The 112517-nt window shown below is 73.6% G+C and carries 110 protein-coding genes, 4 tRNA genes, 3 pseudogenes and 1 riboswitch (2 of these 118 running past the window's edge); of the genes and pseudogenes, 51 read left to right on the top strand and 66 right to left on the bottom strand.

The window, feature by feature from the left end:
• On the bottom strand, positions 1-1435 hold the 5' portion of the coding sequence (locus HDA31_RS29160; protein ID WP_178062805.1) for an LPXTG cell wall anchor domain-containing protein. The gene continues 95 nt to the left of window position 1, outside the view; only the first 1435 of its 1530 coding nucleotides appear in the window; the start codon lies at positions 1433-1435; its stop codon lies off the left edge, out of view.
• A gap of 148 nt (positions 1436-1583) precedes the next feature.
• The gene (locus HDA31_RS29155) at positions 1584-1796 is read right to left on the bottom strand and encodes a hypothetical protein (protein WP_178062806.1); all 213 of its coding nucleotides are present in this window, start codon (positions 1794-1796) and stop codon (positions 1584-1586) included.
• Positions 1797-1924: 128 nt separating this feature from the next.
• On the opposite strand from HDA31_RS29155, the gene HDA31_RS29150 reads away from it, so the two are divergent.
• Positions 1925-2308, top strand: coding sequence for a phage holin family protein (locus HDA31_RS29150; protein ID WP_178062807.1), 384 nt, complete (start codon positions 1925-1927; stop codon positions 2306-2308).
• A gap of 179 nt (positions 2309-2487) precedes the next feature.
• Positions 2488-3510: a class II fructose-bisphosphate aldolase gene (gene fbaA, locus HDA31_RS29145; protein WP_074475617.1), complete on the top strand. Its 1023-nt coding sequence runs from the start codon at positions 2488-2490 to the stop codon at positions 3508-3510.
• 57 nt (positions 3511-3567) lie between these two features.
• Here fbaA and HDA31_RS29140 read toward each other — a convergent pair whose 3' ends face one another.
• Positions 3568-4782 (bottom strand): LOG family protein, encoded by a 1215-nt coding sequence (locus HDA31_RS29140; RefSeq protein WP_176734912.1) that lies wholly within the window; start codon positions 4780-4782, stop codon positions 3568-3570.
• A gap of 325 nt (positions 4783-5107) precedes the next feature.
• Here HDA31_RS29140 and HDA31_RS29135 point away from each other — a divergent pair, with 325 nt between their 5' ends.
• Positions 5108-5536, top strand: a complete 429-nt coding sequence (locus tag HDA31_RS29135) for a DUF3151 domain-containing protein (RefSeq protein ID WP_178062808.1) — start codon at positions 5108-5110, stop codon at positions 5534-5536.
• Positions 5537-5629: 93 nt separating this feature from the next.
• Here the strand turns inward: HDA31_RS29135 and HDA31_RS29130 are convergent, their stop codons facing one another.
• Together HDA31_RS29130 and HDA31_RS29125 are read right to left on the bottom strand one after the other, a co-directional pair.
• The gene (locus HDA31_RS29130) at positions 5630-7984 is read right to left on the bottom strand and encodes a MinD/ParA family ATP-binding protein (RefSeq protein WP_178062809.1); all 2355 of its coding nucleotides are present in this window, start codon (positions 7982-7984) and stop codon (positions 5630-5632) included.
• A gap of 120 nt (positions 7985-8104) precedes the next feature.
• Complete coding sequence (locus tag HDA31_RS29125) at positions 8105-9136, bottom strand: diacylglycerol kinase family protein (RefSeq protein ID WP_178062810.1); 1032 nt, start codon at positions 9134-9136, stop codon at positions 8105-8107.
• Between the two features lie 122 nt (positions 9137-9258).
• Between HDA31_RS29125 and HDA31_RS29120 the strand changes: the two genes are divergently transcribed.
• Both HDA31_RS29120 and purD read left to right on the top strand, forming a co-directional pair.
• Positions 9259-10548: an adenylosuccinate synthase gene (locus HDA31_RS29120; RefSeq protein WP_043961166.1), complete on the top strand. Its 1290-nt coding sequence runs from the start codon at positions 9259-9261 to the stop codon at positions 10546-10548.
• Positions 10549-10592: 44 nt separating this feature from the next.
• The gene (purD, locus tag HDA31_RS29115; protein WP_178062811.1) at positions 10593-11843 is read left to right on the top strand and encodes a phosphoribosylamine--glycine ligase; all 1251 of its coding nucleotides are present in this window, start codon (positions 10593-10595) and stop codon (positions 11841-11843) included.
• A gap of 30 nt (positions 11844-11873) precedes the next feature.
• Here the strand turns inward: purD and HDA31_RS29110 are convergent, their stop codons facing one another.
• From HDA31_RS29110 to HDA31_RS29095, 4 genes are all read right to left on the bottom strand, one after another.
• Positions 11874-13100, bottom strand: coding sequence for a serine hydrolase domain-containing protein (locus tag HDA31_RS29110; protein ID WP_178062812.1), 1227 nt, complete (start codon positions 13098-13100; stop codon positions 11874-11876).
• An 87-nt stretch (positions 13101-13187) separates the two neighbouring features.
• Positions 13188-14750 (bottom strand): AMP-binding protein, encoded by a 1563-nt coding sequence (locus HDA31_RS29105; protein WP_178062813.1) that lies wholly within the window; start codon positions 14748-14750, stop codon positions 13188-13190.
• A 139-nt stretch (positions 14751-14889) separates the two neighbouring features.
• Complete coding sequence (locus tag HDA31_RS29100; protein WP_178062814.1) at positions 14890-16104, bottom strand: acyl-CoA dehydrogenase family protein; 1215 nt, start codon at positions 16102-16104, stop codon at positions 14890-14892.
• 2 nt (positions 16105-16106) lie between these two features.
• A complete protein-coding gene (locus HDA31_RS29095; RefSeq protein ID WP_074475610.1) occupies positions 16107-16559 on the bottom strand; it encodes an SCP2 sterol-binding domain-containing protein in 453 nt (150 codons plus the stop codon).
• Between the two features lie 73 nt (positions 16560-16632).
• Here HDA31_RS29095 and HDA31_RS29090 point away from each other — a divergent pair, with 73 nt between their 5' ends.
• Positions 16633-17268 carry a TetR/AcrR family transcriptional regulator gene (locus HDA31_RS29090; protein ID WP_178062815.1) on the top strand — a complete coding sequence of 212 codons (636 nt, stop codon included), beginning with the start codon at positions 16633-16635 and terminating at the stop codon, positions 17266-17268.
• Between the two features lie 92 nt (positions 17269-17360).
• Positions 17361-18587 (top strand): HEAT repeat domain-containing protein, encoded by a 1227-nt coding sequence (locus HDA31_RS29085; RefSeq protein ID WP_178062816.1) that lies wholly within the window; start codon positions 17361-17363, stop codon positions 18585-18587.
• A 72-nt stretch (positions 18588-18659) separates the two neighbouring features.
• On the opposite strand, the gene HDA31_RS29080 is transcribed toward HDA31_RS29085, so the two are convergent.
• The 7 genes from HDA31_RS29080 to HDA31_RS29050 all read right to left on the bottom strand — a co-directional run bounded on the left by HDA31_RS29080 (position 18660) and on the right by HDA31_RS29050 (position 25636).
• Complete coding sequence (locus HDA31_RS29080; protein WP_074475607.1) at positions 18660-19277, bottom strand: DedA family protein; 618 nt, start codon at positions 19275-19277, stop codon at positions 18660-18662.
• 42 nt (positions 19278-19319) lie between these two features.
• On the bottom strand, positions 19320-20573 hold the full coding sequence (locus tag HDA31_RS29075) for an adenylosuccinate synthetase (protein WP_178062817.1): 1254 nt from the start codon (positions 20571-20573) through the stop codon (positions 19320-19322).
• Positions 20570-21532, bottom strand: coding sequence for a hypothetical protein (locus HDA31_RS29070; RefSeq protein WP_178062818.1), 963 nt, complete (start codon positions 21530-21532; stop codon positions 20570-20572). Before HDA31_RS29070 ends, HDA31_RS29075 begins: the two co-directional genes overlap by 4 nt.
• Positions 21533-21542: 10 nt before the next feature.
• Positions 21543-22529 (bottom strand): protein kinase family protein, encoded by a 987-nt coding sequence (locus HDA31_RS29065; protein WP_178062819.1) that lies wholly within the window; start codon positions 22527-22529, stop codon positions 21543-21545.
• Positions 22526-23278 (bottom strand): NUDIX hydrolase, encoded by a 753-nt coding sequence (locus HDA31_RS29060; protein WP_178062820.1) that lies wholly within the window; start codon positions 23276-23278, stop codon positions 22526-22528. The genes HDA31_RS29065 and HDA31_RS29060 overlap by 4 nt, the downstream gene beginning before the upstream one ends.
• A gap of 121 nt (positions 23279-23399) precedes the next feature.
• Positions 23400-24281, bottom strand: coding sequence for a MaoC/PaaZ C-terminal domain-containing protein (locus tag HDA31_RS29055; RefSeq protein ID WP_178062821.1), 882 nt, complete (start codon positions 24279-24281; stop codon positions 23400-23402).
• Positions 24281-25636 carry a 3-oxoacyl-ACP reductase gene (locus tag HDA31_RS29050; RefSeq protein WP_178062822.1) on the bottom strand — a complete coding sequence of 452 codons (1356 nt, stop codon included), beginning with the start codon at positions 25634-25636 and terminating at the stop codon, positions 24281-24283. Before HDA31_RS29050 ends, HDA31_RS29055 begins: the two co-directional genes overlap by 1 nt.
• Before the next feature lie 56 nt (positions 25637-25692).
• Between HDA31_RS29050 and HDA31_RS29045 the strand changes: the two genes are divergently transcribed.
• From HDA31_RS29045 to purB, 7 genes are all read left to right on the top strand, one after another.
• On the top strand, positions 25693-26985 hold the full coding sequence (locus HDA31_RS29045) for an acetyl-CoA C-acetyltransferase (protein WP_178062823.1): 1293 nt from the start codon (positions 25693-25695) through the stop codon (positions 26983-26985).
• A gap of 168 nt (positions 26986-27153) precedes the next feature.
• On the top strand, positions 27154-28209 hold the full coding sequence (locus HDA31_RS29040; RefSeq protein WP_246384254.1) for a glycosyltransferase family 2 protein: 1056 nt from the start codon (positions 27154-27156) through the stop codon (positions 28207-28209).
• On the top strand, positions 28202-30583 hold the full coding sequence (locus tag HDA31_RS29035) for a hypothetical protein (protein ID WP_178062824.1): 2382 nt from the start codon (positions 28202-28204) through the stop codon (positions 30581-30583). Before HDA31_RS29040 ends, HDA31_RS29035 begins: the two co-directional genes overlap by 8 nt.
• Positions 30584-30680: 97 nt before the next feature.
• Complete coding sequence (locus HDA31_RS33250) at positions 30681-31595, top strand: TNT domain-containing protein (RefSeq protein ID WP_178062825.1); 915 nt, start codon at positions 30681-30683, stop codon at positions 31593-31595.
• A gap of 28 nt (positions 31596-31623) precedes the next feature.
• Positions 31624-31875, top strand: a complete 252-nt coding sequence (locus tag HDA31_RS29025) for a hypothetical protein (protein WP_074475596.1) — start codon at positions 31624-31626, stop codon at positions 31873-31875.
• A gap of 76 nt (positions 31876-31951) precedes the next feature.
• Complete coding sequence (locus HDA31_RS29020) at positions 31952-32608, top strand: hypothetical protein (RefSeq protein WP_178062826.1); 657 nt, start codon at positions 31952-31954, stop codon at positions 32606-32608.
• A gap of 84 nt (positions 32609-32692) precedes the next feature.
• Entirely contained in the window at positions 32693-34117 is a 1425-nt protein-coding gene (purB, locus tag HDA31_RS29015; protein ID WP_178062827.1) for an adenylosuccinate lyase, read from the top strand.
• A gap of 4 nt (positions 34118-34121) precedes the next feature.
• On the opposite strand, the pseudogene HDA31_RS29010 reads toward purB, so the two are convergent.
• Both HDA31_RS29010 and HDA31_RS29005 read right to left on the bottom strand, forming a co-directional pair.
• A pseudogene (locus HDA31_RS29010) lies at positions 34122-34687 on the bottom strand (YbjQ family protein).
• A gap of 24 nt (positions 34688-34711) precedes the next feature.
• A pseudogene (locus tag HDA31_RS29005) lies at positions 34712-35241 on the bottom strand (trypsin-like serine protease).
• Between the two features lie 366 nt (positions 35242-35607).
• Here HDA31_RS29005 and purS point away from each other — a divergent pair.
• From purS to HDA31_RS28985, 4 genes are all read left to right on the top strand, one after another.
• The gene (gene purS / locus HDA31_RS29000) at positions 35608-35871 is read left to right on the top strand and encodes a phosphoribosylformylglycinamidine synthase subunit PurS (RefSeq protein ID WP_043961200.1); all 264 of its coding nucleotides are present in this window, start codon (positions 35608-35610) and stop codon (positions 35869-35871) included.
• Positions 35868-36551 (top strand): phosphoribosylformylglycinamidine synthase subunit PurQ, encoded by a 684-nt coding sequence (gene purQ / locus HDA31_RS28995; RefSeq protein ID WP_074475592.1) that lies wholly within the window; start codon positions 35868-35870, stop codon positions 36549-36551. Before purS ends, purQ begins: the two co-directional genes overlap by 4 nt.
• A 64-nt stretch (positions 36552-36615) precedes the next feature.
• Positions 36616-39507, top strand: coding sequence for a phosphoribosylformylglycinamidine synthase subunit PurL (purL, locus tag HDA31_RS28990; protein WP_178062828.1), 2892 nt, complete (start codon positions 36616-36618; stop codon positions 39505-39507).
• A gap of 3 nt (positions 39508-39510) precedes the next feature.
• On the top strand, positions 39511-40272 hold the full coding sequence (locus tag HDA31_RS28985; protein ID WP_178062829.1) for a 2-phosphosulfolactate phosphatase: 762 nt from the start codon (positions 39511-39513) through the stop codon (positions 40270-40272).
• Between the two features lie 149 nt (positions 40273-40421).
• On the opposite strand, the gene HDA31_RS28980 is transcribed toward HDA31_RS28985, so the two are convergent.
• Positions 40422-42674 carry a carboxypeptidase-like regulatory domain-containing protein gene (locus HDA31_RS28980; protein WP_178062830.1) on the bottom strand — a complete coding sequence of 751 codons (2253 nt, stop codon included), beginning with the start codon at positions 42672-42674 and terminating at the stop codon, positions 40422-40424.
• A gap of 160 nt (positions 42675-42834) precedes the next feature.
• Between HDA31_RS28980 and HDA31_RS28975 the strand changes: the two genes are divergently transcribed.
• From HDA31_RS28975 to amcA, 5 genes are all read left to right on the top strand, one after another.
• The gene (locus tag HDA31_RS28975; RefSeq protein WP_178062831.1) at positions 42835-43200 is read left to right on the top strand and encodes a sterol carrier family protein; all 366 of its coding nucleotides are present in this window, start codon (positions 42835-42837) and stop codon (positions 43198-43200) included.
• 158 nt (positions 43201-43358) lie between these two features.
• Positions 43359-44897 carry an amidophosphoribosyltransferase gene (gene purF / locus HDA31_RS28970; protein ID WP_074475589.1) on the top strand — a complete coding sequence of 513 codons (1539 nt, stop codon included), beginning with the start codon at positions 43359-43361 and terminating at the stop codon, positions 44895-44897.
• Positions 44898-44962: 65 nt separating this feature from the next.
• The gene (gene purM / locus HDA31_RS28965; RefSeq protein ID WP_074475588.1) at positions 44963-46117 is read left to right on the top strand and encodes a phosphoribosylformylglycinamidine cyclo-ligase; all 1155 of its coding nucleotides are present in this window, start codon (positions 44963-44965) and stop codon (positions 46115-46117) included.
• A gap of 131 nt (positions 46118-46248) precedes the next feature.
• On the top strand, positions 46249-47355 hold the full coding sequence (gene amcB / locus HDA31_RS28960) for a cyclophane-forming radical SAM peptide maturase AmcB (protein WP_311774391.1): 1107 nt from the start codon (positions 46249-46251) through the stop codon (positions 47353-47355).
• Positions 47324-47560, top strand: a complete 237-nt coding sequence (amcA, locus tag HDA31_RS28955) for a multiple cyclophane-containing RiPP AmcA (RefSeq protein WP_074475586.1) — start codon at positions 47324-47326, stop codon at positions 47558-47560. Before amcB ends, amcA begins: the two co-directional genes overlap by 32 nt.
• Positions 47561-47705: 145 nt before the next feature.
• Here amcA and HDA31_RS28950 read toward each other — a convergent pair whose 3' ends face one another.
• Both HDA31_RS28950 and HDA31_RS28945 read right to left on the bottom strand, forming a co-directional pair.
• A complete protein-coding gene (locus tag HDA31_RS28950; protein ID WP_074475585.1) occupies positions 47706-47918 on the bottom strand; it encodes a DUF3073 domain-containing protein in 213 nt (70 codons plus the stop codon).
• A 421-nt stretch (positions 47919-48339) separates the two neighbouring features.
• The gene (locus HDA31_RS28945) at positions 48340-49422 is read right to left on the bottom strand and encodes a Glu/Leu/Phe/Val family dehydrogenase (protein ID WP_178062833.1); all 1083 of its coding nucleotides are present in this window, start codon (positions 49420-49422) and stop codon (positions 48340-48342) included.
• Between the two features lie 206 nt (positions 49423-49628).
• Here HDA31_RS28945 and HDA31_RS28940 point away from each other — a divergent pair, with 206 nt between their 5' ends.
• Together HDA31_RS28940 and HDA31_RS28935 are read left to right on the top strand one after the other, a co-directional pair.
• On the top strand, positions 49629-50468 hold the full coding sequence (locus HDA31_RS28940; protein ID WP_178062834.1) for a DUF8083 family protein: 840 nt from the start codon (positions 49629-49631) through the stop codon (positions 50466-50468).
• Between the two features lie 286 nt (positions 50469-50754).
• Positions 50755-50964: a BldC family transcriptional regulator gene (locus HDA31_RS28935; protein ID WP_007073996.1), complete on the top strand. Its 210-nt coding sequence runs from the start codon at positions 50755-50757 to the stop codon at positions 50962-50964.
• A gap of 72 nt (positions 50965-51036) precedes the next feature.
• On the opposite strand, the gene HDA31_RS28930 is transcribed toward HDA31_RS28935, so the two are convergent.
• A complete protein-coding gene (locus tag HDA31_RS28930; RefSeq protein ID WP_074475582.1) occupies positions 51037-51447 on the bottom strand; it encodes a PPOX class F420-dependent oxidoreductase in 411 nt (136 codons plus the stop codon).
• Positions 51448-51500: 53 nt separating this feature from the next.
• Between HDA31_RS28930 and HDA31_RS28925 the strand changes: the two genes are divergently transcribed.
• Entirely contained in the window at positions 51501-52280 is a 780-nt protein-coding gene (locus tag HDA31_RS28925) for a class I SAM-dependent methyltransferase (RefSeq protein ID WP_074475581.1), read from the top strand.
• A gap of 60 nt (positions 52281-52340) precedes the next feature.
• Here HDA31_RS28925 and HDA31_RS28920 read toward each other — a convergent pair whose 3' ends face one another.
• A complete protein-coding gene (locus HDA31_RS28920; protein WP_043961229.1) occupies positions 52341-52628 on the bottom strand; it encodes a hypothetical protein in 288 nt (95 codons plus the stop codon).
• Between the two features lie 161 nt (positions 52629-52789).
• On the opposite strand from HDA31_RS28920, the gene HDA31_RS28915 reads away from it, so the two are divergent.
• The gene (locus HDA31_RS28915) at positions 52790-53647 is read left to right on the top strand and encodes a 3-hydroxyacyl-CoA dehydrogenase family protein (RefSeq protein WP_178062835.1); all 858 of its coding nucleotides are present in this window, start codon (positions 52790-52792) and stop codon (positions 53645-53647) included.
• A complete protein-coding gene (locus tag HDA31_RS28910; RefSeq protein WP_074475579.1) occupies positions 53644-54387 on the top strand; it encodes an enoyl-CoA hydratase/isomerase family protein in 744 nt (247 codons plus the stop codon). Before HDA31_RS28915 ends, HDA31_RS28910 begins: the two co-directional genes overlap by 4 nt.
• Before the next feature lie 90 nt (positions 54388-54477).
• Here the strand turns inward: HDA31_RS28910 and HDA31_RS28905 are convergent, their stop codons facing one another.
• Complete coding sequence (locus HDA31_RS28905) at positions 54478-55821, bottom strand: ABC transporter substrate-binding protein (protein WP_178062836.1); 1344 nt, start codon at positions 55819-55821, stop codon at positions 54478-54480.
• Between the two features lie 169 nt (positions 55822-55990).
• Here HDA31_RS28905 and HDA31_RS28900 point away from each other — a divergent pair, with 169 nt between their 5' ends.
• Positions 55991-56380 carry a hypothetical protein gene (locus HDA31_RS28900; RefSeq protein WP_178062837.1) on the top strand — a complete coding sequence of 130 codons (390 nt, stop codon included), beginning with the start codon at positions 55991-55993 and terminating at the stop codon, positions 56378-56380.
• 42 nt (positions 56381-56422) lie between these two features.
• Here HDA31_RS28900 and HDA31_RS28895 read toward each other — a convergent pair whose 3' ends face one another.
• Entirely contained in the window at positions 56423-56857 is a 435-nt protein-coding gene (locus tag HDA31_RS28895) for a hypothetical protein (RefSeq protein WP_141723826.1), read from the bottom strand.
• 123 nt (positions 56858-56980) lie between these two features.
• Here HDA31_RS28895 and HDA31_RS28890 point away from each other — a divergent pair, with 123 nt between their 5' ends.
• Positions 56981-57688: a DUF2786 domain-containing protein gene (locus HDA31_RS28890; protein WP_178062838.1), complete on the top strand. Its 708-nt coding sequence runs from the start codon at positions 56981-56983 to the stop codon at positions 57686-57688.
• Between the two features lie 45 nt (positions 57689-57733).
• Here HDA31_RS28890 and HDA31_RS28885 read toward each other — a convergent pair whose 3' ends face one another.
• The 12 genes from HDA31_RS28885 to HDA31_RS28830 form a co-directional block, all read right to left on the bottom strand.
• On the bottom strand, positions 57734-58252 hold the full coding sequence (locus HDA31_RS28885; RefSeq protein ID WP_074475575.1) for an SRPBCC family protein: 519 nt from the start codon (positions 58250-58252) through the stop codon (positions 57734-57736).
• A gap of 232 nt (positions 58253-58484) precedes the next feature.
• Positions 58485-58943, bottom strand: a complete 459-nt coding sequence (locus HDA31_RS28880; RefSeq protein ID WP_074475574.1) for a hypothetical protein — start codon at positions 58941-58943, stop codon at positions 58485-58487.
• A 6-nt stretch (positions 58944-58949) separates the two neighbouring features.
• On the bottom strand, positions 58950-59594 hold the full coding sequence (locus tag HDA31_RS28875) for a hypothetical protein (RefSeq protein WP_178062839.1): 645 nt from the start codon (positions 59592-59594) through the stop codon (positions 58950-58952).
• Positions 59595-59665: 71 nt separating this feature from the next.
• Positions 59666-59902, bottom strand: a complete 237-nt coding sequence (locus HDA31_RS28870; protein ID WP_074475572.1) for a hypothetical protein — start codon at positions 59900-59902, stop codon at positions 59666-59668.
• A 534-nt stretch (positions 59903-60436) separates the two neighbouring features.
• Positions 60437-60510: transfer RNA gene (locus HDA31_RS28865), tRNA-Phe, on the bottom strand.
• Between the two features lie 103 nt (positions 60511-60613).
• Positions 60614-60687, bottom strand: a tRNA-Asp gene (locus HDA31_RS28860).
• Positions 60688-60727: 40 nt separating this feature from the next.
• Positions 60728-60800 (bottom strand) — tRNA-Glu (locus HDA31_RS28855).
• Positions 60801-60954: 154 nt separating this feature from the next.
• Entirely contained in the window at positions 60955-61752 is a 798-nt protein-coding gene (locus HDA31_RS28850) for a polysaccharide deacetylase family protein (protein WP_178062840.1), read from the bottom strand.
• Between the two features lie 72 nt (positions 61753-61824).
• Positions 61825-62784 (bottom strand): MerR family transcriptional regulator, encoded by a 960-nt coding sequence (locus tag HDA31_RS28845; protein WP_178062841.1) that lies wholly within the window; start codon positions 62782-62784, stop codon positions 61825-61827.
• A complete protein-coding gene (gene idi / locus HDA31_RS28840) occupies positions 62774-63388 on the bottom strand; it encodes an isopentenyl-diphosphate Delta-isomerase (protein ID WP_178062842.1) in 615 nt (204 codons plus the stop codon). The genes HDA31_RS28845 and idi overlap by 11 nt, the downstream gene beginning before the upstream one ends.
• A 25-nt stretch (positions 63389-63413) precedes the next feature.
• The gene (gene crtI, locus HDA31_RS28835) at positions 63414-64895 is read right to left on the bottom strand and encodes a phytoene desaturase family protein (RefSeq protein ID WP_178062843.1); all 1482 of its coding nucleotides are present in this window, start codon (positions 64893-64895) and stop codon (positions 63414-63416) included.
• A gap of 28 nt (positions 64896-64923) precedes the next feature.
• Positions 64924-66078: a polyprenyl synthetase family protein gene (locus tag HDA31_RS28830; protein WP_178062844.1), complete on the bottom strand. Its 1155-nt coding sequence runs from the start codon at positions 66076-66078 to the stop codon at positions 64924-64926.
• A gap of 65 nt (positions 66079-66143) precedes the next feature.
• Here HDA31_RS28830 and HDA31_RS28825 point away from each other — a divergent pair, with 65 nt between their 5' ends.
• Both HDA31_RS28825 and HDA31_RS28820 read left to right on the top strand, forming a co-directional pair.
• Positions 66144-67067 (top strand): phytoene/squalene synthase family protein, encoded by a 924-nt coding sequence (locus tag HDA31_RS28825; protein ID WP_178062845.1) that lies wholly within the window; start codon positions 66144-66146, stop codon positions 67065-67067.
• On the top strand, positions 67064-68326 hold the full coding sequence (locus HDA31_RS28820; protein WP_178062846.1) for a cryptochrome/photolyase family protein: 1263 nt from the start codon (positions 67064-67066) through the stop codon (positions 68324-68326). The genes HDA31_RS28825 and HDA31_RS28820 overlap by 4 nt, the downstream gene beginning before the upstream one ends.
• A gap of 64 nt (positions 68327-68390) precedes the next feature.
• Here the strand turns inward: HDA31_RS28820 and HDA31_RS28815 are convergent, their stop codons facing one another.
• Positions 68391-69491 (bottom strand): serine hydrolase domain-containing protein, encoded by a 1101-nt coding sequence (locus HDA31_RS28815; protein WP_178062847.1) that lies wholly within the window; start codon positions 69489-69491, stop codon positions 68391-68393.
• 165 nt (positions 69492-69656) lie between these two features.
• Between HDA31_RS28815 and HDA31_RS28810 the strand changes: the two genes are divergently transcribed.
• A complete protein-coding gene (locus tag HDA31_RS28810; RefSeq protein WP_178062848.1) occupies positions 69657-71105 on the top strand; it encodes a dihydrolipoyl dehydrogenase family protein in 1449 nt (482 codons plus the stop codon).
• A gap of 14 nt (positions 71106-71119) precedes the next feature.
• Here the strand turns inward: HDA31_RS28810 and HDA31_RS28805 are convergent, their stop codons facing one another.
• Positions 71120-71881, bottom strand: coding sequence for a crotonase/enoyl-CoA hydratase family protein (locus HDA31_RS28805; protein ID WP_178062849.1), 762 nt, complete (start codon positions 71879-71881; stop codon positions 71120-71122).
• Between the two features lie 256 nt (positions 71882-72137).
• On the opposite strand from HDA31_RS28805, the gene HDA31_RS28800 reads away from it, so the two are divergent.
• From HDA31_RS28800 to HDA31_RS28780, 5 genes are all read left to right on the top strand, one after another.
• The gene (locus tag HDA31_RS28800; protein ID WP_219824979.1) at positions 72138-73169 is read left to right on the top strand and encodes an AraC family transcriptional regulator; all 1032 of its coding nucleotides are present in this window, start codon (positions 72138-72140) and stop codon (positions 73167-73169) included.
• Positions 73170-73299: 130 nt separating this feature from the next.
• Positions 73300-74277 (top strand): helix-turn-helix domain-containing protein, encoded by a 978-nt coding sequence (locus HDA31_RS28795; RefSeq protein ID WP_178062850.1) that lies wholly within the window; start codon positions 73300-73302, stop codon positions 74275-74277.
• A gap of 17 nt (positions 74278-74294) precedes the next feature.
• Positions 74295-74493, top strand: a riboswitch (cobalamin riboswitch).
• A gap of 36 nt (positions 74494-74529) precedes the next feature.
• Positions 74530-75174, top strand: a complete 645-nt coding sequence (gene bluB, locus HDA31_RS28790) for a 5,6-dimethylbenzimidazole synthase (RefSeq protein ID WP_178062851.1) — start codon at positions 74530-74532, stop codon at positions 75172-75174.
• A 73-nt stretch (positions 75175-75247) separates the two neighbouring features.
• Positions 75248-75589 carry a hypothetical protein gene (locus HDA31_RS28785; protein ID WP_178062852.1) on the top strand — a complete coding sequence of 114 codons (342 nt, stop codon included), beginning with the start codon at positions 75248-75250 and terminating at the stop codon, positions 75587-75589.
• Between the two features lie 95 nt (positions 75590-75684).
• Positions 75685-76536, top strand: a complete 852-nt coding sequence (locus tag HDA31_RS28780; RefSeq protein ID WP_178062853.1) for a Rieske (2Fe-2S) protein — start codon at positions 75685-75687, stop codon at positions 76534-76536.
• Between the two features lie 238 nt (positions 76537-76774).
• On the opposite strand, the gene HDA31_RS28775 is transcribed toward HDA31_RS28780, so the two are convergent.
• From HDA31_RS28775 to HDA31_RS28720, 12 genes are all read right to left on the bottom strand, one after another.
• A complete protein-coding gene (locus tag HDA31_RS28775; RefSeq protein WP_178062854.1) occupies positions 76775-77974 on the bottom strand; it encodes a LysM peptidoglycan-binding domain-containing protein in 1200 nt (399 codons plus the stop codon).
• A 16-nt stretch (positions 77975-77990) separates the two neighbouring features.
• On the bottom strand, positions 77991-78362 hold the full coding sequence (locus HDA31_RS28770; protein ID WP_246384636.1) for a hypothetical protein: 372 nt from the start codon (positions 78360-78362) through the stop codon (positions 77991-77993).
• Positions 78363-78502: 140 nt separating this feature from the next.
• Entirely contained in the window at positions 78503-78982 is a 480-nt protein-coding gene (locus HDA31_RS28765; RefSeq protein WP_178067006.1) for a TadE/TadG family type IV pilus assembly protein, read from the bottom strand.
• The gene (locus HDA31_RS28760; RefSeq protein ID WP_178067005.1) at positions 78979-79467 is read right to left on the bottom strand and encodes a TadE/TadG family type IV pilus assembly protein; all 489 of its coding nucleotides are present in this window, start codon (positions 79465-79467) and stop codon (positions 78979-78981) included. Before HDA31_RS28760 ends, HDA31_RS28765 begins: the two co-directional genes overlap by 4 nt.
• Positions 79468-79529: 62 nt before the next feature.
• Complete coding sequence (locus HDA31_RS28755) at positions 79530-79739, bottom strand: hypothetical protein (RefSeq protein ID WP_178062855.1); 210 nt, start codon at positions 79737-79739, stop codon at positions 79530-79532.
• Positions 79740-79767: 28 nt separating this feature from the next.
• Entirely contained in the window at positions 79768-80631 is an 864-nt protein-coding gene (locus HDA31_RS28750) for a type II secretion system F family protein (protein ID WP_178067007.1), read from the bottom strand.
• Positions 80631-81584: a type II secretion system F family protein gene (locus tag HDA31_RS28745; protein ID WP_376701421.1), complete on the bottom strand. Its 954-nt coding sequence runs from the start codon at positions 81582-81584 to the stop codon at positions 80631-80633. The genes HDA31_RS28750 and HDA31_RS28745 overlap by 1 nt, the downstream gene beginning before the upstream one ends.
• The gene (locus HDA31_RS28740; protein ID WP_178062857.1) at positions 81533-83104 is read right to left on the bottom strand and encodes a TadA family conjugal transfer-associated ATPase; all 1572 of its coding nucleotides are present in this window, start codon (positions 83102-83104) and stop codon (positions 81533-81535) included. The genes HDA31_RS28745 and HDA31_RS28740 overlap by 52 nt, the downstream gene beginning before the upstream one ends.
• Positions 83094-83894: a CpaE/TadZ family protein gene (locus tag HDA31_RS28735; RefSeq protein ID WP_074475551.1), complete on the bottom strand. Its 801-nt coding sequence runs from the start codon at positions 83892-83894 to the stop codon at positions 83094-83096. The genes HDA31_RS28740 and HDA31_RS28735 overlap by 11 nt, the downstream gene beginning before the upstream one ends.
• A 2-nt stretch (positions 83895-83896) precedes the next feature.
• Positions 83897-84556, bottom strand: a complete 660-nt coding sequence (locus tag HDA31_RS28730; protein WP_074475550.1) for an SAF domain-containing protein — start codon at positions 84554-84556, stop codon at positions 83897-83899.
• Positions 84553-85578 (bottom strand): hypothetical protein, encoded by a 1026-nt coding sequence (locus HDA31_RS28725; protein ID WP_376701420.1) that lies wholly within the window; start codon positions 85576-85578, stop codon positions 84553-84555. Before HDA31_RS28725 ends, HDA31_RS28730 begins: the two co-directional genes overlap by 4 nt.
• Positions 85572-86111 (bottom strand): hypothetical protein, encoded by a 540-nt coding sequence (locus HDA31_RS28720; RefSeq protein WP_282323525.1) that lies wholly within the window; start codon positions 86109-86111, stop codon positions 85572-85574. The genes HDA31_RS28725 and HDA31_RS28720 overlap by 7 nt, the downstream gene beginning before the upstream one ends.
• Before the next feature lie 617 nt (positions 86112-86728).
• Between HDA31_RS28720 and HDA31_RS28715 the strand changes: the two genes are divergently transcribed.
• Positions 86729-87493, top strand: coding sequence for a prepilin peptidase (locus HDA31_RS28715; protein ID WP_376701473.1), 765 nt, complete (start codon positions 86729-86731; stop codon positions 87491-87493).
• Between the two features lie 187 nt (positions 87494-87680).
• Here the strand turns inward: HDA31_RS28715 and HDA31_RS28710 are convergent, their stop codons facing one another.
• Together HDA31_RS28710 and HDA31_RS28705 are read right to left on the bottom strand one after the other, a co-directional pair.
• Complete coding sequence (locus tag HDA31_RS28710) at positions 87681-88292, bottom strand: phosphatase PAP2 family protein (RefSeq protein ID WP_178062858.1); 612 nt, start codon at positions 88290-88292, stop codon at positions 87681-87683.
• A gap of 286 nt (positions 88293-88578) precedes the next feature.
• Positions 88579-89070, bottom strand: a complete 492-nt coding sequence (locus tag HDA31_RS28705; protein ID WP_074475547.1) for a DUF8243 domain-containing protein — start codon at positions 89068-89070, stop codon at positions 88579-88581.
• Positions 89071-89263: 193 nt separating this feature from the next.
• Here HDA31_RS28705 and HDA31_RS28700 point away from each other — a divergent pair, with 193 nt between their 5' ends.
• Positions 89264-90106, top strand: a complete 843-nt coding sequence (locus HDA31_RS28700; RefSeq protein WP_246384256.1) for an SAM-dependent methyltransferase — start codon at positions 89264-89266, stop codon at positions 90104-90106.
• Between the two features lie 69 nt (positions 90107-90175).
• Here the strand turns inward: HDA31_RS28700 and HDA31_RS28695 are convergent, their stop codons facing one another.
• Positions 90176-90433 (bottom strand): DUF6289 family protein, encoded by a 258-nt coding sequence (locus tag HDA31_RS28695; RefSeq protein WP_178062859.1) that lies wholly within the window; start codon positions 90431-90433, stop codon positions 90176-90178.
• Positions 90434-90618: 185 nt separating this feature from the next.
• Between HDA31_RS28695 and HDA31_RS28690 the strand changes: the two genes are divergently transcribed.
• Entirely contained in the window at positions 90619-91155 is a 537-nt protein-coding gene (locus tag HDA31_RS28690; RefSeq protein ID WP_178062860.1) for a hypothetical protein, read from the top strand.
• 86 nt (positions 91156-91241) lie between these two features.
• On the opposite strand, the gene HDA31_RS28685 is transcribed toward HDA31_RS28690, so the two are convergent.
• Positions 91242-92873: a serine/threonine-protein kinase gene (locus tag HDA31_RS28685; RefSeq protein ID WP_178062861.1), complete on the bottom strand. Its 1632-nt coding sequence runs from the start codon at positions 92871-92873 to the stop codon at positions 91242-91244.
• A 148-nt stretch (positions 92874-93021) separates the two neighbouring features.
• On the bottom strand, positions 93022-93414 hold the full coding sequence (locus tag HDA31_RS28680; RefSeq protein WP_178062862.1) for a helix-turn-helix domain-containing protein: 393 nt from the start codon (positions 93412-93414) through the stop codon (positions 93022-93024).
• Between the two features lie 168 nt (positions 93415-93582).
• Here HDA31_RS28680 and HDA31_RS28675 point away from each other — a divergent pair, with 168 nt between their 5' ends.
• Positions 93583-93858: a helix-turn-helix domain-containing protein gene (locus HDA31_RS28675; protein WP_074475541.1), complete on the top strand. Its 276-nt coding sequence runs from the start codon at positions 93583-93585 to the stop codon at positions 93856-93858.
• An 855-nt stretch (positions 93859-94713) separates the two neighbouring features.
• Here the strand turns inward: HDA31_RS28675 and HDA31_RS28670 are convergent.
• Positions 94714-95130 carry a GNAT family N-acetyltransferase gene (locus HDA31_RS28670; protein ID WP_219824980.1) on the bottom strand — a complete coding sequence of 139 codons (417 nt, stop codon included), beginning with the start codon at positions 95128-95130 and terminating at the stop codon, positions 94714-94716.
• Positions 95131-95176: 46 nt separating this feature from the next.
• Positions 95177-95428: a hypothetical protein gene (locus HDA31_RS28665; protein WP_178062864.1), complete on the bottom strand. Its 252-nt coding sequence runs from the start codon at positions 95426-95428 to the stop codon at positions 95177-95179.
• A 145-nt stretch (positions 95429-95573) separates the two neighbouring features.
• Here HDA31_RS28665 and HDA31_RS33410 point away from each other — a divergent pair, with 145 nt between their 5' ends.
• Genes HDA31_RS33410 through HDA31_RS28645 form a run of 4 tightly spaced genes read left to right on the top strand, consistent with a single transcriptional unit; the run spans position 95574 to position 98386 of the window.
• Positions 95574-95729 carry a lasso RiPP family leader peptide-containing protein gene (locus HDA31_RS33410; protein WP_376701472.1) on the top strand — a complete coding sequence of 52 codons (156 nt, stop codon included), beginning with the start codon at positions 95574-95576 and terminating at the stop codon, positions 95727-95729.
• Positions 95730-95743: 14 nt separating this feature from the next.
• Positions 95744-96358, top strand: a complete 615-nt coding sequence (locus HDA31_RS28655) for an ABC transporter ATP-binding protein (protein ID WP_074475539.1) — start codon at positions 95744-95746, stop codon at positions 96356-96358.
• Complete coding sequence (locus HDA31_RS28650) at positions 96355-97221, top strand: ABC transporter permease (protein WP_178062866.1); 867 nt, start codon at positions 96355-96357, stop codon at positions 97219-97221. Before HDA31_RS28655 ends, HDA31_RS28650 begins: the two co-directional genes overlap by 4 nt.
• 7 nt (positions 97222-97228) lie before the next feature.
• Positions 97229-98386 (top strand): asparagine synthase-related protein, encoded by a 1158-nt coding sequence (locus HDA31_RS28645; RefSeq protein WP_184871981.1) that lies wholly within the window; start codon positions 97229-97231, stop codon positions 98384-98386.
• 140 nt (positions 98387-98526) lie between these two features.
• On the opposite strand, the gene HDA31_RS28640 is transcribed toward HDA31_RS28645, so the two are convergent.
• The 6 genes from HDA31_RS28640 to HDA31_RS28615 all read right to left on the bottom strand — a co-directional run bounded on the left by HDA31_RS28640 (position 98527) and on the right by HDA31_RS28615 (position 105043).
• Positions 98527-99063 (bottom strand): lasso peptide biosynthesis B2 protein, encoded by a 537-nt coding sequence (locus HDA31_RS28640; RefSeq protein WP_178062868.1) that lies wholly within the window; start codon positions 99061-99063, stop codon positions 98527-98529.
• Positions 99056-99985: a nucleotidyltransferase family protein gene (locus tag HDA31_RS28635; protein WP_178062869.1), complete on the bottom strand. Its 930-nt coding sequence runs from the start codon at positions 99983-99985 to the stop codon at positions 99056-99058. Before HDA31_RS28635 ends, HDA31_RS28640 begins: the two co-directional genes overlap by 8 nt.
• A complete protein-coding gene (locus tag HDA31_RS28630) occupies positions 99982-100827 on the bottom strand; it encodes a hypothetical protein (RefSeq protein WP_178062870.1) in 846 nt (281 codons plus the stop codon). Before HDA31_RS28630 ends, HDA31_RS28635 begins: the two co-directional genes overlap by 4 nt.
• A gap of 97 nt (positions 100828-100924) precedes the next feature.
• On the bottom strand, positions 100925-103606 hold the full coding sequence (locus HDA31_RS28625; RefSeq protein ID WP_178062871.1) for a putative Ig domain-containing protein: 2682 nt from the start codon (positions 103604-103606) through the stop codon (positions 100925-100927).
• 664 nt (positions 103607-104270) lie between these two features.
• Complete coding sequence (locus HDA31_RS28620) at positions 104271-104552, bottom strand: PqqD family protein (RefSeq protein WP_178062872.1); 282 nt, start codon at positions 104550-104552, stop codon at positions 104271-104273.
• A complete protein-coding gene (locus HDA31_RS28615; protein ID WP_178062873.1) occupies positions 104549-105043 on the bottom strand; it encodes a hypothetical protein in 495 nt (164 codons plus the stop codon). The genes HDA31_RS28620 and HDA31_RS28615 overlap by 4 nt, the downstream gene beginning before the upstream one ends.
• Before the next feature lie 502 nt (positions 105044-105545).
• Here HDA31_RS28615 and HDA31_RS28610 point away from each other — a divergent pair.
• The 4 genes and pseudogenes from HDA31_RS28610 (at position 105546) to HDA31_RS28595 (ending at position 108365) form a co-directional block, all read left to right on the top strand.
• Positions 105546-106541, top strand: a complete 996-nt coding sequence (locus HDA31_RS28610; RefSeq protein WP_178062874.1) for an AraC family transcriptional regulator — start codon at positions 105546-105548, stop codon at positions 106539-106541.
• 28 nt (positions 106542-106569) lie between these two features.
• Positions 106570-107004, top strand: a pseudogene (locus HDA31_RS28605) (radical SAM protein); the annotation flags it as partial.
• Positions 107005-107082: 78 nt separating this feature from the next.
• A tRNA-Lys gene (locus HDA31_RS28600) sits at positions 107083-107154 on the top strand.
• 350 nt (positions 107155-107504) lie between these two features.
• On the top strand, positions 107505-108365 hold the full coding sequence (locus HDA31_RS28595; protein ID WP_178062875.1) for a pPIWI-associating nuclease domain-containing protein: 861 nt from the start codon (positions 107505-107507) through the stop codon (positions 108363-108365).
• A 278-nt stretch (positions 108366-108643) separates the two neighbouring features.
• Here the strand turns inward: HDA31_RS28595 and HDA31_RS28590 are convergent, their stop codons facing one another.
• On the bottom strand, positions 108644-110086 hold the full coding sequence (locus tag HDA31_RS28590) for a PIN-like domain-containing protein (protein WP_178062876.1): 1443 nt from the start codon (positions 110084-110086) through the stop codon (positions 108644-108646).
• A 335-nt stretch (positions 110087-110421) separates the two neighbouring features.
• On the opposite strand from HDA31_RS28590, the gene HDA31_RS28585 reads away from it, so the two are divergent.
• Positions 110422-111590, top strand: a protein-coding gene (locus HDA31_RS28585) for an IS3 family transposase (protein ID WP_178067011.1) whose coding sequence is annotated in 2 segments (ribosomal slippage) — positions 110422-110706 and positions 110709-111590 — 1167 coding nt in all. Because the reading frame shifts where the segments join, the coding sequence is not laid out codon by codon here.
• A 160-nt stretch (positions 111591-111750) separates the two neighbouring features.
• Here HDA31_RS28585 and HDA31_RS28580 read toward each other — a convergent pair.
• A protein-coding gene (locus tag HDA31_RS28580; protein WP_178062877.1) for a protein NO VEIN domain-containing protein crosses the window boundary here: on the bottom strand, positions 111751-112517 show its 3' portion. Its footprint extends 136 nt past the window's final position; only the last 767 of its 903 coding nucleotides appear in the window; its start codon lies off the right edge, out of view — the gene reads right to left on this strand; it ends in the stop codon at positions 111751-111753.

Here is a 112517-nt window from a genome sequence, read left to right as displayed (position 1 = left end):
TGGCGGAGCCGGTGATCGGCAGCGAGCCGCCACCCCCGCCGCCGCTGCCGGCCGCGTTGACCACGAGCCAGGCCTTGTCGTTGGCCGGCTTGATGTCGTCCTGGAAGCTGCCGCCGGCGGGGCACTCGCACTCTGCGTTGACCTGCACGACGCCGCGGGCGTCCGGGACGACCTTGTCGATGCGCAGTCGGAACTCCAGGGTGTAGGTCTCGCCGACCACCAGGAGCATGTCCGAGCTGCACAGGTACGTGCGGGTGCTGCCGTATCGCAACCAGCAGTTGTCGGGGAACCCGACGGCGGTGGTGCCCGGCGGCAGCTCGACACCCGTGTGGGTGGCGGCCTCGTGGTCGTTGTTCACCCTGTCGAGGGTCGCCGGACCGTTGTTCCGGAAGCCGACGGTGGCGGTGACGACCGCGCCGGCCTCGCCCTTCACCGTGTCGCCGATCGCCTGGAGGTCGGTGCCGTTCGTGCCGGAGACCCTGATGCTCCACGAGGTGTAGTTGTTGCCCGGTTCGGTGTCGGTCTGGGCGGCCCGCGCCGTCTTCGTCGGTGCGTCGGCCAGGGTCAGCTTCGGCCCGCCGCCGCGCGTGGTCGCCAGGGCGCCGGCGTCCTCGCGCTGGCCGAACAGGTCCTCGAAGTCCCCGTTCGTCATGAACACGGCGTTGCCGTACTGGTTGCTCGGCGCGTAGGTGTCCGTGCCGAGGTGGAAGTCGAGCGTGGTGGTGCGTCCCTCGCCCGCCGGGATCTCCTCGTCGAACTGACAGGCGATCAGGTGGTCCTCGGCGTAGAGGCAGTTGCTGAACCGGTCCCTGGTCCGGATCGAGTGGTCGAGGTCGAAGACTGCGACGACGCCCTCGACGGCCTTCGTGCCGACGTTGACCACGGTCAGCGGTGCCTCGAACTTCCCACCCGGCTTGGCGGCCAGCGTGCTGTCCGGCCCGCCGGCCAGGTCGACGCCCTCGCCGACCCGGAGCCCGGACGTGTAGCTGCCCCGATCCTTGCCGGCCACCTGGAGGCTGACCTTCAGGTCGCCGGCGTCGCCGGGCTCCGCCTTGTCGGTGACGACGATGCGCACCGGCTGGGTCCCCCCGCCGTAGATCTCGTCGACCGGGATGTCGGATTCCTCCGCGCAGACCAGGACGCCCGGCTCCGGCGCGGCGCACTCCGCGTTCCCCCCGCCACCGGTCAGGGTGACCCTGCCGGCCAGGGAGCGGTAGTCGTACCGCACCGTGACATCGGGCAGCACGGTCGAGCGGTCGGTGTAGATGCTCAGGCCGCGGGACGTGCCGGGCGAGTCCGGGGCCACGGTGGCGTCCTGGACGTAGAGATCGAGGTTGGCCGTGGGCGCGGCGAGGGCGGGGGTGGCGGAGGCGACGACGAGCACGCCTGCGACGCCGAGCCCGGCCAGGCAACGCCGGATCGGGGACCTGAGCATGAAGGGTTCCTCCCCGTGGGAAACAGGTGGAGCCCGTGGAGCTTAGAGACCCTTCAAGGCGGCTGGTCAACCCCTTCCGTGGATCTCCGGCCGAATGGGCGGAACGGTTGGCCGGGTCAGTCGCAACGTTCCGAACCCGTGACCCGGCTCAGCGGTAGTCGTCCTCGTCGCCGGCGACCACGCGGGCCTGCTCCATGGCGTCCCAGTCGCCGACCTCCAGGCCCCGGCTCGGCTCGCCCTCGCCGTCGGCCGGGTCGGTGGAGGTGGCCTGCTCCACGGCGTCGGCCGCCGGGGCCTCCGGGTCCCGCTCCTCCGGCGCGAGGTGGTCGCTCGGGGTGAAGTCCTCGTCGGGCTGACCCATCGTCCCTCCCTGAATCGGCGGAAAGCTACCCACACGGTACGGGCTGGCCGGGGTTGCCGCTCGGCGGCGGGTGGCCGAGTCGGTGGATTCCCCCCTCCGGACCGGGCCGGCGGTGCCAGGATGGTGCCGTGGGCTTCCTGATCCGGCTGGCGATCACCGCGATCGCGTTGTGGATCACCACGTTGATCGTGCCCGGCGTCGACGTGGGTGGCCGCACCGGTGGCAACACCGTGCTGACCCTGGTGGCGGTGGCGTTGATCTTCGGCGTGGTCAACGCCGTACTCAAGCCGGCGATCAAGGTGGTGGGCTGCGTCTTCTACCTGCTGACCCTGGGGCTGTTCGCGCTGGTGGTCAACGCGCTGCTGTTCCTGCTGACCGACTGGATCGCCCGCCACCTGGACCTGCCGTTCCGGGTGGAGGGTTTCTGGCCCGCCTTCTGGGGGGCCATCGTGATGGCGGTGGTGACGTGGCTGATCAGCGTCGCCGTGCCGGACAGCCTCGCGGACCGGTGAGGCTCCGACCGGTTGCCACCGGGGCTTGTGGGCGGTCCACGGGGCGGGTCGGCCATGGGTCGGTTTCGCCGGTGGACACCTCCTGCGGGATACTGCCGGCGGAGGACAGCGCGGTCCGGCGCACCCACGGAAGACAGCGGCCGGTCACGGCCGACAGCGGTAAGTAAGGAGCGTTCGACATGCCCATCGCTTCCCCCGAGGTCTACGCGGAGATGCTGGACCGCGCCAAGGCGGGCCGGTACGCGTACCCCGCGATCAACGTGACGTCCTCGCAGACGCTGAACGCGGCGCTCAAGGGCTTCGCCGACGCGGAGAGCGACGGCATCATCCAGGTCTCCACCGGCGGCGCGGAGTACCTCTCCGGTCCGTCCGTGAAGGACATGGTCACCGGCGCGGTGGCGTTCGCCGCGTACGCGCACGAGGTCGCCAAGAAGTACCCGGTCAACGTCGCGCTGCACACCGACCACTGCCCGAAGGACAAGCTGGACAAGTTCGTCCGGCCCCTGATGCAGGTCTCCAAGGAGCGGGTCGCCGCCGGCCAGGAGCCGCTGTTCCAGTCGCACATGTGGGACGGCTCGGCCGTGCCCGTGGCGGAGAACCTGGAGATCGCCGCCGAGCTGCTCGACCGGGCCGCCGAGGCCAAGATCGTCCTGGAGATCGAGGTCGGCGTCGTCGGTGGCGAGGAGGACGGCGTCGAGAACGCCATCAACGACAAGCTCTACACCACCGTCGAGGACGGCCTGGCCATGGTCGAGGCGCTCGGCCTGGGCGAGAAGGGCCGCTACATGGCGGCGCTGACCTTCGGCAACGTGCACGGCGTCTACAAGCCGGGCAACGTGAAGCTCCGCCCGGAGATCCTGAACAACATCCAGGAGGCCGTCGCCGCCAAGTACGGCAGGGAGAAGCCGCTCAGCCTGGTCTTCCACGGCGGCTCCGGCTCGCTGCTGTCCGAGATCCGCGAGGCGCTGGACTACGGCGTGGTGAAGATGAACATCGACACCGACACCCAGTACGCCTTCACCCGGCCCGTCGCCGACCACATGTTCCGCAACTACGACGGCGTGCTGAAGATCGACGGCGAGGTCGGCAACAAGAAGCAGTACGACCCGCGCACCTGGGGCAAGCTCGCCGAGGCCGGGCTCGCCGCCCGCGTCGTCGAGGCCTGCGAGCACCTGCGCTCCACCGGCACCAAGCTCAAGTAATGCAAGGAAGGGCCCCTTGTTATCGCTTTGGCGATAACAAGGGGCCCTTCCTTGCGCCTAGCCCGCCGTCAGGACGCGGACCGCCTCGCGCACGTCGTCGGTGAGGTGCACCGTTCCCGACAGGTCGCCGAACGGCGAGGCGGCCAGCAGCGGGCGCAGCAGCGACTCCACCGGCAGCTCCGTCGTCCAGTACGCCCGGTCGAGGAAGACGTACGCGCCGCTCGCCCCGTCCGTGCCGTAGTACGTCTTCGTCGCCGCCTGGAACACCTCCTGCACCGTGCCGGCCCGGCCCGGCGCGAAGACGATCCCGCCCCGGGCCAGCCGCAGGATCGTGTCCTCCCGGATGGCGTTCGAGAAGTACTTCGCGATCCGCCCCGCGAACAGGTTCGCCGGCTCGTGCCCGTACAGCCAGGTGGGGATGGCCAGCCCGCCGGCCCGCGCCCAGCCCAGGTCCAGGTTGAGGTCCGGGTCGCGCTGCCGGGGCACCGCCGGGGCGTACCGCACCCGGACCTCCAGGGCGGCGGACGTGTACCGGTCGTGGTCGGTGAAGTCCGGCGCGGTCGCAAGCAGGTCGATCGCCGCCGTCAGCTCCCCGGCCGGGCGGGTCGACAGGTACGCGCCCAGGTTGGCCGCCTCCATCACGCCCGGCCCGCCGCCGGTCACCACCAGCCGGTCGGCCCGCGCCAGCTCCCAGCCCAGCACCGCCGCCATCCGGTACGGCACGCTGCCCCGGCGCACCGCGTGCCCGCCCATCACGCCCACCACGGACTGCGGCCCGTGCGTGGCCAGCCAGGCGCGGGTGGCGTCGACCAGCGCGTTGTCCACGCCGTGATCGTGCAGCCGCTGACCGAGCGCCTCCCTGACGTCCGGCAGCGCCCCGCCGTGCGCCCGGAAGTGCTCGTACACCCGGGTGTCGTACATGCCGGCGAAGCCGCCCTCGGCGAACCCGGCGGCCAGGTCCTCGGGGGTGTAGAGGTGCGAGGGCTGGGTCGGGTACGGCAGCCCGGAGAAGGGCGGCACCACGTTCGCGCCGCGCCGGACCAGGTCCGCGCCCACCTCGCGGGAGGCGAACCGGCAGCCGACGAAGAGGGTGCCCGTCACCTCCGTCCCGCTCAGGTCGGGGATCGGGTCCACGTCGAGGCGCAGGCCCTGCACGGTGAGCCCGGCCAGGCTTCCGCCGGCCAGCCGCTGTTCGAACGCGCTGCGGGTCTCGATCTCGGTGGCGCTGGTGTCGTGCGGGGAGATGACGTCCGCGGGAGGTGGGGTCGGCACGACGCCATCCTGCCCGCCCCGGTCAACCCCGCAAACCATCGCGTACGCACAGGAGCCCGGTGGCCTCGCCACCGGGCTCCTGCTCCAACCGGGTCCTGGGGAGGCTCCGGACCAATAGTTGTAGTGGAAAACACCATCCGCCGGCATGGGCCGCAGGTCCGGCCCCGGGAACCGCAGGTCCGGCCGGGGCGGGCCGCAGGTCCGGCCATCGTGGACCGCAGGGTCGGCACCACGACCACAGGCGTGACGAAAGCCTCAACCGTTCAGGTGGCCGGGTCTGCGGACCCCCTCGCGCGGCGCAGAGCGAAGCGGGTTGAATGGGACGATGCAGAACCTGTTGCCTGAGCCGCCGGCCACCCTCCTGCCGGCCCACGACGAGGCCGACACCGCCTTGGCCGCCGCCAAGGAGGCCGGCACCGACGAGGCGTACGCCGAGGTCGCGGCCCGCTTCCCGACCTACAGTGCGGGCTGGGGTGCGCTCGCGAGCCGGGCCCTGGCCGACGGCCAGGTCGTCCCCGCGTACGCCTACGCCCGGACCGGATACCACCGGGGCCTCGACCAGCTGCGCCGCAGCGGCTGGAAGGGCCACGGCCCGGTGCCCTGGTCGCACACGCCGAACCGGGGCTTCCTGCGCTGCCTCTACGTGCTCTCCCGGGCCGCCGGCGAGATCGGCGAGGCGGACGAGGCCGCGCGCTGCGCCCAGTTCCTGCGCGACTGCGACCCGGCCGCCGGGGACGCCCTGGCCAGCGCCTGACCTCTCCCGAGCAGGTGCGGCGGCCGGTCCGGCACCCGTCGGACCGGCCGCCGCGCTGGCCAGGGCCCCGCGCCGGTCGGAGCCGGGTGCCGGTCAGAGGCCCTCGGCCACCGATGCGGCGATCTTCAGCCAGGCGTCGCGGGTGGCCGACGAGAGCTGCCCGTACCGGATCGGCTCCCCGGTGTCGATCAACCGCTCGTACGGGGCGAGCAGCACCGCCCGGGTCCGGGCCGCGAAGTGCTCCTGGATGGCGGGCAGGTCGATCTCCTTGCGTGACGGCGGCATGGACACCACCGTCACCGCCTGCCGGACCAGCCGGTGCCGGCCGCTCTGCTCCAGGTGGTCGAGCATCCGGGCGGCCGTCTCCGCCGAGTCGTTACGGGCCGACATGGTCACCACGAGCTGGTCGGTGGCATCCATCGCGGCCTGCCAGTTCTGCGCCCGGACGTTGTTGCCGGTGTCCACGAAGATCAGCTTGTAGAACCGGCTGACCACCTCCCGGATCTCGGCGAACGCCGACGCGGTGAGCATCTCCCCGCCGGTGGCCGACTCGTCCGAGGCGAGCACGTCGAACATGCCCTCGCCCTGCGAGCGGACGTACTGCGACAGGTCGCCGACCCGCCCGTGCGCGCCCTGGAACTGGCCGAGATCACGCAGCATGTCGCGCACCGTGCGGGAGTGGAAGTCCTGCTGGGCGCGCATCCCCAGGGTGCCCTGGGTCTCGTTGTTGTCCCAGGCCAGCACGTACCCGCCGCGCTTCTGGCCGAAGGTCATGGCGAGCAGCAGGATGGCCACGGTCTTGCCCGCGCCGCCCTTCGGGTTGACCACGGTCACCTGGCGCAGCCCACCGAAGTTGCGGCGCACCATCTCGATGTCGCGGCGCATCTCCTGCTCGTGCCGCCCCGGCGCGAGCTTGATCAGCCCCGTCTTGTTCACCACCGCCCGTACGCCCATCGTGGCCACCGGGTCGGCCGGGCGCACCTGTCGGCGGCGGGCGAAGTCCTCGGCGGTCGGCGCGACCCCGGTGTCCGGCGTCCACGCCGGCTCCGGGTACCCCGGCGGCACCCGGGTCACCCCGTCGGCCTCCCGGTACGGCGGCTGCGGCACCGGTGCCACCGGCTGCCGGGCCGTCGTGGGCTGCTGCGGCGTCGGCTGCGGCGGCCAGCCCGGCGGGTACCACCCCGTCGTGGCCGGCTGCCCGATCCCGGGTTGCCCCGCAACCGGGTGGGCCTGGTCGGGGTGCCCCTGGCCGGGCTGCCTCGGGGCGGGCGGGGCCGCGTCGGGTCGGACCGGGCCGGGCGGCGGCTGCTGCGGCCCGGGACCCCACCCCGCCGACGCCTCGCCGGCCGTGGCCGGATAGCCCTCCGCGTACGGCTCGACCGGCCCGGCGACGGCCGGCGGGTACGGGCTGGGGGCCAACGGCCCGGGCGGGTTCATCACCGGCGGGAACGGTCCGGGCGGCTGCGGCGGCGCTGCCTCGACCGGGCGCGGCATCCCGTCGGCCGGCTGCGGCGGCACCGCCTCGACCGGGCGCGGCACCCCGTCGGCAGGCCCCGGCGGTGCGGGACGGGCCGCGGTTTCGGTCGGCTGCGGCGGTGCCGGGCGTGCCTCCGCCCCGGTCGCCCGCGACGGTGCGGGCCGCTGCGGCGGCAGCGCCCACGGTGACTCGGCCACCCGCCCCCCGCCCGGCCCCTCCGCGCCGCCGGCCGCACCGTTGCTGTTCGTGGCGGGGGCCCCGGCTGCCGGCACGCCCGGTGCCGCCATCGGCCCGACCGCCGTCACGCCCGGTGCCACCGGGACCGGCCCGGCGGCCGTCGTCCCGTCGGTGGCGGGAGGACCCGCGGCGGCCGTGGGCTGCTCCGACAGCGCGGCGTCGCCCGGCGACCCGTCGAAGTCGCCCGGGAGCGGGCCCGGCGCTGCCTGCGGGTCCAGGGTGAAGGGCAGGTGCAGGTCGACCGGACCGGGCGTCGGTTGCCCCGCCCGGGGAGCCGGCACCCCGCCCACGGCGGGCGGTGCCCAGGCCGTCTCCGCCGGCACCGGCGCATGACCGCCCGTGCCGGGCGCGGCCCAGGCGTCGCGCCCGTCCGTGCCGGGAGCAGCCCAGGTATCGGGCCTGTCCGTGCCGGGAGCGGCCCAGGCGTCCGGCCCCGGCCCGCCCTGCTCCGGGCCCGTCGCCGCGAGCCCCTCGCCCGGCGACCCGACTCCCTGGTGGGGCGGCGCGTAGGCGCCCGGCGTGGCCCCCAGCGACGGGTAGGCGTCGGAGGCGACGAACGACGGCTCGGCCTCCTCCCGGTACGGCACGGGACCCGCCGCGGTTGTCGTGGCCCACGCCGGAGCGGAGCCGGCCCGCCCGGGGTCGGTCGCTTCCGGTGGCCAGAGCGGCTCGATGTCCCGCTCCGGCACCGGCTGCTGGCCGGGCACGTGGACCCGGTCGGCGTTGTCGTCCACGCGGTTCCTCCCAATTCCTCCTGCCGAGGATAGGCCCCGGAGCCGAGCCGCCAGGATCGACGCCGGTCTCCGCCGGCGTACCCGGTGTGGTGCCGACGGCCGACGCGGGGGCGCGCCGGGTCAGGCCGTGTAGACCGCCCAGGCCGCGGGCTCGACCCACCAGGACCGCTTCCGGCTCAGTTCGCCCTCGACCCCGTCGTCGAGGTACGGCACCCGCTCGTCACGCGGCACGACGGCCACCGCGCGCCCCCGCGCGCGGCGCACCTCGAACCGCACCCGTTTCCTACCCAACGTCGAGCGGGTCACCACGGGAACGGCCACCGCCACCTCGACCAGCCCGTCCGTCGGGTCACCGGCGGTGAGCAGCGGCAGCTCGTCGAGCCGGGCGTACCCGGCCGCGTTGCCGATCGCGCAGGCCAGCAGCGGGTCGTCGCCGGCCGAGAGCACGGCGTCGTCCACCTCGACGCGTCCCCGCCAGTGCAGCGGCCGGCCGGCGTCGTCGGCGGCGCCGATCAGCGCGCCGTCCAGGGTCACCGAGCCGCCGTCGTTGCGCAGCAGGTCCAGCCGCCGGACGGTGCCGTCCAGCACCGCGGCGGCCACCCCCGCCGGGTCGCGCGGCAGGCCGAGCTGCGCGGCCAGGTCACGCTGCCCGCCGGCCCGGGCCGGGTCGAGCGGGAGCACGCCCACCGGCGGCAGGTCCGGCACCGTGCGGTTGCCGGGCAGGTCGGCCGGGCGGCGGCTGGGCGGTGGGGCGTACCGCCGGACGAGCCGGCGCACGACGGCGCGCAACTGGCCGTCGCTGGCCGTGGCGACGACCAGCCGGGTCTTCGAGTCCGGATCGGGCCAGGTGAGCCCGTCGGGGCGGGGTGGGCCGTCGAGCCGGGCGAGCACCTCGTCGATCTCCGCGTCCGAGCGGGCGGTGACCGCCTCCACCCGGGCGCCCCGGGCGGTCAGGGCGTCCGCGCAGGCCAGCACCGGCACCCGGGGGGTCTCGCAGTGCTGTTCGGCCGGGGCGTGACCGTCGTCACCGGTCGCCCGGCCGCCGGTCGTCGCGTCACCGCCGTCGCCTCCGCAGCAGGCTCCGCCGCTGCCGCAGGCCCCGCCGGGAGCGTCCCGCCCCGAGCCGAGGGTGAGCAGCACCACGTCGTACACGAAGGAGCCTCCTGCCTCTCGACGAACCCCTGCCGGTCCCGCCGTGACCTCTTGTTAGCCTGACACCCCGGGCTCGCTTACCGGTCGCCACCTGGCACCCGAGCCTTCTGGAGGCGGAGAAGATGCCAGCGATCGTGCTCATCGGCGCTCAGTGGGGTGACGAGGGCAAGGGCAAGGTTACCGACCTGCTGGGTGAGCGGGTCGACTACGTCGTGCGCTACTCCGGCGGCAACAACGCCGGCCACACGGTGATCACCCCGGATGGGCAGAAGTACGCGCTGCACCTGATGCCGTCGGGCGCGCTCTCGCCGAGCGCGATGATCATCATCGGCAACGGCGTGGTGGTCGACCCGAAGGTGCTGCTCACCGAGATCGACGGCCTCGCCGAGCGCGGCGTGGACGTCTCCCGGCTGCGCATCTCCGGCGACGCGCACCTGATCATGCCGCACCACCGGGCCCTGGACCGGGTGGTCGAGCGCTACCTGGGCAGCGCCCGGATCGGCACCACCGGCCGGGGCATCGGCCCGGCGTACGGCGACAAGGTCGCCCGGATGGGCATCCGGCTCCAGGACCTGCTCGACCCGGGCATCCTGCGCAAGAAGCTGGAGCTCGCCCTGCGCGAGAAGAACCAGATCCTGTTCAAGGTCTACAACCGCAAGGCGATCGACGTCGACGCGACCGTCGAGGAATACCTGGCGTACGCCGAGCGGCTCAAGCCGTACATCGCCGAGACCCGGGTGATGCTCTGGGACGCCCTGGACCGGGGCGAGACGGTGCTGCTGGAGGGCGCCCAGGCCACCATGCTCGACATGGACCACGGCACGTACCCCTTCGTGACCTCGTCGAACCCGACGGCGGGCGGGGCGTGCGTGGGCGCGGGCATCCCCCCTACCGCGATCAACAAGGTGATCGCGGTGAGCAAGGCGTACACGACGCGGGTGGGCTCCGGCCCGTTCCCCACCGAGCTGTTCGACGACAACGGCCAGCACCTGCGCAAGGTCGGCCACGAGTACGGCACGACCACCGGCCGGGAGCGCCGCTGCGGCTGGTTCGACGCCGTCGTCGCCCGGTACGCCTGCCGCCTCAACGGCGTCACCGACCTGGTGATCACCAAGCTGGACGTGCTCACCGGCCTGCCGAAGGTCCCGCTCTGCGTCGGCTACGAGATCAACGGCGAGCGCTTCGACGACATGCCGATGACGCAGACCGACTTCCACCACGCGACTCCGATCTACGAGGAGCACGACGGCTGGTGGGAGGACATCACCAAGGCGCGGACCGAGGACGAGCTGCCGGAGAACGCGCGCCGCTACATCGCGCGCATCGAGGAGCTCTGCGGCACCCGCGTCAGCGTGGTGGGCGTGGGCCCGGGCCGCGAGGAGAACGTCACCCGCCACCCCCTCCTCCCCTGAGGGGCGGGGAAGGGGCGGACGAGGGGTCGGTAGAGTCCGTGGGCGTGCGCGTACTTCTTCTGGGTGGTGGCGGGCGGGAGCATGCGCTCGCCCTGGGGCTCGCAGCCGATCCGGCCGTCGAGGTGTTGATCGCGGCGCCGGGTAATCCGGGGATCGCCGAGGTCGCCGAGCTGCGGCCGGTGGACGCCGCCGACCCCGCCGCCGTGGCCGCGCTGGCCGTGGAGACCGGCGTCGACCTGGTGGTGATCGGCCCCGAGGCGCCGCTGGTGGCCGGGGCCGCCGACGCCGTACGCGCCAAGGGCATCGCCGCGTTCGGGCCGTCCGCCGAGGCCGCCCGCCTGGAGGGCTCGAAGGCGTTCGCCAAGGACGTGATGACCGCTGCCGGGGTGCCCACCGCGCGGGCGTACACCTGCACCGACCCTGAGGGCACGGCGCGGGCGCTGGACGAGTTCGGCCCGCCGTACGTGGTGAAGAACGACGGGCTGGCCGCCGGCAAGGGCGTCGTCGTCACCGACGACCGGGCCGCCGCGCTGGCGCACGCCGCCGAGTGCGGCCGGGTCGTCGTCGAGGAATACCTGGCGGGCCCCGAGGTCTCCCTCTTCGTGGTCACCGACGGTGAGGCGGCGCTGCCGCTGCTGCCCGCGCAGGACTTCAAGCGCGTCGGCGACGGCGACGCCGGGCCGAACACCGGCGGCATGGGGGCGTACGCGCCGCTGCCCTGGGCCCCGCCGGGCCTCGTCGACGGGGTCATGGCCGACGTCGTCCACCCCACGCTGGCCGAGATGCGCCGCCGGGGCACCCCGTTCGCCGGCCTGCTCTACGTCGGCCTGGCGATGACCGCCGCCGGCCCCCGGGTGATCGAGTTCAACGCCCGCTTCGGCGACCCGGAGACGCAGGTCGTGCTGGCGCTGCTGGAGACGCCGCTCGGCGGCCTGCTGCACGCCGCCGCCACCGGCGCCCTGGCCGACCACCCGCCGCTGCGTTGGCGCGACGGCGCGGCGGTGACCGTGGTCGTGGCCGCCGGCAACTACCCGGGCACCCCGCGCACCGGCGACGTGATCACCGGTGCGGACCGCCCGGGCGTCATCCACGCGGGCACCGCCCGCCGGGCCGCCGACGGCGCGTTGCTCTCCGCCGGGGGCCGGGTCCTCTGCGGTACGGCCACCGGCCCCACCCTCGCCGCCGCGCGCGACGCCGCGTACGAGCTGGTGGGCGGCATCGGGTTGGCGGGCTCGCACCACCGCACCGACATCGCCGCCGCAGCCATCGACGGCAGGATCACGATCCCCGGCTGAGCCAAGGGATCGTGACCCCGGCGGGGCCGGTCAGGCCATGCCGAGCGCGGCGGCGATGACGGCCTGGGCGGTGGCGCTCAGCTCCTCGCCCTTGGCGTCCGTCGCGGTGATCGAGTACTCGACCCGGAACCGGCCGTCCCGGGTCGACGCCACGGCGGCCAGGTAGCCGTACCGGGAGCCGGTCTTGACCCAGAGGGTCTCGCCGTCGTCCAGCGGCATGGCGGACAGGCCGGCGCTGTACCGGGCCGGGCCGCCCTCGACGTCGTCCACCGGCGGGAGGGTGAACATCTCGGTGAGCTGCGGCTCCGGCACGACCCGGCCGGCGAACAGCGCCGTCATGAAGGTGTCCAGGTCGGCCAGGCTGGAGATGACGTCACCGGAGGCGGGGGTGTAGGTCTGGCTCCATACGGTGGCGTCCACCAGTTCGGTCGCCCCGTCCCGGGTGACGGCCTGGTAGCCGTGGGCGTGCGGGCCCCGGATGCGCGGGTCGTCGCCGGGCCCGTACGTGTCGCGCAGGCCGAGCGGCCGGGCGATCCGCCGCGCCAGCTCCTGCTCGTACGGGTGGCCGGTGACCTTCTCGACGAGCAGCCCGGCGACGATGTAGCCCATGTTGGTGTAGTCCTGCTTCTCGCCGGGGTCGAACGCGCGCGGGTTCTCCAGCCCTGCCCGGACGATCTGCTCCGGGGTCCACCGGTCGTACCGGTGGGCGAGCTGCCACTCGATGTCGCCCGGCGACATCGGGCTGGGGATGCCGCTGGTGTGGTCGAGGAGCTGGCGGACGGTCACGGTCGGGTAGTCGGCGGGCAGCAGGCCCGGCAGGTAGCCCTGCACGGACCCGTCGAGGTCGACCCGTCCCTCGGCGGCGAGTTGCAGCACCAGCGCGGCCGTGAACACCTTGGTGACGCTGCCCACCCGGAACCGGGCGTGCGGCGGCACCGGGGCCCCGGTGCGCAGGTCCCGCACCCCGCTGGTGCCCGTCCAGCAGCCGTCCGGGGTGGTGATCCGGACCTGGGCGCTGGTGGCGTCGGCGTCGGGTAGGCCGGCGATCGCCGCCCGTATCGGGGCGGGGTCGAGGGTGCCGGGGCGGCAGTCGACCCCGCCCCGGTCGTTGTCGACTGCGGCGGCGGCGACCGGGGCGGGCGCGGGGCCGAGGGGCGCGGTGGCGCGCGGGGCGGCGGTGGCCGCGCCGGGCACGGCGACGGCGAGCAGGGCGGCGAGCGCCGTGGCTGCGACCGTACGCCGATTCACGATTGTCATGCCGTCAGCCTGCCGGCGGGGCGCGCCCGGGAGCATCCGGGCAAGTCCCCCGAAGGACCCGGGCGGCGGCCTCGGGGGGATCCCCGGTCAGGCGAAGTAGCGGCGTAGCTCGCGGGTGAGCACCTTGCCGGTGGCGTTGCGCGGCAGGTACTTCACGAAGACCACGTCGCGGGGGACGCTGAACCGGGCCAGGTAGTGCCGGACGTACTCGCGGACCGCCTCCGGGTCCAGGGTCTCGCCGGGGTGCAGGGCGAGGAACGCGGCGAGCCGCTGGCCGTACTCGTCGTCGGGCACGCCGATGACGGCCACCTCGCGGACCTGGGGCAGCCGGGCGACCAGGTCCTCCACCTCGGACGGGAAGACGTTCTCCCCGCCGGAGACGATCATGTCGTCGGCCCGCCCGTCGACGAAGAGCAGCCCGTCGGCGTCGACCTGGCCGAGGTCGCCGGTGTCCAGCAGCCCGTCCCGGCTCTCCCGGGCGGCACCCGAGGTGTATCCCTCGAAGAGCATCTCGTTGCCGACGAAGATCCGCCCGACCCGGCCGGCGGGGAGCGGCCGGCCCTCGTCGTCGAGGATGCGCAGCCGGGTGCCGTGCGGCGGACGGCCGGCGGTGGTCGGTGCGGCCCGCAGCTCGGCGGGGCCGGCGATGGACGCCCAGGACACCTCGGTCGAGCCGTACAGGTTGTAGAGGACGTCGCCGTAGGTGTCCATGAAGCGCAGCGCGAGCCCGCCGGGCAGCGCCGACCCGCTCAGGGCGACCACCTTCAGGGGCGGCCTCGGGTCGGGCGGTGGCACCTCCATCAGGCGCTGCACCATCACCGGCACGGCGAACATGGCGTCGCAGCGGCGCGCCACGAGCGCGTCGAGCGTGGCGGCCGGGTCGAAGCGGCGGTGCAGCACGATCGTGGCCCGCAGGGCGAAGCAGACCTGGAGGGCCGCGTACCCCCAGGTGTGGAACAGCGGCGCGGCGATCAGCACGGTGTCCCGGACGCGCAGCGGGATGCGGTCGATGATGGAGACCAGCGGGCCGAAGCCGTGCGGGGTGGGCCGGCGTGCCCCCTTGGGCGCGCCGGTGGTGCCGGAGGTCAGCACGATGGTGCGGCCCTCGCGCGGCGGCGGCTGGAGATCGCCGGGCAGCGCCGCCGCGATCAGCTCCGCCAGCCCGGCCTCGTCGACCCGGTGCAGGTCGGCGGGGAGGCCGAGGGTCCGGTCGGCGAACTCGGCGTCGTGCACGAGGACCCTGAGCCGTTGCTCCTCGGCGACGGTGGCGAGCTGCGCGGGCGAGAGCCCGGTGTTGACCAGCACCGCGTCCGCGCCGAGCAGGGTGGCCGCGACCATGGCTTCGATCAGCCCGTGGTGGTTGCGGCAGAGCAGCCCGATGCGGTCCCCGCTGTGCACGCCGAGCCCGCCGCGCAGCGACTTCGCCAGCCGTTCGGCGCGGTCGAGCAGGGCGCCGTACGTCAGCTCGGTGCCCTGCTCGTCGACGACAGCGGCGCGGCCCGGGTCCCGGGCGGCGGCCTGGCGCAGCTCGCCGGCGAGGCTCCAGCCCCACCGGCGCAGCGCGTTGAGTTGGGCGGCGACCCGGATCGGCTGGCCCGGGGTGAGCAGCCCGCGCCGGGTCAGCGTGGCGACGGTGAACGGCAGATCCATCCGCGGGCCTCCCTCGGGCGTGCGGGACCCACCCGGCGACCGTGCGGCGCGGGCCGGGTCGGGTCTGGGTCGGGACTGGGTGGGGTCGAGCCGGCTGGCCCGGGTCGGGACTGAATCGGGTCGAGCCGGCCGGCCCGGGTCAGCGGACGTGGACGCCGGAGATGGCGCGGGAGATCACCAGCCGTTGGATCTCCGACGTGCCCTCGAAGATGGTGTAGATCTTGGCGTCCCGGTACCAGCGCTCGACCGGGTGGTCCCGCAGGAAGCCGGCCCCGCCGAGCAGCTGCACGGCCTTCTCGGTGACCGACACGGCCACCTCGCCGGCCTTGAGCTTGGACATCGAGCCCTCGCCGGCGGTGAACGGGCGGTTGTTGCGCCCCATCCAGGAGGCCCGCCAGACCAGCAGCCGGGCGGCGTCGATCTCCATTCTCATGTCGGCCAGCGCGAACGCGACCGCCTGGTTCTCGATGATCGGCCGACCGAACTGCACCCGGTCCTTGGCGTAGTCGAGCGCGTACTCGTAGGCGGCGCGGGCCACGCCGAGCGCCTGCGCGCCGACGGTCGGCCGGGACAGCTCGAACGTGCGCATGGCGGCCTGGCCGGAGGCCCGTTGGCCGGATCGGGCGCGGGCCAGCCGTTCGTCGAGGGCCTCCTTGCCGCCGAGCAGGCAGCGGCCGGGGACCCGGACGTCGTCGAGGAAGACGTCCGCCGTGTGCGAGGCGCGCAGCCCCAGCTTGCGCAGCTTCCGGGTCGCGCTCAACCCGGCGGTGCCCGGGGGTACGACGAACGCGGCCTGCCCGCGCGAGCCGAGCGTCGGGTCGACCGAGGCGGTGACGACGTGCACCCCGGCGATCCCGCCGTTGGTGGCGTACGCCTTCTGCCCGCGCAGCACCCACTCGTCGGTGGCCTCGTCGTAGACGGCCCGGGTGCGCATCGCGCCGACGTCGGAGCCGGCCTCCGGCTCGGTGGTGCAGAACGCCGCGACGGCCGGGGAGTCGGCGTCGCCGAAGCACTGGGGGACCCATTCGACGAGCTGGTCGGGGGTGCCCGCGCCGTAGATGGCGGCGACGGCCAGCGAGGTGCCGAAGATGCCCAGGCCGATGCCGGCGTCGCCCCAGAACAGCTCCTCGCTGGCGATCGGCAGGGACAGGCCGGTGGGGTCGGCCCAGCAGGTGGCGAGGAACTCGAAGCCGTACAGCCCGACCTTCGCCGCCTCCTGGATCACGGGCCAGGGGGTCTCCTCGCGCTCGTCCCACTCGGCGGCGGCCGGGCGCACGACCTCGGCGGCGAAGCCGTGCACCCAGTCCCGCAGGTCCCGCTGTTCCTCGTTCAGGTCGAGCGAGAACTCGGCCATCGTCAGCCCTTGGGGATGTCGAACAGGTTGGCGATGTTGGCGGCGAGGCCGAGGTCGCCCTTGGCCTTCAGCTTGCCGGTCATGAACATCATCACCGGGTTCGCGCCACCGGAGACGATCTTCAGGAACTCCAGGGGGCCCATGGTGAGGCTCAGCTTGGGGTCGTGCTGCGGGGTCTCGTTGACCGTGCACGCGCCGTCGGCGACGACGATCTCGTAGGTGTCGGTGCCCCCGTCGGGGCGGCCGGTGATGCCCCAGTGGATCACCGCGCTGGTCGAGCCGGCCCGGTCGGCGCGGAACAGCGTGGGCATCCGGCCGAAGACCTCGCTCAGGACCTTGCCGCGCAGCTCGCCGGACATCACCTCGACGATCTTGTCGTCGGGGGTGGACTTGACCAGCTGGGCGAACTCCTTGGGGCCGTAGTTGGCGAAGTTTGCCGGGTCGAAGTCAGTCATGGAAAGGAACCTCTCGCGCGGTGACTGTGGTTACTCTAGCGTAACCTTACGCACGAGTAGGTATGCTCGCAAGGTGCCCGGCACCCCCACGTTCAAGCGCCTCCCCCGGGCCGTACGCGAGCAGCAGATGCTCGACGCGGCCGTCCGGGTCTTCTCACGACGCGGCTTCCACGCGGCCAGCATGGACGAGATCGCCGAGGACGCCGGCATCTCCAAACCCATGGTGTACGCGTACCTGGGCAGCAAGGAGGAGCTCTTCGTCGCCTGCCTGCACCGCGAGGGCACCCGCATGATGGAGGCCATCGCCGGGGCCGCCGCCCCCGACCTCGACGCCGACGAGCGGCTCTGGCGCGGGCTGCGCGCGTTCTTCGGCTTCGTCGGGGCGCACCGCGACGGCTGGGCGGTGCTCTACCGGCAGGCCCGCGGCTCCCAGCCGTTCGCCGGGGAACTCGCCGCCATGCGGGCCCGGCTCGTCGAGGTGGTCGCCGGGATGCTCGACCACGCCCTGCGCGCCCGGGGCCGCGAGGTGAGCGCCACCGACCTGGAGGTCGTCGCGTACGCCCTGGTCGGCGCGAGCGAGTCGCTGGGCGACTGGCTCGCCGACCACCCGGAGGCCGACCCGGAGAAGACCGCCACCCGGATGATGAACGTCGCCTGGCTCGGCGCCGACCAGCTCCTGCGCGGCCTCACCTGGCACCCCGAGGGGTAAGGAAGGGCCCCCTGTTAACGCCTTCTGTATAGGAAGGGCCCCCTGTTAACACGCCTGGCGGGAATGTCGGTGGGGTTGGCGAGGATGGGCGCGTGTTCGACGGAATCGACGACATCGACTGGCGGCGGCTCGGCCACGCCTACGGCTCGGCCGGGGACGTGCCCGGCCAACTCCGCGCCCTGCGCTCGCCCGCCGAGGAGGAGCGGCAGGCCGCCTTCGGCGCGCTCTACGCCAACATCTTCCACCAGGGCTCCCGCTACGAGGCGTCGGCGTACGCCGTGCCGTTCCTGCTGGAGCTGCTCGCCGACCCGGACACCCCCGACCGGGAGCTGGTGCTCTACCTGGTGACGGCGCTCGCGGTGGGCTACGACGAGCGGTGGCTGCCCGAGGGCGTCCCGGTGGCCGAGTTCCGCCGGGCCGCCGACGGCGGGCGGGAGCTGCTCGCCGCCAAGCCGCCGCCGTGGCACGGCGACGACGAGACCCAGAAGGAGCACGTCGAGTACGCGTACGTGGAGTCGCTCGACGAGGCGGACCAGCAGCGGCTGTGGGCCTACATCGAGCTGGCCGTCTACGACGCCGTGCGGGCCGGCGTGCCCCTGTTCCGCGACCTGCTCACCAACGACGACCCGGGGCTGCGCGCCGGGGCGGCGTACGCGCTCGCCTGGTTCCCGGAGGACGCGGCCGGCAGCCTCCCGGCGGTCGTCGCGGCGGCCGAAGCCGCGGCACAGGTGGACGAGGACGAGGCCGCGACCGCCCTGGTGGCGGCCGGGTTGCTCGGCGCCGCGCCCGACGCCGGCCTGTTGACCGACCCGCGCCCGGTGATCCGCTGGGCCGCCGCGGTCGGCCGGGCCCGGGCGCTCGGCGTCGACGCCGACCAGGCGACGGTCGACGAGCTGCTCGCCTGGACGGCCGCCGGTCCGGGCGACCGGCCGGCGGCCGACGGGGCCGAGGTGCCGTTCCTCGACGGCGACCTCCACGGGTACGCGGGGCTGTCCCTGCGCCTGCTCGGCCCCCGGCACACCGATCGGGCGTTCGACGCGCTGCTCGACCGGCTGCCCGCCGTCACCGGCGAGCAGACGTTGCCGGTGACGGCCGAGGCCCTGCGCCTGGCGTTTCCCGACGGCAGGTTGGCCAGGGGGGTGCCGTGTGCGGCGCTGGCTCCCCGGCAGCGTCGGCTCGTCGAGGTGCTGGCCCGGTCGCCCGAGGCGTGGCTGATCGGTGGCTCGACGTTCGGCAACTTCAGCCTGCTCGTCGGCGACTACGGCCTGCCGCGCAGCCGGGAGGCGATGCTGGCCTACCTGGAAGGCACTCCGACCTGACCCTCGACGGCCCCGGCCTCCGACCCACCGGGGCCGCAGGCCGGTCAGCGCCCAGCCAGCCGGGTGGGTCGCTCAGCGCCGGTCGGCGGCGCGGCGGCGGGCGCGGAGCCGACACCAGCGGGCGGCCTCCAGCAGGCCGGTGATCGCGACCGACAGCCCGATCCCGGCCAGGATGCCCAGCACGGGCTCCCGCTCGAAGGCCAGCCCGCCGAAGTAGCCGAGCAGCCCGCAGTACGCCGCCCAGGTGCCGGCGGCCAGCGCGTCGAAGAGCACGAACGACCGCAGCGGATAGCGGACCGCGCCCATCGTCAGGGTCACCGCCGTGCGCCCACCGGGAACGTAGCGGGCGGTGGTGAGCATCATGCCGCCGCGCCGGTCGACCGCCCGCCGGGCCCACTCCGACCCGGCGCGCCGCCGGCTGTCCGCCGGCAGCCGGGCCAGCCGGTGCGCGCCGCCGCGGCGGCCGATGGCGTACGACAGGTGGTCGCCGGCCAGCGCGCCGCCCGCGGCGAGCACGATCACCATGGTCAGGTCCGGCTTCCCGCCGACCGCGAAGACCCCGGCGGTCACCACGATCGTCTCGCCGGGCACCGCCGGGAAGACGGCGTCGACGGCGGTGACCGCGAAGATCACCAGGTACACCCACGGCGAGGTGACCGTGTCGTGGAGCAGGCCGAGGACCGACTGCATGCCCTCATGCTCTGCCGTCGCGGCGTTAGGAAGGGGCCCTTCCTATACAAAAGGCGTTAACAAGGTGCCCTTCCTTACCTGCTTGCCCTCGGCGGTGGGTGAGTGGGAGGTGAGCGTCACCGGGGTGCCCAGCGCCTCCTCGACCGCCGCGGGCCAGTCGGCCGGCGGGCCGTCGTCGTAGCCGGGGCGGGCCGCGAGCAGGCGGGTGGTGAGGGCGGCCTGGCGGTCCAGGTCGCCGGGTGGGCCGGGCTCCAGGCGGTCCATGCTGTCGTAGCGGCGGCAGATCCGCAGGCCCCGGTGGGCCAGGTCGAGGTGGGTGAGGGCAAGCCCGTCGACGCCGCCGGCCGCGGCGAGGGCGTACCGGTGGGCGACCGCGTCGAAGTGGCCGAACCGGAACCGGCCCTGCCACGGGTTGGTCGCGTTGTGCACGTCGGCCAGCGGCAGCGTCGGGTCCTCGGTGACCAGCGGGCCGGGGCCGTGCCGGGTGGTGGTGATCCGCAGCACGCCCAGCCGCTCGGCGGTGCCGGCCAGCCCCGCCTCGGCGAGCAGCCCCTCGGCGTTGGCGAACGTGGTGGTGCTCCACGTCGTGTACGGGTGGAAGCCGTGCCACTCGTCGAGCAGCACCCCCTGCGCGCCCTCGAAGACGCAGGTCCCGGCGCGCAGCACCCCGGCGAGGTGGGACCGGTCGACGATCGCCACCCGGTCGGCGAACGCGGTGAACGCGGGCAGGCAGTCGTCGACGGGCGGGGCGTCCAGCGGGCCGAGTTCGGCGGTGAGCCGGTCGCGCAGGGCGGCCAGCCGGCGGCGCAGCACGGCCGGGGTGCGGCAGTCCGCCACCCGGGGCGCGGAGTCGGGGTGGGCGAGCCCGTACGCGACGGCCTCGCCCACCCCCAGCCCGCAGGAGCCGTGCCGGTCGGCCCCGCGGGCCAGCTCGCGGGCCCGGTTGGCGGCCCGGTGGTACGGGGTGGCCAGGAGCGCCTCCCCGTCGACGGTGAGCCGGTCGAGCGCGTCGGGCACGCCCACCGCGGCGAGGTGGTCGGCCTCGGCGGCCAGGGCGAGCGGGTCCACCACCACGTGCCGGGACAGGTGGGTCCGCACGCCGGGGCGGAAGGTGCCCGCCCCGAACTGCGCGAACGTGTGGTGCCGCCCGTCGCGCAGGACGACGTTGTGCGCCGCCTGCGCGCCCCCGTTGAAGCGGATCACCGTGTGGACGGGCCGGGTGGCGCAGAGCCAGTCCACGACGGTGCCCTTGCCTGCGTCGCCGTAGCCGAGGTCGACCACCAGCACGTGGTTCACAGCCGGGTCACCCCACGGGTGGGCGGCGTCGACGGGGCGGGCAGCGTGGCCACCTGGTCGCGGGCGCCCCGGCCGAGGCGGGCCAGCGCCTTCGACACGGTGCCGGTGGCCTTCGAGCCGGCCTTCTTGAGGTCGGCGATGCCCTGATCGAGGTCGACGGCCTGCTCCCCGAGGCCGACGGTGAGCGCGATGGTCTCGCACACCGCGTCGAGGTCGTCGAGCACGACGGCGTTCTGCCCGAGCAGGTCGCGCCAGAAGTCCAGCACCTTCGTGCTGCCGGCGTAGCTGCTGCCGGCGGGGAGCAGGTAGTAGGTGTCCCAGCGCCGGGTCACCTCGTCGACGATCTGCGCCAGCGGCACGTCCTCGCGGAGGTCGTCGCCGATGAGCCGGCTCACCTGCCGCCGGTCGACCTGGGGGTAGGCCAGCTCGTCGCCGATGATGAACAGATAGCCGCGCCGGCCCCGCTTCTCCCAGCAGTCGGTGACGGTGTGCCGCGCCATGAAGTACATGGCCAGCTCGTAGGACTCGGTCATCTGGCCGCCGCCGCCGCCCTCCAGCACGATCCGGCCGAGGTCGTCGTCCATCCGGTTGTCCGACTCGAACTGCCCGACCTGCAACGGCACCCGGTCGCAGGTGGCGTCGCCGATCGCGCCGAACATGATCTGCGGGTCGCGGGCGTACCCCTGGCGGAGCAGGAGCCCGAGCAGCTGCGGCAGCTTGGCCTGGAGGGTGCGGGGCACGTTCCGCATGGAGCCGGTGACGTCGAACAGCACCGTGATGGCCGTCGACTGCGGGTGCTCGGCCGAGTCGCGGCTCTCCCGCATCGCGTCGCGCGGGTCGAGCGCGGGGTGCACCTTGCGCGCCCCGCTGTCGCTGTAGGCGAAGGCGCTCTTGCCGGTGGCCCGGCGGTACCGGTCGGCGGCGTCGTACACGTCGGTGGACCACATTCCACTGCCCATGGCAGCCTCCCTAGGGGTTGAGGGTGAAGGGTCGGAAGGTGCGCGGCCCGTAGAGCCGTTCGAGCACCTCGTCCAGTTCGCGCAGCAGTCGCCACGCGTCGTCGGGTCGGGACGCCAGCGCCGGGCGGCGGCAGCCGTGGGCGAAGGCGCGCAGCTCGCGCGGGGCCCGGTCGCCCATCAGCCACGCCATGCACGTGGCGGCCATCGCCAGGTCGGTGCCGGGCCCGCAGGGCCGCCGGGCGGCGACCTCCGGCGGGTACCAGTCCTCGTGGCCGGGCACCAGCGCGGGGATCGTGCTTCCGGTGGCGGCGGAGAAGCACCAGTCGACGAGCACCACGCCGTGCCCGTCGGGCTCGATCAGCACGTGCCGGGGCAGCACCGCGCCGTGCACGATGCCGGCCCGGTGGGCCAGGCCGAGGGCGACCAGCAGCCGCCGCCACATCCAGGCCGCGTCCCGTCCGTCGAGCCCGTCGGGGTACGCGCGGCGCACCTCGTCGAGGCTGTGCAGGCCGGGCGCGGTGGCCAGCACGCTGATCCGCCGTTCCGCCCCGGTGGCCGGGTCCCGGTGCCGGAGGGTGTCGACGAGCCGGGGCACGTACGGCAGGTAGCGGGGGTCGCCGCGTTCGGCGATGGTGCGCAGCGCGTGCTGCTCGCGGGCGACGAGGTCGTTGTCGGCGGGGTCGCGGGGCAGCTTGAGCAGCCGGTCCGACCCGACGTCGTAGAGGTCGGCGAGGTCGCCGGTGTGGGCGAGCGGGCCGAGCCGGTGGCCGCCGAGGACGATCGGGTCGGCGCTGGCCCGCCCGGCCCGCCACCGGTTGGTGACCTGCACGAACGCGTCGGTGGCGGCGGCGCGTACGGCCGGGTCGAGCGCGCCCAGCCGGTCGGGGTGCAGGGCCGCGACCAGCTCGCGGTAGCGGTGGGCCGACGGGTCGACGCCGAACAGGTCGGCGTCGGTGCGCGCGGCGGTGACCAGCCGGATCGCCTCGTGGGTGTTCACCGCACCGTCTCCTCCCGGGCGGGGCGCAGCAGCGCCGGGTGCAGCAGCCGGGCGTCGCCGGCCCGGTAGAGCTTGGCGCGGGGGCCGCCGCGCGTGCCGCCGCGTTCGGTGCTCGCGCCGGTGCTCTCCACGAAGCCCGGCACGGAGAGCACCTTGCGGTGGAAGTTGCCGGGGTGCAGCGGGTGCCCCCAGACGGTCTCGTAGACGGCCCGCAGCTCGCTGATGGTGAACTCGGTGTCGAGGAAGCGGGTGGCCAGCGGGGTGTATTCCAGCTTGGACCGGGCCCGCTCCAGGCCGTCGTCGATGATCCGGTCGTGGTCGAAGGCGAGCTGCCGGCTGCTCAGCGCGGTCACGGGCAGCCAGATCGCGTCGTCGGCGTCGCTGCCGGCGGCCGGGTCGGGCAGGTCGGGGGCGAACGCGAGGTAGGCCACCGAGACGATCCGCATCCGGGGGTCGCGGTCGGGGTCGCCGTAGCTGGCGAGCTGCTCCAGGTGGACCCGGCGCAGCCGCTCGCCGCCGAGGCCGGTCTCCTCGGCCAGCTCCCGTCGGGCCCCGGCCGCCAGGTCCTCCTCGGGCCGGACGAACCCGCCGGGCAGCGCCCAGTGGCCCTCGAACGGCGGCCCGCCCCGGCGGACGAGCAGCAGGTGCAGCGCGTCGGACCGGACGGTCAGGGCGACCACGTCGACGGTGACGGCGACCGCCGGGTAGGCCCGGGGGTCGTAGGCGGCGAGGAACTCCTGCTCGTTCACGGCGTCTCTCTCACTCTGAGAACATCTCAACGTGAGAACAACTTAGCGCACGAAAGAGTGAATGCCAAGCCTTCGCACCGAGGCATCATCCTGAGTCGCCGATCAGCGCAAGAAACCCCGGTCAGCGCACGGAGCCCGCCAGGTGCGGCCTGCCGCTGCGCGCGTCGTGCAGGGCGAACTCCCAGGCCGGGCCGTCGGCGGTGGCGGTGAAGGCCACCGTGGACGGCAGCGGCACCGGCAGCTTGAACGCCACCTCGACCGCGTACGCCTCCGGCAGCCTATTCTCCAGCGCGGCCAGGCAGCGCGCCTTGCTCCACATGCCGTGCGCGATGGGGCGGGGGAAGCCGAACAGCCGCGCCCCCAGCCGGGACGTGTGGATCGGGTTGTGGTCGCCGGAGACCCGGGCGTAGTCGGTGCCCACCCTCGGCGGCACCCGCCAGGAGGCGGTGGCGGCCGGCGCGGCGGGCCGCTCACCCCGGTCGCGCCGCGCGCCGCCGCCGGCCGTGCGTTCCCTGCCCAGGTACGTCGACACGCCGCGCCACACCTCCGCCCCGCCGACCGACCCGACCAGCACCACGTCGACCTGCCGCCCCCGCTCGTGCGGGCGCAGGTGCTCGGCGTACGCGCGGAAGTCCAGCGTCTCGCCGGCCTCGACCAGACGGCGCACGGTGATCCGGTTGGCCACGTGCACCAGCCCGACCAGCGGCAGCGGGAACTGCGGCGCGGTCATCAGCCGCAGCGCCAGCGGAAACCCCAGCACGTGCGGGTACGTCCCCGGGAGCCGGTCGGCCAGCCGGAACCCGCAGACCCGGTCGTAGTCGGCCAGGTGCGCCCGGTCGACGGTGACCCCGACGACGGCCAGCTCGACCTGCGGCAGCGCGTCGCCGCGCCGGCGACCCGGGCCGGGCAGCGCCCCGAGCAGCGCCCGCCGGTAGAGCGGGCCGGCCTGTGGCAGCCGGGGCAGCTCCAGCAGGGTCCGGCCCTGCGTGTCCGCGCCGCCCATCACGCCCCCAGCAGGCTCTGGCCGCAGACCCGGACGACGTTGCCGCTGACCGCCCCGCTCGCCGGCCAGGCCAGCCAGCCGATCGTCTCGGCGACGTCCACGGGCAGGCCGCCCTGGGCCATGCTGTTCATCCGCCGGCCCGCCTCCCGGACGACGAGCGGGATGCGGGCGGTCAGCCGGGTCTCGATGAACCCGGGGGCGACCGCGTTGACGCTGATCCCGCGCTCGCGCAGCGCCGGGGCGAGCGACTGCACGAGGCCGATCACGCCCGCCTTCGAGGTGGCGTAGTTGGTCTGGCCCCGGTTGCCGGCGATCCCGGCGATCGAGGAGACCGAGACGACCCGGCCGCCGGCCGGGATCAGCCCGCGCTCCAGCAGCACGTCGTTGATGCGTTCCTGGCTGGACAGGTTGACGTCGATGACGCTGTCCCACCGGTCGGCGTCCATCCGACCCAGCGTCCGGTCCCGGGTGATGCCGGCGTTGTGCACCACCACGTCGACCCGGCCGTGCCGGGACGCGAGATGCTCGGCGAGCCGGATGGGCGCGTCCGGGGCGGTCAGGTCGAGCTGGACGGCGGTGCCGCCGATCTCGTTGGCGACGGCGGCCAGCTCGTCCCCGGCGGCCGGGACGTCGAGCGCGACGACCTGCGCGCCGTCGCGGGCCAGCACCCGGGCCAGGGCCGCGCCGATGCCCCGGGCCGCCCCGGTCACCAGGACGACCTGGCCGTCGAGCGGCCGGTCCCAGTCGGCCGGCGGCTCGGCCGCGCCGGCGCCGACCCGGACCACCTGCCCCGAGACGTACGCCGAGCGGCCCGAGAGCAGGAACCGCAGGGTGGCCTCCAGGCCGGTGGCCGTGCCGGCGTCGCCGTGCGCCGTGACGTGCACGAGCTGGGCGGTGACGCCCCGGCCGAACTCCTTGCCGATGCTGCGGGTCAACCCTTCCAGGGCCCGCTGGGCGGTCGCCTCGCGCGGCGTGCCGCACTCGTCGGGCGGGGTGCCGAGCACGATCACCCGGCCGCCGGGCAGCACCGAGCGGGCCCGCGGGTGGAAGAAGTCGTAGAGCTGGCGCAGCCCGGTGGAGTCGGTGATGCCCGTGGCGTCGTACACCAGGGCGCCGAAGCGCTCCTGGGCCTCGGCGGCGACCGGATCGCGCAGCTCCACCCCGGCGGCGGTCAGGATCGTGCCGACCGGCCCGGCGAGCCGGCCGCCGGTGGCCGAGCCGAGCAGGGCCGGCCCGGGGAGCAGCGGGTCCCCCGGGGTGTGCCGGCGCAGTCGTGGCGGGTCGGGCAGCCCCAGGCGCTTGACCAGCGCGCGGCCGGCCCCCGATCGGACGAAGCTCGCGTACCTGTCGGTCATAGGCGTAGCCTACTGGCCAGTAGGTTGTGGGCAAGCCCTGAAACGGAGGCGGGATCGTGCAGAGCATCCGGCGGGTCGCGGTCATCGGCGGCAACCGCATCCCCTTCGCCCGGTCCAACTCGCGGTACGCCAGCGCCTCGAACTCCGACATGCTCGGCGCGGCCCTCGACGGGCTCGTCGCGCGGTTCGGGCTGGCCGGGCAGCGGGTCGGCGAGGTCGTCGCCGGGGCGGTGCTCAAGCACTCCCGGGACTTCAACCTCACCCGCGAGGTGGTGCTCGGCTCGAAGCTCGACCCGCACACCCCGGCGTACGACATCCAGCAGGCCTGCGGCACCGGCCTGGAGGCGGCGATCCTCGTCGCCAACAAGATCGCCCTCGGGCAGATCGAGGCCGGCATCGCCGGCGGCGTCGACACCACCTCCGACGCCCCGCTGGCCGTCAACGAGGAGCTGCGCCGCACCCTGCTCCGGCTCAACTCCGCCCGCACCCTCGGCGAGCGGCTGAAGACCGCGGCGAAGCTGCGCCCGCTCCAGCCGTTCCGGCCGGAGATCCCGCGCAACGCCGAGCCGCGTACCGGGCTGTCGATGGGCGAGCACGCCGCCCGCACCGCCCTGCGCTGGCACGTCGACCGGCAGGCCCAGGACGAGCTGGCGCTCCGCTCCCACCAACGGCTCGCCGCCGCCTACGAGCGGGGGTTCTTCGACGACCTGATGACCCCCTACCTGGGGCTCACCCGGGACCAGAACCTCCGCCCCGACACCACCGGAGAGAAACTGGGCTCGCTCAAGCCCGTCTTCGGCCACCGGGGCCCCGACGCCGGACAGGCGACCATGACCGCCGGCAACTCGTCCCCGCTCACCGACGGCGCGTCCACGGTGCTGCTCGCCTCCGAACAGTGGGCGGCCGAGCGCAACCTGCCGGTGCTCGCCTGGTTCTCCTGGTCGGAGACGGCCGCCGTCGACTTCGTGCACGGCGACGAGGGGCTGCTGATGGCCCCGGCCTACGCCGTGCCCCGGATGCTGGCCCGCGCCGGGCTGACGTTGCAGGACTTCGACTACTACGAGATCCACGAGGCGTTCGCCTCGCAGGTGCTGGCCACCCTCGCCGCCTGGGAGTCGCCGGAGTTCTGCAAGGACCGGCTCGGCCTGGACGCCCCGCTCGGGTCGATCGACCGGGACAAACTCAACGTCAACGGCTCGTCCCTGGCCGCCGGCCACCCGTTCGCCGCCACCGGCGGGCGGATCGTCGCCACCCTGGCCAAGCTGCTCGCCGAGTCCGGTTCCGGGCGGGGGCTGATCTCGATCTGCGCGGCCGGCGGCCAGGGGGTCACCGCGATCCTGGAGCGTTGACGCCCGGCCCCGCGGCCTCGCTCCGCCACCTCGCCTCGCCGGGCCGCGGCGCAGCTCGCCGCGCTGACCCGCCGCCGTCCGGGCGTCCGGCGCCGGGCGGCCGACGTTCACCGGGCGTTCAACTCGGTGTGTGGCTGTGGTGGCCTCGGACCGGCAGGGTGGCCGGCGATGGACATCAGCGCAGCCGGGGCGACACCGGACCTGTCCGTGGTCGTCCCCATGTACAACGAGCAGGACGTCGTCGCGGTGTTCGTCGAGCGGCTCCGGCCGGTGCTCGACCGCACCGACGCCACCTACGAGGTGGTCGCCGTCGACGACGGCAGCCGCGACGCCACGGCCCGGCTGCTGCTCGACCACGCCCGGTCCTGGCCCCAGCTCCGGCTGGTCCGGCTGCGCCGCAACAGCGGCCACCAGGCCGCGCTCACCGCCGGGCTGCACCGGGCCCGGGGCCGCTGGGTGGTCAGCATCGACGCCGACCTCCAGGACCCGCCCGAGGTCATCCCCGAGATGCTGGCCGCCGCCCGCGACCGGGGCGTCGACGTCGTGTACGGGGTGCGCGCCGACCGCAGCACCGACACGCCGTTCAAGCGCGGCACCGCCGGCCTGTACTACCGGCTGATGCGGCGCATCGTCGGCGCGGACCTGCCCGCGCAGGCGGGCGACTTCCGGCTGGTCAGCCGCGACGTGGTGGAGGTGCTGCGCCGGCTGCCCGAGCGCACTCCGGTCTACCGGCTGCTGGTGCCCTCGCTCGGCTTCGCCGCCGCCGAGGTGCGCTACTCCCGCGCGGCGCGGGCCGCCGGGGAGACGAAGTACCCGCTGCGCCGGATGATCGCGCTGGCCTGGGACAGCACGGCGAACTTCACCGCCGCCCCGTTGCGGCTGGCCACCTGGCTCGGCGTGGTCAGCTTCGCGGCCTGCCTGGTGCTTGCCGTCCTCGGCCTGGTCGCCTACGCCGACGGCGCGACCATCCCGGGCTGGACCTCGCTGTTCGTGGCGGTGCTGCTGTTCAGCGCCGTCCAGTTGATCTGCCTCGGGCTGCTCGGCGAGTACGTCGGCCGCATCTACCGCACCGTGCAGGACCGACCCACCCACCTGGTCGGCTTCGATTCCGCCGAAGCCCTCTTCGACGCCGCCGGGGAACCCTTCCGCACCGGCGGGGTGCCCGCCGGCCCGGCGTCCGACGCGCCGGCCGTGGCGGTGGCGGCTGGCCGGGCCGGTGACTGAACCGGCGGTGCTGACGCAGGACCCGCCGCCGGCGTCGGACGCGCCCGCCCCACGCGACGCGCCTGCCGGTCGGGGCGGCCCGGCGGCCCGCCGGGTCGTGGCGGCCCTCGCCTGGTCGGCGGTCCTCGGCGCGCTGGTCGCCGGCTGGTGGTGGACGGACACCCCGGGCGGCGACGTCGCCCGGTACGTCGCCTATTGGGCGCTCGCCCTGGTGCTGCCGGGCACGCTCGTGCACCGAGCGCTGCGGGGCAGCCGGGGCAACCTGCCGGAGGATCTGGGCTACGGTGCCGCCGTCGGCCTGCTGCTGGAACTCGCCGCCTGGGCGCTCGCCGCGGCCACCGGCGCCCAGCCGGCGCTGCGCTGGTGGCCGGTGCCGGTGCTGACGCTGTTCGTCGCGGTGCCCCGGCTGCGCCGGCACTGGCGGATCGCCAGCCCCCGGCCGCTGCCGCTGCGCTGGACGCTCGCGGTCGCCGGGGTGCTGGTCCTCGTCGTGGCCTGGGCGGCCGTGGGCTGGCGGGCGAACCCGCTGCCGCCGGTGGACCACGTCTACTACCAGGACCTGCTCTACCACCTGGGGCTGGTGCACGAGCTGACCCGGACGATGCCCTTCGAGCTGCCGCAACTGGCCGGGGAACCGCTGCGCTACCACTACCTGGTCGACGCGCACCTGGCCAGCGCCAGCATGATCACCGGTACGGAACCGGCGACGGTCCTGCTCCGGCTGTGGCTGGTGCCGGTCGCCGCGACGGCGGTCGTCGTCACCGCCGGGCTGGCCCGGGACCTCATCGGGCGCTGGTGGGCCGGGCCGGTCGCCGCTGCGACCGCGTACCTCGGGGTGTCGCTCTCCCTCGGCTCCGCCGCGACGGCCAGCGGCACCCTCCCGCTGTCCGTGGAGAGCCCCTCGCAGACGTACCTGCTGCCCCTGCTCCTGCTGCTCACCGGCCTCTGTGCGGACGTGGTGCGCGGCCGGCGGCCCGGGTGGGGCTGGGCGCTGGTGCCGGCGGCGGGCCTGGCCGTCGCCGGGGCCAAGTCCAGCGGCCTGCCCCCGCTGATCGCCGGCGTGGCGCTGGCCGGGGTGGTCGTCGCCCGGCGGTCCCGCCGGGTGCCGTGGGCGGTCGTGACGCTGCTTGCGGTGCTGGTCGCGGCGATGGCCGTCGGATACCGGCTGTTCGCCGGGGGCGGCGCGGGGGTGCTCTCCCCGCAGGTGTTCGGGGTGCTGCGGTTCCTCGCGCCGTGGCGGGAGACCGTCGGCGCGGGCGGGGGCATCGCGGCGGGCGGCCTGCTGCCGCCGGGCCTCGCGGCGGCCGGCGTGTCCGGATGGCTCTTCGCGCTCGCCGTGCTGGGCTGGTGGTCGGCGCTCCAGGCGCCCCGGTTCGTCGGCGTGCTGCTCCTGGCCCGCCGGGGCACCCGGGGTGACCCGGCGGCGTGGCTGCTGGCCGGGGCGCTGCTGGCCGGGGCGGGCGGTGCCTGGTCCTTCTTCCACCCGTCGGTCAGCCAGCTCTACTTCTTCCTGGCGGTGGTCCCGCTCGGGGCGCTGCTGACCGCGTGGCTGCTGGCCGAGGCGCGCCCGTGGTGGCCGGTCGTGGCGGTCGCCGCGACCGTGGGCGCGGCGGCCCAGTGGCTGCTCGACCCGCCGGCCCCGCCCGAGCGGACCGGGCGGGCCTGGCTGTGGGCGATGGCCGTGCCGGCGGGCCGGGTGCTGGCGCTGGCCGGCGTAGCCGCGCTGCTCGCCGTCCTGCTCGTCGCGCTGCGCGCCCGACGCGCCCGGGGCCCGGCGTCGCCCGGGGGTCGGCTCCCGGCGGTCCCGCTGCTCCGAACGGCGGTGGCCGGGGTGGTCGCCGCGCTGTGCGGGGCGAGCGTGGCCGGCGGCCTGGAGTGGACCGCGCGCCGGATCGGGGACCCGCCCCGGGTGCTCACCGCCGCCGAACGTCCCTGGGCGCTCACCCGGGACGAGGCGCGGGCGGCCCTCTGGCTGGACGCCCACGCCGGCCCGGCGGACGTGGTGGCCACCAACGTGCACTGCCGGCCGGTGCGGACCGTCGCGCACTGCGACGCGCGGGCCTTCTGGGTGAGCGGGCTGGGCGGCCGGCGCACGCTCGTGGAGAGCTGGGGCTACACCGACGAGGCCCTGGCCGGGCACGCCCGGGACGGCTTCTCCTACCCCCGGCAGCCCGCCCCCGACCCGGAGCTGTTCGCCCGCAACGAGCGGCTGTTCACCGCGCCGACCGCCGGGGAGCTGGACCGGGCGCGCCGCGAGGACGGCGTGCGGTGGCTGCTCGCCGACCCGGCCGCCGGCCCGGTGTCGCCGGAGCTGGCCCGGCTCGCCGAACCGGCGTTCGTCGCCGGCCCGGTGACCGTCTACCGGCTGCGCTGACCAACCCCTTACCGGTATAAACCGCACGAAAACTCACATCCTGGGTCCGATCTCCAGAAGATGAGGGCAGCTCCTGTCCTTTTCCTGGAGGTTTGACGTGAAAATACCTCGTTGGGCCCTGGCCGCGATCTCCGGCGCGGCCCTGGCCCTGCTTCCCGCCGTGGCGGCCCAGGCCGCCCCGACCGACGCCGACGGCACGCGGCTCGTCGCCGACCGGTCCGCCGCCGGGGGCCTCTGGGGCCCGGGGCCGGGCCGCCAGGGCTCGGAACCCCTGGACACCGGTCTCCTCGGCCCGGGTCTGGGGGGCGGCGGCGGACCCCAGGGCCCCGGCGACGTCGCACCCACCGGTCCCGCCCAGCCGCAGCCGCCCGTGGGCGACAGCCTGTGCCGCCCCGGCGTCCCGCCGAACGCGCCACCGACCACCCAGTTCTACGACGGCAACCCGCTGCTCGGACCCGCCACGCTGCCCACCGCGTCGCCGGTCGGTCCGCTGCTCGCCGGCTACCAGCGCTTCGGTGGCCTCACCGAGTCGCAGTTCCTCCGGCAGTACGGCAACGCCACCCAGACCGCGTACGTCTTCCCGCCCGCGAGCGGCTTCGTCCTCGGCCCGGACGGGGTGCCGATCAAGGCGAAGCAGACCCTGCTGCCCGGCTACCGGCTCGACCGCTTCGGCTTCCCGGGCGGCGCGTTCCTCGCCCCGCTCGGCACCCCGTTCAGCGCCCGTTCGCTGCCGCCGTCGAACCTGAACACGCCGGCGAACGCGCCGCTGGCCAACTACCACGTCTACTGCGTGGTCAAGCCGTTCCCGGTGGACTCCGGGCCGATCGCCCCGTGGTTCGCCCAGCCCGGGCTGGGCACCCAGTTCCAGCTCAACCCGGCGTACCTGCCGCAGGCCGGGGGTGACCTGAGCGTCACCTGGCTGCTCGCGCACGGTTTCCTGGTGGAGGAGAACCTGGAGGCGGCACCGTGCGCCGCCCCGCTCCGGCGCGGCGGCGTCCCGGCCGTCTGCTGACGATGAATCGGATGAACGGAGGTCGGGTGTGGACCGGCACCACGTACGCGCCGCGCTGCTGGCGGCCGGGTTGTCCCCGGACGCCTTCGAGATCGAGGGCGTGCACGAGCACGTGCCGGTCCCGCCCGACTTCTGGTTCCTGCGCCGCTCGCCCGACGGACGCTGGGAGATCGGCCTGTACGAACGCGGGACGCACGACGTCCGCCAGGCGTACGACTCCGAGCAGGCGGCCGCCGCCGGCCTCTACACGGCGCTGACGGGTCGGCCCGCGCCGTACTGATCTCCGGTTGCCGGGCGTTCCTACTGTGGATCCAGCCCGCCCGGACGTCACCGGCGGCACCCGTCGAGGAGTGGCCATGCCCGGTCGAGTCCTGCTCCGCCCCGCCCCCGTCGTCCCCGTCGCCCTCGGCCTGGCCGTCGTGCTCGCCGCCGCCGGCTGCGCGTCCACCGCCACGGGTTCCGGGGGATCCACCGCGAAGACGACCGTGACGGAAGCACCCGGCGAGGCGCGGGCCTCGGCCGTCACCGCCGGTGGCACCGGTACGGGCACGGGCACCGGCACCGGCACCGGCGACGGAGGCAGCGGCACGACCGGCGGCGGCTCGACCGGCGGCGGGTCCACGGGCGGCGGCTCGACAGGCGGCGGGTCGACGGGCGGCAGCAGCGGCGGCGGATCCGGCACGAAGTCCAGCGGCCCCACCATCGGATACTTCCGGGTCGCCCAGAAGCCGACCTGCCCGGCCGGGACCAACGTCAACCCGATCGCCGGCACCCCGGTCGTCCTGGAGTGGAAGACCGGCAACGTCGACTCGGTCGCCCTCTCGGTCGACGGCCCCGGCGTGTACGGCGACAACTACCCGCCGGCCGGCAGCGAGACGGTCAACTTCCCCTGCTCCGGCGGCGAGGGCGACGTCCAGGAGCACACCTACACGCTGACCGTCCGCAACGCGCACGGCAAGCAGGCGAAGACCCTCGTGGTGACCGCGAAGGTGCACGACATCCCGCGCGTCTGACCAGCGACGTCACCGCCGGCCCGCCCCGGCGCGAGGGGCGGGCTGGCTCGGGCGGCGGTCCCGGCGTACGGGAGAATGGGGCACGTGACGACGATCCCGAACGTGCTCGCCCACCGGTACGCCTCGCCCGAACTGGTCGCCCTCTGGTCGCCGGAGGAGAAGGTACGGATGGAGCGGCGGCTCTGGCTCGCCGTGCTCCGCGCCCAGCGCGACCTCGGCGTGGCCGTCCCCGACGGCGTGGTCGAGGCGTACGAGCGGGTGCTCGACGACGTCGACCTGGCCTCGATCGCCGAGCGCGAGCGGGTCACGCGGCACGACGTGAAGGCCCGCATCGAGGAGTTCAGCGCGCTCGCCGGGCACGAGCACGTGCACAAGGGGATGACCTCCCGGGACCTCACCGAGAACGTCGAGCAGCTCCAGGTCCGCGCGTCGCTGGAGCTGATCCGGGACCGGGTGGTGGCCGCCCTCGCCCGGCTCGCCCGGCTCGCCAACGAGCACTCCGGGCTGGTCATGACCGGCCGGTCGCACAACGTCGCCGCGCAGGCCACCACGCTGGGCAAGCGCTTCGCGTCGGCCGCCGAGGAGCTGCTGATCGCGTACGAGCGGCTGGAGGACCTGATCGCCCGCTATCCGCTGCGGGGGATCAAGGGCCCGGTCGGCACCGCCGCCGACCAGCTCGACCTCTTCGACGGCGACGCCGACAAGGTGGCCGAGTTGGAGCACCGGGTCGCCGAGCACCTCGGCTTCGCCCGGGTGCTGGACAGCGTCGGCCAGGTCTACCCCCGCTCGCTCGACTTCGACGTGCTCGCCGCGCTGGCCCAGGTCGCCGCCGCGCCGTCGTCGCTGGCCACCACGATCCGGCTGATGGTCGGGCAGGAGCTGGCCACCGAGGGGTTCAAGCCCGGCCAGGTGGGCTCCAGCGCGATGCCGCACAAGATGAACACCCGGTCCAGCGAGCGGGTGAACGGCTTCGCGGTGATCATCCGGGGTTACCTGTCGATGGTCGGCGAGCTGGCCGGCGACCAGTGGAACGAGGGCGACGTCTCCTGCTCCGTGGTGCGCCGGGTCGCCCTGCCCGACGCGTTCTTCGCCGCCGACGGGCTGTTCCAGACGTTCCTCACCGTGCTGGACGAGTTCGGGGCGTACCCGGCGGTGGTCAACCGGGAGCTGGAGCGCTTCCTGCCCTTCCTGGCCACGACGAAGATCCTGGTCGCGGCGGTGCGCCGGGGCGTCGGCCGGGAGGCGGCGCACGAGGCGATCAAGGAGCACGCGGTCGGCGTGGCGCTGGCCATGCGGGAGCGGGGCGCCACCGAGAACGACCTGTTCGACCGCCTCGCCGCCGACCCGCGCCTGGGCCTGTCCCGCGCCGACATCGACGCGCTGATCGCCGACCGCACCGCCTTCGTGGGCACCGCCGGCGCCCAGGTCGACCGGGTGACCACCCGCATCGCGAAGATCGCCCTCACCCACCCCGGGGCGGCCACCTACACCCCACCCCCCATCCTCTGACCCCTCACGGGTTGCGGGTGGGGGTTTCGGCGGCCGAGGAGAGGTTGGGGGCGCTGGCCGGTTCGGCGATGCCGCCCGGGGCCTCGGCGATCGCCGGGTCGTGGGCCGTGTCGGCGGCGATCGTCGGCTGGTCCGGGGGCATGACGTCCGGGGTCTTGGCGGCCACGATGACGGCGGTGCCGTACGCGCAGATCTCCATCCACATCTCGCCGCAGTCCCGGCTGTCGAAGCGCATGCCGATCACGGCGTTCGCGCCGAGGCGGCGGGCCTCCTCGCCGAGGCGGGCCACCGAGTCCGTACGCCAGCGGGTCAGGTTGTCCGGCGCCATGGGGTCGTACGCGCCGCCGCGGAGGTTCTTCACCCCCTCGCGGTACGGGTTGCGCGTCCTGGCCATCGAGGACACCACTTCGCCGAGGATCTGGCGGATCTCGTAGCCGGGCAGTTGATCCGTCGTCACGACCAGCACGTTCTGATGCTGTCGCACGGGCGGGCGACGGTTCGTCGACCGTGGCCGACTGATCGGATGCTGCAAAAGGGGTCGGCGCGGACGGTCGGCGCTCGGCCGACCATCCGCGCCGAGGCGGGCGCTAACCGTCAGACACCGGCCACGGAGGTGATCCAGGCCCGGTTGTACGCGACACTGCCGTAGTTCTGGATGCTCACGCCGTCGGCGGTGGAGGCGACGCCCACCTGCTGGCCGTTGTAGAACTGCGGGCCGCCCGAGTCGCCCCGCCACGCGTTGCCGTTGATCTCGGTGCTCCGGATCGCCTGGCCGCCGTACGCGTCGGTGACGTTCGTGCTGGTCACCCGCACGCTGGCGGTCTTGAGCTGGCTGGACGCGCCGCAGCCGCTGTAGCAGGTCATGCCCCAGCCGTAGATGGTGTTGGTGGAGTTGACCGGCGGGTTGCTGCTGGCCAGCGAGACGGTGGAGGTGCTGACCGCGCTGGAGAGCCGCAGCAGCGCCAGGTCGTAGCGGGTGTACGAGGCGCTCACGGTGCGGAGGAGACGGTGCCGCCGCCGATGATGGGCTGGGGGCCGGCCGGTGCGGCGGTGGCGCCGCTGGTGACGCCGAGGACGCCGGCCAGGGCGGCGCCGGCCACGGCGAGCAGGGAACGGATACGCATGGGGACGTACTCCTTGCCTAGGACCCGGGGTCGCCGGGTCGGTCGTGCCGGCGGGCGCGGGGGTCACCCGCCAGGACTTCCATTGACCCGTATCGATGGATACTGGGGGCGGCCGATTCCGGCGGCAAGGATGTGATCGAGGCTAGCCGATGTAACAATTTGGCGACCCCTGGCGTGGTGAACCGCCTGCTCCGGGACGTTTCGCGTGGGATCGGACATGGTGCGGCCCTGCGTCCCGGTGGTTATGTTGATCACTGCCTGAACCGCGCCCGGCCGGTGCGGCTGAGGCGGTATCTGCCAGGTAGGCTGGCTGCGCTCGCCCGTTGTGGGTCGGCACCCAACTGCGTACACAGTCAGGAGTGCCCAGTGCCTCGCGTCGTCGTCGACGTCATGCTCAAGCCCGAGATCCTCGATCCTCAGGGCCAGGCCGTCGCAAACGCGCTGCCCCGGCTCGGCGTCAGCGACGTCGCCTCTGTCCGGATCGGCAGGCGGATCGAGATCGACTTCACCGGTGAACCGGACCTTGACCGGGCCCGGGAGATCGCCGACAAGCTGCTCGCCAACCCGGTCATCGAGGACTTCACCGTCCGCCTGGTCGAGACCGACGAGACCGCGGGCGCGCACCCGTGACCGCCCGGGTCGGTGTGGTCACCTTCCCCGGCTCGCTCGACGACGGGGACGCGGCCCGGGCCGTCCGGATCGCCGGCGCCGAGCCGGTCCGGCTCTGGCACGGTGACCCGGACCTGCGCGGGGTGGACGCCGTCGTCCTCCCCGGTGGCTTCTCGTACGGCGACTACCTGCGCTGCGGGGCCATCGCCCGGTTCGCGCCGGTGATGGAGACCCTGGTGGACGCCGCCCGGGGCGGCCTGCCGGTGCTCGGCATCTGCAACGGCTTCCAGATCCTCTGCGAGGCCCACCTGCTGCCCGGCGCGCTGACCCGCAACCAGCACCTGCACTTCCGCAACCGCGACCAGGTCCTGCGGGTCGAGGCGGTCGGCACGGCGTGGACCAACGCCTTCCAGTCCGGCCAGGAGATCCTGATCCCGGTCAAGAACGGCGAGGGCTGCTACGTCGCCGACGCCGCCACGCTGGACCAGTTGGAGGCCGAGGGCAGGGTCGTCGCCCGCTACGTCGGCGGCAATCCCAACGGGTCGCAGCGCGACATCGCCGCCATCACCAACCCCGCCGGCAACGTGGTCGGCATCATGCCGCACCCCGAGCACGCCGTGGAGGCCCTCACCGGCCCCTCCCTGGACGGCCTCGGCTTCTTCACCTCGGTGCTCAAGCACCTGGTGGGGGCGCCGGCGTGACCGTGCGCGGCACCAACGGTCGGCTCCACCGCCCCTGCGGCGGCGAGCGCAGCGAGGAGAGGTCATGACCACCCATCCGGACCCGGCGGTACGGGAGACCCCGGGCGGCCAGCCGGCCGTCCCGGCGGAGCCCTTCGCGGCCACCGTGGCGCCGCAGGCCGGCCCGGTCGACCCGGCCGCCCGTCCCGGCGAGCCGGTCCACCCCGAGTCGTCCCGGCCCGTCCCGGCCGCCGACTGGGCGCACGGCCTGGACACCGTGCCGCGCGCCGCCGAGACCCCCGAGGAGCTCCAGCCGTACGCCGAGCTGGGCCTCCGCGACGACGAGTACGACCGGATCCGGCAGATCCTCGGCCGGCGGCCCACCCAGGCCGAGCTGGCCATGTACTCGATCATGTGGAGCGAGCACTGCTCCTACAAGTCGAGCAAGGTGCACCTGCGCCAGTTCGGCGAGAAGGCCCCGCCGAGCGACCGGCTGCTGGCCGGCATCGGCGAGAACGCCGGTGTGGTCCAGGTCTCCGACGAGCTGGCCGTGACCTTCAAGGTCGAGTCGCACAACCACCCGAGCTTCGTCGAGCCGTACCAGGGCGCGGCGACCGGCGTCGGCGGCATCGTCCGGGACATCCTCGCCATGGGCGCCCGCCCGGTCGCCGTCATGGACCCGCTGCGCTTCGGCGCGGCCGAGCACCCCGACACCGCCCGGGTGCTGCCCGGCGTGGTGGCCGGCGTCGGCGGCTACGGCAACTGCCTCGGCCTGCCCAACATCGGCGGCGAGGTCGTCTTCGACCCCTGCTACCAGGGCAACCCGCTGGTCAACGCGCTCTGCCTGGGTGTGCTGCGGGTCGACCGGCTGCAGAAGAAGGAGGCCACCGGCCCCGGCAACGTCGTGGTGCTGATGGGCGCCCGCACGGGCCGCGACGGCATCGGCGGCGTGTCGGTGCTGGCCAGCGCCACCTTCGACGAGGGCAGCGAGCAGCGCCGCCCGTCCGTGCAGGTCGGCGACCCGTTCATGGAGAAGCTGCTGATCGAGGCGTGCCTGGAGCTGTACGACGCCGAGCTGGTCGTCGGCATCCAGGACCTCGGCGGCGCGGGCCTGACCTGCGCGCTCACCGAGACGGCGGCGTCCGCCGGCACCGGCATGCGGGTCTGGCTGGAGCGGGTCCCGCTGCGCGAGGCGTCGATGGAGCCGCAGGAGATCCTGGCCAGCGAGTCCCAGGAGCGGATGCTGCTGGTCGTCGCCCCGGACAAGCTGGAGGCGGTGCTCAAGACCGCCGAGAAGTGGGGCGTCTGGGCCACCGCGATCGGCGAGGTCACCGCGCCGTCGCCGGACGGCCGGCCCGGCCGCCTGGTGATCACCTGGCGCGACCAGCTCGTCGTGGACGTCCCGCCGGGTTCGCTGGTCGACGACGGTCCGGTCTACGCCCGCCCGATGCGCGAGCCGGCCGACCTGATCCTGCTCCAGGCCGACCGCGCCGAGACGCTGCCCCGGCCGTCGACGCCGGAGGCCCTGCGCGAGACCGTGCTGCGCATGATCGCGTCGCCGAACCTCGCCGACAAGACCTGGGTCACCGAGCAGTACGACCGGTACGTGCTGGGCAACACCGTGCTCGCCCAGCCGGAGGACTCCGGTGTGATCCGCATCGACGAGCGCACCGGCCTGGGTGTCGCCCTGTCGCTGGACGGCAACGGCCGGTACGCCCGCCTCGACCCGTACCACGGCACCAAGCTGGCGCTGGCCGAGGCGTACCGGAACGTGGCCGTGACCGGCGCGAAGCCGATCGCCGTGACCAACTGCCTCAACTTCGGCTCGCCCGAGGACCCGGGCGTGATGTGGCAGTTCGCCGAGGCCGTGCGCGGCCTGGCGGACGGCTGCCTGGAGCTGGGCATCCCGGTGACCGGCGGCAACGTCAGCTTCTACAACCAGACCGGCGCGGCGGCGATCCACCCCACCCCGGTGGTGGGCGTGCTCGGCGTGCTGGACGACGTGGCCAGCCGGGTGCCGATGGGCTTCGTCCCCCGCACCGCCGGCGACCACGACCAGCTCTTCCTGCTCGGCGAGACGCACGTGGAGCTCTCCGGTTCCGAGTGGGCCTGGGTGACCCACGAGCACCTCGGCGGCATCCCGCCGCAGGTCGACCTGGGCCGCGAGCGGCAGTTGGCCGACCTGCTGGCCGAGGCGGCCCGCGTCGGGCACCTCAGCTCCGCGCACGACCTCTCCGACGGTGGTCTCGCGCAGAGCCTGGTCGAGTCCTGTCTGCGGCGCGGGGTGGGCGCGGTGATCGCGGTGCCGGAGCAGTTCTCCGGCGGCTCGATGCCGTTCGTCTTCCTGTTCAGCGAGTCGGCCGGGCGGGTCCTGGTCTCGGTGCCGCGTGGCCACGAGAAGGCGTTCACCGCCCTCTGCGCCGAGCGCGGGGTGCCGTGGGAGTTCATCGGGGTCACCGACCCGGCGAGCGGCGCGCTGGAGGTGCGCGACCAGTTCCGGATCGGCCTGGACGAGCTGTCGGCCGCGCACAGCGCCACGCTGCCCCGCCTCTTCGGCGGGGCGGAGCCGGCCGTCCCGGTCGTACGGGCCACCGCTGCGGTGCCGCCCGCCGCCGAGGCACCGGCCCCGCCGGTGACGGCGACGCCGACGCCGACGGAGCCCGCCGTGGCGGCACCGCCCGCCCCGGTGGCGACACCGGCACCGCCCGCCGTGGCGACGCCGGCCGCCGACGTGGCATCGTCGCCCGTCCCGCAGGCTGCCGGGGCACCGGCCGCGCCGGCCGCGCAGGCCGCCCCGGCCGACGCGGAGACGGACCCCGCGCCCGGCGGGCCGGCTGCCGCCACCGCGGCTGCCCCGGTCGCCGACGCGGCGCAGCCGGCCGACGACGGGTCGCCGCAGGCCTGGCCTGAGCCGCAGCGGGCCGACGGCGCTGAGCCGACCGACGGCCCCGGCTTCGTCGCGCCCGATCAGCGCTGAGGTGTGACCGCGACGGTCCACGCCCAGCCCGGCTCGGGTGCCCGGTTCGACTGGGGGCTGGCCGGCGCGGCGGAACTCGGCCGGGTCTGCGCCGTCCTGGTGGTGGTGGACGTCCTCTCGTTCACCACCGCCGTGGAGGTGGCGGTCGCCCGGGGCATGCGGGTGCATCCGTTCCCCTGGGGCGAGCAGGCCGCCGAGTACGCCCGCCGGGTCGGCGCGGTCGCCGCCGTGGGCCGCCGGCAGGCGACCCCGGAACAGCCGTGGTCGCTCTCCCCGGCGGGCCTGCGCACCGCGCCGGCCGTCGCCGACCTGGTGCTGCCCTCGCCGAACGGCTCGGCGATCAGCGCCGCCGCCAGCGCCACGGGCCTGCCGGTGGTCGCGGCATGCCTGCGTAACGCCCGCGCCGTCGGGCGCTGGCTGACCGACCAGGGGTACGGCTCGATCGACGCCCCGGTCGGCGTGGTGGCCTCCGGGGAACGCTGGCCGGACGGTTCCCTGCGCCCGTGCGTGGAGGACCAGCTCGGGGCGGCATGCGTGCTCGATGCGCTCTCCGGTGTCCCCGGCGGGCTGTCGGTGGAGGCGGCGATGGCGCTGGCCGCGCTCGCCGCGACGCCGGACGTCCCGGCTGCCGTGCGCGGCTGCGTCTCCGGCCGGGAACTCGTCGAGGGCGGCTTCGGCGGGGACGTGGAGGTGGCCGTCCAGGTCGGCGTCTCGGGCGTGGTGCCTGTGTTGCGGCGGGGCGTCTTCTCCGCCGCCCGGCTCTGAGCGGAGCCGACCCGGCTCTGGGCGGAGCCGCCTTCCGGTCCTGAGCGGAGCCGACCCGGCTCACGCGTCGCCACGAGGAGGGCGGCTGCCCCGTCCCGGGGTAGCCGCCCTCCTTTCGTCGCGTCGTGCGGGCCGTCGGCCCGCGTCGGTCAGTCGTCCAGCCAGTCCAGCCGACGGCCGCCCCGGTCCTGCTGCTGCGGCGGGCCGTCGGGCCGGGCCCGGCCCGGCTGCTGGTTCTGGTCGCCGTAGTAGCCGCCGGGCTGCTGCTGGTCGTAGCCACCGGGTTGCTCGTAGCCACGGTCGTCGTAGCCGCCACGCTGGTGTGGGGGCTCCTGACCGTAGCCGCCCTGTTGGCCGTACCCGCCCTGCTGGCCGTAGCCCTCGGAGCCGTATCCGCCACGCTGGTCGTAGCCGCCCTGCTGCTGGCCGGCGTCGTAACCGCCGCCCTGCTGGCTGTGCTGGCCGTAACCGCCGCCGCCGTAGCCGCCGGTGGGCTCGGCCGCGCCGTAGCCGCCGGTGGGCTCGCCGCCACCCCGGCCGCCGTACTGCGGGGGCTCCGGCTGGCCGTAGCCGCCGTGGCCCTGCTCCGGCTGGTAGGTGCTGGTCGGGTACGGGTCCGCCGCGGGCGGCGGGTAGGAGGAACCGGTGTCCCCGGTGTACCGCCCGGTCGGCTCGTCGTAGCGCTCGCCGCCGTAGCCGCCACCGCCTTGGCCGGGGTACCCGCCGGCCGGCGCGGGCGCGCCGTAGTCGCGGTTGCCGTAGCCGCCACCGGAGGAGGTCGGCGCCTCGGCACCGTACCCGCCGCCGGCGTTGCCGTAGCCGCCACCCGAGGCGGGCGCGCTGCCGTAGCCGCCACCGGAGGCCGGGGCGGAACCGTAGCCGCCGCCGGAGGCCGGCGCGCTGCCGTACCCGCCCGAAGCGGAGGCGCTGCCGTAGCCGCTGCCGGAGGCCGGGGCAGTGCCGTAGCCGCCGCCCGAGGCGGGCGCCTCGGCGCCGTACCCGCCGCCAGCGTTGCCGTAGCCGCTGCCGGAGGCCGGGGCAGTGCCGTAGCCGCCGCCCGAGGCGGGCGCGTCGGCACCATAGCCGCCACCGGGGTTGCCGTAGCCGCCGCCGGAGGCCGGCGCGGCGCCGTACCCGCCGGCCGCGCCGTAGCCGCCGGTCTGGGGCTCGTCGCCGTACCCGCCGCCGCCCCAGCCGCCCTGCTGCTGGCCGCCCGCGCCGTACGGGGCCGGCGGAGCGCCGTAGGGGTCCGGCGGGACGTCGTCGACGACCGGCCGGTGCATCATCGTCGGGGCGTCGCTGAGCGAGGTGCCGCCGACCATCGTCGGGTCGGGCCCGGCGCCGACCCGGTTCACCACCCGGGTCTGGTCGTCCGTCCCGCCGTACGCCCCCCGGGCGGCCGGGACCGCGCCGGCCGCGGCGGCGCCCTTCGGGGCGTCGTCGACGTCGTCGCCGTTCTCCCGGCGCTTCATCCAGAGCAGCACGATGGTGCCGACGCCGACCGCCACGAACAGGCCGCCGAGCAGGATGAGCAGCCACGACATGCCGCTGTCCTCCTCGGTCGAGGCGGCGTTGTTCGCGGCGCCGGGGGCGGCCTCCGTCGGCTCCTCGACGGCGTCGTCGGTGGCCTCGTCGGAGGGCAGCGGCTCCTCGCTGGCCGACGGGCTGGGGCTCGGGCTCACCTCGACCTTGATCGCGAGGCTGAGCCGCTGCCCGCTGATGCTCTGCCCGGCGCTGGCGGTGAAGGACTTCGTGACGCGGACCTCGCCCTGGATCGCGCCGATGCTGAGCCGCCCGGGAACGATGGGCTTGTCGGTGCTGCCGGTGAAGCGGAAGTTGCCGCTGCCGTCGCTGGTGGTCTCGAACTTCGCCCCGGTGCTGTCCTGGAGCATCACGACGGCGTTCGGCACCGCCTCGCCGTTGGCCGCCGCGACCACCTTGCCGGAGACCGACTTGACGGTCTGCGTCTGGGCGGGGGTGGTCGGCGCGGCCTTGCCCTTGACGTTGAGCTGGAAGCTGCCGGTGGTGGAGTCCGACTTGTCGGGTTGGACCTGGACCGTCACGTTGATCCCGCCGGCGTCCGGCGCGCTGTCGCTGGCCTTGATCGTCAGGAGCTGAGTTCTCGGGGCCTGGCCGTTGAAGCTGATCTGGCCGCAGCCGCCCGTGCAGCTCACGCCGGCCGGCAGCCCGGTGAGGCTGATCTGGGCGCTCGCGTCGTCGTCGCTGGGCGTCACCTTGACGCTCACGGTGGCGTCGCTGCCCGCGTTCAGGTTGATCGAGCCGGGCGTGACCGTGACCCCGGCGGCCAAGGCCGGTGTGGCGGGGACGGTGAGCAGGGCGCCGATTGCCAGCGCCACGACCACACCCGCCCGCTGCTGCCAGGCACGTCGGTGTGTTGACACGTCCACCGCCTTCCGGTCTGACTTCCCTCCGCCGGCGGGGCGCCGGGCCGGGGATCATCACGGTACGAATACGCCGTCGGCAACTATGCCTTGTCTGACCGGATCGGCGCGACCCAGGGCCAGCGTCGAAAGCGCCGGAGCCGGGTCGTATCGTCCCGTCGTGTCCTCTCCGCACATTAAGTCCGCAGCGGTCGCCGAGGCGCTCGCCGCGCTCGACGAGGGTCGCACCCCCGAACGGCTGGTGTTCCGGGAGGCGGTCCGGGCCCTGTTGACCGCCCTCGCGGAGCGTGCCCCCGGCCGATCGGTGGAGGTGCGTGTCCCACCTTACGGTGCAGTTCAGTGCATTCCCGGTCCCCGACACACCCGGGGGACCCCGCCGAACGTCGTCGAGCTGGATCCGACCACCTGGCTGGAGCTGGCGACGGGCCGGCGGAGCTGGGCGGACGCGGTCACCGAGGGTCGCGTGCGGGTCAGCGGGGTCCGCGCCGACCTCTCCGCGCACCTTCCGCTCCACCTGGGCGAATAGTCCGGGCGGGCAGTCACGGAAAGGAGCCGAATCGTGACTTACTGTATTGACACCGATTCGCGTACACTGTCAGGCGACGACAGTGGTCCCGGCCGGGCAACGCGGACCAGCGCATCCGTCCGGCCCGGCCAGTCCCGACCAGCATGAGGGAGCGGCAGGTGCCCCGAGGCGACGGCCGGCTGAGCCACGATCTCGATCCCCAACGACCCGGCCCCCAGGACGCCTGCGGCGTCTTCGGCGTCTGGGCGCCCGGGGAAGAGGTCGCCAACCTCACCTACTTCGGGCTCTACGCCCTCCAGCACCGTGGCCAGGAGGCCGCCGGGATCGCCGTCAGCGACGGCTCCGGTGTGGTGGTCTACAAGGACCTCGGCCTGGTGGCCCAGGTCTTCGACGAGCCGACCCTGGCGAGCCTGCGCGGGCACCTCGCGATCGGGCACGCGCGCTACTCGACGACGGGCGGCTCGACCTGGGAGAACGCCCAGCCGACCATCCGGTCCACCAGCGCGGGCACCACCATCGCGCTGGCGCACAACGGCAACCTGGTCAACACCGCCGAGTTGCAGCGTGAGGTGGCCGAGCGGGGCCTGGCCGCAGACGGCTCGACCAACGACACCTCGCTGGTCACGATGCTGCTGGCCAGCCGTCCGGATCTCTCGGTCGAGGCCGCCGCGCTGGAGGTGCTGCCCCAGCTGCGCGGGGCGTTCAGCTTCGTCTTCATGGACGAGTCGACGCTCTACGCGGCCCGCGACCCGCACGGCGTGCGCCCGCTGGTCCTCGGCCGGCTGGAGCGCGGCTGGGTGGTGGCGAGCGAGACCGCCGCGCTCGACATCGTGGGCGCGAGCGTCGTCCGCGAGGTGGAGCCGGGCGAGTTGATCGCCATCGACGAGAACGGCCTGCGCTCGGCCCGGTTCGCCGCGCCCGAGCCGAAGGGCTGCCTCTTCGAGTACGTCTACATCGCCCGCCCGGACGCCACCATCGCCGGGCGCAACGTGCACGCCGCCCGGGTGCAGATCGGCCGCCAGCTCGCCAAGGAGCACCCGGTCGAGGCCGACCTGGTCATCCCGGTGCCGGAGTCCGGCACCCCGGCCGCCATCGGCTACGCCGAGGAGTCCGGCATCACCTACGGCGCCGGCCTGATGAAGAACCCCTACGTCGGCCGGACGTTCATCCAGCCGTCGCAGACCCTGCGCCAGCTCGGCATCCGGCTGAAGCTCAACCCGCTGCGGGAGAACGTGCGGGGCAAGCGGCTGGTGGTGGTCGACGACTCGATCGTGCGCGGCAACACCCAGCGGGCGATCGTGCGGATGCTGCGCGAGGCGGGCGCGCTGGAGGTCCACGTGCGGATCTCCTCCCCGCCGGTCAACTGGCCGTGTTTCTACGGCATCGACTTCGCCACCCGGGCCGAGCTGTTGGCCAACGGACTGGACAACGAGGGCATCCGGCGGTCCATCGGCGCCGACACGCTGGGCTATGTTTCGCTTCCCGGCCTCATCGCCGCGACCGAGCAGCCGAAGACCCGGCTCTGCCGGGCCTGCTTCGACGGGGAATACCCGATCGAGCTGCCGGCCGGGAACCTGATCGGCAAGCACGTGCTCGAAGGGGTGGGACGCCGGGTCGCCGATGCCCCGGACGCCCCCGGGCACGCCGTCCCACCGCTCGTCGCCACTTCGGGCGGCGCGACCGTACACCGCCAGTAGCACCGCCCGACGCGGGCCGACCGGCCAACCGCCGGAGCCCGCGAGAACCGCAAAAGGGGAGAACCGTGACGCACGTTTCCGAGCGCAGCGGCACAGGAAGCAGCCCGACCGGCGCTGGCGGCGACCGCCAGCCCTGGACGGCCGGCAACGGCCGCCCGGCGCGCAAACGCTCGGTCTCGTACGCGGACGCCGGCGTCTCGATCGAGGCGGGCGACCGCGCGGTCGAGCTGCTCAAGTCCAAGGTCAAGCAGACCCGTCGCCCGGAGGTCATGGGCGACCTGGGCGGCTTCGCCGGCCTGTTCCGGCTGGACACGAAGAAATACAAGAACCCGATCCTGGCGTCCTCCACGGACGGGGTGGGCACCAAGCTGGTGATCGCGCAGCAGCTCGACATCCACGACACGATCGGCATCGACCTGGTCGCCATGGTCGTCGACGACCTGGTGGCCTGCGGGGCCGAGCCGCTGTTCCTGCTCGACTACATCGCCTGCGGCGAGGTCGTCCCCGACAAGGTGGCCGAGATCGGCGCGGGCATCGCCGACGGCTGCCGCTACGCGGGCTGCGCGCTGCTCGGCGGCGAGACGGCCGAGCACCCCGGCGTGCTGCGCCCGGACGAGTACGACGTCTCCGCCACGGGCGTCGGCGTGGTGGAGGAGAGCGAGATCCTCAACCCGGAGCGGGTGGAGACCGGTGACGTGGTCATCGCGATGCGCTCGTCGGGCCTGCACTCCAACGGCTACTCGCTGGTGCGGCACGTGCTGCTGGGCGCGGGCCGGATGCGCCTGGACGTCGTGATCGAGGACTTCGGCCGGCAGCGCACCCTCGGCGAGGAGCTGCTCACCCCGACCAAGATCTACGCCCAGGACTGCCTCAAGCTGATCGCCGAGGCCGAGGTGCGGTCGATCGCGCACGTCACCGGTGGCGGCATCCCGGGCAACCTGGTGCGCATCCTGCCGGAGAACGTCGACGCGGTGGTCAACCGCTCCACGTGGAAGCCGCAGCCCATCTTCGACCTGATCCAGTCCAAGGGCCGGATCGAGGACCACGAGATGGAGTCGACGTTCAACATGGGCGTCGGCATGTTCGCGATCGTCTCCGCCGAGGACGCCGACCGGGCGCTGGCCACGCTGACCGGGCGGGGCGTGGACGCCTGGCAGGCCGGCGAGATCATCGAGGGCACGGGCAAGGTGCAGATGGTCGGCCAGCACACTCGGGGTTAACATCGAGGTTCATTGATTTGCTCGGCGTCTGGTCGGGGGTTCACCCGAGCGGCCGTCGCCGCCTAGCCTGAGGGGCACCCTTCGGGTCGGGAAGGAGGGCGATGGCTGCTCGGGGACGGCCGTTGAGCGGGATGCGGGGAATCTCCCCGGTCCCGTCGTACGTCGTGATGCAGCCGACGACCCTGTGCAACCTCGACTGCGCATACTGCTACCTCCCGATGCGGGCGGCCGACCGGCGGATGCCGGTCCCGGTCGCCGAGGCGGTGGCGGCCTCGGTGAACCGCTGGGCAGAGGCCGACCGCTTCTCGGTGGTGTGGCACGGCGGGGAGCCCCTGGCCGCCGGCCGGGAGCACCTGGCCGCGCTGATCGCCCCGTTCGGCCCGGAGGTCGAACACCACGTGCAGACCAACGCGACCCTCATCGACGACGCCTGGTGCGAGTTCCTCGCCGCGCACCGGGTGCGGGTCAGCGTGAGCGTGGACGGGCCACGCGGGCGCAACGGCGACCGGGTCACCCGGGCCGGCCGGCCGGCGTACGACCGGATCATGCGCGGGGTGGCGGCGCTGCGCCGGCACGGGCTGCCCTTCTCGGCCCTGGCCGTCGTCAACGACCCGGATCCGGGCCGGGCCGCCGAGCTGTACGACTACTTCCTCGGCCTGGGCTGCGAGGTGCTGGGCGTCAACATCGAGGAGACGGAGGGGGTCAACACCCGGAGCAACGCCCACGAGGCGGCCCGGGTGCGCGCGTTCTGGGCGGAGCTGGTGGCCGCCTGGCGGCGGGACCCCCGCATCCACCTGCGCGAGGTGGAGTGGTCGCTGCGGTACGCGGCGGCGGTCCTCGACGGCAGCGTCGACGGGCTGTTGCCCCGGCGGCTGGACCCGATCCCCACGGTCGGCCACGACGGCTCCGTGGTCGTGCTCTCCCCGGAGCTGGCCGGCTTCTCCGACCCCCGCTACGGCGACTTCAGCAGCGGCAACGTGCTGACGACCCCGCTGGCCGAGATCGTGGCCGGCGCGGAGCGGACGACCGGCTGGGTGGGTGAGTTCCTGGCCGGCGTGGAGGCGTGCCGGGCGTCCTGCCCGTACTTCGGGTTCTGCGGGGGCGGGCACGCCGCCAACCGTTACTTCGAGCTGGGGCGTTTCAACGGTACGGAGACCGAGCACTGCCGTAACAGCAAGATCCGCTTACTGGAGGGAGTGTTGGACCATGCCCGAGAACACCGGACACCGGCGGTCTGAGCGCGTCGGAGGGGCCACGGAGGGCCCGGTCGTCGACCGGGTGCGGGATGCCGCCGACGGGCTCGCCGCGCTGCTCCAGGAGGCGGAGGACGCGCGCCGGCTGCGGTCGGAGGCGACGGGTGGAGAGGGCGCGGGCGCAGTGTGCGCCTGGAACCACTTCGAGAACATCCCGACGTTCTACAACTGGAACAACCGGCCCCGCTGAGGACACGGCTCCGAGATCAAGGACCTGCCGATCGCCCGGAACGGGGTCCGGTGGACAGATCCTTGATCATCGGTTGGTACGCCGGCCCCGGGACGGGCACAAACGCAAGCACGCGGACTGCCGCGTGCTCAGCTGCTCCCGGGGGTCAACGGGTCGGACGGACCCAGGGGTCCGGGTCCTCGTCCGCGTGATCCTCGTCGTCGTCGACATACTCTTTGTAGTCGTCGTCGAAGTCGTGGTTCGACTTACCAGCACCCGCCAGTTCGCGCTGCAAGGCGGTGAGGTCGGTGTTCGGGGAGTGGTACTTCAACTCCCGGGCCACCTTCGTCTGCTTGGCCTTAGCACGGCCGCGCCCCATGGCTCGACCCCCTCGCACAGAATTCGGGGCAGCCCGAAGGCGGGCCCCGATGACGTCAGGCATCTCTCGTGGCTCTTACGGTACATGGGGATGCCGCCCTTCGGCACCTCGGGTTACCGCAGGCCGGCTCTGCGCGTCGCAGTCATCCGGCCGTCACCGATTGTACTGAGGTAAGGGGTCGCTGCCGAATCACTCGTGACATCGGGCAGTTGGGCAGTAATCACCCCGATTTCCAGCTTAACGCCGCCCGCCCCCGGGCCCGGCCCGGTCGCCCGACCCGGGGTCGGGCACGCCCCGGGCCGGACTGTGACCTTCGCCGCAGCTAGCAGGGCCGGCACTCAGCTAGCAGGGCCGACACTCAGCTCGCGGGGCCGCGTTCAGCGCCCGCCGCAGGGCCGGGCTCAGCGCCGCGCGGTGGCCGTCACCTCAGGTGGATCGTCCGCAGCCGGCCGACCTCCGCCATCCGGCGCTCGGCGAGCCGGTCCGCCGCCACCGCCGGGGGCACCCCCTCGTCGTCGGCGAGCCGCAGGATCTGCCGGGTCGTGTCGTAGATGCGGGTGGCCCGGAGCCGGGCCCGCTCGAAGTTGAAGCCCTCGATCTCGTCGGCCACCTGGATCACCCCGCCGGCGTTCACCACGTAGTCGGGGGCGTAGAGAACGCCCCGGTCGGCGAGCAGCTTCTCGATGCCCGGGTGGGCGAGCTGGTTGTTCGCCGCCCCGGCGACCACCTTCGCCCGCAGCGCCGGCACCGTGTCGTCGTCGAGGGCGCCGCCCAGCGCGCACGGGGCGTACACGTCGATGTCGGCGGCGACGAGCGCGGCGGCGTCGTCGACCAGCTCGACCTGCGGGTGGTTGGCGCGCACCCACTCGCGCGCCCGGGGGTCGACGTCGGTCGCCACCACCTCGGCGTGGTCGTCGAGCAGGTGCCGGGTCAGGTGCTTGCCGACCTTGCCCAGCCCGGCCACGCCGACCCGCCTGCCGTTGAGGGTGGGCGCGCCCCAGACGTGCTCGGCGGCGGCCCGCATGCCCTGGAAGACGCCCCAGGCGGTCAGCACCGAGGAGTCGCCCGCGCCGCCGTGCTCGACGCTGCGGCCGGTGACGAAGCGGGTCTCCCGGGCGATCACGTCCATGTCCGCCACGTACGTGCCGACGTCGCAGGCGGTGTAGTAGCGGCCGTTGAGCGACTCGACGAAGCGGCCGTACGCGCGCAGCAGCGGCTCGCTCTTGAGCTGGTCCGGGTCGCCCCAGATGACCGCCTTGCCGCCGCCCAGGTCCAGCCCGGCGAGCGCGTTCTTGTACGCCATGCCGCGCGACAGGTCGAGCACGTCGGCCAGCGCGGCCTCTTCGCTCGCGTACGGGTAGAAGCGGGTGCCGCCGAGCGCGGGGCCCAGCGCGGTGGAGTAGATGCCGATGATCGCGCGGAGGCCGGTCTGTGTGTCCTGGCAGAACACGACCTGCTCGTGGCCGGTGGAGGACGGGTCGTCGAGGCTGGTGAAAACGCCCATGGCTGACTCCTGTGCGGTGTGCGTCCTTGTGGGACGTGGACCTGGTGGCGCGTCCGGCGGGATGGTGCCGGTGCTGCCGAGCCTAGTACCGGCCGACGCCGTACCGTCGTGCGCAGCGTGCCCGTCCAGGGGCGTCCGGGCGGGCAGCGCGCCTGATCGGGGGGCGCTGCGGGCGTCCGGGTTCCGTCTCGTGGGAGGATCGCGCCGTGCCGTCGCTCTTCGCTTCGTACCTGCGGGTGTACGAGCCGCTGACCGCCTTCGACCGTGATCGCCAGTCCTTCTGGCGGCGCTACGTGCAACAGGGGCGGGCGGTGGCCCCGTCGGAGGGGCCCCTGCGGCAGCGCACGGCGGTCATCGAGGCGCTCGGCGCGGGCTGGACCCGCCTGCCCGACCTGCCCGAGGAGGCGTACGTCCTGGAGGTCGACGACGCCCTGCTGGTCTGCCCGTGGAACCTGCGGATCCGGGTGGCCGAGGCGGCGCTGAGCGCCCGCGACGGCGTGCCGTCGGTGCTGGCCGACGCGTTCGTCCCGCCGATCCTGGCCGGGCAGGCCAGGGCGGTCGTGGAGGACTGGCGCAGCGGGGCCCGGGTGCTGGAGCACGGCGTGCCGAGGGTGCACGAGCAGATCGCCACGTGGGGCGTGCCGCTGCGCTGGTTCGTCCTGTTCGACTTCGAGGAGCGGGACCTGGTGACCCGGCCCGGGCGGCGGGCGCTGCGCTACCGCACCGAGATCTCCAAGGCCCGCCGCCGGTCGTCGCGGGCGCTGTCGGTGCTCCGCAAGACCGTCGGCGAGGCGCCCATCACGGAGGCGGTCGAGGAGGCCGCGCGGTGGCTGGAGGAGTTCCACCCGCGCTCGGTGGTGGAGCTGGACTACGGCGGCCTGGTCCAGCTGCTCTCCGACGAGACCCTCGCCGAGGACGACTCCCCGGCGCTCGTCGCGGGCGGTCTCGCCGGGCTGGCCAAGGGTGAGGCCGACGAGGCGTCGGCGGCGTACGACCGGCTCGTCGCGCGGTGGCGTGCGGTCCAGTTGCTCGAACGGTGCAACTAGCCGCTGACCTGGGTAAAGAACGCCGCAAGGGGGCGCAAACCCCTCATGGAAGCGCTCCCAAGGTGAGATGCTCTCGTAGTTGGAGCATCACGACCAGTGATTATGAGTCCAAATAAGGTGGGTTCTGGCGTGTATTAGTCGTATAAATCGGGCATGGTTCATCCGTCCGTCTAGGGACCTTCGGCCGTTCGGCCCATGTCGGACATCGGGGACTAGCCGGACCATGGGAGACGCGTCGGCCGGCGGGACCCCGGCCGATGTCTATACCTGTGGAGGAGTGACCGATATGGCATCGCGAACGCACGAACCGGAGCCGCTGCTCACACCGGCCGAGGTGGCGTCGATGTTCCGTGTCGACCCGAAGACGGTGACCCGGTGGGCCAAGGCTGGCAAGCTCAGCGCCATCCGCACCCTGGGCGGCCACCGCCGTTACCGCGAGTCGGAGGTTCGCGCCCTGCTGCAGGGGCAGATCCCCCAGCAACGCCAAGGCGACTGAGCCAGTTCCTTCAGACGTACGGATCAGGGGTGGCAGAGCGATTCTGCCGCCCCTGATCCGTGTCCGGCCCCCTCACCGGGGCCCCTCGTCTCCCGGCACGGCCCCCTCGGTGAGGACCACCCGGATGCCCACCGTGCCGCCCTCCCCCCGGCGCAGCCGGCTGCCCAGCAGGCTGAGGCGGCCCACCAGCCGGTACTTCTGCTTCAGCAACTCGCGGATCCGGCGGGTCTGCGCCGGGTCGCAGATGGCCGCCCGGCCGGGCACCGCCGCACCGTGCGGGCGGCCCCGCACGTCGCACGGGGCGACCGTCACCTCGCCGCTGCGCCGGATCCGCTTCACCTTGCCCGAGTCGGCGACGGTCCACGCGGCGAGCGCGTCACCGTCACGGACCACCCACACCGGAGTGGGCACCGCCCGCCCGTCCTTGCGGAACGTGGTCAACAGCACGTACTTCTCGGCGCCCAGCCGGTCCAAGGTGGTCACGCCGCCAGGATACGGCCGAGCGACCCGGGGACAGCGGGGATAGCGTGAATCTTGTGACCGGGGAACCCAGGATCGGCGACGTCTTCGGCGAGCTGCTGCGCGACGCGCTCGCCGTGCAACGCGGAGTCGGCGCCCGGCCGCTGGCCGGAGGGCGACTGCCCCGACCGGTCATCGAGGTCATCGAGCGGGACGACGGCCTGATCAACGGGGCCCCCGCCGCTCACTACCTGGCCGGGCCCGAGGACTGGCAGCCGTACGACCACCGGGCCGTGGACCGGGTGCGCGGCGAGACGCTGGACGTCGGCGTCGGCGCCGGCCGGATCGCGCTGCTGCTCCAGGAGCGCGGCGTGCCCGTGACCGGGCTGGACACCTCGCTCGGCGCGCTGAAGGTGTGCCGGCGGCGCGGCGTACGCGACCTGGTGCACGGCACGGTCGACGAGCACGTCGCCGACGGCCGGCGGTACGACACGTTCCTGCTGCTCGGCAACAACCTCGGACTGATCGAGGGGCGGGACCGGGCGCCGGCGTTCCTCGCCGCGTTGGCCGCGCTCGCCCGGCCCGGAGCGCAGGTCATCGCCCACGGCACCGACCCGTACGGCACCAGCGACCCCGTGCACACCGGCTACCACGAGCGCAACCGCCGGCGGGGCCGGCTCGGCGGCCAGCTACGGCTGCGGCTGCGTTACCGCGAGCTGGGCACCGAGTGGTTCGACTACCTGGTCTGCTCCGTCGCCGAGCTGGCCGACCTCGTGCGCGGCACCCCGTGGCGGCTGGCCGACGTGGACGACCGGGACGCCCCGTACTACCTGGCGACGCTGACGCTCACGGGCTGAGCTGTTTGCAGGGGCCCCCTGTGCAACAGAATGCGTTAACAAGGGGCCCCTCCTTGCACGTCAGACCTGGACGGTCGGGGGGAGCTGCTCCGGCGGGAGGCCGCCGTCGCCGTCGACGACCTCGTCGGGGGTGCCGTCCTCGTCGAGGTCGACCATCGTGATGTCCACCTTGCCGTCGCCGTCCGTGTCGAACTGGAACAGGTCGGCCCGGCCGTCACCGTCGGTGTCGACCACCCAGACGTCGGTCTTCCCGTCGTTGTTGGTGTCCGCGCGGAGCAGGTCGACCCGCTCGTCGCCCCGGGTCTCCACGGTCTCGTTGGTCTCCACACTCTCCGGTGCCTGGCTCATGTCGGGTCCTTCCCTCGGTTGACGGCCGTCCTTACCCGGATCGACGCGCCCCCACGCATCCGCCGGGTGGCGGTGCTGCATAGGGTCGCACCCATGAGCCAGTGCAGCGAGCGCCCCGGCACGGCGGAGACCCCGCGCGCCGGGCGGAGCGAGGAGACGTCATGAGCGGTCGGTTCGTCGTCGTCGGGGCCGGCACGATGGGCCTCGGCATCGCCTACGTGGCGGCCGGCGCGGGATACCGCGTCGAGCTGGTGGAGGTCGACCCGGGCCGGGCCACCGCCGCCGGGGAGCGGCTGGGCGAGCTGTGGGAGCGGGCGGTGCAGCGCGGGAAGCTCACCGCCGACGCGGCGGCGGCCAACCGGGACCGGTTGACGCTGCGCCCGTCCCTCGGCGGGGTCGCGGCCGAGCCGGACGTGGTGGTGGAGGCCGTCCCCGAGCGGCTCGACCTCAAGCGAACGGTGCTGCGCGACGCCGCCGCCCTGCGCCCCGCGCTGCTCGGCAGCAACACGTCGAGCATCGCCATCGCCGAGCTGGCCGCCGGGCTGGACCGGCCCGAACGCTTCCTCGGCCTGCACTTCTTCAACCCCGTCTGGGCCATGGCGCTGCTGGAGGTCGTGGTGGGCCGGGCCACCACCGACGAGACCACCGCGGCGGCCGTCGCGCTCGCCGGCCGGCTGGGCAAGGACCCCGTCGTCGTACGCGACATGCCCGGCTTCGCCACCTCCCGGCTCGGCGTGACCCTGGGCCTGGAGGCGATCCGGATGGTCGCCGACGGGGTGGCCAGCCCCGCCGACATCGACAAGGCCATGGTGCTCGGCTACCGGCACCCGGTCGGCCCGCTGGAGCTGACGGACCTGGTGGGGCTGGACGTCCGGCTCGACATCGCCCGCACCCTCCAGGCCGCGTACGGAGACCGGTTCGCGCCGCCGCCGCTGCTGGAGCAGATGGTCGCCGAGGGGAAGCTGGGCCGGAAGTCCGGGCAGGGCTTCTACCACTGGGACGAGGACGGCAGGCGGTGAGCGGCCTGCGCGTCGAGGAGCGCCCCGACCGGCTCGTGGTGACGCTCGACCGGCCGGAGAAGCGCAACGCGATCGACGCCGACCTGGTCGCCGAGCTGCACGCCGTCTGCGCCGAGCTGGAGGCCCGGCCCCGGCTGCTGCTGCTCACCGGCGGCACCGAGGGGATCTTCGCGGGCGGGGCGGACATCGGCCAGCTCCGCGAGCGCGGCCGGCTCGACGCGCTCGCCGCGATCAACTCGGCGGTGTTCGCCCGGGTCCGGGCGTTGCCGATGCCCACCGTCGCCGCCGTGGACGGGCCGGCGCTGGGCGGCGGGGCCGAGCTGGCGTACGCGTGCGACCTGCGGGTGTGCACGGCCCGCGCGGTGTTCGGGCAGCCCGAGGTGCGGTTGGGCATCCTGGCCGGCGCGGGCGCGACCCACCGGCTGCCGGCGCTCGTCGGCGAGGCCCTCGCCAAGGAGCTCCTCTTCACCGGCCGCCGGGTGGACGCCGCCGAGGCGCTGCGGATCGGCCTGGTCAACCGGGTGGTCGACGAGCCGGCCGAGCTGCTGCCCACCGCGCACGGGCTGCTCGACGAGATGGCGAAGGGGTCCGCGCTGGCGCTGCGGCTGACCAAGCTGGCCGTGGACGCGCCCCCGGCCGCCCACCCGCACCTCGACCTGGTCAGCCAGGCGGTGCTGTTCGAGGACGAGGAGAAGCGGCGGCGGATGACCGAGTTCCTGGAGCGCCGCCGGGACCGGTGACCGCCGCTGCGTGACCGGAGCCGCAACCGCGACGGCCGCCCCCGCGATCCTGCGGTGGCGGCCGTCGCGCGAACAGCTCGACCGGGACCGTCAGTGCCGGATCTGCACCCCGGAGTCGGCCAGCGCCCGGATCACCTGCGCGGACTCGCCGAAGCCGATGACCAGCACGGCGTCCGCGCCGTACTCCTTGATCTCGCGGGCCCCGGCGGTGAAGTCCAGCGGCGGGGCCTTCGCGTCGGCCGGCGGCTCGTACGTCAGCAGCTTCACCCGGTCGCCGTCGATGCCGGCCCGCTCCAGCTCGGCGCGGACGTTCTCCTGGAGGCCCTCGCCGTAGGAGTCCTTCCGGGCGACCAGGGCGATCCGGTGCGGCCCGTCGCGCAGGATCACGTCGGCCAGGGCCCGCCCCTGGAGGCTGTCGGGCGGGGCGGTGCGGAAGTAGAGCCCCTTGTCCTCGATCGAGGTCAGCCCGGCATCGGTGTTGGACGGCGAGAAGAGGACCAGGCCGGCGGCCACCACGTCCGGCAGGACGGCCCGGGAGATGCCCGACGCGCCCGCGCCGATGATGACGTGCACGCCGTCGGCGATGTGCTTCTCCACGGTCGCCTTCGCCACGGCCGGGTTCGTGCCGTCGTCCCCGTCGACCCAGCGCACGTCCTCGCCGAGCACGCCGCCCGCGGCGTTGATCTCCTTGAGGGCGAGCTCGGCCCCGGCGGCCAGCGGCGGGTACGCGATGGCCAGGTCGCCGGTGCGCGGCAGCAGACCGCCGAGGACCAGGGGCGCCGAGGGGGCCTTGCCGGTGCGTTGCCGGTGCGGCCGGGGCGGGTTCTTGGTGCTCGCCGCCGACTCGTCGCCTGCGCCGACGAACTCGGTCTTGCCGTCGTCGAGCTTCTCCTCACCGAAGGTGAGTGTGGCGTAGCTGGCGGTGGCCGGCTCGCCTGCGTCGGTGAACCCGGCCCGGTTGAGCGACACCCCCCGGTACTCGATGTCCCGGCCGTCCCGCGCCAGCCGCAGGCAGTCCGCCGCCTTCTCGCACCGCTCGCCGTTGTTGGTGACGCCGACGATCTGCTTGGCGATCGCGGCCGGATCGGTGCTGCCGGCCAGCTGCGCGGCCAGGGCGCTGATGATGACGGCGTCGTACGACTCGGCGGAGTAGAGGTAGTCCGTCAGCTTCGGGTCGACGGCGCGGAGCCGGTTCTTGAAGGCCTCCGGCAACGGCGTGAGCGGGGTCGTGCCCTTCATGCCGTCGAGCAGATCGGCGCGCTCCTTGAATTCGCCAGCGTACGCGTTGGTCATGTTGCCGTCGCTGCCGTAGAGGCGGACCTGTGGGTTGGTGGTCGCCTCCTCGGACTTGTCGGCGCCGCAGCCGGCGCCGACGAGGAGCAGCGCCCCGCACGCCGCCAGGGCGGCGACGCGCGAGCCGGGTGATACGAGCATGGTCGTCCTTCCTCCGGGAAAGGTCCGCTGCGCACATTAGCGTGCCTGGCTGATCGGCGGGACCGTGGAGCAGGGTCAAGCCCCTGCTAGCCCCGGCGACGCACGGACCGTCACGGGGCGCACGCTCTCGGGTGGTCACCGCTTGACCACCGGACGTACAGTTCGGCGGGTGACGGACGTACCGCAGCAGACGCTGGACGACGCGACCGCCGTGCTCCACTCCGCCCTCGCCGGGGACGGCGACGCGGTGGTGGGCACCTTCGACAAGGTGGTCGACCGGGCCGGCCTCGCCGGGGCGTACGGGGTGGCCTGGTGCCTCGCGGCCACCATGGTCGGGGACGTGCACGCCTCCGGCGGCGCGGCGCTGGACTTCCCCGGCATCGACGAGGCCGGCTACGACACCCGCTGGGTGGCGCGCTTCGTCAGCGCGTACGCCAACGCCGACGCCGACACGGGGGAGGCCCTCTTCGGCGCGGCGGTCGCCGACGGCCTGCTGCCGGACTGCCTGCTCACCCTCGCCGGCTCGACGGTGGCGACCCTGCGCAGCCGGGCCGGCTGACGCCCGACACCCGACGACGGGCCGGGCGTCGGGCGTCGTCGGTCAGAACGCGTGGTACGCGACCAGCGGCTCGTACTCGTAGCGCAGGTTCTGGAACCGGACCCGGAAGTTCACCCCGTCGCGGACGTTGGTGGCGATCGTCGTCCACCCCGACTTCGCGGGCAGGTAGGTCAGGTAGTTGCAGTTGTTGGTCTTGTCGACGAAGACCACGCACGCCTGGGTGCCGAAGCTGCTGTCGTTGCGGACGTTGACGTCCGCGCAGCGGCTGGTGGTCCGGTAGGTCCCGGCCTCGCCGCCCCAGCTTCCGGTCTGGAAGTACGAGCGCACGGCGCCGCCGTAGCAGGTGGCGTACGTGCCGGCGAGGTTGCCGGCCACCAGCGGCTGGGCGGGGGCGGCGACGGCGGGCGCGGCGACGGCGAGCGCCGACACGGCCGCGGCCGTCGAGGTGGACAGCAGGCGGACGACCGGGGACGACATGGGTGCCTCCAACGGGTTGTTGACCGTCCGGGTGGGACGGCCGACCGACCGGGACGATGATACTGGTCGATCTTCCCGGCGTCGGCCCGGCCGTGGCGGGGCCGGTGTGATAGCTCTGGTGGCATGTCGCAGGCCATGCTCGCCAAGGTGCGCAAGCTGCTGGCGAAGGCCGAGGACCCGGCCTGCACGCCCCAGGAGTCGGCGGCCTTCACCGCCAAGGCGACCGAGCTGATCGCCCGCTACGGCGTGGACCGGGCCCTGCTGGCGGCCCGCGACCCGACCACCGACCCGGTCGGCGACCGGGTGGTCGAGGTCGTCGCCCCGTACGCCCGGGACAAGGCCGGCCTGCTCGCGGCCGTCGCCGACCCGCTGCGCTGCCGCTGCGTGCGCCGCCGGCACGGCGACGGTTTCGCCATGCACCTCTTCGGTTTCGCCAGCGACCTGGAACGGGTCGACCTGCTCTTCACCTCGCTGCTGGTGCAGGCCGCGCACGGGCTGGCCGCCGCCGGGGTCCCGGCGGGCGAGCACCCGGCCGCGTTCCGGCGGTCCTGGCTCGCCGGGTTCGCCCAGGTGGTCGGCGCGCGACTGGCGGCGGCGGAGGCCGACGCGATCGCCGACTCGGGTGGCCCCTCCGTCGCGCTCGTGCTGGCCGACCGCTCCGACCGGGTCCAGCGGCGGGTCGCCGAGGTCTATCCCCGGCTGCGCACGGCCGCGCCGAGGCGGCTCGCCGGCACCGGCTTCGGCTCGGGCGCGGCGGCGGGCCGCCGCGCCGACCTGGGCGGCCGGGAGGTGACCCCCGCGGCCCGGCCGGCACAGGGCCTCACCCGCTGACCGTCGCGCGGGCCGCCGTGGGGTCGACGCCGTTGTCGCGGGTCGTCAGCTGTCGTGGGGGTGCAGGACGCAAGAAAGGTAGCGGGTCAGCAGCTCGTGCCAGCCGGCCGTGAGCGCCTCCCGGTACCCCTCGGCGGCCGCGCCGTGCCGGTCGAAGTGCCGGTGCTCGACCTGCACCCGGGTCCACTCCGGGCCCTCGGGGAGGAACAGCACCTCCACCTCGCTGGCCCGCGCCGGGTCGGGGACAGGCACCCGGTCCGGCCCGATCTGCCAGACGAACACCAGCCGGCGGGGCGGATCCCAGGTGAGCACCCGGCCCCAGTCGGCGCGGAACCCGTGCGGGCCGATCTCGTAGAGCATGCCGCCGGCGTGGGGCTCGACGCCCAACTCGACCAGCTCGGCCGGCCCGGACCAGGTGTATTCCGGCACCCACCAGTCGGTGAGGGCACCGGTGAAGACCGCGAAGGCCCGTTCGGCGGGGGCGGGAACGAGGAGGCTGCTGCGGAGCGAGTATTGTGCGACGTCCTGCCGGACGGCTGTCGGACCGTCGATCTCCTGTCCCATAGGCCCGGACCATACCGGCTGGTGTCCTCAAGTGCAGCTTGCAAAGTGCCGGCTTGCAGACCCGCTGCGCCCGGATGTCGGACAGTCGCGCCGAGTGGTCGTCGAGCAACGCGCTGCTGCCCCGCGCCGGGGTCACTCATGCTGCTTGCGGCGACTCCCTGGGTAGGGAATCGCCCGGAATCACCCGAGTTTGCCATCCCCGTCCAGAACCGCCCGGCGTGGACTCCGCAAGCTATCCCACGGCTTTGAACAGGCCCAAGGTTGCGCCTGAAACTCCCAACCGGGCAAGCATGCTCTGCACCAATTCGCGGAGGTAGGGGTACATGACTCGGTGGCTGTGCGTCTGCCCCAAGGCCAGCGCGCGCTCGTGGTCGGGCACGAGAGGTGATTCAGCCTTGAACTGAACGACGATGGAAGCCTCCACGATCGCGGCCGCATCGTCCGCGTCCTCGTCGCTGCCACCGATGGCGACCTTGGCGTCGTGCTTGAAGGTGAGACCCTCTGCGTCGAAGCGATGCGCCAACATCAAAGTCACGTGCGTAGGCACATCCTGGCCGCTCGGAATATCGAGCGCCGACCGGTTTCTGATCTCACCAGCGGCCCGGTCGAAGGTGACGCTGACCAGCTCCAGTTGACGAATCAGATCGTCGGCCTGTTGGAGCAGCTCTTCGTCGGACCGAGTTTCGCTCATGGTTCCCTATGCCTTCGTGAAGGATGACGAGGAAGACGTGTAGGTGACACTGGGGGACGCGACCCTGGTCCTGCTCACGGTCAGCATCGCGGATCGTGAGACCGAGCGGTCCGGGCGGAAGGCGCTGTCGCGTAGGCCGGAGAAGCGGCGGACCAGCATCACGTTCAACTCGTCGATCTCCTCACGGGAGAGGAGGTGTTCCTCGTCGTGCCCCGCAATCCCCTCGCGCTTGAGCCACTGGTTCACGCTGGGCCAGTCCCAGACCCGCACGCCGTCGCCGATGACGGTCACCGGCGCGGGAAAGTCCTTCGGCCCGCGCGAGCCCACCACCCAGGCACGCACCGACTCGCGGGGCCGACCCAGGCGGCCGGCTATGTCGCTGATGGAGACGAGGTCCACCTCCACGCGACACACCTTCACGTGGGGGAGCAGTGAATGCGCATGTGTCACGGCGTCGATAACGGCGTCGTAGCTGCTCTCGGCGGACAGCCGGTATGTCAGGGTCGCCTTTCCGGCCACGACGGCCGGATATACCTCGATCTCGCCGGAGACAAGTGCCTCCACGACGTCCTCGTCTGCGAGATCGACCCCGTCTATCGCCAGCGTGAACAGGTACGTCCGGTCGCGGGATGCCCGAATCATCGTTACCACCGCTCCCCTCGCATGGGCTTACGGTACCGGACCGCACTCAGCTGAGTACACATACAGGCTAGACGCGTTTCTCACTCTCGGTTGTCGCGGTGTGGACAGCGCGCCATATTGCGTCGAAGGATCCTGCTCTGCGCGTCGCCTCGCGGCGTGCTGAGCACCCAGACCGGCTGGCAGAGGCCGCCCGGGCACAGGAGCTTGCCGAAGATGTGCGCTCGTCCGCCTGCGGCGGGCTCGAAGCGCCAGCCGAGTTGCTTCGCGTCCTTCAGGACGGCACGCACCGCTGAGTCGGGGTGGCGCTTCGGGGTCATGCAGGCACGATAGATGCTGGTATGCCCTGGTTCCAAGCTGTCCGCCCCGATATTGCCATCGGATCCCTAGGGCACTCCAATCTGTTGAACGACGTGGTCGCCGAGGGGTTACTGGCTCCTGCTCGTCGTGACTGCGCTGGCCAGCGCGGTGTCGAGGGCGGACTGCGGCTGGCGAACCGGTGCGGCCAGCGGCGGGCCTCGGCGCGACCGAAGCGTCAGAGGCGCGAGATCCCACCCGCCCTGCGGTGGCGCGGATCGGGATTGGGCTGACCATGACGGGGCCGACGCTTCCGGGACGGAGTTGCCGAACGGTCGCGGCCCTGGGCCGTGGGGGCGGCGGGCGCGGTGCGCCAAGTGCGGCGAGTCAGCGGTCCAGCAGCCAGGCGGGGAGGGTCTTGGGGCAAGTGAAGGAAGTCGGCTGCCCAGCGGTCAATCCACGGACAGCGTTGATCGCTACGACCCGGGGCCACATAAGCAAGATCCCCACCTGCGTTTCCGCTGGTGGGGACCTCTGTAGCCCGGCGAAAGGCTATGTGGCCAGGGGCGGGGTCGAACCGCCGACCTTCCGATTTTCAGTCGGACGCTCGTACCAACTGAGCTACCTGGCCGTGCTGCTCGGCTCATCGTACCCAAGTGACGGGATCGCCGCCGGCAGGGCACCTGCTCCGATACGCAGAACGCCGCGCATCTTACGCGCGGCGTCAGCGCTTGCGGTCCTGACGGGACTTGAACCCGCGACCTCCGCCTTGACAGGGCGGCGAGCACTCCGACTGCTCCACAGGACCTCGCTGGTGTTACCGGTGTTGCTCCGGCTTGCGCCGGTCGTGCCCCCAACGGGATTCGAACCCGTGCTACCGCCTTGAAAGGGCGGCGTCCTGGGCCGCTAGACGATGAGGGCGGCCCCGCCATCATTGCACACTCGCAACTTCTAGCGGACTTGCTCCCATCCGGCCCCGCCGGAGGCTTCGAAAGCATACGTGACGGTCGGCCCACGAAACAAATCGGTATGGCCGGTGGCACATCCAACCGCAAAGCCGCAGGTCATGGGCGGTCTAGCCGAGCCTGGTGAGCCCGTAGCGCCGCTTCAGGTCGCCGATGAGGTGGGCGCAGGCGGCGACCGTGGCGGCCCGGTTCCCGCCCCCGTCGTGCATGAGCACGATCGAGCCCGGCTTCGTCGCGCCCGTGACCCGTTTCCTGATCGTCGGGGCGGTGGGCTTCGCCCAGTCCTGCGGGTCGACGGCCCAGTGCAGCGATCGCATGCCGAGCTGCTTCGCCACCGTCACCACCTCGGGGGTCCACCGCCCGCCCGGCTGCCGGTAGAGGGTCACCTTGGCGTCGGGCGCCGCCGCCCGGATGGCGCGGTTGGTGCGGGTCAGGTCGGCGCGGATGTCGGCGACGGGTCGCCGGCCGAGGTCGATGTCGTGCCGCCAGCTGTGGTTGCAGAGCTGGTGCCCCTCGCGGGCGATCCGGGCGACCAGCTGCGGGTGCTTGCGCACCTGCGTGCCGACCACGCAGAAGGTGGCCTTCGCCCCGGCTGCCTTGAGCTGGTCGAGGATCTTCGGCGTCCAGGCCGGGTCGGGCCCGTCGTCGAAGGTCAACGCCACGGCCTTGACCCCCGTGGTCCGACGCAACCCGGCCGGGAGCTTGGTGGGGCGCGGGCGCAGCGGGGGCGGGCTGGTGCGGGTGGGCCTGGGGGTGACGGTCGGCTTGGGTGTCGACTCCGGCGGGGGCGCGGTCGGTGCCGCCGGGGAGGCGGCGGCCTCCGGCCGTCGGTCGGTCGTCCGCTCGCCGCAGCCAGCGAGGAACAACGCCAGGCAGAGGCCGAGCGCCAGTGCTCTCCGTACGCTCATCGTCACTCCGAGGGGTCGGGGGCCGTGGGCCACTCGACCGTAGTGGACGAAACGTGAACGGCGGCAGGGCGGTCAGGCCCCCGTCGACTGGTCCAGCGAGTCCCGCACGGCCAGGGCGAGCGAGACCGCCTCGGCGAGGTCGACCGGGCGGACCACGCCGGCCGGCAGCGAGTCGGCCCGCCAGCCGGGGCCGGCGGCCAGCACCAGCAGGGGCCGGCGCGGGCTGGCCAGCAGCGCGCTGAGCTGGGCCGGGTCGGCGGTGGCCCGGATGTGCGACCAGACCACCACGGCCGCCGGGCCGGTGCGGTTGACCGCCTCGAGCAGGGCCGCCGTCGGCACCCGGGCGCCGAGCATCCGGTACGCGACGCCGGCCTCGGCCAGCGCGGCGGCGAGCGCCTCCAGCGGCAGGGTGTGCTGCTCCTCGTCGGCGCAGGAGAGCAGGATGCGGGCCGGGCCGGTGGCCGAGGCGGCGCGGGCGACGGCCGCGAACGCCTCCGAGACGCACCGCGACACCAGGTGCTCCACGTCGATGAGCCCGGCCGTGGCGGCGTGCCGCTCGCCGATGCCGACGAGCACCGGGCGCAGCAGTCCCTCCCAGGTGCCCACGACGCCGTCGGTGGCCAGGGCGTGCGCGATGGCCTCCCCGATCGCCACCGAGTCCAGCCGCATGGCGGCCCGGGCCAGCCCGCGGGCCGCCGGCCCGGCCCGGCCGACCGGGATGGTCTGCCCGCCGCCGTCGCGTCCGCTGCCCGGCCGGATCCGGTTGGCGACGATGCCGGCCGCCGCGTCGCCCGGGGCGGGGGCGGGCACCTGCCGGGCCCAGCGGGCCGCCTCGGCCGGGGTGACCCCCTCGGCGGTGAGCTTGCGCATGATCTCCAGGCGCGCGAGGTCGTCCGGCGTGTACCGCCGGTGGTGGCCCGGCAGGTGCTGGCTGGGGCCCAGGCCGTACCGCTGGTGCCAGGTGCGCAGCGTGGTGACCGCGACACCCAGGCGGCGTGCCACGGCCCCCGCGCTCAACGCCTCATCGCCCACCCGACCGCTCCGCCGCCTCGTTCACCTCGTCGACGCGGGGACCGGCCGGTGCCGCGCCGCGCGCCGGCGGGGACGGGCGCAGCAGGCGGTTCACCACCCCGCCCAGCCAGGGGGCGTACGCCCGGGGGTCGACGTCGAGGTCGGTCTCCAGGGTCGCCGGGTCGACCCAGCGCAGCTCGGCCACCTCGGCCGGGTCCGGCCGCACCGGCAGGTCGGCCGGGACGTCGGCGCGCAGCACGTGGTCGTACTCGAACTCGACCCGCCCGGTGGCCGGGTCCTCGGCGTAGTAGACGTACACGCCGGCCTCGGTCAGCTCGACGGGCCCGACGCCCAGTTCCTCGCCCAGCCGGCGGTTCGCGGCGGTCACCAGCGACTCGCCCGGCGCGGGATGGCCGCAGCAGGAGTTGGCCCAGCGCAGCGGGAACCGGGTCTTCACGGCGGCCCGGCGCTGGAGCAGCACCCGGCCGTCCGGGGCGACGAGCAGCACGGAGAAGGCCCGGTGCAGCCGGCCGGGCGGCTGGTGGGCGGCGGACACCGTCGCCTCGCCCCGCGCCCGGCCATCGTCGTCGACCAGCTCGACCAGGTGTTCCTCGCGCACGCTCATCGCACACCTCCCACTACCCGGGCGCTCACCGGTCGCCGCCCGTCACGCGGGCGGCGGCCAGCTTGCCGGAGATCAGGACCATGGGCACGCCGACGCCGGGCTGGGTGCCGGAGCCGACGAACACCACGTTGCCAAGCGTGCGGTGCAGGTTCGACGGGCGGAAGGGGCCGGTCTGGAAGAGGCTGTGCGCGGACGCGAACGGGGTGCCGGCGGCCATGCCCTGCTCGGCCCACTCGGCCGGGGTGACCGCGCGCAACACCTCGATGCCGGCGCCGAAGCCGACGTACCCGCGTTTCTCCAGCGTGCCGACGAGCTGGTCGGTGTACCGGCGGGTGAGGTCGCCGCGCCACTCGAACGGGGCCCGGTCGAGGTTCGGCACCGGGGCGAGCACGTAGTACGTGTGCCCGCCGGCCGGGGCGACCGCCGGGTCGGTGCGACTGGGGTTGGTGACCAGCAGGGACGGGTCGGTCATCAGCTCCCCCCGCCGGATCACCTCGTCGAACGTGCCCTTCCAGGACCGTCCGAAGTGGATGTTGTGGTGGGCGATTTTCTCATAGCCCTGCCGCGAGCCGACGTGCAGCACCACGCACGACGGCGAGTACGTCAACCGGCGTCGCCGGGTCGGCGGGAGCAGGTCCCGGTAGGCGACCGGCAGGTCCGGGTTGAGCACCACCACGTCGGCTCCGACGAACTCGCCGTCTGCGGTGACCACCCCGGTCGCCCGGCCGTTCGCGGTCTCCACCCGGGCCACCGTGGTGCCGTAGCGGATCTGCACGCCGTGCTTCTCGGCCGCGCCGGCCATCCCCCGGGAGACCGCGTGGATGCCGCCGCGCGGGAAGTAGACCCCGGCCACCGAGTCGAGGTACGCGATGACGGCGTAGATGGCCAGCGCGTCGTGCGGGGCGAGCCCGGCGTACATGGCCTGGAAGGAGAAGATCCGCTGGGTGCGCGGGTCGCGGAAGAACTGCCCGATCTTCGTCTGGAGCCGGCGGAACGCGCCGCCCGCCAGCAGCTTCAGCAGGTTGCCGGTGAGCAGGTCGGTGGGGGCGTCGAGGTTGCGCTCGATGAAGTCGGCCCGCTCCAGCCGCCACAGCTCGCGGGCGTAGTCGACGAAGCGCAGGTAGCCGTCGGCCTCCCGGGGCCCGCAGACCGAGGCGATCTCGGCGGCCATCCGGGTGGTGTCGGTGATGACGTCCAGCGTCGAGCCGTCCGGGTAGTAGGCCCGGTACGCCGGGTCCAGCGGCATCAGCTCGACCCAGTCGCGCAGCTCCTCGCCGACCGCCCCGAGCGCCTCGGCGATCAGGTCGGGCATGGTGAGCACGGTGGGGCCGGTGTCGAACTCGTACCCGTCGACGCCGAGCCGGCCGGCCCGGCCGCCGGGCACCGCCTCGCGTTCGAGCACGGTCACCTGTCGTCCGCTGCCGGCCAGGTGCAGCGCGCAGGCCAGCCCGCCGAGCCCCGCGCCGACGACCACCACCCGGTCCGTACGTCCGGTCACGGTGCGCACGCGACCACCTCCCTCACGAGTTTGCCCATCATGCCCGCCGTGCGGTGGCGGCGGTGGCGAGGCCCGTCAGCGCGGTGCGCGCGGTCTCGTCGATCGACGCGGTGTCGAGCGCGGCCAGCGCGTCGGCGACCCGGTCGGAGATCATCCGTTCGACCTTGGCGACCGCGCCGGTGTCGGCGACCAGCTCGGCGAGCCGGGCCACGTCGCGGGCCGCGGTGACCGTGCCGGCCCGCTCCAGGACCCGGCGCTGGGTCGCGGTGGCGAGCTGCCGGGCGAGCATCAGCAGCGCGGTCGGCTTGCCGGTGCGCAGGTCGTCGCCGGTCGGCTTGCCGGTGGTCGCCGGGTCGCCGTAGACGCCGAGCAGGTCGTCGCGGAGCTGGAACGCCTCGCCGACGGCCAGGCCGTAGCGGGTGTACGCGGCGGTCAGCGGCCCGTCGGCGTCGGCGCCGGCCAGGGCCGCCCCGAACAGCAGCGGACGCTGGACGGTGTAGCTGGCGGTCTTGTAGCGGGCGACCCGCAGGGCCCGGTCCAGCGACCAGTTGGCCGCGTCGTTCTCGCCCAGGATGTCGAGGTACTGCCCGGCGACCGTTTCGACGCGCATCTGGTCGTAGCCGCGCCGGACGTCGAGCAGCCGGGCCGGCGGCACGGTGGCGTGCGCGAGCAGCCGGTCGGCCCACACCAGGCACAGGTCGCCGACGAGCACGGCCACCGCCTCGCCGAACCGGCCCGGGTCGCCGGTGTGGCCGGCGGCGACGTGCCGGGCGGCGGCGGCCCGGTGCGCCGTGGGGCGGCCGCGCCGCGTGTCGGACGCGTCCATCACGTCGTCGTGCACGAGGGCGAACGTGTGCAGCAGCTCTAGGGCGGCGAGGGCCGGCAGCACCGCCGGCAGCGGCTCGTTGCCGCCGGCGACCCCCCGCCAGCCCCAGTACGCGAAGGTGGGGCGGACCCGCTTGCCGCCGGCCAGCACGCAGTCGCGCGCGGTCGCGGCGAATTCGCCCATCGCCGAGTCGATTTCGGCGAGCGTCGAGACCTCGGCGGCGAGGAAGCCGTCGAGAGTCTCGTCGACCCCCTTGACCAGGTCTTTCGTGAACGCGGCCAGTACGCCGCGGACCGGATCGTCCGTCGCTCCCGGCTGTGCCGGCGCGACGCGGAGCGCATTACCCGCAACTGCGTCGTTGGCCATGTCGGCGAGCGTACCCTAGGGTTACGAGTTGCGTCGATTTCTGCGTCGAATTCGAGGGAGGGCCGGTGGACGTCGACCTCACCGCTGCCTATGACCGCTGCCGCGAGCTGCACAGACGTCACGGCCGCACCTACTATCTCGCCACCCGCCTGCTTCCCGCTTGGAAACGGCGACACGTTCACGCGTTGTACGGATTCACCCGGTACGCCGACGAGATCGTCGACCGCACCGAGGACCTGCCGCCTGCCGAGCGGGCCGCCCGGCTCGACGACTGGTCGGCCCGCTTCCTGGCCGGGCTGGCCGGGGCCCCGGTCGACGACCCGCTGCTGCCCGCCGTGCTGCACACCATCGCCGTCTTCGACCTGGACCGGGCCGACTTCGCGTCGTTCCTGCGCAGCATGGCGATGGACCTGACCGTCACCGCGTACCCGACCTACGACGACCTGCTCGACTACATGGAGGGCTCGGCCGCCGTCATCGGCACCATGATGCTGCCGATCCTCGGCAGCTCCGACCCCGCCGCCGCCCGCGAGCCCGCCCGGCAGCTCGGCCTCGCCTTCCAGCTCACCAACTTCATCCGGGACGTCGCCGAGGACCTCGCACGCGGCCGGACGTACCTGCCCGACGAGGACCTCGCCAAGTTCGACGTCACCCGCGAGGACCTGTTCGCCGCCGCCGCCCGGGGCCGGGCCACCCCGAGGATCCGCGACCTCGTCGAGTACGAGGTGAGCCGCGCCCAGACGCACTACGCGGCCGCCGCGCCGGGCGTCACCATGCTCACGCCCGCCTCCCAGGCGTGCATGCGCACCGCGTACGTCCTCTACGGCGGCATCCTCGACGAGGTCGCCGCCCAGGACTACGACGTGTTCACCCGGCGGGCGCTGGTGCCCCGGCGGCGGCGGATGGCGGTGGCCGGGCGGGCCCTGCTCACCCCCGCCGGCACCCCCGTCGTGGTCCCCGGCCCGACCCTGCCGCCCGCCGGCCGATGACGCGTACCGCGATCGTGTTGTTCACCCGCGACCTGCGGGTGCACGACCACCCGGCGCTGGCCGCGGCCTGCTCCGCCTTCGCCCGGGTCGTCCCGCTGTTCGTGCTCGACCCGGCGCTCACCGGCCGCTCGCCCAACCGGACGCGCTTCCTGCACCAGAGCCTCGCCGCCCTACGCGACGCGCTGCGGGACCGCGGCGGCGACCTGGTGATCCGGCACGGCGACCCGGTGGCCGAGACGATCCGGCTGGCCGGCGAGGTGGGCGCCGAGGGGATCGCCTGCTCCGCCGACGTCAGCCGCTACGCCGGCACCCGCGAGCGCCGGCTGCGCGCCGAGTGCGAGCGGCACCGTCTGCACCTGCGCCTCTTCCCCGGCCTCACGATCGTCGACCCCGGCGCGGTGCGTCCGGCCGGCGGCGACCACTACCGGGTCTTCACCCCCTACTTCCGGGCCTGGCAGGGGGCGCTGTGGCGGGAGGAGCTGGCCCCGCCCGACCGGATCCGGCTGCCCGAGCGGCTGAGGCCCGGGTCATCGCCCGACGGGCCGCCGGTCGGCAAGCTGCCCGCACCGCCGCCGGGGGAGTCGCCGCACGCCGCGCCGGGCGGGGAGGCCGCCGCCCGCCGCCGCCTCGCGCAGTGGCTGCCCACCGTCGACCGGTACGGCGACAGCCACGACGACCTGGCCGGCGACGCGACCTCGCGGCTCAGCCCGTACCTGCGGTTCGGCTGCCTGTCGCCGCTGGAGCTGGCGAACCGGGCGGGTGAGCGGGCCGGCGACCCGGGCGGCGCGCGGTTCGGCCCGTTCGTCCGGCAGCTCTGCTGGCGGGACTTCTACCACCAGGTCACCGCCGTCTTCCCCGAGATCGCCACGAAGGCGTACCGGCGGGGGGCCACCGAGGACTGGCGGCACGACCCCGAGGCGCTCGACGCCTGGACGCGGGGGCGCACCGGCCTGCCGATCGTCGACGCGGGGATGCGGCAGCTGCGCGCCGAGGGCTGGATGCACAACCGGGCCCGGCTGATCACGGCCGGCTACCTGACCAAGGTTGTCGGGCTGGACTGGCGCGAGGGGGTCGCCGTCTTCTCCCGCTGGCTGCTCGACGGCGACGTGGCCAACAACGCCGGCAACTGGCAGTGGGTGGCGGGCACCGGCAACGACAGCCGGCCACACCGGGGGTTCAACCCGACCCGCCAGGCGGCCCGCTTCGACCCCGACGGCGCGTACGTCCGCCGCTGGGTGAAAGGAAGGGCCCCTGGTTAACGCATTCTGTTGTACAAGGGACCCCTCCTAACACCCCGGCCCCGGCGTGGGCCGCAGCGCGCGGTCAGAGGCAGGAGTGCAGGGCCTCGACCAGCTCGTCGACGCGGTCGTGGTCGGCCAGCCGCGCGGTCGCGTACGCGAACACGTAGCCCCGGTCCGGGTCGGCCCAGGCGCTGCTGCCGCCGATCCCGCCCATGCCCCAGCTCCCGTCCGGCTCCCGCTGCATGCCCAGCGTCCAGCACGCCCGGCGGTCGAGCACCAGGTCCGGCCCGTCGTACTGGGTCCGGGTCGCCTCGGCGACCAGCTCCGGGCTGAACAGCCGCACCCCGTCCAGGGTGCCGCCGGCCAGCAGCCCGGCATAGCAGCGGGCCAGCCCGGCGGCCGTGGCGTGCAGGTTCACCGCCGGCACCTGCGCGCCCCGCCACAGATCGCTGTTCAGCACCGCCACGTCCAGGCCGCCGGCCGGGTTGCCCAGGGCCGCCGCCCGCAGCGACCCCGGCTCGCCGAGTGTGCGGACCGGCCAGCCCGGATCGGCGTACGACAGGTCGGCGCACCGCCGCCGGTCGGCCGCGCCGAGCCCGAAGCCCAGGTCGAGCCGCCACGGGCCGGCGATCTCCTCGGCCAGGAACCGGCCCACCGACCGCCCGTCCACCCGGCGCACCAGCTCGCCCACGAGGTGCCCGTACGTCCAGGCGTGCTCGCCCGCGACGGTCCCCGGCGTCCATTGCGGCTCGGCGGCGGCCAGGTCGGCGCAGAGCAGGTCCCAGTCGGCGACCGCCTCGGCCGGGCGGGGCACCGGGAACGCCGGCAGCCCGGCCGTGTGGCTGAGCACCTGGCGGACCGTGGCGGGCGCGCGGAACCCCGGCCAGTGGTCGGCGACCGGATCGTCCAGGTCGAGCCGCCCCCGGTCGACGAGCAGGAGCAGGCAGAGCGCGGCCACCGGCTTGCCGACCGAGTAGACGTCCACCAGGGTGTCCGGTCGCCACGGGTCGCCGCCCCCGGCCGGCGGCACCGACCGGCCCGGTGCGACGGCGGCCCGGGAGCCGGCGACGAGGTCGACGACCGGCGTGCCGTCGTACCAGATGGCGAGGCCGGCCCCGGTCTCCCGGCCGGCGGCGAACAGGTCGTGGAAGCAGTCCCGGACGGGGGCGAAGCGTGCGCGCATCCGGCCACGGTAGGGGCCCGGCGAGCCCGGGGCGCGGAAATTCCGGGAGCGGGGCGAGGGGAGGCGGGCGACGGAGGCGAAAGACGGGTGGCCGGCGGTGGCAGCCGGGCCGGGAATTCGCCCGGCGCGGTGGCCGGCGGTCCGTCGGTGCGGAATGCTGGTCCGATGGCGGAACCGGAACTGGTGGACGTGGTCGTGCTCGGGCTCGGCGTCGGCGGCGAGGAGGTCGCCGGCCGGCTCGCCGAGGCGGGCCTGAGCGTCGTCGGCGTCGAGCGGCGGCTGGTCGGCGGCGAGTGCCCGTACTGGGGGTGCATCCCGAGCAAGATGATGATCCGGGCGGCGAACGCGGTCGCCGAGGCCCGGCGGGTCGCCGAGTTCGCGGGCGAGGCCGACGTCCGCCCCGACTGGGCCCCGGTGGCGAAGCGGATCCGCGAGGAGGCCACCGACACCTGGGACGACCGGGTCGCGGTGGAGCGGTTCACCGGCAAGGGCGGCCGGTTCGTGCGGGGCAGCGGGGCGCTCGACGGCCCCGGCCGGGTCCGCGTCGGCGACCGGGTCTTCCAGGCCCGGCACGGCATCGTGCTCGGCACCGGCACCCGGCCCTTCGTGCCGCCGCTGCCCGGGCTGGCCGACACGCCGTACTGGACGAACCAGCAGGCCATCGAGGTCGAGGAGCTGCCGGGCAGCCTGCTGGTGCTCGGCGGCGGCGCGATCGGGCTGGAGCTGGCCCAGGTCTTCGCCCGGTTCGGCGTCGAGGTGACCGTGCTGGAGGCGTCGGGCCGGGTGCTCGCCGTCGAGGAGCCCGAGTCCTCCGAGGTGGCCGCCGCCGCCCTGCGCGCCGACGGGGTGCGGATCGCCACCGACGTACGCGCGGAGCGGGTCGACCACGACGGGCGGGCGTTCACGCTGCGGGCGGCGGGCGGGGCCGAGTTCACCGCCGAGCGGCTGCTCGTGGTCACCGGCCGCCGGGCGCACCTCGACGAGCTGGGCCTCGACACGGTCGGCCTCGACCCGGGCCAGCGGTTCCTCGCCGTGGACGACCGGATGCGCGCCGCCGCCGGGATCTGGGGCGTCGGCGACCTGACCGGGGAGGGCGCGTTCACCCACATCGCCATGTACCAGGCGGCCATCGTGGTCGCCGACGTGCTCGACCACGTCCGGCGGGCGCAGGCCGGCGCGGACGCGAGCGGCAGCGCCAGCGCGGTCGGCGGCGTGGCGCGCACGGAGGGCGCCGGGATCGCCGGCGGGGTGCCGCACGCCGACTACCGGGCGCTGCCCCGGGTCACCTTCACCGACCCCGAGATCGGCGCGGTCGGGCTCACCGAGCGCCAGGCCCGCGAGCGGGGCATCAACGTGCAGGTCGGGATGAGCCGGCTCGACTCGTCCACCCGGGGCTGGATCCACCGGGGCGACGGGTTCGTCAAGCTGGTGGCGGACGCCGACCGGGGGGTGCTGGTCGGGGCCACCTCGGCCGGTCCGGCCGGCGGCGAGGTGCTGTCGGGCCTGGTGGTGGCGGTGCACGCGGAGGTGCCGCTGGCCCGGCTCCGGCACATGATCTACGCGTACCCGACGTTCCACCGCGCCATCGAGACCGCCGTGCGCGACCTGAGGTAGCCGGCCGGCACCCCTCAGGCGGGGGCGCCGTGGCGGCCCGCGCCGGCCGCGAACCGGGCCGCCCCCGCCGTCGCGTCGGCCGCGAGGGACGCCGCGCCGTAGGCCAGCTCCACCGCGAGGGCCTCCGGCTCGGGCAGGTTCGCGCCGGCCAGCACGGCCGCCCGGTCGTTGCGCAGGCACGCCTGCGGGTGCCGGGCGATCTCGGCGGCCAGCCGCTCGGCCTCCGCGCGGGCCGTGCCCGGCGCGACCAGCCGGTTCACCAACCCCATCGCGTACGCCTCCTCGGCCGGCACCGGTCGGCCCGTGAGGATCAGGTCCATCGCCCGGCTCTCGCCGATCAGCCTCGGCAGCCGGACGGTGCCGCCGTCGACCAGCGGCACGCCCCAGCGTCGGCAGAACACCCCGAGCACCGAGTCGGACTCGGCGACCCGCAGGTCGCACCAGAGCGCCAGCTCCAGCCCGCCGGCCACGGCGTAGCCGGAGATCGCGGCGATCACCGGCTTGGACAGCCGCAGCCGGGTCGGTCCCATCGGTCCGTCGCCGTCCGGCTCGACCCGGTTGCCGCTCGGCGTGCCGATCGCCTTGAGGTCCGCCCCGGCGCAGAACGTGCCGCCGGCCCCCCACAGCACGGCCACCGCCGCCGCCGGGTCGGCCTCGAAGGCGCGGAACGCGTCGGCCAGGGCCCGGGCGGTGGGACCGTCGACGGCGTTGCGGGACGCCGGCCGGTCCAGGATCACCGTGGTCACCGCGGCGGCGTGCTCGACCCGTACCCCCATCGGGACAGCATGCCTGCCCGGGCGTCGACGCACCAGCGTGGACGGGAGCCGGGCGGACGGCCGCGGTGTTCGTACTTCGTACATCGACTTCGCGCGGCGGACAGCGCGGTCCGTGGCCACTTCTCTCGTCTGCCGTCGACGGACAGAATGCCCGCTGGAGGGCCACCGACAGTGCTGAAGTGAACTCGCGCCGTGCGCGTCGCGCCCGTGGCCCGGGTGAGGCGAGGGACGCCGGTCGGCGATGCGGGGAGAGGCCGTGGCAGGACGAACCGGGGCGGGACCTTCCGCGACGAAGCGGGTCGACTGTGGAGACGAGTCGACCGCCGACCCGCCCGGGTCGTGGTCGCGGCTCGTCACGGCCGACCCGGACGAGGCGCACCGCTGGCTGCTGGCGGCCTATCCGGAACACCGGCTACGCGCGTTCGACCGTCGCGCGGGGGCTGTCTTCCGGGCTGCCCACGCGCGGTTCGGCTCGGCGAGCGTCGCCCGGGTGCGCTACCCGATGAACGCGGACAACGATGTGTTCACCCGGGACGTTCTTGGGGTGGCGGAGGTGCTCTCCGGCGGCTGGGGGGTCGACGTCGGGGCCGGGGAGGTGATGGCCGGCGCGGGTGACCTGCTGCTGGTGCCGCCCCGGCGGACCAGGACGATCCTGCACCGCGACATGGAGGTCGTCGCCATGGAGATTCCCCTCGCCGACGTGGAGCGGGTGGCGCAGGAGCGGTGCGGACTCGCGCCGGTCGACCTGCGATTCCAGGGACTGGCGCCGGTGTCCCCGTCCGCCGCGCAGCTCTGGCGCACCACCACGCGTTATCTCACCCAGGTGGCGCTGCCGGTTGCCGCGTTCGGGGCGAACGCCCTGGTGCAGGCGGAGGCGACGGGCCTGCTGGTGGCCGTCGCGCTGGCCACGTTCCCCAACACGACGATGACCGAAGCGCCGACGCGCGGCGCAGGGGCCGTCGCGCCGGCCGCGGTCCGTCGCGCGGTCGCCTACATCGAGCAGCACGCGAACCAGGCCCTGACCGTGACCGACGTGGCGGTCGCGGCCGGGCTGGGCGCGCGGGCGCTCCAGCAGGCATTCCGGAAATACCTCGACACCACACCGACGGGCTACCTGCGGCGGGTGCGCCTGGAGCGGGTACACAGCGACCTCCAGGCCGCCGAGCCCGGCGCGGGGCTCACCGTGGCCGCCGTCGCCGCGCGGTGGGGCTTCGTCCACCTCGGCCGGTTCGCCACCGAGTACCGCCGGGCCTACGGGCAGCCGCCCAGCCGGACCCTGCGGGGCTGACGGACGGCGCGGACCCTGGCCCGTCGGCCGCGCCGGTCGCCGGGCGGGGGAGGAACCGCCCCGGCGTGCCGTTGCGCGGCCCGCGCGCGCCGAGTAGCTAGGCTCCCTCGTGACCGAGGGGTGTGAATCAATGACGTACGGTAGTCATGGCCCGCCGGTGCTCACCCGGTTCTCGACCAGCGATCCGGCCGAGGCGGCGCACGTCTTCGAGACCGCGTACGGCCGCAGCGTGCGGCTGGCCGCCGTGCCGACCGGGCTTCCGTTGCGACACGACCGGTGGAACGCCGGCGCGTTCTGCATCGACGACATCAGCATCTCCCTGGACCTGCGGGTGCAGGCGGAACCACTCGGGTACGTCCTGCTCGCCGCCCCCCGCCGGGGGTGCTTCGGGCACCGGTGCGACGGGGTCGACGAGCTGATCGGGCCCGGCGAGGTCGGCGTGCTCTACCAGCCCGACCTGCCCGGCTCCTCGTGGTCCAGCGACCTGGACGTGACCTCCGTCCTGCTGGACCTCTCGCTGTTCGACCAGGTCGCCCGCGTCGACCCGGACCGCCCGCTGACACCCCTGCGGTTCGCCAGCTTCCGGTCGGTCTGCGCCGATGCCCAGTGGCGGTGGCGGCAGACCGTCCGGTACGCGGAGTCCGTCATCGCCGCCGGTGGCGCGCCGGGCGCGTCGCCGCTCGTGCTCGGCGGCCTCGGCCGCCTGCTCGCCGCGGCGACGCTCGCCGCGTTCCCCAGCAACGCCGTCGTGGCGGACCGGCCGTGCGACCGGGCCGACGCCCACGCGGGGACCCTGCGCCGGGCGATCGCCTTCATCGAGTCCGCCGCCGGGACCGACATCGGTCTCGTCGACATCGCCCGCGCCGCCGCCACCACCCCCCGCGCGGTGCAGCTCGCGTTCCGCAGTCAGCTCGGCACGACCCCCCTGGCCTACCTGCGCCGGGTGCGGCTCGATCTGGCCCGTCGGGACCTGACCCGGGCCGTGCCCGGCGACGGCGTCTCGGTGGCCGCGGTCGCCGCCCGCTGGGGATTCGCCGACCCGCGCCGCTTCGCCGCCCGCTATCTCGCCACGTACGGGGAGCTGCCCGGCCGGACGCTGCGCCGCTGACGCGGGTTAGCATCGCCGGCGGCACGATCATGCGAGGTGCCCCGCCTGCGCGGGGAGAATCGGGAAGCCGGTGCGAATCCGGCACGGGCCCGCCGCGGTGACCGGGGAGCCACCGTCCACGCGCGAGGAGCGCAGCCACTGGCCGTGCGGCTGGGAAGGCGGACGGGCAGGCGTCGATCCGGGAGTCCGAAGACCGGCCTCGCGTCGACCGCCCACCCGTCGAGGTGGGCCGAGCGCAGCGGGAGCCTGCCTGTGGAACTCTACGACGCCATCCGCCGCCGCCGGGACGTCCGGGCCCAGTTCACCGGGGAGCCGGTGCCGGCCGACGCCCTGCACCGGATCCTCGTCGCCGCGCACGCCGCGCCCAGCGTCGGCTACTCGCAGCCGTGGGACTTCGTCCTGGTCCGGGATCCCGCCGTCCGCCGCCGGTTCCACCGGCACGTGCAGGTCGAGCGGGCCGCCTTCGCCGCCACCCTGGACGGCGCGGCGGCCGAACGGTTCGCGCGTATCAAGATCGACGGGGTGCTGGAGTCGACGTTGTCGGTCGTCGTCACCTACGACCCGCAGCGCGGCGGCCCGGCCGTGCTCGGTCGGCACGCCATCGCCGATGCCGGCCTCTACTCGGTCTGCCTGGCCATCCAGAACCTCTGGCTCGCCGCCACCGCCGAGGGGCTGGGCGTCGGGTGGGTCTCCTTCTACCGGGAGCCGTTCCTCGCCGAGCTGCTGGGCGTGCCGGCCGGCATCCGGCCGGTGGCCTGGCTCTGCGTCGGGCCGGTGACGCATCTGGAGGCCGTGCCCGACCTGGAGCGGCACGGGTGGCGGCGGGGCCGGCCCCTCGCCGAGGCGGTGCACCACGACCGCTGGGCGCGGCGGGCGGCTGACCGACCGAACAGCTAATTCAGGTACGTCTATGCGGCGGCTAGGCTGACGTCGCCCTGAGTCATCGCTTAGCTACGTCGGGAGGAGTTCCATGCGTACCACCGTCAAGGTCCTGGCCGCATCCGCCCTCGCCACCCTGGGTCTGGCCGCCGCCGCCACCCCGGCGCTCGCCGCCGCCCCGGCGCCCTTCTGCGAGTCCGGCGCGTCGCAGTTCTACTGCGACGCCAGCAGCACCGGCACGACGACGTGGACCGTCACCTGGTACTCCGGCAGCGTCGGCACCTTCACGACCGCCGGGTCGACCCTCTTCGCCACCTGCCCGGCCAGCAACCTCGGCCACCCCGTACGGGCCAGCTACAGCTACTTCGACGGCAGCGCCACCCAGTACAGCGGGACCACCCAGTTCATCTGCCGCAGCGGCCCCTGGCAGTAGCCGGGCCCCGTCCGGCGTACGCGTGGACCCGCGTACGCCGGACAGCCGCCGCGACTGCCCGGTTTGCGACCGCTTCTGCCGGGAAGTCGGACGGAATGCGGGCACTCTTGACGAAACTCGAACAGGCCTCGACGCTGGACCGGACCGGTGACCGGCTGCAACGCGCCGTCCAGGCCACCCTGCGCCCGCAGCGGGTCCGTGACCTGCTGCACGGCGTCTTCATCGGTCATCCGCTGCACCCGGCACTGGTGCAGGTGCCGGTCGGCTCCTGGATCAGCGCGGCCGTGCTCGACCTGATGCCCGGCCAGCGCCGGGCGGCCACCGCCCTGGTCGGGCTGGGCACCGTCAGCGCCCTCCCCGCGGCGATCGCCGGCCTCAACGACTGGGCGGCCCTCTCCCGGGAGCAGCGCCGCGTCGGACTGGTGCACGCCGCCGCCAACGCCGTCGGCCTGACCCTGTACGCGGGTTCGCTGGCGGCCCGGCTGCGCGGGCGGCACGGCACGGGGCGGGCGCTGGCGTACCTCGGGCTGGGCGCGGCGAGCGCGGGGGCGTACCTCGGCGGGCACCTCGCGTACAAGCAGGGGGCGCAGGTCAACCAGAGCATCTCCGAGCTGCACCGGATCGGCGAGGGCTGGCACCCGCTGGCGGACATGGCCAACCTGCCGCAACGGAAGCTGGTCACCCGCGAGGTCGACGACGTCTCGGTGATCCTCTACCGGCACGGCGACGAGGTCACGGTGATGCTGGAGCGCTGCCCGCACCAGAGCGGCCCGCTCGGCGAGGGCGACGTCACCGAGATCGACGGGCACGCCTGCGTCGTCTGCCCGTGGCACGGGAGCGCGTTCCGGCTCAACGGGGGCGAGGTCATGCACGGGCCGTCCGGTAACGACCAGCAGATCCTGCCGACCCGGGTGGTCGACGGGGTCCTGGAGGCCCGGCTGCCCTGAGCCCGGGTTCGGTGGCCCGCGCCGCGCCGCGCCTTGGGCCGCGCCGCGCCGGGCTCCGGGCCGCGCTGCGGGCCGCGCCGCGCCCGGCGGGACCGCCGCCATGTCGGCGACATGGCGGTTTCCCTCGCGCCGGATACCCCCATGTCGGCGACATGAAGTCGATCAAGGATCCCGCCTGGCTCCGCCCGGCTCGGTCCGCCCGGTCCGCGCCGGCCCGCCCGGTCCGCGCCGGCTGGGGTCAGTCCCGGCGGTGCCGTCCGGTGACGAGGGCCCGCGCGCTGTTGGTGGCCCGGACGACCGCCGGCCGGCGGCGCAGCCCGAGAACCGCCCCGATCTGCGCCCCGACGATGCTGGCGACGGCGAGCACCGCCGAGACGGCGAGCGGCCGGTTCACCTGGTCGCCCGCGCCCGCCCGGGACGCTCCGGCGGCCATCGCCGGCTGGGGGCCGGAGGGCGGCTGGGCGACCTGCTGGGTGCCGTGTGACGAGCCGTCCGACGACGAACCGGCGGGCGGCTGGGCGGTGGAGGGGCCGGGGGCGGGGCGGGTGGCCCGTGGCGAGGTGGGCGAGGGCGGGATGGGCGAGGGCTGCGCCGCACCCGGCGCGTCGGCGGCGGGCGGGGTGCCGGGGGCCGACGGCGGCCGGGGGGTGGCCGTACCGCCGGGGGTGGGCGTCGTGGGCCGGACCACCAGCTTCCCGGTGGCGTGCCGGCGGGCCCCGGCGTCGTGGACGCCGTCGGGCAGCGTGATCAGCTGCCCGGGGCGGATGCGGTCCGGGTCGCCCAGCCGGTTGAGCTTCGCCACGTCCCGGTAGCGGTCGAAGTCGTCGAGGTAGCGCTCGGCGACCTCGCCCAGGTAGTCGCCCTTCGCCACCCGGTACACCGCCGGCTCCGCCTCCTGCCGGAGCCCGGCCGCCGCGGCGGCCGGCGGCGTCGCGGCCCGCGCGTCGACCACCGGCAGCGCGGCGACCGGGCGGGCCGCCGGCGCCCCGGCGACGACGGCGGCGGGTGCGGCGGCGGGGTACGGGCCGGACAGCACGGTGGCCGCGCTGGCGGCGGCCGGGCTCGCCGCGATGATCAGGGCCACCGAACCGACCAACGCCGCTGCGGCGCGCTGCTGCCGGCTCATGCCGGGCAGCCGGGGCGCCGGCCGGCGCAGCGTCTGCGCGCCCAGCTCCACGAGCACGGAGAAGGCGAAGGTGATCCAGCCGAACCAGCCGACCAGGGCCAGCGCCCGCAGGAAGAGCTGGCCGTCGTCGCGGCTGGTCAGCGTGGTGCCGACCTCGGCGAGGGTGGGCAGGTGATCGGGCAGCGGGTTCCCGGCGAACGCGATCAGCGCCACCGGCCCCCCGACCAGCACGGCGATCAGCACGACCAGCGCGCCGAACCCGGTGAGTACCTGCCCGACCCGCCGTGCGGCGGAGCGACCCGGTGCGGCCATGGCGTGCCTTCCCTTCCTAGGGGCCCTCGGTGAGGGCGCGTGCGGTGGCCTCGCCGGAGACGGTGACGTCCGCGCCGAAGCCGAAGAAGCCGAGCAGGTAGCGGTCGTAGGTGACGGTGACCTGTACGCGGATGAGCTTCTCCCCGTCGACGACGGGGAACTCGACGCTGTGGTCGGTGGCGCCGGCCGCGGCGAGGTAACTCGTCACCGCCGCCCTGGCCGCCGCCTCGTCGATCTCCTTGCGGCCGCCCTGGATGGCCTTCGCCCGGTCGATGGACTGGCCGCCGGTGCGGGCCGCCTCGGCGGCCAGGTTGTCGGCCAGTTGCCGGGAGCGCAACTGCCCGGCGCCGTCGAAGGCCAGGCCGATGATCGCGAGGACGCCGATCATCGCCGCCGCCAGGAACAGGCTGACCCGGCCGTCGTCGCCGCGCCACCGACGCCCCGCCCCGGCGGCGCGGGTGGAGCCCGCACCCTCGCCCCGGTCTTCGGCTGGGGCGGGGTGCGCGGCCGCACCGGGGACGCGGGCGGTCACGACCGGCTCCGGTAGCGGTCCAGCGGGGAGGTGAAGCTGGCCGAGATCGTCCGGCTGGCCGCCATGTCGGGCAGCAGCGCCAGGTCGATGTCGGTGAAGGAGACGGTGCAGGTGACCTGCACCGTCACGGCGGCCGTCGTGCCGGGGCCGCTGTCGAACGCCTCGGCGAAGCTGGTCGGCGAGCCGCCCACCGAGCCGCGCAGGGTGAGCGAGGGCTGGCCGGCGCAGTTGGCCCGCTGCCAGTCGAGTTGGCTCTGCGCGGCGGTCAGGGCCTGCTCGCGGGCTGTCTCGGCGTCCCGGGAGATGGACGCGGCGCGGGCGGCGTCGTGCGCGGCCGACTGGACCGCCTCCTGCGCGATCGCGGTACGCCCGGCGACGCCGGCCAGCACCATCAGCCCGATGAACGCCGGGGCGAGGACGGCCACCTCGATGGCGACCGAGCCGCGCTCGGCTGCGGGGCGACGGCGGCGGCTCATCCGGTCGTCCACCGTTCGATCGTGCCGTGCGCGGTCTGGCGCACCGGGAAGCTGACGCCGGGGATGACCGACAACGAGTCCCCGCTGACCGTGCAGGTCACCTCGGCGACGCCGGTGACGCAGGCGGGCCCCGGCTGGTCCCAGCCGACCAGCCAGTCCCCGGCGGCGGTGAGGAAGTCGACCGCCCGCGCCTCGCCGGCCCCGGCGGGGGCCTCGTACAGGCGCTGGGCGTTGACCGCGCTCTGCGCGGCGTTGAGCGCGGTGGCGCGGGCGACGAACCAGGCGGCGACCTGGATCGAGGCGAACAGCAGCACGAGGATCGCCGGCATCACCACCGCCAGCTCCACCGGGTTGGCCCCCCGGTCGGCCCCGCCGCCGGCGAGCCGCCGTCGGACCGCCCGGCCGAGCCGTACGCCGTCGGCGAGCCGCCGCGGGGCCCGCCGGTCGAGGCCGGCCCCTGGCCGGGGTGGCCCGTGGCGGCGCAGGCCGGCGGGCCGGTCGGCGGGTGCCGACCGGCTCCGGTCCACGAAGGCGGGACGATGGGTCACTACGGTGCCGTCGGGGCCTGGTGGTCGGGGATGTTGCTCATCCAGTCGTTGGCCTTGGCCAGGGCGAAGCCGGTGACGGCGATCGCCACGGCGACCAGCCCAAAGATGATCACCGCGGTCGGGACAGGGCTGTCGCCCCGCTCGCCGTCGCGGCGCAGCTCGGCCAGCCGTGTCGTCAGCGCGACGTGCAGGTAGGTGATGAGGTGCATGGCGTGCTCCTTCGGAGGGGGAGGGGTTTCACAACCGGGCGAGGAACGGATAGACGGCGAAGCCGAGCAGCACGAAGACCAGCAGGGAGCCCGGAATGTCCAGCCGGCTGGTGACGCCCTCGGCGCGGGCCAGGTTGTCGGTGCGGATCTGGTCGCGCAGGGAGTCGGCCCGGCTGCGCAGCGTCTCGTGCACCTGCGCGCCCTCGCTGCCCGACGAGCGCATGATCGCCCCGACGTCGCCCAGCTCCGGGATGCCGATCCGGTCGGCCAGCTCGCGCAGCTCGTCCCACGGCGAGTGCATCTGCATCTGGGCGATCCGCAGCGACTCCCGGATCCGGTCGAAGACCCAGCCGTCGCAGACCGCCGCGGCCCGCTCCAGCGCCTGCACCGGGCCGTGCGCGGCCGAGAGCTGCAACGCCACCAGGTCCAGGTAGGTGCAGACCGCCTGGCGGAACTCGTCCCGGGCGGCGTCCGCGCGGGTCAGCACGCTGCGGTGCGCGATCAGGGCGGCGACGAACGCCATGCCGAGGCTGCCCAGCAGCGGCACGGCCAGCGGCACGGACACGCCGCCGAGGAAGAGCACCGCGCCGAGGAAGGTCGGGGTGACCAGCCCCACCAGGGCGGAGAGCAGCAGGGACAGGGCGTACTGCTCGGGGGTGCGGTCGAGCAGGGCGAGCTGCCGGTGCGGCGGGCGCAGCCAGCGGGCGAACCCGCCGATCCAGTCGGGCCCGCGCCCCGTGACGGCCCGGCCGGTGCCCGGCGGCTGGTGCAGCCGGCGCAGGGCGGGGCCGAGCGCCGGAGCGGCCGGCAGGGCTTCCCGGACCACCAGGAACAGCCCGAGGCCCACCGCCGCCCCGCCGACGACGGCCAGGGTGAGATGCCAGTTGAGGATCACCCGATCGCCTCCGCCGGGTCGGGGGCGGGCAGGAAACGCGCCGGACGGGGCGGCTGGCTCATCGACCGCACCCAGGCCAGCAGCCCGACGAACGCCGCGCCGAGCACGAACATCACGACCTGCCCGACTGGCGTCCCGTACGGGCGGACGTAGTCGGTGTTGACCAGCCCGTACGCGACGGTCAGCAGGGTCATCCCGGTGAGGAAGCGCACCGCGAAGCGCGGCTGGGTGCGCTTGGCCTCGATCTCCCGCCGGGTGGCGACCTCGGCGGCGGCGGCACCCGCGATCGAGCCGAGCACGTCGCCGAGCCGCTCGCCCCGGTCGGACAGGTGCAGGATCAGCGCCGCGACGACCTGGTCGCACACCGGGTCGCCGATCTCGTCGGCGAACGCGAGCAGCGCGGACTTCGCCAGCCAGCCGGCCTGGAGGCGGGCGGCGAGCAGGCGTACCTCCTCCTGGATCTCCGCCGGGGCGGTGGCCAGCGTGCCGAGGATGGCCTGCTGGAGGCCCTGACCGGTCGACGAGACGTCCTTGAGCCGGCGGGTCCACTCGCCGACGGCCTCGATCCGGGCGATGGCCCGCTGCTCGGCCCGGCCGACGGTGAACAGCCACGGCGCGCCGGGCACCGCCACGGCGACCAGCAGGCCGACCACCGGCAGCCCGGTGAGCAGGAACGCCAGGGCGCCGGCCAGCACCGCCCCGCCGAGCAGGAGCTGGTGGTTGCGCCGTTGCCGGGGTGTGCCGGAGCCCAGCCAGAGCCGGCTCAGCCCACCGCCGGGCCCCGTGCCGGGGGCCGGACCGGCCGGTCGGGTGGTGCCGACCAGCGCCACGACGGCGAGCACCAGGCCGGCCACGCAGGCCGCGCCGGAGACCACCGCGATCAGCTCGATGTTGGCGGTCACCGGGCCACCACCCGCGCACCGAGCCGGGTGTGCCGGGGTCGCCGCCACGCGCCCGTGCCGGCGTCGATCCACCGGCCCAGCAGCCGGGCGTCGTAGCCCACCCGCAGCAACTGGTCGCGGACGCGTTCCGGCAGGTGCCGGGGGACCGCCCGGCCGTCCGGGCCCGGACCGAAGACCGTGGTGGTGGTGATCCGGCTGCCCTCGCCGACGCCGATGACCTCCTCGACGTGGGAGACGAAGCGGTGCTTGCGCCCGCCGATCGCGGTCTCGTCCTCGACGGTGACGTAGACGATCAGGTCGAGGGCGTTGCCGGCCATCCGGCGGGCCTGGTCGACGGTCATCTCCCGGCCGTGGGAGAGCGCCAGCTCGACGATCCGCTCGCCCACCCCGCCCGGCGACCGGGCGTGGATGGTGCACATCGACCCCCGGCTGGTGGTCATGGCCTGGAGCATCGGCACGATCTCCCGGGACCGCACCTCGCCGACGATGATCCGCAGCACGCCCATCCGCAGCGAGACGGGGATCAGGTCGGCGATGCTCACCTCGCCGGCCGGGCGGCCGTCCAGCCCGCGTTCGCCGTGCCCCTCGCGGGCCTCGAAGCTCATCACCGCCCGGTGCTTGTGCCCCCGGCGGGTGGGCAGCAGCTCCCGGCTCTCCTCCAGCAGCACGTACGGCTCGTCGGCCGGGATCTCGTCCATCAGCGCCCGGATGACGGTGGTCTTGCCCGCCCCGGCCAGGCCGGCGACCATGATGTTCAGCCCGGCCCGCATGGATGCCCGGAGGAAGTCGCGCAGCAGCGGGTCGATCATCTCGTCCAGGTCGCCCCGGCCACCGGCGATGTCGTCGAGGCTCACCTCGAGGGTGTTGTGCTTACGGATCACCGCGTACGGGCGGTGGCTGACCAGGAACACCGCGGCGAGGCGGCTGCCGTCGGGCAACTGGAGGTCGAGGGTCGGCTTCGAGGTGGACAGCGACCGCTCGGTCGCCCCGGCCCGGCGGGCCGCCGCCTGGAGGATCTCCACCAGCTCGTCGTCGCTGTCGGCGATCGGGTCGGCCCAGTCGACCCCGCCGCCGTGCCGGGTGATGCGCACCTGGTCGCAGCCGAGGATGTGCACCTCCTCGATGCTGCCGTCGACCAGCAGCGTCTGGAGCCGCCCCAGGCCGACCAGCTCGGCGGTCACCTGGTCGAGCAACAGCCGCTCCTCGCCGGCGGCCATCGGGGTGCCGGCCCGGCGGACCGCGTCCGCGTACTCGGCGACCACCGCGACGGCGAGCCGGGCCCGCTCGACGTCCTCGGCGTCGGCGTCGAACTCCCGACCGCGCTGCCACAGGGTGAGCCGCTCGCTGAGCTCGCGGCGCAGCTCGCGTACCACCGCGAAGTCGACCCGGGGCCGGGGCGGCGCCGGCGCGACGGGCGGTGCCCCCGCCGGCGGCGCGGACTGCGGGTGGTTGCCCGGCGGGGGGGTCGGCTGGCCGCCGGCCGGCGCGGGGGCGAGCGGCGGCGCGATGGAGGTCGCGGCGGGCTGCCGCGCCACCCGGGGGTCGTGCGACACCGGCTCAAACCGCACCCGGCACCCCCTGGGTGACGGGCCAGGCCAGCCGCGCCCGGCGGCGGTCCAGCAGCGCCCGGACCGGCACCTCCAGGGCGCCGGCCGCGCGCATCAACGGCCGTCCGGCCCGCAGGGTCCCGCCGAGGGTCAACACCTCCGCGGTACGCGGGTCGTCCGGCAGCCGCGCGATCACCGGCAGCCGCAGCGCCTTGCTGATCTCGCCCCGACCGTGGCCGTCGCCGACCGGCAGCAGCCGCAGCGTGCCCGGCGGCACCCGGTGCTCGGTGAAGTCCCGCTCGATCGCCCGCACCATGGCCTGCGTGGCGGAGAGGTCGGGCAGCCGCGCCCGGGTGACCAGGAGGACCACGGCGGCGGCGCGCAGGACCGGCCACGGCGGGCCGGCGACCTGGAGCCGACCGCAGTCGACGAGCACGTCGTACGGGGGGTCGCCGCGCTCCAGGTCGAGGAAGAAGTCGGTGAACCGCTGCCAGAGCGGGGCGACGCTGCCGGCCTGGGCCGGGTCGACGACGCCGGGCAGCAGCAGCCGCTCCCGGCGCGGGGCGTCCAGGTCGACCAGTTGCGACCAGAACGCCGTCTCCAGGCTGCCGTCGCGCAGCTCCCCGACGGCCAGCTCGCCGATGCCCCGGGGCCCGTCCAGCGCCCCGCCGAGATAGCCGGCGAGGATCGAGCCGCCGGCCGGGTCGCACTCGGCGAGGATCAGCCGCCGGTGCCAGGTCAGGGCGCAGGCGAGCGCGGACGCGGTGACGCCCGGCGAGCCCTTGGCCGAGACCAGCGCGATGATCGCCATGCTCAGGCCGCCCGGGTCAGCACGACCGCGATCCGGCTCTGGGCGGCGAGCGCCACCACGGCGGGCACGTCGCGGGCGGTGAGCGCGACGTAGACCACGACGCTGCTGGTGCTCGGGGTGGCCGTGTCGATGACGGTCGCCTCGAACCGGGTGCTGGAGGCGGACTGCCCGCCGGAGCTGCGGTCCGGGGTGCTGACCAGCAGCACCCGGTCGCCGGGGTGCAGCCGTTTCGCCGGCACCCGGCCCGGGGCGAGGTCGAGCGCGAGCTGCTGCTGGCCGGGGCCGAGCAGCGGGTCGTCGGTGAGCTGGCCGAGGGTCAGCAGGGTGCCCGGGGTGAGGGCGACGGCCGCCCGCATGCCGACCACGTCGTCGAGCTGGGCGGCCGGCACCGGCCGCAGCCCCTGGCCGCCGGCCACCTGCACGGTGACCAGGTCGTCCGCGTCGAGCGTGCGGCCCACCTCGACGGCGCGGGCGACCGCCAGGTAGCTGCCGGTGGCCCGCACGGAGGTGACCGCGAACGCCGCGCCGAGGCCGCCGAGGGCGATCAGCAGCACGGCGAGGCCGAGCAGGCCGGGCCGGACGCGCCGCTGCCGGACCACCCGGGGCGGTGCGACGGGAGCGTCCACCGGCTGCCCGGTCCCGTTGCGCGTAGCGAGACTCACCGCGTCACCACCTGAAGTTCGTCGATCTGGACCTGGACGATGCCGCTGGTGCGGGTCTGCGGGATCTCGCCCCGCACGCCGTTGGTGGCCGTCCAGTCGACGGTCCAGTGGGTCGTGGCGAAGATCTCGTACGTGTCGGCCTTCGCGTAGCCGGCGTAGCCGCAGTCCGGCGAGGGGCCGCCGGCACCCGGGCCCTGCGGGTCGTACCGGGTGCCGGGGCCGTGGCAGGTGACCTTGTCGTCGTTGCCCATGTCCCACACGATCTTGTCGACCTTCGCGGTGATGTGCACCGTCAGGCCCCGGTCGGAGGCCGAGGCCTCCAGCGTGCCGAAGTAGCTCTCGCCGGGGCTCGCCCACATCCACACCGGCAGGCCGACCAGCCCGGGGCCGATGCTCTTGCGGGGCGCGACGGTCGCCCGGGGCGGCAGCAGCGAGATCGAGGCGAGCGCCCGGCGGGCCAGCTCCTCCGGATCGGGCGGGGTGCCGTAGCCGGGCGGCGGCGCGTCCAGCAGAACCTCGTGCTGGGTGCCGAGGTCGCCACCGTTGCAGGTGGCCGTGTACCACTGCTTGCCCTCGGGCGTGCCCTCCGGCTGCGGCTGCGACAGCTTGTAGTAGCAGCCGTCGCCGTTGTTGAACCAGCCGAGGACGTCGTCGTAGCAGGCGATGACCCTGCCGTTCCACTGGCACGTGCCGCTGCCGCCGCTCGATCCGTCGCCGTCGCCGGGGTTTCCGCCGCCGGGATTGCCGGGGTTGCCCGGGTCGTCGTCCCAGACGTCGCAGTCGTTCTGGCCGATGGGGCACTCGATGCCGCCCTCGCGGGCCGCCGCGACGGTGGCGGTCGGTGGGGCCGCCGCGACGGCGAGCGCGAGGACCACGCCGATCGCGGTCAGCAGCCGTGCGGGGTGGGTCGCGGCGAGCAGCCGCCCGGGGCGGAGCGTGGAGGGCAGCCCGGGGCGGGCGGCGGGCGGTCGTGCCGGGCGGGCGGCGGAATCAGCCACGCGGCGGGCCCACCGGGTCAGCACGGCTGGTCCTCGTGGCCGGCACCGTAGTTGATCAACCACCGGCCGTGGTACCGGGTGGCCGTCGCGGTGGCCAGGTGCCGGCCGCCGCCCGAGCCGGGCACCACCCGTTTGGTCTTGGCGTCGACCAGCCGGTAGCCGGTGGTGTCCAGGCAGTCCTGGATCTCCACGGTGGCGGGGACGGAGTCCAGGCTCACCGAGGTGACGGTGGGGTCGGAAACGAAAGTTCCGGTACGCACGGCACCGTGCTCCTTAGCTTCGCGAATTGCCAGTCGGACCCTGGTCAACAACGGGTCGGCCAGGAATTTGGCCAGTTCAGGGTGGCGCGGATCGCTGCGTCGGCTCGCCGCCCGTGATGCCGCGAGATATCCGGAATAGGCGGCGAGTGCCGCCTCGCGGGCCGCCCGTTCCTCCGCCGCGGAATGGGTCGCGGTGGCGCTCGGCCCTGCCGTCGCATGGGGCCGCGCGGCGGCTTCCGGCTTCGCGCCGCAGGCGGCCACCGGTGCGGCGGTCAGGGCCGTGACCAGTAAGATCATCCATCGGCCGGGGCGCCGTGTTCGCAACGCCGTGCCTCCTCGCTGGCGACCCGGGGCGGGGGGTGCACCGACCGTCTCCGGGGCATGCGGCAGTGCGCCCCGGATCGACTCATCCGGGCCTTTCTGTCCACCGCCGTATTTACCTGTGCTGATCTTCCAAGAGCCGTGCACCGATGTCTTCTGTGGCCTCCGACGCCTCATGCTGGGGTTGCGCCGTACTCAAGGGGCGAGCATAAGCTGGCGTCCGGCAATGCAACAGAGGCAATCTGTTCGAATACTCTGAGTGACGAACGGCGGTGATCGCGGATGGCGGGAGTCGATGTCCTGTGTCGCGCCCCGTTGCTGTACGGTGGCCGCCGTCACAGTGTCGAGGTGTCGACGGCGGCTGGTCCGTTCGGCGCGAATGGCGGACCGCTCCAGGTGGGTAGGCCCGAATTGCCCCCCGGCCGACGGAGGAACGCCGCCAGTTGGGTGTCCCATCTGGACGCCGACCCGGTGGGACGGGCGACCGTCGGATTCCGCACCATCCGCTACACGTCGGCAAGCCGAGAGTTACTCACCGTGTCGCCCCGTCCCGGGGTGTCCCGGCGGTGGAGCCGGGCGTGACCGGGGAACGGCTGCGGCGACCGCCGCTCCCGGCCCGCGCGCCGGGCCGGCTCTCCCGCGTACGCCTGACGGCCACCCTGGCCGGCACGCCGCTGCTCCGCCTCGCGGTCGCCCGGTACGCCGTACCACCGGGGGAGCCGGACCGGACGGCCTGCCCGCGCTGCGGCACGCCGCTCGGCCTGGACAGACCCTGGCCCGCGCTCGGCCCGGCGGCGCGGTGCGGCGGCTGCCGGGCCCGGGTCGGCGCACCGCCCGGGACGGTCGAACTCGCCGCCCTGGCGGCCCTGGCGGTGCTCGTGGCGGTGCCCGGCGCGCCGGTCGAACGGGCGGCCCTCGCCTGGTGGCTCTGCTTCGCGGTGCCCCTGGTCGCAATCGACGTGGCCGTGCACCGGCTGCCCGACCGGCTCACCTGGCCGGCCGCCGCCGGAGTCCTGGCCCTCTACGGCGTGGCTGCCGCGACCTCGGCGGGGGCCGCCCCCTGGCTGCGCGCCGCGGTCGCCGGGGCCGGGCTGGCGCTGGCCTTCGCCGCCACCACCCTGCTGCTGGGACGGCGCGGCTTCGGCCTCGGCGACGCCAAGCTGGCGCTCGGGGTGGGCGCGCTGCTCGGCTGGCACGGCTGGCCCGTGCTCGTCCTCGGCCTGCTGGTGACGTTCACGCTGTCCGCGCTGACCAGCCTGGCGCTGCTGCTGGCCCGCCGGGTCCGCTGGTCCAGCCACCTGCCGTTCGGCCCGTTCCTCGTTCTCGGCACGGTCGCCGCCCTGTTGCTGGCCCGCTGACCGACCCGCCCCGGGCTACGCCTGCTGCCCGCCGCGCCGCCCTGCCACGCCCGCCATGCCGCGCTCGCCGCCGCGCCGCCCTGCCACGCCCGCCCTGCCACGCCCGCCCTGCCGCGCCCGCCGCCGCGCCGCCCTGCCGTCGCGCCCGCTTCGGTCGTGAGAAGGGGACCCTTCTCTACCGTATGCGTTAACAGGGGGCCCCTCCTTTCACCGGGCGGGCCAGGCGGCGCAGGAGTTCGGCCGCCGGCCGGGCCAGCAGCGGTGCGCCGACGCCGGTGACCAGCGCGCCGAGCAGCAGGCCGGCGAGCACGTCGTGCGGGTAGTGCACCCCGACGAAGACGCGGGAGAGCGCGGCGAGCGCGGCCAGCGGGACCGCGTACCAGCCGAGTCGGGGGGAGAGCAGGACGATCGCGGCCGCCAGCGCCCCGGCGATCGTCGAGTGGTTGCTCGGGAAGGACCAGTCGCCCACGGGCGGACACCGTTCGGCGATGATCAACAGATCGGTCGGGACGCGGCAGGGGCGGTCTTGGTCCACGACGGTCTTGAGCAGCTCGCTGCCGCCGTACGCGAGGACCACGGTGACCGGCGCGGCCACGGCGAGGGCCAGGTTGCGTGGCCCGGCGCCCAGCTTGGGCAGGGCGGCCGCCACGAGGAGCAGCCCGAGCAGGACGATCGACCACTCGGTGAAGTGCGCGGCGAACCACTGGACCGGCTCGGGCGTGCCGTCGGCGAAGCGGACGACCTCACGGTACAGACCATCGCTGAAGGGTGGAACAGGTGACAAACCAGCGTTGATCATGACTCAGCCTACCAAAAGTTCATCTGCCGTTTACCGGGCCCCGCGCGAGGAAACTGACCGGACCGCCGCAGCGCCGGATCTGCTGCCGAGCTGCGGCTGACCGGGGCGACGTTCCCCTGGCGCACCCTCGGCGGGGGGGCTTCCCGACCCGGGCCCGGAACCGCCGTCCCTACCCGGCCGCCGCCCCGCCCGGCGGTAAGGAGGGGCCCCTTGTTAACGCATACGGTAGAGAAGGGTCCCCTCCTTACACCTGAGGCGGGGACGCGTACGCCGGGAGTGGGCCTGCTTACGCCGGGGGTGCGGCCGGGCCGGGGACGGGCTGCTGCACCACGCCGGACATCCGCTCGACGACGTCCTCCAGCGCCTCGAAGGCGTACGCCCAGTTGTGGCACTTGAAGCTGCGCAGCCCGTCGATCGGGGTCCGGCAGTCGACGCAGTGCACCCCGGGGATCGCGTCCGGGACCTCGGTGTTGACGTACCGGCGGTCGCCGAGGATCACCCGGGCGATCATCGCGGGGTCGTGCACCCCGTGCAGGGCCGACGAGACGATGTCCAGCCAGGTCATCCGTCGGCCGCACTTCGGGCAGTCCGGCTCGTCGCCGCTGACCCACAGCGGCGCGCCGATGCTGCGCGCGGGCATGCCGAGCAGCTTCTCGATCCGGCGCACGTCGTGTTCGGGGGTGACCCAGCGGTGCCGGCCGGGCAGCGAGGCCGGTGAGTCGTACACGGCGCGGAACAGGACCGGATCGACCTCGACGGTCTCCCGCTGGCGGGTCATGGCGACCTCCTCGACCTTGCGGCGTCGGCCCGGCCGACGTCCGCAGCCCACCGTCGCCCCGGGTGGTCGACGGACACAACCGGATCAACGACACGGCGGGTCCGTGGGCAGCCGCGCGGGGTGCTAGACATTCAGGGCGCGCTCATTGCGGGTCGCCACGCGGCGGGCCCGGACCGCTCCCGTGGAGGACACCGTGACCAGCGAGCCGGCACCGACCGCGACGAGCCCCGGGCCGACGGGCCCACCGCCCGCGGCCCCCTCCGCCGCGGGCGTCGAGAGCAGGCCGAACGTCGCCCGGATGTACGACTACTATCTCGGCGGCTGCCACAACTTCGCCGTCGACCGGGCCGCCGCCCGTCAGGTTCTGGAGATCTTCCCCGACACCGGGGTCGCCGCCCAGACCAACCGCGCGTTCCTGCGCCGCGCCGTGCGGTACGCCGCCGAGCGGGGCGTGCGGCAGTTCCTCGACATCGGCGCGGGGCTGCCCACCCAGGGCAACGTGCACGAGGTGGTGCAGGCGGTGGCCCCCGACTCCCGGGTCGTCTACGTCGACTACGACGAGGTCGCCGTCGCGTACGCCCGGCGGTTGCTCGGGGCTGCGGCCCGCACGGTCGTCGTCGAGGGTGACCTGCGGCGGCCCGACGAGCTGCTCGCCCACCCCGACGTGACGGCGTCGATCGACTTCACCCGGCCGGTCGCGGTCCTGCTGGTGGCGGTGCTGCACTTCGTGCCCGACGCGGAGGAGCCCTACGCGGCCGTCGCCCGGCTGCGCGACGCCACCGCCCCCGGCAGTCAGCTCCTGCTGTCCCACCTGACCCTCGACGGCGCGCCGCCGGTGCCCGCCCAGCAGGGCCGCGCCGTCTACCAGCAGAGCACCGCGCCGCTGGTGCCCCGCACCCGCGCCGACATCCTGCGCTTCTTCGACGGGTACGAGCTGGTGGAGCCGGGCCTGTCCTGGCTTGCCGACTGGCGTCCGGACGGCGAGCCGCGGGCGGGGGTGTCGCACGGCTTCGGCGGGGTGGGCGTCCGCCGCTGAGCCGCCCGGCCGGGCCGGCGGGCTGCCGTCGGGTGGGGCCCGGCTCGTCGGCGGGCCCCACCCGAGCCCCTACAGGTCCCTGGGGCAGGTAGTGCGGTTGATGGTCGAGTAGGCGGTGCGGATGCCGTACTCGAAGTCGTCGAGACAGTTGCCGTAGACGAGCATCCCGACCTCCACGGTCCTGCTGGCGTCGGAGTAGTAGACGATGGTGATGCTCTCGTTGTCCTTCGGGTACGGGAGGGCGTGGGCGGGGCTGGCCACGACCGCGGTGGTGCCGGCGACCGTCAGCAGGGTGGCCACCACGGCGTTCCGCACGAGCTTCTTCACTGAGGCACCTCTCGATCGAACGAGCTGGATGCGTAGATGATAGTCGCCTGTCGATCGATGGCGAAGGTGTGGCGGCGGTGGCTATCGTGCGACCATGCCGACGACGGACGAGCCGTGACCGGGCGGGCCGTGACCGGGCGGGGCGCCGCCGCGGGCCACGGCGGGGCAGTGGCGGACCAGGTGCCATGAGCGACCCAGACGACGGAGCACGCCTGGCCGGGGCCCTGTCCGACCGGCTGGCCGCCCTCACCTTCGTCGACCTCACCACCGAGCGGGTGACCGAGCTGCTCGTCGACACGATCGCCGACTGGGGCGCGACGCAGGGGTGGCGGGTCTACCGCCGGGCGGCCAGCGTCATGCCGCTGCCGCCGCCGATGTCCGGGCAACGGTCGGTCGTGGACGTCGCCTGTGCCCGGCCGGCCGCGCCGCCGGTGGTGATCGAGGTCGACCACACCGACCGGCGTCGTACGGTCGAGAAGCTGCGCGCCGAAGCCGCCGCCGGGCGGGTGCCCATCTGGGTGCGCTGGGGTTCCCGTGGCTTCGCCGCACCGCCGGAGCCGGTGCGGATGGTCACCCTGACCGTCACCGCACGGCGCGCGGAGGCGGGCGTACGCCTGTACTCCCGCCAGCCGGCGAGGCAGCTCCCGCCGCCGGAGCACCACGTCGAGCCGATCACCGCCGGCGCGCCGGATCCCCTCTTCGGCCCCGCGAACGCGGGCTGAGCCGGCCACCTGCCTGAGCCGGCCACCTGCCTGAGCCGGTCGCGTCGCCTGGTCGAGGCTGCCCCTGGTCGGGTCGTGTCCCCCGGTCAGGCCGCGCCTCGGTCGACCATGCTGAACGTCGTGCCGACCGGGGCGTCGCCGAGGACCTCCACGTAGATCTTCTTCTGGCTGGGGCTCCACTGCACCACCCCGTACTTCTCGCTGACGATGGCGTAGGAGGTGCGTCCCTTGTCGTCCTTGCCCTCGCGGGAGATCCCGAACAGGGTGGCGTCGGTCGGCTGGCAGTCGGTGCCCACCAGGGACGCGTACCCCGCCGAGTCGATCTTGACGCCGAGGCACGGCTGGTGCGCGATGTCCGGGTTCAGCGACCGGATCAGGTAGTCGACGCCGACCGGTTCGAGCACGAAGAGGGCGTCCCGGCCGGTGCCGTCCCCGACGTGGACCTTGCCGTCGTACGGCAGCGAGAGGTCACGGTCGATCTCCACGACGTGCAGCAGGATGCGTCGCTGCCCGGCCAGCATGGCCCGGGTGCGGTCGGCCTCGGCGGACGACGGCGACCCGCTCGGCGTGCCCGAGGCGGGTGTCGGCGTGGTGGAGGCCGGGCCGGTCGTCGCCGGCCCGCCGACCGGGGTCGACCCGGTGGGGCCCGGCTCGGACGGACCCAGCAGGCGCTGGCCGAACAGGAAGGCGGGCACCAGCACCGCGCTCACCGCCGCGGTCACGCCCAGCCCGGTGAGCCACCGACGCCGCGTCGAGCCCGTGCGGCCGGTCGGGCCCGGCCCCGACGGCGCGGACCCCTCGCCCCGGTCGCCGCCGGCCGCGTGGGGCGCGCCCGCCGCCGACGCCACGCCCGGGGCGGCCAAGGGCGGCGCGCTCCGGACGCCCGCCCCGACCCCCTGGCCCGCCGCGGTCAGCAACCCGTCGAGCAGTTCCCGGGCGGTGGGCCGGGCGGCGGGGTCCTTCTCCAGCGCCCGGGAGACCAGCTCCCGCAGCGGCCCGTCGAGGCCCGCCAGGTCCGGGGGCTGGGTGAGGATCCGCATCGCGATGGAGGTGGCGGAGTCGCCCCCGAACGGGTTGCGGCCGGTGGCCGCGTGGGCGACCAGGGCGCCCCAGGCGAAGATGTCGGCGGCCGGGCCGGCCGGCTGGCCGGACGAGGTGTCCAACCGCTCCGGGGCCATGTACGACACCGTCCCGACCAGTTGGTTGGTCCGGGTGTGCTGGCTGGTCGCCTCGAACGCGCGGGCGATGCCGAAGTCGATGACCCGGATCCCGCCCGGCGCGACCAGGACGTTGGCCGGCTTCAGGTCGCGGTGGATCACCCCGGCGCCGTGGATCGCGGTGAGCGCCGTGGCCACCCCGACCGCGATGCTGTGCAGTCGCGCCGCGCCCAGCGGCCCGTCCTCCCGGAGCAACTGGGCCAGGCTGGGACCCTCGACGTACTCCACCACCAGGAACGGCGGGTCGTGGTCCGGGTCGGCGTCCAGGACCTCGGCGGTGCAGAACGGCGGGACCTGCCGGGCCCGGTTCACCTCGCTGCGGAACCGGGCCCGGAACTCGTCGTCGTGCGAGAGCTCCGGGCGGACGACCTTGACCGCCACCCGCCGCCCCTGCGGCGAACGGGCGAGGAAGACGCTGCCCATGCCGCCGTCGCCGAGCCGGCCGAGCAGCTCGTACCCACCGAGCCGGGCCGGGTCGCCGGGCCGCAGCCCGTCGTTCACGCCGGATGCCCGCAGGCCGCGACCACTGCGCGAACCATCTTGCCAACCACCCGTTCTCCTCAGGCCGCTCGGACGCCACCCGAAGCCTAGCTGCCGCCCCACCCAGCCCCGTCGATGCCGGCCGGGGCGTCTCCGGCCGCGCCCGTGCTCAGGCCCGGCGGCCGCGGTTGGCCTGCTCGAAGATGTCGAGCAGGTCCAGCAGCGTCCTGCGCTGCTGGTCGGTGAAGGTCGGGTCGCGCCGGACCGCCTCGCGGGCGCTCACCCGGGGCCCGCCGTCCTCGTCGGTGCAGGCGACCGGCGGGGCCGGCGTGCGGCCGGCGAGCCGGTGCGCCTCGGTGAGGTCGATGTCGAGGGCCTCCGCGAGGGCGTTGACGACGCGGGCGGTGGGCGGTCGCCTGCCGGCCTGGAGGCGGTCGACCGTCGTGCGGGCGACGCCGGTCCGGGCGCGTAGCTCCTCGTCCGTCCAACCGCGCGCGCCCTGCTCGGTGCGAACGCGCCACCAGAAGTCGTACGCTACGCCCCTTTCAGGCCCCTGAGTCACGTGCATGTTGTAGCACGAGTGCATGATCCGGACATAGCCCCGGCGGGGGCGGCCCAGTTCAGCGCCGCATCGCGCCACCTGCCTCGTGGCGTTTTGCGGCGGGAGTGTGCGTCGGGTAGCATCGTGTAACGCACGGATGCGCTGCTATTCGATGCAAGGTGGTCTCCGATGGCGGAGCTGGACGCGGACCGTTTCCTGACCGTCCAAGAGGTCGCGGACATCCTCCGGGTCTCCCGGTGGAGCGTCGGGCGCTACATCGGGGCCGGAGCGCTGGAGGCGATCAAGAGCGACGGGCCGAATGGCAGCGTCCGCATTCCGCTCCGGAGTCTCCGCGCCTACATCGAGGCCCACACCATCACAATCGCGGAAGGGGGGCGCGGTGAGTCACCCCGTGCCGGCGAGGGCGCCGATCCGGCGCACCGCCCGGATGCCCCTCACGGCTGACCGCCGTCCCGACCCGCAGTGCAGTGCCGCCCCCGACCGGGCCGGTCGGAGGCGGCACTGCACGATGTGCGATCGGTGGGCGACTATCCTGTGTCCAGTCGGAAGTTTTCGCACTTCAGTGCGTACTTGCAAGAGTGCCGCGTCGTTATTGCACCGTCCTCGTTGGATGCTGAGAATGGTGCGGGACCGGCATACGCCGGCCCCGCACCAGGAACGGCTACCCCTGATCGTTGAGCTTTGCGAGTGCGGCGATCAGGCGTAGCAGATGGGCGGTGGCCCTGGCTGCGTCAGCAGGGCCACCGTTGCCCCGGGCCTCCAGCACTACTGCTGCAAGCTCGGACACGGCGGCCAGCGCCTCCACTGCCCGGACCGTGTCGCCCCGGGGTGCTGGCTGCCTCCCGGGCCGAGCGGGGATTGTTTCGTCGGGGCCGTCAGGCACCATTTCTTCTTCGGACACCGGTGACCCGAAGGAGTCCACGCACTCCCCTCGCGTTCGACTCAACGCTCAGCAGGGGCGGGAGTGACGGACACGGTGGCGGAAACGCGGGCGCGGTCCCCGGAGCGGCCGGTCACCGTGACTATTGCCTCACCGTATTGCCACACGGCCTGTACGTTGACATTCGGGCCGGACTCTGCGTTCCACCACCACAAAACCGCCCGAATTGCGTGTAGCGGACACGCTTGATGAAATGCGGCGGGGAGCTTCTAGCTGGCTGCAATTTGCAGCATGCAAAGTCGTGTGACATTGCCCACGACCGAAGGTGGCGGTAGTCGGGCCCGGGCGATGGCGCACGCGGTGTGCTGCCGTTGACCTGACCACGATCGGTTCCGAGTCGGGATGGTACGTAGGCAGCCCTACATCTGGTCGCGGCGCAGTTGCAGGGCGGGGTGCCGTGGCGGTGCGAATCCGAGGGTGCGGTAGAGGCGTTCGCCGCCCGGGGTGGCGTTGAGGTCCACCACGCTGACCGTGGTGTCGTCGGCGAACCAGCGGAGGAGGGCGTTCAGGCAGTCTCGGGCGTGGCCACGTCCGCGGGCGTGGGGCACGGTGCTGATGTTGAATACGTGACCACGCAGGCCTCCCGGATTGCCGGGACCTGGCGCGTGCCGATCGCAGAGGCCGGAGGCGTTGCTGACGATGCCGTGTTCGGCGTCTTCGATCACGAATGCGGCGAACGTCTGCGGGTCGCTCAGCGAACGGGTGAACCAGTCCAGGGCAGCGGCCCGCCATGGCGCCGTGGCGTCGCCGACGGGTGCCCCCATCGCCTCCAGCATGGTGACGCGAAGTCGTACCAGCGCAGCCGCGTCGCCGGGGACGGCCCTACGTGGTCGTGCCATTTCTCGCCTTACTCCCTCCAGTAGCGAGGCCGCTGCAGATTCCTCGGCATTCGAGGGCGGCGGTGGGGCCGAAGGCCAGGGCCGGGAAGCGTTCACCCGCGCTGCCGGGGTGGCCGACCGACACCAGGACCCCGCTCTCGGCGAGTTTGCCGTACGCCTGCACGAGAGTGTCGCCGCCCACCACGTCGATGACGCCGTTCACCGCTCGGTCGAGCTGTCCGGGCGTCCGGATCACCTCGTCGGCACCCAGTTCCCGTAGTTCGTCGCCACGGGCGGCGCGCGGCGGGCCAGGGCCGCCTTGTTAGGGATTGGCTTCCAGAAGGGCCGGTCCTGCTACCATGCGATTAATCGCCCTAAAGCCGACACAGGAGTGGTAAGTGATGAAAAACCGCGTTAACCGGCCATCTCCCCGGATCCCGACCGGCCGCGAGTACCAGGCTCCGCGTGTGTGGCGTCTCGGCACCCTCGCGGAACTCACCCAGGGCGGGACGCTGCCCATCGGCGACGGCGTCGGTGGCTCCGGGGCCTCCATCTGAACGATGCCCACCCCGTGCTCAGCCTTCGCGGCGCATCCCGCTGGTTCGGACGGCACCCGGTCTTCACCGGCCTCGATCTGGACGTGCCAGCGGGAACACGACTGCTCGTGACCGGGGGCAATGGTTCCGGGAAGACCACACTGCTGCGCTGCCTCGCGGGCGCGCTGTCGCTGACCGGGGGCGAGGCGACCGTCGGCGGCCAGCCGGCCGGCTCCCGCGCGGCCCGGCGGCTGCTGGCCGCCTGCCTCAGCCCCGAGCAGTGCCTCTACAACAAGCTTTCTGGCCACGACAACCTGCTGTTCGCCGCCCGGCTGCGGCTCGACCGCCCGAGCGCCGCCCGGGCCGTCGGGCAGCTCGAGGACGAGTTCGAGATCGGACCGTACGCCGCGCTGCCGATGGAACGCTGCTCGGCCGGGATGCGGGCCCGGGTGACGGTGGCCCGTGCCCTGCTCGGCGACCCGGCGGCGCTGGTCCTCGACGAGCCCGGCCGCTCCCTCGACGAGCAGGCGAGGGCGCTGCTCTGGGCCGCCCTCGACCGCCGCCCCGGGTTGGCCTGCGTGCTGGTGTCCCACCACCGGGAGGACCAGGAGCGGTGCCAGCGGACCCTCACCTTTCCGGTGCGACGGTGACAGCCGGGCTGGCGGCGGGCGGCGTCGCCCACCCGGCCGACGCCGGGACCGCCGCGGGCAAGCGGGCGAGCGCGTTCGCGGTGCTGTGCGCCTTGGCCGTACGGGACCTCGCCGAGCGCCGCCGCCTGGTCCCGCCGCTGGCGCTCGACCTGGCGTTCGGCATCGTCAACCTGGCAGTCTTCCTGCTGGTCTCCCGGGTGCTCAGTGTTCCCGCCGACGGTGCCCTTGCCGGCTCGCCCAGCTACTTCGACTTCGTGGCGGTCGGCATCACGTTCATGCTCGTGGTGCAGGCGGCCACCAGCCAGGTCACCGCCCGGTTGGGCCAGGAACAGCGGGACGGCACCCTGGAGATGCTGGTGACCCAGCCGGTGCCGAGGTGGCTGCTCGCCCTCGGCATGGCGGGCTACCCGTTCCTGCTCGCGCTGCTGCGCTCCGGCTGCTACCTCGCCCTACTCGGCCTGGTGTTCGGCTTGCACGTCGGCCGAGCGGAGTGGCCCGGGGTGGTGCTGATCCTCGTGGCCTCGGCGGCGGCGATGCTTGCCCTCGGTATCGGGTTGATGGCTTTCACTGTGGCGTTCGGCCGCGGTGACCTGGTGGCCCGCCTCCTGCTCGTTGGGCTCTCGTTCGTCTCCGGCACGTACTTCCCGGTGGCGGTGCTGTCGGGAGTGCCGGACTGGGCGACGGCCGCGCTGCCCAGCCGGATCGCCCTCGACGGCCTGCGACACGCCCTGGCCGGGCAGCCGTGGGCCGGTGACCTGCTCGTCCTGCTCGCCGGCACGGCGGTGCTGCTGCCGGCATCGCTCTGGCTCTTCGACCTGTCGCTGCGCCTGGCCTGCCGCCGGGGCACGCTCAACCGGGACTGAGGTGACCATGCGCTGGCCCACCGCGTACGACCTGGCTACCGGATTGGTGCAGGGGGTGGACCCTGACGCGCCCGCGCCACCCCCGGCTGCCGAATCGACGACGCCGCTGGCCGCCCTGGAGGCGGCGGTGCTGCCCGCGCTGCGCCGTTCGCCCTGTGTGCTCAGCTTCTCCGGCGGACTGGACTCCTCGCTGGTGCTCGCAGTCGCCGCCCGGGTCGCCCGCCGGGAGGGGCTACCCGACCCGGTGCCGGTCACCTGGCGGTTCCGGGGCGCGCCCCGGGCGGACGAGTCGTCCTGGCAGGACGAGGTGATCGGGGCGCTGGGCCTGCGCGGGACCTGGCAGGTGCTGACCGCCGACGATGACCTGGACCTGGTCGGGCCGGTGGCCGGCCGCTTCCTGCACCGCTATGGCCTGCGGCATCCGCTGAACCTGCACCTACACCTGCCGATCGTCGAGCTGGCGGCCGGTGGGTCGCTGCTTACCGGGGTCGGCGGCGACCAGGTGCTCGCCGGGTGGCGGCTGCCCGCCTCGGCATCGGTGCCAGCGTACCTGCGCCGGACGGCTGGGCGGGTTCGCGCGCGGCTGCTGGGGAGCCATCGGCAGGGCGCCGAGGTCTTCCCCTGGCTGCGGCGTGAGGCGGCCAACGAGATCCTGCGGACGCACCGTGCCGAACAGCGCGCCGAGCCGGACCGGCTGGCTGATCGGATCGCCTGGCATCTGCGCCGTCGAGACCTGCGGATTACCATGGCCAGCTTCGATCTGGTCGCCGACGACCACGACGTGGCGGTCGGGCACCCGTTGCTCGACCCGACGTTCGTCGCCGCGCTCGTCGGCTGGGCCGGCCGGCGGAAACGCCCGCCCCGGGCCGAGCTGCTCGCCGGGATCGCCACCGGTGAGCTGCCCGCCGTCGTGATCGCGCCCCGGGCCAAGGCACACTTCCTGGAGGTGTTCCTGCGCGCGCCGACCCGCGAGTTCGTACGCGGCTGGGACGGCGGCGGCGTCGACACCAGCGTGGTCGACCCGGGCCGCCTGCGTGCGGTGTGGGCCCGCTGGCCGGTGCCGGAGTGCACGTCCGGGCTCGTACAGCACCTGTGGTTGAGGCAGAATCCACCGGGGCCGTCGGTGCGTCCGGTGGTCGGCGGCGGCACGGAGGTGCCCTCGTGAGCGCCCAGCAGCCCAGCGTCGTCTAGCGGGTGGTGCCGCAGCGGGCGGCCTGGCGGCAGGGCCGGTGAGAAGGATCGTGGTGCTGGCGCCCGGGAGTCCGTCCACTTCGGTCTGGACCCAGCCGGCGGGCTGCTGGACGGTTACGGCCTGGTCGAGCGGGCCTGACCCGGCTCGCTTGCGTGGGCCCGCCGCCGGGCGCGTCCGGAGCGGGAAGGGTCGGCCCCGGGCTCGTCAGCGTCGGGCAGCCAGCCGGGGTCCGGCGGACGGCGCAGCAGTTCGTTCATTCCCGCCCGGTGCGGGTCGGGGTCGCCGTCGAGCCAGGCGTGGGCGTGGAAGCCGGTGCTGGGCGCGGTCACCCCGATGACCAGGGTGCGCGGGACCCAGTGGGCGGCGTCCCAGCGTTGCAGCACCAGGGACCGCTCCAGGCAGTTCGCGCCGGTGCGGCGCAGCGCCGCGAGCACCACCTCGCGGTCGGCGTCCGGGCCGGGCGGTGGGGCGGGCGGGCGGACGGCGTCGAGGCCGCCGTGGGCGACCTGCCGGCGGACGCGGCGACGGGCCCGGACCGTCCAGGCCGCGACGCGCAGGCCGTGCGGGCCGTGCCGGCGCAGCAGCCGCAGCGGCGGCCCCAGCACCAGGGACAGCCGCCGGGAGAGCGTTGGGCGGTGGCGGTCAGTCACCGGAGGGCCGGCGGGCCAGGCGGGCGGCGCGGCGGTACTCGGGAATCGCCCGGGACACCTGCCAGCCGGCCCGCGCGAAGCGGAGCAGGTAGGCCAGGGCGAGCCCGGACCGGCCCCGGCGGGCGATGGCCCGGCTGTGGCGCATCGCGGCAGGGGAGGGGGCCAGCCGCCGGGCCAGGTAGGCGAGCCGGTCGCGGGTGGCCGGCAGTTCGGCGGCCCGGGCGAGCTGGTACGCCGCCGGCGCGCCCTGCCCGTGGAGGAGGCGGTGCAGCGCCGAGGTGGCCGTCGGCAGGGCCAGCCGCCGGGCCAGCTCGCCTCCGGCGGGGGTCAGGCGCAGCCCGAAGGCGAAGGTCCGGGTCGCGCCGGTCGCCCCGGCGAGGGCGGCGGCGGCCCACCAGGTGCCGGCGTCGAACACCCGTACCGCCAGGTCCAGGTCGGTGCGGGGGCGTGGGGAGCCGCCCGGGTGCGCGGCGTGTAGCGCGACCAGCAGCGCCGCCGCGGCGGCGGACGGCACGGCGACCGTGCGGCCCGCGAGCGGCATCGGCTCGGCGTCCGCCCACAGCGCTGCCCAGAAGGCGGCGGGGTCGCCGACGCCGTGGAAACCCCGGTGCAGGTCGACGGCCAGCCCGCCCGGGCTGGGGGCCCGCCACAGCCGTTCGTGCCAGTGTGCCCAGTCGTCGGGGCGGGCACCAGGGATCTCCACCCGGTAGCCGAGGTCGCCGAGCGCCTCCTCGGCGGTGGTGAAGCGGGCCGGGTCGACCAGCAGGTCGACGTCGCCGTAGGTGCGTTCGACGCCGAGTCGGCGGGCCAGCCCTGCTCCCTTGAGCAGGATGCTGTCGACGCCCCGGTCGCGCAGGGCGGCGTGGGTGGCGGCGGCGGTCTCGTCGAGGGCCAGGCAGTACAGCGCGGCGGGCAGGGTCATGGCGCGACCAGCTCCGGAGCCGTGGTGGTGACGGACTCCAGGAGCCGGCACACGTCGTCGAGGGCGGCCCAGTCGCGGGGGCGGGTGAGGTGCCACGCCGGCAGGGCCGCGAGGGTCAGCAGGGTGGCCGGGTCGGTGGGCAGCTCGCGCCAGGAGCGCCAGGCGGCGAGCCGGGCGAGCAGTTCGGTGGGGGGCACCGGGTCGAGCCGGAGGGCGTCGCCCCAGTGCAGGAAGAACCAGCCGCCCAGCGGCATCCGGTGGGGCACGGGCGGCAGCGGCACGCGGATCCGGGTGCCGTCGCGGGCGCGGCGCAGGGGCAGGGCCGTGCCGGGCACCGGCGCGCGCAGGTCGATGCAGCGCGGCCCGGCGAAGGTGTCGCGGCCGTCGACGGCGAGGACGTCGTCGGCGAGCACCGGCACCGCGCGGTCGGCGAGGGCCGCGAGCAGGCTGCTCTTGCCGGCGGTACGGGGGCCGGCGACCGCCCAGCCCCGGCCGCCGCCGCAGAACCCGCCGGCGTGGAAGGTCTCCCGGCCGGCCCACCGGTTGAACGCGGTGGCGACCGGGGCGAGGTACGGGTGGGCGAGCAGGTCGGCGGTGAGCGGCGGGCCGTGGAAGGTGGCGGTGCGGCGGGCCCGGTCGACGGCGAGGTGCCGGCAGCCGTCGGCCAGCGGCCGGGCGCCGTACCGGTGGTTGAGGGTGACGGGGGCGGGCGGCGGCCCGTCGGTGACCTGCCGGATCCGGACCTGGGGCAGGTCGTCGCCGGGGTGGGCGGGTGGCAGCTCGGGCACCCCGTCGAGCCCGTGCACCCGCAGGCCGTAGGCGAAACGCCCGGACAGCCGCATGTCGTGTTCTCCGCTTCTTCTCGGTCGTGGTCGGGGTGGGCCGGGGGTGCGGGCGGCGCGACGTCGTGCCGCCCGCACCTCCGGTGCCCGTGGCCGGTCAGCGCAGCGTGCCGCTGCGGAAACCGCCCTGGTGGAACGGGCCGGTCATGGGCCCGGCCGGCTTGATCTTCTTCTTCGTGGCACCGGCCACCTTCGCAGCGGTCGACGGCGGGGAGCTGACGAGGGCGTCGACGTCCCAGCCGACCCAGTACGGTCCCGGGGTGTCGGTGGCGAAGGTCAGCGAGACGTAGATCGTCTTGCCGGGGCCGAGGCCACCGAAGGCGATCGGGACCGCCAGCAGGCTGTACAGGCCACCGCCGGGCGGGTAGGTGGACGGCAGGTTCAGCGACAGGTTGTTGACGAGGACGGTCTGGCCGTTGGTCAGCGTGACCTCGGTGGTGGGCGTGGTCGGGTTGATGACCCGTAGGTTGCCGTGTGGCGGTGGCGGGCTCGGGTCGCCCGGCCTCGGCGCGCCGTTGGCCTGGCTGAGCGAGGTGATCCGGATCCGGGCCTGGCTGACGGGTGTGGCACCCCGGTTGGTGAGGGCGAACCGCAGTGTCAGGCGGTTTCCGTTGACCACCCGGTTGGGCGCGGAGGAGATGGGCATGTCCGGATCGAGCGGGGTGGACTGGACGATGTGGTTCTGCTGGTAGGCGCCCAGGGCGTTGCGCGGTGACGGGGCGCCGAGCGCGGACGGCACCCCGTTGATCGGCCCGTAGACGGTGGCCACCAGCTTGAGGTCGACGTTGTTGTCGTCGGTGTCCTGCGGTTGACCGTTGACCCGCAACCGGGACCAGGCGTGCGTGACGAAGGGCGGGCTGGTGAACGCGGGCAGTGGGGTGCCCTCGTAGAAGCCGGGTGCCGAGCCGGCCCTGTCCACCACGGTGCCGGGGACGTCGGAGGCGATCACCCGGAAGCCTCCGCCGGTCCCGAGGGACGGGACGACGAGGTCGGGCTCGATGTCGGGCAGCGAGTAGTCGGGGGCGGCGATCAGGTAGCCGTGTGCCGGCGCCACCGGCCGGGCGCTTCGCGGCACGGTGATCGTGAACCCGCCCGGGGCCTCGATCCGGAAGCCGGCGATGGGCACGTCGATCGACGTCGTGTTGATCACCGCGACGAACTGGTCGGCGGGGCCGTTGACGCCGGACTGGGCGAACTGGCTCAGCATGAGCTGCCCCGGCACGGCCCGCACGTCAACGGTGACCGTGTTGGAGTTGACGACCGCGTTGGTGTTGGTGCTGTCGTACTGGACCCGGAACCGGTTGAGCCCGAACGCGGGCATCTGCACCTGGAACTCGGAGGCGTTGAACACCACCGGGAAGGTGCCGATCGGAGCGTCGGTGCCGTTGGGCAGGACGTCGACCAGGGTGACCGTGCCCTCGGCGACGCCGGGGCCGATCGCCACCTTGAAGGCGACCGGGCTGCCGAAGTTGGCGACGAAGGCTTCGGAGGTCAGCGTCACGATGCTGGCCGCCTGGATGAGGATCCGGAAGCTCTGGGTGTCGGTGAGGCCGAACGCGTCGGTGACCCGGATCGTCACGGGGTAGGCCCCGGCCGCGGTGGGCGTGCCAGAGAGCAGCCCGCTGGCCGGGTCCAGGGTCAGCCCCGGGGGCAGCGTGCCCTCGACCACGGACCAGGCGAAGGGCGCGGTCCCGCCGACGACGAGGAGTTGGTCGGTGTAGACCGCGCCGACCTCGCCGAGCGGCGGTGCCGGGTTCTCCAGTCTGGGGGCCCGGTTGATGGTGAGCACGATCAGCCGGGAGCCGTAGTTGCCGGCCGCGTCGACGACCCGGACCACGAGCGGGTAGGTGCCGGCGGCGGTCGGGATGCCGGAGAGGGTGCCGTCGTGGGGGCGGATGGTCAACCCCGGCGGGAGGCTGCCCGACTGGACAGACCAGACGAACGGCGGGACGCCGCGGGTGACGTCCAGGGCGGCCACGTAGGCGACGCCCACGGCGCCCGGCTCCGGGACGGGGAACGCCAGGGTGGGCGAGACGTTGGTGGTCACCGCCGGGGACAGCGGTGACTCCGGCCCGGTGCCCTCGGCGGTGCGGGCGGCCACGGTGAACCGGTAGGTGACGCTGGGGGTGAGGCCGGTGACGACGCCGGTGGTGGCGGGGCCGAGGGTCTGGGCGGGCTGTCGCACGCCGCCGATGTAGGGGGTGATCACCCAGTTGGTGACCGGGGAGCCGCCGTCGGGGCCCGGGGTCCAGCTCAGCGTCGCGCCGACGCTGTTGGCGAAGACGGCGATGACGGTCGGCGCGGACGGCAGGGCCAGCGGCCCGGCGGCGCGGGAACGCGGGCTCGCCGGCCCGGTCCCGGCCGCGTTGCGCGCGGCGACGGTGAAGGTGTACGTGCCGCCAGAGCGCAGGCCGGTGAGCTGGCGGCTGGTCTTCGACGCGTCGAAGGACTTCGCCGGCTGCGCCTTGCCGTCGCGGTAGGGGGTCACCACGTACCCGGTGAGCTTGCTGCCGTGGTCGTCGGGGGCCTTCCAGGTCACCACGGCCCGGCCGCCCTTGCGGGCGGCATTGGGCTTCGCGGGTGCGGCCGGCTTGACGGGCTTCGCCGCCGGCTTGGCGATCGGTGTGACCGGGGTGGCCGGTTGCGTCGCCGCGGCGGGCGCGGCCCGCTCGCGGACCGGGTCGCGGGCGGAGGCGGGTGCCGTCGCCAGGGCGGACACCACGAGGGCGAGGATGACCGTCGGGGCGGCCAGCCGGCGGAGGCGGTGCGACAGGGACATGGGTGCTCCTAGCTGGACACCGGCCGGGGCGAGCGCGCGACGGCCGGTGCCCGAGGTCTACCGACGGGGACTGGGCGCGCGGGAAGGGAGGCCGACCAGTGGTCACGTCGCTGTGGGGCTGGCCGACGCCGTGGTCACGCGCGCCGTGACGATGCTCGTCCGAACACGACAAATACTCGAATAACATCAATTCGGTGCTATATCTCTATAGCACTATGAGATGGGCGCTTGTCCATATTCCTGGCAGTTATTAAGTGGCGTTCTTAGGGCTCACTAGACAGGCGGGTATTCCTCACTGAAAGGACCCGTTGGCCTTGCTTCAAGCTGAGCTGGCTACCATTCGCCGCAGCGCGTCGCGACCGGTGGGGCCTGCTGCGGGCGTACGCGGCGCGGGTCGGCGGCACGCCCGTCGGACGCCATGTGCGCTGGGAACTGCGGGCCGCGCGGCGGCGTCATGGCTGACTGGAGAGAGCGCGCCGGTCCGCCAACGCAGGTACGCGGGGCACCGGTGCTGCGTGCCGTGGTGATCGGCGTCAGCGCGCCCGACGCCCGCTTCCACGCCGACGCGTGGCTCGACGCGCCCCGGACCCGCACCGGCACGAACTGGCGGAGATCCCGCGCCGGCCTGTCCCAGCGCGCTGGCTGCCGTAGCCCGCCGCCCGGGTCAGATGCGTTCGAGCAGTTCAGCGGCCTCCAGATCGGCCAGGAACGACCGCACGTCGGCCGCCGCTCGATCCCGTTGCACCGCGGCCTGCCCGGCGAGCACCTCGGCCAGTTGCGCGGCGGTTGCCCCCGCCACCAGGTGCGGCCAGAGCGAGGTGGCGCAGCGGTCCAGCGCGAAGTAGACGGACCGCCCGGTGTCCAGCAGCACCGTCTCGTCGCCGCTGATCCGCCACGCGACCCGGTCGCCCCGGACCTTGTACACGATGGACTCGTCGCTGTTCATCTCGGTGCCTCCAGATCGGATTGCCCCGGCGCGGTCGACAGGCCGGCCAGCCACACCTGCTGCACCAGCGCCGCCGTGCGCGAGTCGAACGGCCAGCGGGACCACTCCCGGCGCAGCGCCTCTACGTCGACCAGCGAGCCGTCGACCCCGCCGCCGTCCCAGGCGCACACCAACTCCCGGGTCGTCGTGTGGGTCATGGTCAGGTCACGGCGGCGCAGGTGCCGGACGATCCGGGCGGCCAGCCGGCGCGGCGCGGCGCGCTGCTCGGCGTCGAACGCGCGCCGCGCCTGCCGGGCCAGGCCCAACCCGGCAATGATCTTTGCTTGCCAGGGCGCCTCCCGGGCGCGGGGCGCGTCGGTGAACCGCCAGGTGCCCCGGCGCAGCAGCGCCAGCACGGCCCGCCCGCCGGCCCGCCAGCGCTGCGCCGCGCCACCGGCAGGGTGGTGGACCACAGCCCGGTGCAGGGCCGTCGCCGGCTCGACGCTGCCCATGCGCGCCTCCTCCGCTCGCGGCCGTACCCCGTACCGTGGTCCCGTGTCCCGCCGATGCGGACCGGCCGATCAAGGGTTCGCATCGGCGCCTGGCCCGACCGGCCGGCCGTCTTCGCCTCGTCGGGGACAGTGGCTCGGACATCGCAGACGTTAGGTCGGAGCTGGAGCTTGGCACCCCACAGCCACAAAGTCAGCTATCCGACAGTTCGGCTTGCAGGGTTCATGTCACCACAACGTCGAATTCCGGTCCCCTGCCGGGCCTGACTGAGATAGTCCACGCCGGAGGAATCAGACTGTGACGAACCAGCGAACAGCACTCCAGCCCGACCTGCAACCCGGGCTCGTGAGGTGGACAGCGCGTTGCGGAAAACGGATCCCATGCTTCCGTCGGCGTGTCGCGTCGTCCACGTTCTCGGCGACTGGCCATTGCCGACCGGCAAGCTAGCCGTTCAACCAGACAAAGGAAACGAGGAAGCCCGGATCGGCTCACGAGAGGTGAGACGTGAGCGAGAATCGAACGAAACGTTCCACCGGGCCGGAGCCAGTCACCCACACCCTTGTAGAGACAATCGACCCTGAACGCGCGCACGACCTGATAGCACGCAACTTCGGCGATCACCGTGCCCAGATCTCCGGGCCTCGCCGTCGCTTCTACTACCGTCGACGCACCCTGCTCGCAGACGAGCTGGCGATGGACACGATGCGGTACACGCTTAGCGCGCAGGCCGAGACTCCGCCCTATCCCGGCTTCGCCGCGGTAGCCCTGACTCGCGGCCGATGCGCGATCGTCGGCCGGCAGGAGGAGTTACGCCTGAGCCCCGGCACGGTAGGGCGCTATCCCGAGTCGCCTTCCACCCTAGTCGCCGAGGATGTGGCGGCCCGCATCGTCCGGTTGCCCCTGCCCCGCATCGCCGCAGTCGCCGCGCTCCGCACCGGGCTGCCCTCCGCTGATTTCCGCTTCATCACCATGACGCCCGTCTCCCCCGCCATGGCAGCCCTGTGGCAGTCGGTCACCGCATTCGTGCACCGAGAACTCACCGAGGACGACGCCGCGATCCACAGCCCTCTCGTGCGAGCCGGCCTCGTCAGCCTCATCGCCGCCACCGCCGTGGCCGTCTTTCCGAACACCACCATGACCGTGCCCTACCTCCCGAGCCCGCGGAGTATCCGCTCCGCGGTGGTTCGCCGCGCCACCGACTTCATCGAGGCGCACGCCGCCGAGCCCTTGACCGTCGTCCAGATCGCCGCAGCCTGCGACGTCGGTCCGCGCGCGTTGCAGGTCGCCTTTCAGCGGCACCATGGGCAGAGCCCGATGGGGCTTCTGCGTGCCGTCCGGCTACGTCGGGCGCACCACGACCTGGAGAACGCCATGCCAGGACAGACCGTCACGGAGATGGCCCGCCGCTGGGGCTTTGCCCATACCGGACGGTTCGCTCAGGCATACCGCAAGGAATACGGCTGCCTTCCCCACGACACGCTGCGGCAGACGGCCCTGTAGAGCGACCTGAGTTTCCCCCGCCTTGATGGAGCTGGGCAAGGTCTGCCTGGTGCACATGTCCGGCGGCGAGCCGTTCATGTATCCCGGCTTCGTCGAGTTGTGCCGGGGCCTGGTCGGCAACCACTTCATCAGCATCAACACCAACCTCGCCTCCGACGACGTGGCGGCCTTCGCCGAGCGTGTCCCGGCGGACCGGGTGGCGAAGATCGTCGCCGCGATCCACCAGCCCGAGCGCGAGCTGCGCGGGCTGGAACTCGACGCCTACGCCCGCAACTACCTGATCCTTCGGCGCGCGGGTTTCGACGTGACCGCCCTGTACGTGCTCTACCCGCCGCTGCTCCGGGTCGTGCTCGGTCGCTCCACCGCCGACCTGGACCGGCTGCGCGAGCTGGGTGTGGACCACGTTCGCGCCAAGGTGTTCAAGGGCGTGCACGAGGACGTCCGTTACCCGGAGGGCTGCACGGTTGGCCGAATCGGGCCGCAGGGCTGCCCGCAGGCGGACCCGAACCGGGGGAGGCATTCGGGTAATCTGTGGCTCAGCGGGCCGTTAGCTCAATGGCAGAGCTGAGGACTTTTAATCCACAGCAATCTCTGTCGGCACTCCCACGGTCCTCTACTGGCCTGCAGGAATACGGCACCAGCGATCCACAATGGAGCCCGGATGCTCGTGGGCTGCTCGCGCGTTCGTTCGTTTCTGCTGATTCAATAGTCTCGCTCAACGGTCCGCCGCAGTCGACGGACGATGAGGCTGCGCTCCGTGGGCAACCGCCGGACCGTGGCCGGCAACGCGGAGCCCTACACCAACCGCGTAGCTTCACGGCGTGCTCGTGCATGACCTTGAGGTGCAGACCCCGACAACTATCCCTTCAGTGGCGATGTGCGATGTGTCGCGGCGTAACCTCGCTGGCGGACGTTACGGCGGTTACGGTGCCCCGGAAAATCACTCCTGCTCAGTACAAGCGCATGGTCGACGACCACAACCGCAAGCTGACGCAGGCCGTCACCACCTACAACCGCGAGGCTGCGGCGTACAACCGCGAGGTGAAGCGCGCCGTTGACAAGCACAACCGCGAGGTACCTGCGCACAACGCACGCGTGCGTTCCAATCGGCAGCGACTCAACGCCGAGAGTGCACGGCTCAACCGTCAGCGGTCAACGACCCGCTACGTCACGGTGCAGACCTCCGCCATCGCGCTACACACCGCGTACTCCCGCGTTGATGAGCAGTCCGAGCTGTGGAACGAGCGCGGGCAGGAACTGGCTGACCTGGCAGAAGCTGAGACGGCCAACAGCGTACAGGTTGCCAACGCCCTCCTAACCGAGACGGTCGCCGACGCGGACGAGATGGGGGGGCACGCCGATCATCGCCGAGTTGTCCGTGTTGTCGAAGGACCTGCACAACCGATGGGAGGGCGCGCTGTTCGCGTCAACCCGCGTAACCCAGATGCCGCGCGGCATTTCTGCACCAGCGCACGCGAGATCATCGTAGAACTAATCAACATGAAGGCTACCGACGCTGCGGTGCTGCTGACCAAGCCGAACTGTGAGCGAGGACCCGACGGCAAGGGCGGTCGCACGACGGGAAAAATCGGTTACCTGCTTGACCTCAACGGTGCCGGCTACGAGGCCCTGGACGACTTCATGGAAACGAACGTCAACGACGTGATGAATCTCTTCTCCCGGTTGAACAAGGGCACGCACGGTGCCGCAGGACGCCTCGACATCCCCACCCTCCGGACCATCAAGCACCGCGTCGAGGACTCCATCCGATTCCTGTCGACGCTAGTCCGAGGTGTCCAGCCAACGACGCAAGACGTCGGTTAGCGGATCGACAACAAGGCCACGAGTCAAGGCCGGTCGACGGTGGTCCTGCGAGTCCGCCGAGCCACGAAGCGGGTCGGCCCGGTCAACGCCGCCCGTATGGCCGCGCGGGCGGCCCTTGAGCACTGGGCGGCACCTCCAGTCGGCTAGTGCCAGGCATCGGGAAACAGCCAGGTACCACCGTGCGCTGCTGTGCGGTAGCCTCGCCGTCGGACCTTCGCCACTGGTGTTCGGCCAACACTTCCTGTCACCCCATCGAGATCCATCGAGAGCGAGAGCACTCACTTCTCGCCGGAGAGCGTTGAGATGGTGGCCCCAATTTCTAGGAACTCATCCAGCAGCTCCAGCAACCGGCGACCATCAATAAGCTGTATTTCGAAATCCCCAATAGCCTCCTTAGTCGTCTGTGAAAACTCGCCTGTGGTCACCACCATCCCAGACTCGGCCGCGAACTCCTGCATTGCCCTTATGAGTGCATGAATACATTCTTTCTCAACGGGCTCCGAGCCACGTCCGACCGCCACTAGAGTGATTCCGTTGCCGAGATTCGAATGAGGATGCACTGCTCGAACGCTATAGCCCGAAGTCGAGCTATCTGCGATCGACTCGACGTCCTGATACCCCATCGCGATTAGAAGTGCCAGAACAAGCTGCTCAAACATGAATGGTGGCAAAGATTGCAAATCTGAGTCCAGCGGCTCGCTAGCGGTAGCACGCAAAACGCTCACCGTCTCGGCGATCCGAGCCATTGTCTCAGACCTGCGGACTGAACGAACCGTCTCAATACTGACGCTGCCGGGAAATTTAGCGGCCGCTGTTCCAAGTAATCCAGAAAGGGTCAACAGCCGCAATTGCGCGCCTGTGCACTCAAACATCTCCTGGCTAAGTTCGGAGCGAGGCTTTATCGGCTCTCCACTCTTGTCGAAAATCCACCAATCGCTTTTGGCGTCATTTGTCACCAAGGTAATTATGTTATGCCGTGGCTCCTCGCAGGCTCGATCGAGAACCTGCCTCCAGAAAACGTAATCGCCTGCAGCGCCATACGGAGACCGCTTCCCTGCGTCCTTGTAGCCAGGAGGAATCTCGTTCGGGAAGCGAAAATCGATAGCTTCACCTACGATTTCCATCAGTTGTCGCTGCGAGTACGGTTTCCCTATCCTGCCGCGCGTGAGAAGATCAAGCTGCTGAAGTATCGGATCTTCATTCGCGATATCTCCGGGACCGATGTCATGTTCATCCTGCAAAGCCTTCAGCTCAGCCAAGGCCGAATCCATGAGACCGACAAGCCTGCCGTGAATGGATTTCTCATCCAGTCCATATCCTTGTGGATCCCAGTCTCGGCTTGCCATGTTGTATTGCCTGAATTCAACTAGGCGCTGAACTGACTTCTTGAGACTCGATACAGCGACGATACTGGCGTGCGCAAGCGTCGTTCGCATCTCCCGAAACTGAGCCATCTTGCCCTCGACCACCCCCCGCCTGTTCCGGTGGAACTCGGTGGCAGCTTGGTGCGGAATCCAGAGGCGATCCTCGACTCTCTTAAGAGTCGCAAAGACCTGCTCTCTTGCTGCTTTGGTTACTCTGTACATGTGAAGCAGAGCACTTGCATCTAAAACAACCAAGCCGTCAAAGGAAGAGTCCCCTACGTCCGGATCTGTCCACGCGCGGAAGGCCTGATGCAGTCCTAGCTTGCCTGGATTGGGGATGCCGAGTGAGTCGCTCACGGGCACAAACTACGCTTCTCCAAGCTTCCCGTCGAGCCTGCGTCGATGGTCAACCCTCTAGCGATGCGGCGCGCTAGGAGCCCTCCAGTGATGCCTCACTTCTGGAGCAATAGCAGGGCGTCAGGCGACTACGGTCGTTTCGATATCGCATCAACTCTGAAGTATTGCGGCTTGATCGGCTTTCGGGTGCCGGCAGGTCGCCCCACCGCGACGCTGCCCGTGCCATCTAGCACAATAGTGACCAGTTAACGCCGAGCTGCAAGCAGAGGGTCTGCTGCACCGGTAGGTGACATCTGAGATGGCTTGCCCTGGTGGCGGGCTGGAAGGATGTCGCTGTGCCCAAGCCTTACCCTCGTGAGTTCCGTGATGACGTCGTGCGGGTGGCCCGCGACCGCGAGCCAGGTGTGACGGTCGAGCAGATCGCGAAGGACTTCGGGGTCCACCCGATGACGTTGTTCAAGTGGCTGCGCCAAGCCGACGTTGATGCTGGCGCGAAGCCCGGCACGACCGGTGGCGAGTCAGCCGAGCTGCGCGAGGCCCGCAAGCGGATCCGGTTGTTGGAGCAGGAGAACGAGGTCCTGCGGCGGGCCGCGGCGTACTTGTCGCAGGCGCATCTGCCGGGAAAAGGCTCTACCCGCTCGTGAGCGAGCTGGCCGCCGACGGGATCCCCGTCGCGGTGACGTGCCGGGTGCTGAACATCGCTCGTCAGCCCTACTACCGGTGGCTCGCCCGGCCTGTCCGCGACGCCGAACTCGTCGCTGCTTACCGCGCGAATGCCCTGGTCGACGCCCACCGCGATGACCCGGAGTTCGGCTACCGGTTCCTGATCGATGAGGCCCGCGCCGCCGGAGAGCCGATGGCAGAGCGCACCGGATGGAAGATCTGCTCGGACAACGGCTGGTGGAGCGCCTTCAGCAAGCGCAGGAAGCCCGGCAAGGGTGGCAAGGCCGGTCCACCGGTTCACGACGACCTCGTCAAGCGAGACTTCACCGCCGACGGCCCGAACCGGTTGTGGCTGGCCGACATCACCGAGCACCGCACGGGTGAGGGCAAGCTCTACCTGTGCGCGATCAAGGACGTGTGGTCGAACCGGATCGTCGGCTACTCCATCGACTCACGGATGAAGTCCCGCCTGGCCGTCACCGCGTTGCACAACGCCGCAGCCCGCCGTGGTGACGTGGCCGGCTGCGTGCTGCACACCGACCGCGGGTCGCAATTTCGCAGCCGAAAATTCGTCCACGCCCTAAACCAGCACGACGTGACCGGGTCGATGGGCAGAGTCGGCGCCGCCGGCGACAACGCCGCCATGGAATCGTTCTTCGGCCTGCTGCAGAACAACGTCCTCGACCGCCGAACCTGGACGACCCGGCAGCAGCTCGGGACCGCGATCGTGACCTGGATCGAACGGACCTACCATCGCCGACGACGCCAACGATCCCTGTCCCGGTTGACCCCTATCGAGTACGAGACCATCATGACCCCACCGGCCAGTCAGGCCGCGTGACTGAAACTGTCACCTATCGGTGCAGCAGACCCAGACGCTCCCAGCAGCGGTGCGCAGGCAAAGGCTGCCGGACCGCCATAACTCGGTTCGAGGCGTCTAGCGGGGTCGCCGAAATCTTGGAGGGCGAAGGAATTGCTTCGCCTGCTCTGGCTCATGCGAGTCAACGTGCGAGGCCTGGCATGGTGACATCAGCGATGGAATAAGAGACGGGACGCCATGCAGTAGGCAGTGGGGTGATCACCGCCGACTCGGTCCATACAAACTCAGTAGTATCCGCTGGAACCACCAAAGCGACATCCCGGGCGCTGACCTCGAAGACGCCCGCGATATGCGCTGGCTTGAGAACCGACGCGACAAAAGCCTCGCTCTTGAAGACGACCTGAGTCAAAATCCACTCGTCGCCGTAAATGAGGCTCTTGTTGTATTCATTACGGCTCAAATGAAAGGTGCCGCGGCTGTTGACGCTGCAACCTTTGACCTCCACGCGAAGCATGGGCGGGCCAATGCACTCGATGTCGTACCCAAATGTATCGGAGATGGGCGCCACGTGGGTGGGATGCCGGCCGTCGGCTCGCAACGCCGCCAGTATAACCGCCTCGGCGGCGTCGCCGATCCGCTTAGCAAACTCGGTGCCGCGGGAAATGCTCACCGAGCGGACGACGTCCAGAAGTATGTCGTCAAGCTCGGGATCAAGCCATTCTAAGTCGCGCAAGACATTCGTAGGGATGTATTCGCGGGAAACCCCGTCAGGCGACACTGCGATGCGCAGCCAGGAAGGCGCGTCGTAGGTCAACAGCACCCTGGCGATATGGCGCAAGGTTGCGCTGTTGGCTATGCTTGCGATTCCAGCGAGCGGAGGCGCTAGAACAATCGTCTTGGTTTGCTTGGCGAGCCCGACGGCCAGCAGGCGCTCCGCAGGCGCAGTCA

It is taken from the genome of Micromonospora carbonacea, from assembly GCF_014205165.1.
Taxonomy (GTDB): Bacteria; Actinomycetota; Actinomycetes; order Mycobacteriales; family Micromonosporaceae; genus Micromonospora; species Micromonospora carbonacea.
The sequence above is the reverse complement of the archived record's forward strand: the minus strand, read 5'-3'. Positions and strand labels throughout refer to the sequence as shown.

Coding starts and splice junctions, on each gene's coding strand:
- HDA31_RS29155 (WP_178062806.1), bottom strand. CDS start 1,796: ATGGGTCAGCCCGACGAGGACTTCACCCCGAGCGACCACCTCGCGCCG.
- fbaA (WP_074475617.1), top strand. CDS start 2,488: ATGCCCATCGCTTCCCCCGAGGTCTACGCGGAGATGCTGGACCGCGCC.
- HDA31_RS29135 (WP_178062808.1), top strand. CDS start 5,108: ATGCAGAACCTGTTGCCTGAGCCGCCGGCCACCCTCCTGCCGGCCCAC.
- HDA31_RS29120 (WP_043961166.1), top strand. CDS start 9,259: ATGCCAGCGATCGTGCTCATCGGCGCTCAGTGGGGTGACGAGGGCAAG.
- HDA31_RS29110 (WP_178062812.1), bottom strand. CDS start 13,100: ATGACAATCGTGAATCGGCGTACGGTCGCAGCCACGGCGCTCGCCGCC.
- HDA31_RS29105 (WP_178062813.1), bottom strand. CDS start 14,750: ATGGATCTGCCGTTCACCGTCGCCACGCTGACCCGGCGCGGGCTGCTC.
- HDA31_RS29100 (WP_178062814.1), bottom strand. CDS start 16,104: ATGGCCGAGTTCTCGCTCGACCTGAACGAGGAACAGCGGGACCTGCGG.
- HDA31_RS29095 (WP_074475610.1), bottom strand. CDS start 16,559: ATGACTGACTTCGACCCGGCAAACTTCGCCAACTACGGCCCCAAGGAG.
- HDA31_RS29080 (WP_074475607.1), bottom strand. CDS start 19,277: ATGCAGTCGGTCCTCGGCCTGCTCCACGACACGGTCACCTCGCCGTGG.
- HDA31_RS29070 (WP_178062818.1), bottom strand. CDS start 21,532: ATGGGCAGTGGAATGTGGTCCACCGACGTGTACGACGCCGCCGACCGG.
- HDA31_RS29055 (WP_178062821.1), bottom strand. CDS start 24,281: ATGGGCGGCGCGGACACGCAGGGCCGGACCCTGCTGGAGCTGCCCCGG.
- HDA31_RS29050 (WP_178062822.1), bottom strand. CDS start 25,636: ATGACCGACAGGTACGCGAGCTTCGTCCGATCGGGGGCCGGCCGCGCG.
- HDA31_RS29040 (WP_246384254.1), top strand. CDS start 27,154: ATGGACATCAGCGCAGCCGGGGCGACACCGGACCTGTCCGTGGTCGTC.
- HDA31_RS29020 (WP_178062826.1), top strand. CDS start 31,952: ATGCCCGGTCGAGTCCTGCTCCGCCCCGCCCCCGTCGTCCCCGTCGCC.
- purL (WP_178062828.1), top strand. CDS start 36,616: ATGACCACCCATCCGGACCCGGCGGTACGGGAGACCCCGGGCGGCCAG.
- amcB (WP_311774391.1), top strand. CDS start 46,249: ATGCGGGGAATCTCCCCGGTCCCGTCGTACGTCGTGATGCAGCCGACG.
- amcA (WP_074475586.1), top strand. CDS start 47,324: ATGCCCGAGAACACCGGACACCGGCGGTCTGAGCGCGTCGGAGGGGCC.
- HDA31_RS28950 (WP_074475585.1), bottom strand. CDS start 47,918: ATGGGGCGCGGCCGTGCTAAGGCCAAGCAGACGAAGGTGGCCCGGGAG.
- HDA31_RS28945 (WP_178062833.1), bottom strand. CDS start 49,422: ATGGGCGTTTTCACCAGCCTCGACGACCCGTCCTCCACCGGCCACGAG.
- HDA31_RS28935 (WP_007073996.1), top strand. CDS start 50,755: ATGGCATCGCGAACGCACGAACCGGAGCCGCTGCTCACACCGGCCGAG.
- HDA31_RS28920 (WP_043961229.1), bottom strand. CDS start 52,628: ATGAGCCAGGCACCGGAGAGTGTGGAGACCAACGAGACCGTGGAGACC.
- HDA31_RS28915 (WP_178062835.1), top strand. CDS start 52,790: ATGAGCGGTCGGTTCGTCGTCGTCGGGGCCGGCACGATGGGCCTCGGC.
- HDA31_RS28905 (WP_178062836.1), bottom strand. CDS start 55,821: ATGCTCGTATCACCCGGCTCGCGCGTCGCCGCCCTGGCGGCGTGCGGG.
- HDA31_RS28895 (WP_141723826.1), bottom strand. CDS start 56,857: ATGTCGTCCCCGGTCGTCCGCCTGCTGTCCACCTCGACGGCCGCGGCC.
- HDA31_RS28890 (WP_178062838.1), top strand. CDS start 56,981: ATGTCGCAGGCCATGCTCGCCAAGGTGCGCAAGCTGCTGGCGAAGGCC.
- HDA31_RS28885 (WP_074475575.1), bottom strand. CDS start 58,252: ATGGGACAGGAGATCGACGGTCCGACAGCCGTCCGGCAGGACGTCGCA.
- HDA31_RS28880 (WP_074475574.1), bottom strand. CDS start 58,943: ATGAGCGAAACTCGGTCCGACGAAGAGCTGCTCCAACAGGCCGACGAT.
- HDA31_RS28870 (WP_074475572.1), bottom strand. CDS start 59,902: ATGACCCCGAAGCGCCACCCCGACTCAGCGGTGCGTGCCGTCCTGAAG.
- HDA31_RS28850 (WP_178062840.1), bottom strand. CDS start 61,752: ATGAGCGTACGGAGAGCACTGGCGCTCGGCCTCTGCCTGGCGTTGTTC.
- idi (WP_178062842.1), bottom strand. CDS start 63,388: ATGAGCGTGCGCGAGGAACACCTGGTCGAGCTGGTCGACGACGATGGC.
- HDA31_RS28830 (WP_178062844.1), bottom strand. CDS start 66,078: ATGGCCAACGACGCAGTTGCGGGTAATGCGCTCCGCGTCGCGCCGGCA.
- HDA31_RS28820 (WP_178062846.1), top strand. CDS start 67,064: ATGACGCGTACCGCGATCGTGTTGTTCACCCGCGACCTGCGGGTGCAC.
- HDA31_RS28815 (WP_178062847.1), bottom strand. CDS start 69,491: ATGCGCGCACGCTTCGCCCCCGTCCGGGACTGCTTCCACGACCTGTTC.
- HDA31_RS28810 (WP_178062848.1), top strand. CDS start 69,657: ATGGCGGAACCGGAACTGGTGGACGTGGTCGTGCTCGGGCTCGGCGTC.
- HDA31_RS28805 (WP_178062849.1), bottom strand. CDS start 71,881: ATGGGGGTACGGGTCGAGCACGCCGCCGCGGTGACCACGGTGATCCTG.
- HDA31_RS28795 (WP_178062850.1), top strand. CDS start 73,300: ATGACGTACGGTAGTCATGGCCCGCCGGTGCTCACCCGGTTCTCGACC.
- HDA31_RS28785 (WP_178062852.1), top strand. CDS start 75,248: ATGCGTACCACCGTCAAGGTCCTGGCCGCATCCGCCCTCGCCACCCTG.
- HDA31_RS28780 (WP_178062853.1), top strand. CDS start 75,685: ATGCGGGCACTCTTGACGAAACTCGAACAGGCCTCGACGCTGGACCGG.
- HDA31_RS28775 (WP_178062854.1), bottom strand. CDS start 77,974: ATGGCCGCACCGGGTCGCTCCGCCGCACGGCGGGTCGGGCAGGTACTC.
- HDA31_RS28770 (WP_246384636.1), bottom strand. CDS start 78,362: ATGATCGGCGTCCTCGCGATCATCGGCCTGGCCTTCGACGGCGCCGGG.
- HDA31_RS28765 (WP_178067006.1), bottom strand. CDS start 78,982: ATGAGCCGCCGCCGTCGCCCCGCAGCCGAGCGCGGCTCGGTCGCCATC.
- HDA31_RS28755 (WP_178062855.1), bottom strand. CDS start 79,739: ATGCACCTCATCACCTACCTGCACGTCGCGCTGACGACACGGCTGGCC.
- HDA31_RS28735 (WP_074475551.1), bottom strand. CDS start 83,894: ATGGCGATCATCGCGCTGGTCTCGGCCAAGGGCTCGCCGGGCGTCACC.
- HDA31_RS28720 (WP_282323525.1), bottom strand. CDS start 86,111: ATGATCTTACTGGTCACGGCCCTGACCGCCGCACCGGTGGCCGCCTGC.
- HDA31_RS28710 (WP_178062858.1), bottom strand. CDS start 88,292: ATGATCAACGCTGGTTTGTCACCTGTTCCACCCTTCAGCGATGGTCTG.
- HDA31_RS28705 (WP_074475547.1), bottom strand. CDS start 89,070: ATGACCCGCCAGCGGGAGACCGTCGAGGTCGATCCGGTCCTGTTCCGC.
- HDA31_RS28690 (WP_178062860.1), top strand. CDS start 90,619: ATGAGCGACCCAGACGACGGAGCACGCCTGGCCGGGGCCCTGTCCGAC.
- HDA31_RS28675 (WP_074475541.1), top strand. CDS start 93,583: ATGGCGGAGCTGGACGCGGACCGTTTCCTGACCGTCCAAGAGGTCGCG.
- HDA31_RS28670 (WP_219824980.1), bottom strand. CDS start 95,130: ATGCTGGAGGCGATGGGGGCACCCGTCGGCGACGCCACGGCGCCATGG.
- HDA31_RS33410 (WP_376701472.1), top strand. CDS start 95,574: ATGAAAAACCGCGTTAACCGGCCATCTCCCCGGATCCCGACCGGCCGC.
- HDA31_RS28645 (WP_184871981.1), top strand. CDS start 97,229: ATGCGCTGGCCCACCGCGTACGACCTGGCTACCGGATTGGTGCAGGGG.
- HDA31_RS28635 (WP_178062869.1), bottom strand. CDS start 99,985: ATGACCCTGCCCGCCGCGCTGTACTGCCTGGCCCTCGACGAGACCGCC.
- HDA31_RS28630 (WP_178062870.1), bottom strand. CDS start 100,827: ATGCGGCTGTCCGGGCGTTTCGCCTACGGCCTGCGGGTGCACGGGCTC.
- HDA31_RS28625 (WP_178062871.1), bottom strand. CDS start 103,606: ATGTCCCTGTCGCACCGCCTCCGCCGGCTGGCCGCCCCGACGGTCATC.
- HDA31_RS28620 (WP_178062872.1), bottom strand. CDS start 104,552: ATGAACAGCGACGAGTCCATCGTGTACAAGGTCCGGGGCGACCGGGTC.
- HDA31_RS28615 (WP_178062873.1), bottom strand. CDS start 105,043: ATGGGCAGCGTCGAGCCGGCGACGGCCCTGCACCGGGCTGTGGTCCAC.
- HDA31_RS28595 (WP_178062875.1), top strand. CDS start 107,505: ATGGTCGACGACCACAACCGCAAGCTGACGCAGGCCGTCACCACCTAC.